General features: G+C 41.4%; 84 protein-coding genes and 1 tRNA gene. 46 read left to right on the plus strand and 39 right to left on the minus strand.

What is annotated here, in order from left to right:
* On the minus strand, nt 1–345 hold a 345-nt coding region (locus ACKLNX_RS03705), incomplete at its 3' end, for a transposase (RefSeq protein ID WP_412971264.1).
* Nucleotides 346–841: 496 nt separating this feature from the next.
* Entirely contained in the window at nt 842–2,575 is a 1,734-nt protein-coding gene (locus tag ACKLNX_RS03710) for a serine hydrolase domain-containing protein (RefSeq protein WP_412971265.1), read from the minus strand.
* 187 nt (nt 2,576–2,762) lie between these two features.
* Between ACKLNX_RS03710 and ACKLNX_RS03715 the strand changes: the two genes are divergently transcribed.
* From ACKLNX_RS03715 to cydB, 6 genes are all read left to right on the plus strand, one after another.
* Nucleotides 2,763–3,137, plus strand: a complete 375-nt coding sequence (locus ACKLNX_RS03715) for an MbcA/ParS/Xre antitoxin family protein (protein WP_412971266.1) — start codon at nt 2,763–2,765, stop codon at nt 3,135–3,137.
* A 77-nt stretch (nt 3,138–3,214) separates the two neighbouring features.
* Entirely contained in the window at nt 3,215–3,871 is a 657-nt protein-coding gene (locus ACKLNX_RS03720) for an RES family NAD+ phosphorylase (RefSeq protein ID WP_412971267.1), read from the plus strand.
* A 467-nt stretch (nt 3,872–4,338) separates the two neighbouring features.
* Nucleotides 4,339–4,848 (plus strand): CHRD domain-containing protein, encoded by a 510-nt coding sequence (locus ACKLNX_RS03725; protein ID WP_412971268.1) that lies wholly within the window; start codon nt 4,339–4,341, stop codon nt 4,846–4,848.
* Between the two features lie 261 nt (nt 4,849–5,109).
* Nucleotides 5,110–5,655, plus strand: a complete 546-nt coding sequence (locus tag ACKLNX_RS03730) for a GbsR/MarR family transcriptional regulator (RefSeq protein WP_411694393.1) — start codon at nt 5,110–5,112, stop codon at nt 5,653–5,655.
* A 111-nt stretch (nt 5,656–5,766) separates the two neighbouring features.
* Nucleotides 5,767–7,131 (plus strand): cytochrome ubiquinol oxidase subunit I, encoded by a 1,365-nt coding sequence (locus tag ACKLNX_RS03735; RefSeq protein ID WP_412971269.1) that lies wholly within the window; start codon nt 5,767–5,769, stop codon nt 7,129–7,131.
* Nucleotides 7,128–8,126, plus strand: coding sequence for a cytochrome d ubiquinol oxidase subunit II (gene cydB, locus ACKLNX_RS03740; RefSeq protein WP_412971270.1), 999 nt, complete (start codon nt 7,128–7,130; stop codon nt 8,124–8,126). The genes ACKLNX_RS03735 and cydB overlap by 4 nt, the downstream gene beginning before the upstream one ends.
* A gap of 55 nt (nt 8,127–8,181) precedes the next feature.
* Here the strand turns inward: cydB and ACKLNX_RS03745 are convergent, their stop codons facing one another.
* From ACKLNX_RS03745 to ACKLNX_RS03760, 4 genes are all read right to left on the minus strand, one after another.
* A complete protein-coding gene (locus ACKLNX_RS03745; protein ID WP_412971271.1) occupies nt 8,182–9,462 on the minus strand; it encodes a TRAP transporter large permease in 1,281 nt (426 codons plus the stop codon).
* Nucleotides 9,459–9,947 (minus strand): TRAP transporter small permease, encoded by a 489-nt coding sequence (locus ACKLNX_RS03750; protein WP_412971272.1) that lies wholly within the window; start codon nt 9,945–9,947, stop codon nt 9,459–9,461. The genes ACKLNX_RS03745 and ACKLNX_RS03750 overlap by 4 nt, the downstream gene beginning before the upstream one ends.
* A complete protein-coding gene (locus tag ACKLNX_RS03755; RefSeq protein ID WP_412971273.1) occupies nt 9,947–10,972 on the minus strand; it encodes a C4-dicarboxylate TRAP transporter substrate-binding protein in 1,026 nt (341 codons plus the stop codon). The genes ACKLNX_RS03750 and ACKLNX_RS03755 overlap by 1 nt, the downstream gene beginning before the upstream one ends.
* Nucleotides 10,973–11,212: 240 nt before the next feature.
* On the minus strand, nt 11,213–11,659 hold the full coding sequence (locus tag ACKLNX_RS03760; protein ID WP_412971274.1) for a PA2169 family four-helix-bundle protein: 447 nt from the start codon (nt 11,657–11,659) through the stop codon (nt 11,213–11,215).
* A gap of 384 nt (nt 11,660–12,043) precedes the next feature.
* Between ACKLNX_RS03760 and ACKLNX_RS03765 the strand changes: the two genes are divergently transcribed.
* From ACKLNX_RS03765 to ACKLNX_RS03775, 3 genes are all read left to right on the plus strand, one after another.
* Nucleotides 12,044–13,279: a cytochrome C gene (locus ACKLNX_RS03765; RefSeq protein ID WP_412971275.1), complete on the plus strand. Its 1,236-nt coding sequence runs from the start codon at nt 12,044–12,046 to the stop codon at nt 13,277–13,279.
* 263 nt (nt 13,280–13,542) lie between these two features.
* Entirely contained in the window at nt 13,543–15,006 is a 1,464-nt protein-coding gene (locus tag ACKLNX_RS03770; protein WP_412971276.1) for a vanadium-dependent haloperoxidase, read from the plus strand.
* A gap of 581 nt (nt 15,007–15,587) precedes the next feature.
* Nucleotides 15,588–16,892 carry a hypothetical protein gene (locus ACKLNX_RS03775; RefSeq protein ID WP_412971277.1) on the plus strand — a complete coding sequence of 435 codons (1,305 nt, stop codon included), beginning with the start codon at nt 15,588–15,590 and terminating at the stop codon, nt 16,890–16,892.
* Nucleotides 16,893–16,971: 79 nt separating this feature from the next.
* Here ACKLNX_RS03775 and ACKLNX_RS03780 read toward each other — a convergent pair whose 3' ends face one another.
* Nucleotides 16,972–18,024, minus strand: coding sequence for a diguanylate cyclase (locus tag ACKLNX_RS03780; RefSeq protein WP_412971278.1), 1,053 nt, complete (start codon nt 18,022–18,024; stop codon nt 16,972–16,974).
* Nucleotides 18,025–18,384: 360 nt separating this feature from the next.
* Between ACKLNX_RS03780 and ACKLNX_RS03785 the strand changes: the two genes are divergently transcribed.
* The 3 genes from ACKLNX_RS03785 to ACKLNX_RS03795 are packed head-to-tail and all read left to right on the plus strand — an operon-like array spanning nt 18,385 to nt 20,964.
* Entirely contained in the window at nt 18,385–20,025 is a 1,641-nt protein-coding gene (locus ACKLNX_RS03785) for an ATP-binding protein (RefSeq protein ID WP_412971279.1), read from the plus strand.
* Nucleotides 20,018–20,422, plus strand: a complete 405-nt coding sequence (locus ACKLNX_RS03790; protein ID WP_412971280.1) for a response regulator — start codon at nt 20,018–20,020, stop codon at nt 20,420–20,422. The genes ACKLNX_RS03785 and ACKLNX_RS03790 overlap by 8 nt, the downstream gene beginning before the upstream one ends.
* A complete protein-coding gene (locus ACKLNX_RS03795) occupies nt 20,419–20,964 on the plus strand; it encodes a heme NO-binding domain-containing protein (protein ID WP_412971281.1) in 546 nt (181 codons plus the stop codon). Before ACKLNX_RS03790 ends, ACKLNX_RS03795 begins: the two co-directional genes overlap by 4 nt.
* Nucleotides 20,965–20,970: 6 nt before the next feature.
* Here the strand turns inward: ACKLNX_RS03795 and ACKLNX_RS03800 are convergent, their stop codons facing one another.
* The gene (locus ACKLNX_RS03800) at nt 20,971–21,876 is read right to left on the minus strand and encodes a universal stress protein (RefSeq protein ID WP_412971282.1); all 906 of its coding nucleotides are present in this window, start codon (nt 21,874–21,876) and stop codon (nt 20,971–20,973) included.
* A 160-nt stretch (nt 21,877–22,036) separates the two neighbouring features.
* The gene (locus ACKLNX_RS03805) at nt 22,037–25,018 is read right to left on the minus strand and encodes an EAL domain-containing protein (RefSeq protein ID WP_412971283.1); all 2,982 of its coding nucleotides are present in this window, start codon (nt 25,016–25,018) and stop codon (nt 22,037–22,039) included.
* A 243-nt stretch (nt 25,019–25,261) separates the two neighbouring features.
* On the opposite strand from ACKLNX_RS03805, the gene ACKLNX_RS03810 reads away from it, so the two are divergent.
* Both ACKLNX_RS03810 and ACKLNX_RS03815 read left to right on the plus strand, forming a co-directional pair.
* On the plus strand, nt 25,262–25,801 hold the full coding sequence (locus ACKLNX_RS03810; protein WP_412971284.1) for a hypothetical protein: 540 nt from the start codon (nt 25,262–25,264) through the stop codon (nt 25,799–25,801).
* An 87-nt stretch (nt 25,802–25,888) separates the two neighbouring features.
* On the plus strand, nt 25,889–26,866 hold the full coding sequence (locus tag ACKLNX_RS03815; protein WP_412971285.1) for a hypothetical protein: 978 nt from the start codon (nt 25,889–25,891) through the stop codon (nt 26,864–26,866).
* A gap of 9 nt (nt 26,867–26,875) precedes the next feature.
* Here the strand turns inward: ACKLNX_RS03815 and ACKLNX_RS03820 are convergent, their stop codons facing one another.
* Entirely contained in the window at nt 26,876–27,394 is a 519-nt protein-coding gene (locus ACKLNX_RS03820; RefSeq protein WP_412971286.1) for a cytochrome b, read from the minus strand.
* 225 nt (nt 27,395–27,619) lie between these two features.
* Complete coding sequence (locus ACKLNX_RS03825; protein WP_412971287.1) at nt 27,620–28,450, minus strand: LysR family transcriptional regulator; 831 nt, start codon at nt 28,448–28,450, stop codon at nt 27,620–27,622.
* Between the two features lie 235 nt (nt 28,451–28,685).
* On the opposite strand from ACKLNX_RS03825, the gene ACKLNX_RS03830 reads away from it, so the two are divergent.
* The 8 genes from ACKLNX_RS03830 (at nt 28,686) to phoU (ending at nt 38,940) form a co-directional block, all read left to right on the plus strand.
* Complete coding sequence (locus ACKLNX_RS03830; protein WP_412971288.1) at nt 28,686–29,876, plus strand: acyl-CoA dehydrogenase; 1,191 nt, start codon at nt 28,686–28,688, stop codon at nt 29,874–29,876.
* Between the two features lie 85 nt (nt 29,877–29,961).
* Nucleotides 29,962–32,262 (plus strand): dehydrogenase E1 component subunit alpha/beta, encoded by a 2,301-nt coding sequence (locus tag ACKLNX_RS03835; RefSeq protein ID WP_412971289.1) that lies wholly within the window; start codon nt 29,962–29,964, stop codon nt 32,260–32,262.
* Complete coding sequence (locus tag ACKLNX_RS03840) at nt 32,262–33,311, plus strand: ACP S-malonyltransferase (protein WP_412971290.1); 1,050 nt, start codon at nt 32,262–32,264, stop codon at nt 33,309–33,311. Before ACKLNX_RS03835 ends, ACKLNX_RS03840 begins: the two co-directional genes overlap by 1 nt.
* 197 nt (nt 33,312–33,508) lie before the next feature.
* Nucleotides 33,509–34,597, plus strand: coding sequence for a PstS family phosphate ABC transporter substrate-binding protein (locus ACKLNX_RS03845; RefSeq protein WP_412971291.1), 1,089 nt, complete (start codon nt 33,509–33,511; stop codon nt 34,595–34,597).
* A 21-nt stretch (nt 34,598–34,618) separates the two neighbouring features.
* Nucleotides 34,619–36,007, plus strand: a complete 1,389-nt coding sequence (gene pstC / locus ACKLNX_RS03850) for a phosphate ABC transporter permease subunit PstC (RefSeq protein ID WP_412971292.1) — start codon at nt 34,619–34,621, stop codon at nt 36,005–36,007.
* Nucleotides 36,008–36,010: 3 nt separating this feature from the next.
* Nucleotides 36,011–37,318, plus strand: a complete 1,308-nt coding sequence (gene pstA / locus ACKLNX_RS03855; RefSeq protein ID WP_412971293.1) for a phosphate ABC transporter permease PstA — start codon at nt 36,011–36,013, stop codon at nt 37,316–37,318.
* 102 nt (nt 37,319–37,420) lie between these two features.
* Entirely contained in the window at nt 37,421–38,206 is a 786-nt protein-coding gene (pstB, locus tag ACKLNX_RS03860) for a phosphate ABC transporter ATP-binding protein PstB (RefSeq protein WP_412971327.1), read from the plus strand.
* 17 nt (nt 38,207–38,223) lie between these two features.
* Nucleotides 38,224–38,940, plus strand: coding sequence for a phosphate signaling complex protein PhoU (phoU, locus tag ACKLNX_RS03865; protein ID WP_412971294.1), 717 nt, complete (start codon nt 38,224–38,226; stop codon nt 38,938–38,940).
* A gap of 209 nt (nt 38,941–39,149) precedes the next feature.
* Here the strand turns inward: phoU and ACKLNX_RS03870 are convergent, their stop codons facing one another.
* Nucleotides 39,150–39,965: a DUF4198 domain-containing protein gene (locus tag ACKLNX_RS03870; RefSeq protein ID WP_412971295.1), complete on the minus strand. Its 816-nt coding sequence runs from the start codon at nt 39,963–39,965 to the stop codon at nt 39,150–39,152.
* A 467-nt stretch (nt 39,966–40,432) separates the two neighbouring features.
* Between ACKLNX_RS03870 and ACKLNX_RS03875 the strand changes: the two genes are divergently transcribed.
* Nucleotides 40,433–41,335: a porin gene (locus ACKLNX_RS03875; RefSeq protein WP_412971296.1), complete on the plus strand. Its 903-nt coding sequence runs from the start codon at nt 40,433–40,435 to the stop codon at nt 41,333–41,335.
* Between the two features lie 139 nt (nt 41,336–41,474).
* Here the strand turns inward: ACKLNX_RS03875 and ACKLNX_RS03880 are convergent, their stop codons facing one another.
* A complete protein-coding gene (locus tag ACKLNX_RS03880) occupies nt 41,475–41,768 on the minus strand; it encodes an ArsR/SmtB family transcription factor (protein ID WP_412971297.1) in 294 nt (97 codons plus the stop codon).
* A 199-nt stretch (nt 41,769–41,967) separates the two neighbouring features.
* Here ACKLNX_RS03880 and ACKLNX_RS03885 point away from each other — a divergent pair, with 199 nt between their 5' ends.
* The 8 genes from ACKLNX_RS03885 to ACKLNX_RS03920 all read left to right on the plus strand — a co-directional run bounded on the left by ACKLNX_RS03885 (nt 41,968) and on the right by ACKLNX_RS03920 (nt 48,816).
* The gene (locus ACKLNX_RS03885; RefSeq protein ID WP_412971298.1) at nt 41,968–42,315 is read left to right on the plus strand and encodes a rhodanese-like domain-containing protein; all 348 of its coding nucleotides are present in this window, start codon (nt 41,968–41,970) and stop codon (nt 42,313–42,315) included.
* Nucleotides 42,316–42,361: 46 nt separating this feature from the next.
* Nucleotides 42,362–42,793, plus strand: a complete 432-nt coding sequence (locus ACKLNX_RS03890) for an OsmC family protein (RefSeq protein ID WP_412971299.1) — start codon at nt 42,362–42,364, stop codon at nt 42,791–42,793.
* An 84-nt stretch (nt 42,794–42,877) separates the two neighbouring features.
* Nucleotides 42,878–43,660, plus strand: coding sequence for a hypothetical protein (locus tag ACKLNX_RS03895; protein WP_412971300.1), 783 nt, complete (start codon nt 42,878–42,880; stop codon nt 43,658–43,660).
* 138 nt (nt 43,661–43,798) lie between these two features.
* Complete coding sequence (locus ACKLNX_RS03900) at nt 43,799–45,049, plus strand: efflux RND transporter periplasmic adaptor subunit (RefSeq protein WP_412971301.1); 1,251 nt, start codon at nt 43,799–43,801, stop codon at nt 45,047–45,049.
* Complete coding sequence (locus ACKLNX_RS03905; protein WP_412971302.1) at nt 45,042–46,226, plus strand: FtsX-like permease family protein; 1,185 nt, start codon at nt 45,042–45,044, stop codon at nt 46,224–46,226. Before ACKLNX_RS03900 ends, ACKLNX_RS03905 begins: the two co-directional genes overlap by 8 nt.
* Nucleotide 46,227: 1 nt before the next feature.
* Nucleotides 46,228–46,923 carry an ATP-binding cassette domain-containing protein gene (locus ACKLNX_RS03910; protein WP_412971303.1) on the plus strand — a complete coding sequence of 232 codons (696 nt, stop codon included), beginning with the start codon at nt 46,228–46,230 and terminating at the stop codon, nt 46,921–46,923.
* 252 nt (nt 46,924–47,175) lie between these two features.
* The gene (locus tag ACKLNX_RS03915; protein WP_412971304.1) at nt 47,176–48,162 is read left to right on the plus strand and encodes an MDR family oxidoreductase; all 987 of its coding nucleotides are present in this window, start codon (nt 47,176–47,178) and stop codon (nt 48,160–48,162) included.
* A 12-nt stretch (nt 48,163–48,174) separates the two neighbouring features.
* Nucleotides 48,175–48,816, plus strand: coding sequence for a DNA-J related domain-containing protein (locus ACKLNX_RS03920; RefSeq protein WP_412971305.1), 642 nt, complete (start codon nt 48,175–48,177; stop codon nt 48,814–48,816).
* A 16-nt stretch (nt 48,817–48,832) separates the two neighbouring features.
* Here the strand turns inward: ACKLNX_RS03920 and ACKLNX_RS03925 are convergent, their stop codons facing one another.
* The 3 genes from ACKLNX_RS03925 to ACKLNX_RS03935 all read right to left on the minus strand — a co-directional run bounded on the left by ACKLNX_RS03925 (nt 48,833) and on the right by ACKLNX_RS03935 (nt 51,877).
* Nucleotides 48,833–50,272: a lipase family protein gene (locus ACKLNX_RS03925; protein WP_412971306.1), complete on the minus strand. Its 1,440-nt coding sequence runs from the start codon at nt 50,270–50,272 to the stop codon at nt 48,833–48,835.
* 84 nt (nt 50,273–50,356) lie between these two features.
* Nucleotides 50,357–50,932, minus strand: coding sequence for a pesticin C-terminus-like muramidase (locus tag ACKLNX_RS03930; RefSeq protein WP_411694429.1), 576 nt, complete (start codon nt 50,930–50,932; stop codon nt 50,357–50,359).
* Nucleotides 50,933–51,145: 213 nt separating this feature from the next.
* On the minus strand, nt 51,146–51,877 hold the full coding sequence (locus tag ACKLNX_RS03935; RefSeq protein ID WP_412971307.1) for a MauE/DoxX family redox-associated membrane protein: 732 nt from the start codon (nt 51,875–51,877) through the stop codon (nt 51,146–51,148).
* Nucleotides 51,878–52,115: 238 nt separating this feature from the next.
* On the opposite strand from ACKLNX_RS03935, the gene ACKLNX_RS03940 reads away from it, so the two are divergent.
* Together ACKLNX_RS03940 and ACKLNX_RS03945 are read left to right on the plus strand one after the other, a co-directional pair.
* Nucleotides 52,116–54,110: a methyl-accepting chemotaxis protein gene (locus ACKLNX_RS03940; RefSeq protein WP_412971308.1), complete on the plus strand. Its 1,995-nt coding sequence runs from the start codon at nt 52,116–52,118 to the stop codon at nt 54,108–54,110.
* Between the two features lie 35 nt (nt 54,111–54,145).
* Entirely contained in the window at nt 54,146–54,610 is a 465-nt protein-coding gene (locus ACKLNX_RS03945; RefSeq protein WP_412971309.1) for a YciI family protein, read from the plus strand.
* A 108-nt stretch (nt 54,611–54,718) separates the two neighbouring features.
* On the opposite strand, the gene ACKLNX_RS03950 is transcribed toward ACKLNX_RS03945, so the two are convergent.
* Nucleotides 54,719–57,178, minus strand: coding sequence for an EAL domain-containing protein (locus tag ACKLNX_RS03950; protein WP_412971310.1), 2,460 nt, complete (start codon nt 57,176–57,178; stop codon nt 54,719–54,721).
* Nucleotides 57,179–57,341: 163 nt separating this feature from the next.
* Complete coding sequence (locus ACKLNX_RS03955; RefSeq protein ID WP_412971311.1) at nt 57,342–58,037, minus strand: GDSL-type esterase/lipase family protein; 696 nt, start codon at nt 58,035–58,037, stop codon at nt 57,342–57,344.
* Nucleotides 58,038–58,284: 247 nt separating this feature from the next.
* Between ACKLNX_RS03955 and ACKLNX_RS03960 the strand changes: the two genes are divergently transcribed.
* Nucleotides 58,285–59,238: an exopolyphosphatase gene (locus tag ACKLNX_RS03960; RefSeq protein WP_411694435.1), complete on the plus strand. Its 954-nt coding sequence runs from the start codon at nt 58,285–58,287 to the stop codon at nt 59,236–59,238.
* Nucleotides 59,239–59,288: 50 nt separating this feature from the next.
* On the opposite strand, the gene ACKLNX_RS03965 is transcribed toward ACKLNX_RS03960, so the two are convergent.
* Nucleotides 59,289–60,149: a PA4780 family RIO1-like protein kinase gene (locus ACKLNX_RS03965; protein ID WP_411694436.1), complete on the minus strand. Its 861-nt coding sequence runs from the start codon at nt 60,147–60,149 to the stop codon at nt 59,289–59,291.
* Between the two features lie 123 nt (nt 60,150–60,272).
* Nucleotides 60,273–62,483, minus strand: coding sequence for a catalase/peroxidase HPI (katG, locus tag ACKLNX_RS03970; protein ID WP_411694437.1), 2,211 nt, complete (start codon nt 62,481–62,483; stop codon nt 60,273–60,275).
* Between the two features lie 214 nt (nt 62,484–62,697).
* Between katG and ACKLNX_RS03975 the strand changes: the two genes are divergently transcribed.
* A complete protein-coding gene (locus tag ACKLNX_RS03975) occupies nt 62,698–63,735 on the plus strand; it encodes a choline kinase (protein WP_411694438.1) in 1,038 nt (345 codons plus the stop codon).
* 106 nt (nt 63,736–63,841) lie between these two features.
* Here ACKLNX_RS03975 and ACKLNX_RS03980 read toward each other — a convergent pair whose 3' ends face one another.
* A complete protein-coding gene (locus tag ACKLNX_RS03980) occupies nt 63,842–64,969 on the minus strand; it encodes an aminotransferase class V-fold PLP-dependent enzyme (protein WP_411694439.1) in 1,128 nt (375 codons plus the stop codon).
* A gap of 102 nt (nt 64,970–65,071) precedes the next feature.
* Between ACKLNX_RS03980 and ACKLNX_RS03985 the strand changes: the two genes are divergently transcribed.
* Nucleotides 65,072–65,572 (plus strand): prepilin-type N-terminal cleavage/methylation domain-containing protein, encoded by a 501-nt coding sequence (locus ACKLNX_RS03985; protein ID WP_411694440.1) that lies wholly within the window; start codon nt 65,072–65,074, stop codon nt 65,570–65,572.
* Nucleotides 65,573–65,600: 28 nt separating this feature from the next.
* Here the strand turns inward: ACKLNX_RS03985 and ACKLNX_RS03990 are convergent, their stop codons facing one another.
* The 8 genes from ACKLNX_RS03990 to ACKLNX_RS04025 all read right to left on the minus strand — a co-directional run bounded on the left by ACKLNX_RS03990 (nt 65,601) and on the right by ACKLNX_RS04025 (nt 73,060).
* Nucleotides 65,601–66,056 carry a hypothetical protein gene (locus ACKLNX_RS03990; protein WP_411694441.1) on the minus strand — a complete coding sequence of 152 codons (456 nt, stop codon included), beginning with the start codon at nt 66,054–66,056 and terminating at the stop codon, nt 65,601–65,603.
* Between the two features lie 99 nt (nt 66,057–66,155).
* Nucleotides 66,156–68,438: a molybdopterin cofactor-binding domain-containing protein gene (locus tag ACKLNX_RS03995; RefSeq protein ID WP_411694442.1), complete on the minus strand. Its 2,283-nt coding sequence runs from the start codon at nt 68,436–68,438 to the stop codon at nt 66,156–66,158.
* Nucleotides 68,435–68,935 (minus strand): (2Fe-2S)-binding protein, encoded by a 501-nt coding sequence (locus tag ACKLNX_RS04000; RefSeq protein WP_411694443.1) that lies wholly within the window; start codon nt 68,933–68,935, stop codon nt 68,435–68,437. The genes ACKLNX_RS03995 and ACKLNX_RS04000 overlap by 4 nt, the downstream gene beginning before the upstream one ends.
* Nucleotides 68,936–68,985: 50 nt before the next feature.
* Nucleotides 68,986–69,651: an NTP transferase domain-containing protein gene (locus tag ACKLNX_RS04005; RefSeq protein WP_411694444.1), complete on the minus strand. Its 666-nt coding sequence runs from the start codon at nt 69,649–69,651 to the stop codon at nt 68,986–68,988.
* Between the two features lie 79 nt (nt 69,652–69,730).
* Nucleotides 69,731–70,798 (minus strand): XdhC family protein, encoded by a 1,068-nt coding sequence (locus ACKLNX_RS04010; protein ID WP_411694445.1) that lies wholly within the window; start codon nt 70,796–70,798, stop codon nt 69,731–69,733.
* Nucleotides 70,799–70,817: 19 nt separating this feature from the next.
* Nucleotides 70,818–71,060, minus strand: a complete 243-nt coding sequence (locus ACKLNX_RS04015; RefSeq protein ID WP_412971312.1) for a hypothetical protein — start codon at nt 71,058–71,060, stop codon at nt 70,818–70,820.
* 191 nt (nt 71,061–71,251) lie between these two features.
* Complete coding sequence (locus ACKLNX_RS04020) at nt 71,252–72,022, minus strand: SapC family protein (RefSeq protein ID WP_412971313.1); 771 nt, start codon at nt 72,020–72,022, stop codon at nt 71,252–71,254.
* A gap of 291 nt (nt 72,023–72,313) precedes the next feature.
* Nucleotides 72,314–73,060 carry a hypothetical protein gene (locus ACKLNX_RS04025; RefSeq protein WP_412971314.1) on the minus strand — a complete coding sequence of 249 codons (747 nt, stop codon included), beginning with the start codon at nt 73,058–73,060 and terminating at the stop codon, nt 72,314–72,316.
* 267 nt (nt 73,061–73,327) lie between these two features.
* Here ACKLNX_RS04025 and ACKLNX_RS04030 point away from each other — a divergent pair, with 267 nt between their 5' ends.
* On the plus strand, nt 73,328–73,705 hold the full coding sequence (locus tag ACKLNX_RS04030) for a VOC family protein (protein ID WP_411694448.1): 378 nt from the start codon (nt 73,328–73,330) through the stop codon (nt 73,703–73,705).
* Nucleotides 73,706–73,790: 85 nt separating this feature from the next.
* Here ACKLNX_RS04030 and ACKLNX_RS04035 read toward each other — a convergent pair whose 3' ends face one another.
* The 5 genes from ACKLNX_RS04035 to yjgA form a co-directional block, all read right to left on the minus strand.
* Nucleotides 73,791–75,146, minus strand: coding sequence for a DASH family cryptochrome (locus ACKLNX_RS04035; protein ID WP_412971315.1), 1,356 nt, complete (start codon nt 75,144–75,146; stop codon nt 73,791–73,793).
* Between the two features lie 481 nt (nt 75,147–75,627).
* Nucleotides 75,628–77,445, minus strand: coding sequence for a DUF885 domain-containing protein (locus tag ACKLNX_RS04040; protein WP_412971316.1), 1,818 nt, complete (start codon nt 77,443–77,445; stop codon nt 75,628–75,630).
* Nucleotides 77,446–77,520: 75 nt separating this feature from the next.
* Complete coding sequence (locus ACKLNX_RS04045) at nt 77,521–78,669, minus strand: carbohydrate porin (protein ID WP_412971317.1); 1,149 nt, start codon at nt 78,667–78,669, stop codon at nt 77,521–77,523.
* A gap of 304 nt (nt 78,670–78,973) precedes the next feature.
* Complete coding sequence (locus ACKLNX_RS04050) at nt 78,974–81,397, minus strand: Ig-like domain-containing protein (RefSeq protein WP_412971318.1); 2,424 nt, start codon at nt 81,395–81,397, stop codon at nt 78,974–78,976.
* Between the two features lie 5 nt (nt 81,398–81,402).
* Nucleotides 81,403–81,930, minus strand: a complete 528-nt coding sequence (yjgA, locus tag ACKLNX_RS04055) for a ribosome biogenesis factor YjgA (protein WP_411694453.1) — start codon at nt 81,928–81,930, stop codon at nt 81,403–81,405.
* Nucleotides 81,931–82,012: 82 nt separating this feature from the next.
* Here yjgA and pmbA point away from each other — a divergent pair, with 82 nt between their 5' ends.
* A complete protein-coding gene (pmbA, locus tag ACKLNX_RS04060; protein WP_412971319.1) occupies nt 82,013–83,344 on the plus strand; it encodes a metalloprotease PmbA in 1,332 nt (443 codons plus the stop codon).
* A gap of 140 nt (nt 83,345–83,484) precedes the next feature.
* Here the strand turns inward: pmbA and arcA are convergent, their stop codons facing one another.
* The 4 genes from arcA to trmB all read right to left on the minus strand — a co-directional run bounded on the left by arcA (nt 83,485) and on the right by trmB (nt 87,753).
* Entirely contained in the window at nt 83,485–84,189 is a 705-nt protein-coding gene (gene arcA, locus ACKLNX_RS04065; protein WP_411694455.1) for a two-component system response regulator ArcA, read from the minus strand.
* 330 nt (nt 84,190–84,519) lie between these two features.
* A complete protein-coding gene (locus tag ACKLNX_RS04070) occupies nt 84,520–85,932 on the minus strand; it encodes a glycogen synthase (RefSeq protein ID WP_412971320.1) in 1,413 nt (470 codons plus the stop codon).
* 30 nt (nt 85,933–85,962) lie between these two features.
* On the minus strand, nt 85,963–87,027 hold the full coding sequence (locus tag ACKLNX_RS04075; RefSeq protein WP_412971321.1) for a methyltransferase: 1,065 nt from the start codon (nt 87,025–87,027) through the stop codon (nt 85,963–85,965).
* A complete protein-coding gene (gene trmB, locus ACKLNX_RS04080; RefSeq protein WP_412971322.1) occupies nt 87,028–87,753 on the minus strand; it encodes a tRNA (guanosine(46)-N7)-methyltransferase TrmB in 726 nt (241 codons plus the stop codon).
* Nucleotides 87,754–87,892: 139 nt separating this feature from the next.
* On the opposite strand from trmB, the gene mutY reads away from it, so the two are divergent.
* The 4 genes from mutY (at nt 87,893) to ACKLNX_RS04100 (ending at nt 91,148) form a co-directional block, all read left to right on the plus strand.
* Nucleotides 87,893–89,104, plus strand: coding sequence for an A/G-specific adenine glycosylase (gene mutY / locus ACKLNX_RS04085; RefSeq protein ID WP_411694459.1), 1,212 nt, complete (start codon nt 87,893–87,895; stop codon nt 89,102–89,104).
* Between the two features lie 224 nt (nt 89,105–89,328).
* On the plus strand, nt 89,329–89,601 hold the full coding sequence (locus ACKLNX_RS04090) for an oxidative damage protection protein (RefSeq protein WP_411694460.1): 273 nt from the start codon (nt 89,329–89,331) through the stop codon (nt 89,599–89,601).
* Between the two features lie 122 nt (nt 89,602–89,723).
* Nucleotides 89,724–89,799, plus strand: a tRNA-Phe gene (locus ACKLNX_RS04095).
* A 266-nt stretch (nt 89,800–90,065) separates the two neighbouring features.
* Complete coding sequence (locus ACKLNX_RS04100) at nt 90,066–91,148, plus strand: LicD family protein (RefSeq protein ID WP_411694461.1); 1,083 nt, start codon at nt 90,066–90,068, stop codon at nt 91,146–91,148.
* Here ACKLNX_RS04100 and ACKLNX_RS04105 read toward each other — a convergent pair.
* Entirely contained in the window at nt 91,138–92,124 is a 987-nt protein-coding gene (locus ACKLNX_RS04105) for a TylF/MycF/NovP-related O-methyltransferase (RefSeq protein WP_412971323.1), read from the minus strand. The two genes, ACKLNX_RS04100 and ACKLNX_RS04105, sit on opposite strands and share 11 nt — an antisense overlap.
* A gap of 239 nt (nt 92,125–92,363) precedes the next feature.
* On the opposite strand from ACKLNX_RS04105, the gene ACKLNX_RS04110 reads away from it, so the two are divergent.
* The 4 genes from ACKLNX_RS04110 (at nt 92,364) to ACKLNX_RS04125 (ending at nt 96,349) form a co-directional block, all read left to right on the plus strand.
* Nucleotides 92,364–92,780, plus strand: coding sequence for a tetratricopeptide repeat protein (locus tag ACKLNX_RS04110; RefSeq protein ID WP_412971324.1), 417 nt, complete (start codon nt 92,364–92,366; stop codon nt 92,778–92,780).
* 127 nt (nt 92,781–92,907) lie between these two features.
* A complete protein-coding gene (locus tag ACKLNX_RS04115; RefSeq protein ID WP_412971325.1) occupies nt 92,908–94,353 on the plus strand; it encodes a flavin-containing monooxygenase in 1,446 nt (481 codons plus the stop codon).
* Nucleotides 94,354–94,431: 78 nt separating this feature from the next.
* Nucleotides 94,432–95,106 (plus strand): nitroreductase family protein, encoded by a 675-nt coding sequence (locus tag ACKLNX_RS04120; protein WP_412971326.1) that lies wholly within the window; start codon nt 94,432–94,434, stop codon nt 95,104–95,106.
* A 16-nt stretch (nt 95,107–95,122) separates the two neighbouring features.
* On the plus strand, nt 95,123–96,349 hold the full coding sequence (locus ACKLNX_RS04125) for a threonine/serine exporter ThrE family protein (RefSeq protein WP_411694466.1): 1,227 nt from the start codon (nt 95,123–95,125) through the stop codon (nt 96,347–96,349).
* Nucleotides 96,350–96,721: the final 372 nt, after the last annotated feature.

Consider the following 96,721-nt stretch of genomic DNA (forward strand, 5'->3'; position numbering starts at 1 on the left):
ACCGTTGTCTTTTCTAAAGTCTGCGATGGTTTTGAAGTCAGGTTGTAAACGCTCAAGTAACCACATTAGCTCTACATTGCGATGGGTTTCTTTTTCTAATCGGCGAGATGACTGAATACGATTCAAATAGCCATAAATATAAAGTTTGAGCATTGTGCCTGGATGATAGCAAGGTCGGCCAGTCGCTTTGGTTTCGACTTTTTCGAACCCTAGTGACGCTAAATCTAAACTATCAACGAAGACATCGATAACGCGTATTGGATTCTCATCCGTGACGAAGTCGTCTAATGCTTCTGGAAACAAGGTGGCTTGGGTTCTAGATTGGCCTTTTATATGATGGGACATTAGCGGTAATCTCCTGCTTTGGCTTACCGCTTTATTATACTAAATACCATGGTGAACTTGGATCGGCTGCTAAGACTGTTTGATCATAAGAACAGCCTACTTAGTTCAAAAGGTGATCAAAACGGAGTTTTCACACAGGCTGCGCTCTTAGCAGACTAAACCACAATAAATCGCTACGTCCGGTTTCTGGGGCACAGCAGCCGTTCGGCCAATGTAGTTTGAGCTTCCGTTTTTCACTCTAAGGAGACCACGGCCGACGCGGTGGTGACAGGCAAGGAACTAGGGCACAACGGTCAGTCGAGCCAACGTAAAAGTATGATACTTTTTTGTTAATCTACAATTCTAGAAAGCTGACAAAAACGTATCTCAATTCTGAAAAGGTTTTTGATTGCACCCATTAAGCACGTTAGAGCAACACATAGCTCTCCGCCACCGAGCAGGTGGGAGTCTTATTTGAGCCGCTCATATAAGCATTTAAGCCGCGCTTTCCCTTTTTTTAATTCATTTTCTCGAAAACTATGCCTTTAGCGCGGTTAGTATCTAGCGATAGTCCGGTTATATCATCGCTTTTGTCTCTAAGGACCTTAAGTAAGCCTAAGCCTTGGTCTGCAAGCAGTGTTTCTAGGTCGATATGAAATAAGACAGTTTGATTGTCTCTTTTGTCAAATGCGATAAGTTGCTTATCGATCAGTTTAATATCTAATTTCTTATCCAGTTCAACACTAAAATATTCACCAGTGAGCGCGTTTAGATCAGGTAATGGTACCGATAGAGCGTTAAGTTTTTTTACCAAAAATGTTAAGCCCCAAGCTACATTGTCGTAGCTGATGGTTCCATCAGGGTTAAACCACAAAACACGTCGGTTATTTTTGTCCACTAAAGCATTTTCTTGTGTCGGCCAAACCTGAACTCTTTTTGCATCAACTATATTAAGATAGAGCTTATTGTGCCCACTCTCTTCCTCAACCAACACTTCTAGCGAATATGAAGGATAATCAGTAAATTGATATCGTCCTGAGTAATGTTCAATTAAATCAGATGTTAACTCTATAAGCTCTAGGGTTAATTCCGATTCCTCTTCCTGAGAGGGTGTAGCATCGCTGCTGGGGGAATCTTCTTCAGGAGTTAAAAAGTCTGCTAGAAAAATATCAAACAATTTGTAAGTCAGGTTTGTTGGATTGCTGTGAGCATAATTGCATAAAGCAACAGCAGAAAAGTGGTGTTCATGATTTCGAACAAATTGAGAACGATATCCTCCCCAAGAGCCGCCGTGCAGAATTACCTCTAAACCTTTATAATTTTCATGCGCTAGACCCAGAGCGTAAGGAATTTCTTCACCATTATTCAGCGTTCCTTTTTTATAGAGTTGCTCTTTTAGCCATCTATAGTCTTCGCTGTAGAAAATTGAATCCCACTTTATAAGGTCTTCAGTAGTAGAGAACACTGCGCCATCACCATACTGTTCCCAATACGACACATCTTTAACAAACATGCCGTCTTCTAAAGCGTATGCTTCCACACGGTTTTTAATCACTTTTTTGTGGGAATTCACATAAGTTGTCACCTGCATTTCGAGCTCATCAAAAATATGTTGTTTGGCGAATTCTTTTAGGGGCACACCAGATACTCGTTCTACTATTTCAGCCGCCAATAAATAGCCAGAATTGCTGTAGGAATATTTTTCCCCGGGCTCAAAGTCCAATGCCTTTTGAATTTTCATAAAAAACATTGCATCTTTTTGAGTAGTAACATCGTCTATGTGGTGATTTGATAGCGTCATAAGATTAATATAATCGCGGATCCCACTAGTATGATTTAAAAGATGGCGAATTGTTATGACCTTACCGTAATTGGGTATTTCGGGCAGATATTTTCTTATATCGTCCTCTATTTTAAGTTTGCCTTGATGTTGCAGAATTAGAATACTGGCAGCAGTAAATTGTTTTGAGTTTGAAGCAAGGTCAAAAACAGAGTCTTTGGTGATGGGTGTCATCAAGCCCAAATGGCCATGGCCATACTGGCCTTGAAAAATGATATTGCCTTTGTGATAAGCGGCAATCGAACAACCCGGGCCCTCGTCTCCAATCGTTTCGGAAAAACTACGATTCGCGTTTGCAGACTTTTTAGCAAGGTTTGAGTTTATCTCATTTGAAACAACGGGTGCAGAAAACACAATTACCCAGAAAGTCACAATGAGAGTAATTAAATTAATTTGCTTAAAAGCGTCCATATCAGTATCCCTTACATAAAGTTTTAATGAAACCCGCTGAGCGTATCGTGTTGGAATATCCGATCCGAGTAGCTCAGATTTATATTATAGACTAATTTTAAGTATTGAAGGTTGGTGTGTATATGCACGTATTATTGTTATTTATTGCATTTGCACTTATACTGACAGGGTAATGCAGGAGAATAATATGGAAGCAATTTTAGAAAAATCTAATCTAAGTAAAACTCAGGTTGTTACCAAAGCTCTCTTTAATTCAAAACGGGAACTTGGTTTATCTAATGAAATTGTAGGTCAAATTATTGGTGCTGACCCCGCAACCGTTTCTCGCATGCAGAAAAAAATGGATATGAAACCAAACAAAGTCTATGAATCTGCAGTGCTAACAATCCGCGTTTATCGTTCTTTATATGCCATTTTAGGTGGCTCAACAGATGCAATGCGGCATTGGTTAAACACAAAGAATCTCGACTTTGACCAAAGAACACCTTTAGACAAGATGAAAACAATCGTTGGCTTAGTAAATGTTGTTGAATACCTTGATGCAATGCGAGGGCATGCTTGATATCGCTGTCCCCAATTACAAGTGACTGCAACGAGCGCTTTTATAGGGTGGTTGAATCACAAGAAAGCGCAGCAACAATGCAAATTGTTGATACGCTTGAAGAGCAGTCTTTATTAGAAGATATTATCGAATCGTCTAAACCACCTATACCTCATCTGGCGGATAAGCCAAAGCGCCACTATTTACTGAGTACACCCTTTCGATACCCACCCTTGAAATATGGATCTCGATATGGTCGCCAATATGAATCTTCTATTTTTTACGCCAGTCACAATGTCAAAAGTGCATTATATGAATCTGCCTTTTATAGCTTTTATTTTATGAGCAGAAGCGAAAAACCATTCGAAGGTGTTATTACCAATAAAAAAAGCTCATTTGCGGCTAATATATCCACCAAAAATTATGTTAATTTGTGCTTGATTGAAGATCCTGAACTACAGCGAGCCTTGAAGCATAAGTCTAACTATACCTATCCACAAAAGGTAGGAGCATATATGAGGGATGAGGGTGTAGATGCTTTTTCGTATTATTCGGCCAGAGAGGGTGGTGGCAAGCATATTGGGGTTTTTTACCTAGATACAATTATAGGATTGCCAGAAGAGGAACGCCAATGGCAAATAAAACAAAGCCCTGAGCACTTGGTTTACTATTGTCCTGCTGATACTTCATTAAACATGGAATTCTCGATAGACACATTTTATGTCGATGGCAAACTTCCCCATCCATCTCAGTAATTTAAAATGACTGCTTATCCTAATTGTTCAAGCCAACGGGGTGCTTTTCTCTTGCTTTGGGTATTAAGCAATGTGTAAAAATCTAAAATTGATTTATTAGCTCTTACGTCGACCAAGCTTAAAGGTTACTTTAGTTCAATCCCTTCAATCGACTTGCAGCGTGACAACGCGACATGATTTCGTCCTGACATATACGCTTCACTACCGAGTTTCATTTATACCGATCCAAGTGTTACCCCCTGAATTTTATGAATAGTGCAGGCTCAAGTTCCTTTGCACAATGGAGCAAAGTATTAGAGCCCTTGCTCCCTGAAAAATGACAACGTTGGTGAAGCTTTGTTTTGGCCTTTATTTAATTATATGCAAATTAACTGCATCCAATTCTTCGAGTTAATCGTTACTTCTTTATCGGGGGGCTGTTGTCCAATAATGGTGCCAATCGGTTTAACCAAAGAAAATGGAGATATATGATGTTTTTTAAAAAAGCAAAATACGGTTTATTGGTAGCTTCAAGCTTAGTGAGTTCACTGGCCTTCGCTGGTCATACAAACAACTTGCTTGAAGCTGAACTGGATGGCAGGCAAGAAGTAGGCAGTGAACAAAGCAATAAGCGTATTTCTGGTGATCCTAATGGTCGTGGTGAAGCCTATGTATTTGGCATTGACAATGACCCCTTTACCTTATGCTACGTGCTAACTGTTGATAAAATTCAGCTTGTTCCTGTCGGTAGTGGTATAGCTGCTCACATTCACAAGGGTAATCGAGGTGAAAATGGGCCCGTAGTCGCGGTATTGGCTGGGCCAGAAGACGGCAATGCCGCCGATTGTTTGACCGAAGGTGAAGCAGGTAAGTTTCCTACTGGGATAAGGGTAAGCGAGATTCTGGAAAATCCACAAGAATATTATATCAATGTGCATAATCCAGATTATCCTGCCGGTGCGATTAGAGGGCAGTTGTTTTACCAATCTGACGACTAATCCAAGTTTATACTCATGAGTAAAGGGCCTCTAGGCCCTTTTTTATTTATATCGAAACTTCCTGTGTTGTTAAGCTGTGACTATAACACTGAGTATATTTCACCATATTGCTAATTTATTGACGCTTTACATACACCTTAGTTAAATATCCTGCACTACGAACACGATAAAGATGAATTATTAAATTCGAAATATATTGATCTATCTCAATAAATGTTTATAATTTCAGAAATTACTGAAACTTCAGAAATAGAGGAAGCTATGAATATGACACCAATGATCGAAACCTTTGTTATGCATTTTGGCGAAATGGGTAGCCGTTGGGGGTTTAATCGTACTGTAGGGCAAATGTACGCGTTGTTGGTGATTTGTGAAAAGCCGCTTAGCGCAAACGATATTGCTGAAGCTTTGAATATTTCCAGAGGTAACGTCAGTATGGGGCTGAAAGAATTGCAATCATGGCGATTAGTGCAAATGCATCACGTTCCGGGCGATCGCAAAGATTACTTTAAAGCCTTAGGTAGCATATGGGACATGGCTAACAAGGTGTTTGAAGAGCGCCGCAAGCGCGAGATGGATCCAACCCTTTCCTTACTCAGAGACATACTCTTGGACAAACCTGCAAATGAGCAGGAAAAATACGCCCAAAGTAGATTGCAAGAAATCCATGATTTACTTGAAAATATCACTCAGTGGAGCGAAGAGTTGCAGCGTTTGAGCCCTGAAAAGATGGCAACGTTGATGAAGCTTGGTTCAGGCGTAGGTAAAGTGCTCGATATGAAAGACAAGTTATTAAAAAGTAGTTAATACAAAGCGCAAGTACTGGGTTTAAGCCCGCTTACGTTTCCTATTTTTACTCGTTTATACGCTAGGTTAAAAATGTGAAAGGTAAACAGACTTAACTATTAGAGGTGCATCATGGCAGACGTAATGCTGCTTTCCCGCATTCAATTTGCGGCTAACATTAGCTTCCACATCTTATTCCCAACTATCACAATCGCCCTTTGTTGGCTGCTGTTCTATTTCAAAGTGCGATTCCATATCTCCGACCATCCTGTGTGGATGCGTATATACCGCTTTTGGGTAAAGGTATTTGCCTTAACCTTTGCGTTGGGTGTTGTCAGCGGCATCACTATGTCGTTTCAGTTTGGCACTAATTGGCCTGGATTCATGGAAAAAGTGGGGAATATTGCCGGCCCCTTGTTGGCCTACGAAGTTCTGACGGCGTTTTTCTTGGAAGCTACCTTTTTAGGGATCATGCTATTCGGTATTAATCGTGTGCCGCCTTGGGTCCATACCTTAGCAACTCTGATTGTAGCGATTGGTACCTCCTTATCTGCCTTTTGGATTTTATCTTTGAATTCATGGATGCATACACCAACAGGGTTCGAAATGCGCGATGGCGTTGCTCACGCGCTTGACTGGTGGGCGATTGTATTTAACCCCTCATTTCCGTTTCGCTTTGGTCATATGATGTTAGCTTCAGGGCTAACGGCTTGTTTTTTAATCGTGGGTATTTCGGCCTATCGGATCTTACGCGGCGACAACAAAAAAGCGCCCAACATAGCGCTTAAAACAGGCTTATTCGTTGCTGCGATACTCGCGCCATTACAAATATTGATGGGCGATTTACATGGCTTAAACACTTTTGAACACCAACCGCAGAAAGTCGCGGCAATGGAAGGAATATGGGAAACCACTCAAGGGGCGCCGCTATTGTTGTTTGCGATCCCCGATGAGAACAATCGAACTAATGATTACGAACTGGCTATTCCTAAACTCGCTAGCGTCATCTTAACCCACGAACCCGAAGGTAAAATAAAGGGATTAAACGAGTTTGAAGGCGAGCATCCACCTGTTCGGCCTGTATTCTTTGCGTTTCGGATCATGGTCGGGCTGGGCATGTTAATGCTGCTTAGCGCTTGGTTAGCCAGCTTTGTCTTATGGCGTAAAAAAACTTTACCGAAGTTCGCGCTCAAATTCTTTGTTGCCATGACTTTTTCAGGATGGATAGCAACGCTTGCAGGCTGGTATGTCACGGAAATCGGTCGTCAGCCTTATTTGGTCAGTGGCGTATTAACTGTTGCTGATGCTGTAACTGATATTCCATCGGGCAACGTGGTTATGAGTTTAGTCATGTATCTAAGCGTTTATGTATTTTTATTAATAGCCTATATCAAAACTTTGTTTTATATGGCCCGCAAGTCGGTGCAAATTGAAGAGTACGAACTTGCCAAGTCATCCCTTGCACATCCGTTTAACAAGCAGGAGGCCTCAGCATGATCCTCGATAACCAACTTCCCATTATCTTTGCAGGGCTTATGGCCTTTTCTGTTTTGGTTTATGCCATTTTAGATGGATATGATCTAGGCGTCGGCTTGTTAATGCCAATGGATAACGAGTCGCAACGGGACAAAATGATCGCTTCAATTGGCCCCTTTTGGGACGCCAATGAAACTTGGTTGGTACTGGCGATTGGTTTGTTGTTAGTCGCCTTTCCAGCTGCACATAATGTGATCTTTAAAGCCCTATATTTGCCTGCGGCAATCCTGTTAATTAGCTTGATCCTGCGGGGCGTATCGTTTGATTTTCGGGCAAAAGTGATTGCTGAACATAAGAATCGATGGGATCGCGTATTTAAAATAGGTTCACTCGGTAGTGCTGCATCGCAAGGTTATATGCTGGGTATGTTTGTGATGGGATTTGAAACTACGTTTGTTGCCGTGGCATTTAGTCTTCTCAGTGCAGTGGGAGTTACCATGGCATATGCATTGATTGGAGCTTGCTGGTTAATCATGAAAACCGAAGAGCAACTGCAAGTTCGAGCCATAGCTTGGGCACGCAAGGCTGGGTTTATCAGTTTTATAGGCATTTTTGCGGTTTGTTTGATCAACCCACTGATCAATGATGCAGTCTTCGCCCGTTGGACTCAATTACCTTGGGCTTACTTCTTTGGTCTGATCCCCTTATTGTGTTTTGGCTTCTTTGTTATTGGCTATTACACCTTAAAGCGCTTACCGTTAAAGGACGATTCAGGTTGCTGGTTACCCTTTGTGTTGTGTACTTGCATTTTCACCTTTAGCTTTATTGGGCTCGCACTTAGTTTTTATCCTTATGTAGTACCAGGTGAAATTACCATTTGGCAAGCGGCGAGCGCCCCTGAGTCTTTGCGTTTCATTTTGTACGGGGCATTAGTGGTTATTCCTTGTATCTTCGCTTACACCTTGTTCTCGTATCGCGTGTTTTGGGGAAAAGTGAGAAATTTGGAATACTATTGATAGGGGTAATTCGGCAAAGTAGCAGGTGGACTACCTTTAATTTACTTTGCCGCACTCAAATAAGGCTAGGCAAAAACAAAACAATCGCCGGTGCATAGGTTATTGCAATCAAGGCGAATAGCAGGGCGATGATGAAAGGCCAAATTTCTTTCATGAAATCACCCAAGGGGACTTTTGTTACGGAGCATGTGGTAAACATCATCGAACCAAATGGTGGTGTTACGCCGCCTATCATAATATTGACTATCATGATCATGCCAAAATGCACAGGATCAACGCCTAGAGCAACCACCACAGGTACAAGCAATGGAGCAATAATAATTAATGCGGCTCCGCCCTCTATAAACATACCAATACAAAGTAAAAATATATTTATTAATCCTAACATTGTGTATTTGTTTGAGGTGAAATCTAACAAAAAAGCGGTGAGCGCTTGTGGTATCCGTTCCCAATTCAGGTAGTAACCAAACACTGAAGCGGAGACAATGATAAGCACGACAGTGCCAGTGCCGTATATCGTGTCCAATAGAATTGGCTTTATATGCTTGAACTTCAGTTCGCGGTACACAAATATGCCAATCAGCACAGACGCGAGCACAGCCATAGCGCCGGCTTCCGTTGGTGTAAATAAGCCAAATCGCAATCCAAGAATGATCCCAAAAGGCAAAGCAAGTGACCAAATAGAATCTTTAAATTGATGGCCTATTTCTTTGAGTGTAGCGCGCTTATCTCGGGACGGTTTGTATTTACGTTTTCGTGAAATAAGCCATACGGTAATCATGAGTGCGCCAGCCATCATCAAGCCCGGTGCGTAACCCGCTAAGAATAACTCTGCAATTGATACTTGCGCAATTAACGCGTAAATAATCATTACGATACCTGGCGGGATAACGGGAGAAATTGCTGAGGAAGCTGCCGTTATTGCCGCCGAGAATTCTTTGCTATAGCCGCGTTTTTCCATTTGCGGCACCATAATTTTACTTTGCATGGCGGCATCGGCATTCGCTGAACCCGAAACGCCGCCCATGAAAGTACTTAAAACCACATTAACTTGTGCCAAACCGCCAATAAGGTGGCCGGTTAACACTTCGGCCATTTGCATCAGTTTTTTACTGATACCGGAATAATTCATGACAGATCCAGCCATCACAAAGAAGGGTATTGCCAAAAGAGGAAAAGAAGCGGCAGAGGTAATAAACTTTTGTAAAACTAAGTCTGGCGGCATGCCAGCATCAAAGAAAGTAAAATAAAAGATTGAAGCACCGAGCAGCGCATAGGCAATCGGCACACCTAAAAAATACAGAAGGAATAGAAGGAGAACAGGCAAATAAATCATATAGCCTCACCCTTCGCCATATAATTCAGAATATCTCGATAAATAGATCGTATTGTGTAAAAAGTAATAAGCCCAAACCCTACAACCAGAGCCAAATTCATCACTGCCGAACTAATGCCCAAAACGGCTGTGGGTTTTTCCCAAGCGATATTGGTAAAAACGATGGCCATATAGAATATATAACCGTTGATTGCTAGCAAAACCCAGCCCATAAAAAATCGAAGCATATCCCCGATAGGTTTGGGCATTTTTGTAATGAGTACGTCAATTCCCAAGTCCATTTTGTGTTTATATGTGGCGCTTGCACCTATAAATACGGTCCAAACAAAACAAATGGTAGCCACTTCTTCGGCCCAAAAAATGGCATAGCCAAACAAATAACGCAAAAATACATTAATGATCACTAAGGAAATCATGGTCACAATAAATACGCTGCACAGAATTTCTTCTAAATTTTTGAATACGTAGTTAATGAGTGATCTCATTATTTAGCCTTTGCGCGAATTTTTGTTAATTCGGCTTGAATTTGTTCATACATTTCCATTGTTACACCGGGCAATTTTCCATCGTAAAGCTGAAGGGTTCGAGTTTCAAAGGCAGCGCGGTCAATATCATTGAACATAACGCCTTCAGCTTGTAAGTCTTTAATCACCTGCGCATGATTGTCTTTCAGTTTTTTAATCATGGCTTCTGCTTCATAAGCAAATTCATGCTCAATAATGCGTTGATATTCAATTGGAATTTTTGCCCACACTTCAGTTGAAATATATACGCCACAGGTGCCCAAGAAGTGATTGGTAAATGCCACGTTCTTTTTGCCCGTTTCATACACCTTCGCACCTAGATTAGTAAACTCCGATCCTTCGAGCCCGTCTACAACACCTTGTTGTAATGCGCTAAACGTTTCGCCCCAAGGTAACGGTGTTGCATTTGCTCCCATCGCGTTAAGCGTTTGGATAAACAGGTTGCTGCCCGGGGATCTCAGTTTTACGCCTTCTAAATCTACGGGGGTAGTAATGACTTTGTCGGTGATTAAGTTTCGAAACCCAAATATGTACTGAAGTGAAAGCACCTTGATGCCTTTGCCTTCGAGTTTCTGTAGCCAGCCTTTTACCATGGGTGTTTTAATAATTTCCATATATTCATCGTAGTTGTTGTAAAGCATTGGCCCCACTAATGCTGTGAATTCGGGAACATAATCTCCAATATACGATGGGTCTTCTACAGAAATAAAATGTGCACCTCGAACAACCATTTCAACACCGTCTTTATATGCGGCTATTTGCGCACCTGGGTAAGTTAATATTCTGACGGCACCATCTGTTTTGTTCTCAATCCGCTCGGCCACAAGTTCAATAGATTTTGCTAACTCCTCGTTAACGTTAAACACATGACTTAATCGCAGAGTAATTTTAAAGGGAGCGTCAGTTTTGTTCTGGCTACACGCACTCACAAATAGAAATGTGGAAAGGGCGACTGATAGCATTATGAGCTTTAATTTTGTGCGCATGGGTTTTTAAAACTCATAAATTGTGAAAAGTAAATTTAAGAATAAAGCACACAGGTGAGGGATGCAAAGCATGAAAATAAATTCGTAAAAAATACATTCTCTTGCGCTGATGGCACTTAGCCGCCATCGAGCCTAACTAAATGATGAACGTGCTATCTGTGAATAACAAATTTTCGTGGGTTTGGCACTACGAAAAAGCCGGCATTTAAGCCGGCTCAATATTACTTTCACACAAATTAATTATGCGGTTGCTTCTTGCAAGGCCTTCATCTCATCGTGCAATTGCTGTGCTCTTGCTCGCATTTCACGAAGCACTAAAGTACAACTTGCTGGCTGGTCTTCTGCCATCGCCTCATCTAACACTTCCAAGACCTTATCTTCGACTTCTTCGAGTTGCTTCACATACGTGTGCTCCTCGTCTGAAGTAAATGCACTTAACACCTTAGTGTAAGCTTGGCGTGTGCTCACCATCCAGTGCGATTCTTCTTCTCTGCTACCCGTTTTGTTGATGATGAATGGTTGCAGTTTTTCAATCGCCTCAGTCTTTTCTTTGATCATTTTCGAAAATGTAGAGCGGATATTCGGAGAGTCGACTTTTTGTACCGCCTCTTCGTAAAATTCCACCCCACCTTGTAATACTTTTACAATATCTGAGATATTTGATGCGTGTTTAATTACGTTGCTCATTTCATCTCCTTTTTTAAATTGACTAACCATTTACGGTTAGTTAGTGAGAAGATTGCAACGCTCATACCAATTTTTAAGTGATTGTTTTTATTAGTATGTTTTAGTGTGAGACTTAGTTCGTTTCTGCTAGTGGGAAAATCTTACATACTTACTTGAAAATAATTTACTGTTCTAGCTGACGCTTATAATGACATCTGCATTTTGGGATGCAAAAAAGCTCAGCCTTAGATTATGGAGTAGTCCAAAAAGTATGAAGCAACTCCGCCAATCTGCATCTTTTGTTCGAGTGTTCTAATATTTAAAACTCACACATAACTAAACTAAAACTTAGCCACAAAGTACTCTATACTTGTCACTTGTTTTCTACAATTTGAGTGGGTAACTATGGTCAATTCATCAAAAATCATTTCCTTGATTATAAGCTTAAACTTCATCGCAATAGCAAGTTCAGCAGCCGCTAGCGAACTTCCAGATGGAAAAGGAAAAGCATCGGTGCAAGCTATTTGTTCTGCTTGTCATAACGTCAACCGCATTTCGACAAGTCTCGGTTATAGTCGCGATCACTGGTTGGCATTAGTGGACTCGATGGTTGATCTCTCTAGTAACAAAACCCAGCAGAATATAATGGCCGATTACTTGGCTGAAAACTTTCCTCCCACTACGAATAGAGCTCCTACGCTTATACAAGGCAGCAATAAAGTTGAATTTAAAGAATGGGTGGTGCCAACACTTGGTCAACGTTCACGTGATCCAGTAGAAGCGCCTGATGGCTCAATATGGTGGGTTGGTCAGTGGGGTAACGTTGTGGGGCGCATTGATCCTGAAACTGGAAAGATGCAAGAATATCCCTTGCCGCCTGGTGCCAAACCACACTCTGTAACGCCCGATAAAGATGGTTTTATGTGGTATACGGGAAATAAGAACGCCACCATTGGTCGCCTTGATCCGGTTAATGGAAAAGTGAAAGTTTACGAAATGCCAGATCCTCAGGCACGCGATCCCCATACCGCTGTTTTTGATGAAAACGGAATTCTTTGGTTCACGCTGCAGCATTCAAATCGTATCGGGCGTTTAGATCCCAAAAGTGGTGAAATTAAATTAATAGTTGCACCAACGTCGGGTTCAAGACCGTACGGTATTAAGGTTGATGAGTCTGGTGATATTTGGGTGGCGTGCAATGGTAGCAACTGCTTAATAAAAGTTGATCACGATACCTTAGAAATGACAGAGATAAAATTACCACATGAAGATACGACAGTGCGTCGTTTGGACATTGCTGCTGACGGAATGATTTGGTACGTAAATTCAGGTCGTGGGCGTTTAGGGCAATACAACCCAAGCAGCGGTGAAATCCGTGAGTGGCCTTCACCCAGTGGCGCTAAATCTCATCCTTACGCCATTGAAGTGATTGATGGGGTGGTTTGGTATAACGAATCGGGCATGCGTCCAGATAGTCTAGTGCGTTTCGATCCAAAAAATGAAACGTTTCAAAGCTGGGCAATCCCCTCTGGTGAATTTTACGCAGGCATAATACGCCACATGCGCCCTACTAATGATGGTAACTTGCTAATCCATCAAAGCTCTACTAATCGTATTATTCACGTTAAAATTGGTAAATAGCTGTGTACTAAAAGCAGTGAGCTAAGAGCAGAGTCTGCTAGTCAAGCTTAAAGAAGTTCGCTAGCAGACTAAGAGCTCGCCCGAATACCACTATCTAAACGGTAGTGTCTAACTGTTTCTTAAGACTTCCCTTACAATTACGCAAAATAAAAATTTTGGTATAAACTTTTGCTTTAGAAGCGCTATATATTCGCAGCAAAAAATGCTGGTAGTCTTTTATTTACGTTTCCTAAATCGATAATTTGAAACGATAAGGAAGCAATATGAATACCTTCAAAAAAGCCAGTTTGCTGGCAACTCTAATATTATTAATAAGTACCAGTTTTACCCAAAATGCCCAATCCTTTGATTTTGATAACGGGAATGCACCCGCACAAATAGTTATTCCTACAATCATTCCCGTCATTATTCAAGATGTGTCCCCAGGTGCGGGAGATGCAACATTGGTTTTGCGCAATACTACATTAGTGACTAATGCCTGGTTCGATGCTATAGCACCCTATCATCCGACAGCTATGGGTATTTATAGTCAATTCGATCATCGCTTGACTGAACCTACCAACAGAGAAAAAAACATTGCGATTTTGTATGCAAGTTACCACGTAATGATAAGCTTACAACCGCAGAGATTGGAGACGTGGCGAGCTATGTTAGAAGAGCTAGGTCTGGATCCAGACTTAGACACTAACGATACCACGACACCAGAAGGTCTAGGCATAGTTGCAGGCAAAAACGTGGTACTTAACCGTCAAAATGACGGTATGAATCAGTTGGGCAACATCGCTGCAGATGGTGAAGAAGCTAAGTATAACCGTGTCCCTTACCTTGATTACACTGGTTATACGCCGAAAAACTCTCCTATATTATTACTGTTCCCAAGCAAATGGCAGCCCGCGTTGGTAAGTTCTGGTACAGGTCTTTTTAAAGCTCAGCATTTTGTCACTCCTCAACTAAAAAATGTTACCCCTTACTCGTATAAGAACCCGCGCAAATTTCGAGCACGCAAACCGGTAAACAGTAATGTCAGAAATTGGTCAGGTTACGTTGGACAAGCGCAGGAAGTACTTGAATACTCCGCTAATTTAACCGAAGAACAAAAGATGAAAGCTGAGTTTTTCGATAATAAATTTAGAAGCTTAGGTTTTTCTGCAGTTCAGGCGGCGCAACTGTATAACCTAAACCTGATGGATTTTGTTCATTTTGACTTCTTAGTTAACGTTGCAGCTTTTGATACTTCTATCGCTATCTGGCAGGAAAAGTATCGGCATGACGCCGTTAGACCATTTAGCGCTATTGCTTATATTTGGGGAGACAAGCGCGTAACCAGCTGGGGCGGACCTAGACAAGGAACGGTTAGTGACATGCCGGCAAATCAGTGGAAAAGCTATATGCCAGTTGCGGATCATCCTGAGTATCCATCAGCATCAGCAAGTTTCTGTGCAGCACATGCGTTAGCAGCCCGCAAATATCTTGGCAGTGATAATCTAAATTGGACAATTCCAATCCCTCAAGGAAGCTCAGTGGTCGAACCTGGCTTTTCACCTATATCAGATACTGAGTTGTATTTTGATACATGGACAGACTTTGCAAACGATTGTGGTGATTCCAGAGTGTGGGCAGGAGTTCATTTCCCTGATGCAGTCCCATCTGGTCAAAAGATTGGTCGTAAAATTGGCAGAATTGCCTATGATTTTGTGATGAGTCATATTGACGGCGACGTAAAATAACAATACAAAAGATTGGTCGGATTTATTTTATGCATAATATCTGACCTTCTTTTATTACTTAACTCCAAACAGCCTTTATTTCCAAGCCAGTTTCATTCGACATTGGCTTGTTTGATTGTGCGCGCTCCAAAAGTACATCGTTTTCTCTCGTTACGTCCGCTGGAAGAAATCCGTCACAGTGTCTCAATGAAATATATTCTTCCCAGTAACAATTAACACTCGTTGGAAAATAAAAAACTGCGCTTAGTTTAGCATTCAAAATACCGTAAATGTCATTGGTTGTGACATCTTGACTTATAGTGAGACATGATCTATGTTTAGAACAGCACTAAATTAGAATTAGTAAAGTTAATACCATGGCAAGTAGAGCTATTTTGCTAGTATGCAAAAAAAAGTTGAATGCTTGTAAGTGTTGAGTCCGCCAAGGAAATATCTCAGCATTAACTTCGGGGTACAATGCAAACAACCGAACTTGCTGATGTTCTTACATATCCTATTTAGTTGAATTGTTTAGATAGACTAACTCATTGAATTGCATTGCAATATTGATGAGGAGCTTTCAATGTACAAAGAAGGAATGGATGATGAACAACATAATGCAGCTGCAAATAAAGTCCTATTTGGGTGGCTTTAAAAAACAAAGTTTTGCCATTTTGGTAGCCATGATAGTGACAAACTCAGCGATGGCTGGACCCATTATCATTTCTGAGCATAACTCTCTGGTAACGGTTACTTTAGAAAATCTTGACTTAAATATTGATGATTTAAATCTAAAGATAGGTGATGTATCTAATAGAGGTGCGGTGCTGGGTTACTTAAGTGAAACAGCGAATGGCCGTCAAGTAGTGGCAGACCCTTTTATTCGATATGAAGATCAATTCGGCACAAATGCCGGTTCGTATTCAGCAACAATAGACCAAAGCGCTAATACTGATGGTTTTAGCTATGCTTCTAATATTCAATCCGTCAATGCTGCCGGCTTGCGGAGCCCAATGGTGGCATTGAATGCTAGAGTAGATTCCACATTTTTTGTTACCGAGGACACCAAGGCGAGGGTTAATGTTGCATTACAGGGTAATACATTTGCTGGTCGTGACTTTGTAGGCATACAGATTGATGGTAATGGCGAAAACGGAGAGTTTGAACGCTTGTATTATGCCCCATCGCGCTTTGGTTTGGCGGCAGGTGTATCGGGAACCGATAGTCTAGAAGTAACACTTAAACAAGGATTTGAATATAAGCTGTCTGGGGAATCCAGAGGGAGTACTTTGTATAGTGCTCCTCACGACGGTCAGGCTCCTCCGTCGAGTTTGGCATATAGCTTATTGGCAACACAATCATTGCTTGGTAACTCAGAGAATAATAGTTTGAAACCGGCAACGAGTAACTACAATGGTGTCATGGGGACGAGCTTTGGCCATCAGTTTTTGTTAGATAGTGACGAAGTTGTAGATTGGGGCAATGCGGCTGTTTGGATTGATCCCGAAGTGGCCATCGGTTACGATTATTTCTTTGATGGTGCCGGTGTGATTGGCATCGACCTACCAGCCTTTGATGTGTTCAATAACCTTACCTATCAGCTATTCGACTTGTCTGGCAACTTACTAGCAGATTTGTTTGCAGGCGATTCATTTGATTTCTCTAGTGTCATGAGTGGTTTTAGTCTACGCGGTATTGATCCAAGTCTTGGTCTCGATCCTTTTTCACCTGGATTTACCTTGGGTCTTCGTTTTGATACGCCCAACAAAAACACAATCCTGATCACTCAACAACCCATTACTTCAAATTTCAATGTTAACGCTGTTTCTACGCCAGGTGGGTTGTACTTATTTCTATCAGCCGCCGTGACATTGATTGTATTGAAACGCAGGTCATGGGGAAAATAATCAAAATAAGTTACCTTAGCAAAGACGGTTCCCTAGAGCTTATACGTAGTGTAATTCAGAGTAAGCGTATATTCGGTTTTCACTGAACAGATGTTGCGCTCACAACTTTATTCTTACCCTGCTCTTTAGCCTGATATAGTAGCGCGTCTGCCTGAGCTATGACTCCATCAATGGCTTTGTTGAGATCGGCGTTCTTAAATGAGTCTAATTCACAATGATAGGCGCCAATAGATACAGTAATTGGACTAGGTACTACCGTAATGTCACTGAGGTTTGTCATAATCCTTGCGCAGATACTTTCAACATTCCTTAGATTAGAATTCGGCATCCATAACAAAAACTCCTCGCCACCATAGCGAGCGATTACGTCATATTCCCTCAAGGCTATCGATATTTTTTTAGCTACTTCCGCTAAAATATCATCGCCTTTCTGGTGTCCGTATTCATCATTTATTGCTTTGAAATCATCAATATCAACCATAGCAACGATACCTTCGCCTTTTGTTCTGCGAAGCGCGTTAAAACTCTTACGTAATTCTGCATACATGCCGCGTCGATTTATGACGTTGGTTAAACTGTCATAATTCGCTAAACGAGTCAGTTCCTTGTTTAACTCAGCCAGTTGCGATTCTTGCTCGCGACGAATTAATTCTATTTCTATCCAACTAACCATCAGGTTTAAGGCATCGATATCGAACTCTTTAAATTTTCGGGGATAAGGGGTCGGGCTGGAGAAGTTTAGAGTTCCAAACACTTCACCTTCAAAGTAGATAGGAACGCCAATATAAGATTCTAAACCGAAGGCACTGTATGCAGGGTGTGACGCTAATTCGTCATCTTCGCCCATATGCTCGATACAAACAGGGCCTTTGGCCGCGCATGTTATTTGACAGTATGTTGAGTCAAACTCAAAGTGATCGCCTACATTTAACTCAACGTCGTCAGGCACGACACAATATAAGACCTCATAGTCTGTACCTGTAATATTCGACAAAATGCCAATGTCTAAATTGAAACGTTCTAGGCCCATTTTGATTAATTCGATAACTTGATACTCAAAGCCTTTTTCATAAGCATTGGTAATCTCATACAGTCGTCGAATGACTAATTCGCTGCTTTGTCTTTTGGGCAAATTTGACTCCTAATCATGACGACCTAAGTTGGCTTGGTGTCGATTTCAATAAAAATATCGGACATATAATCAGAATATGACAAGTCCTTGAACTGTGCAACACTGCAGGTTGGTATGCTGGCAGAAATGGTGATGTAACAGCGTTAAAGTATAGTTGCTGAGTCTATGTGTTGTGGACTAGTATCTCTAAAGCAACTTTTAGATTACAGTATTACTTCCAAGTTATGAAGAATACAAAGAGTTAATTGCCTTGCAAAAGACTCATGCCCAGACTTTGAAATAACTTGGTTTTAGCTTAGGAAGTTGAAATCCTCGTTATGCTGTTTTTTTACTATATGAGAATAATATTTTGGCGCGTTTATGACTGACAATATATTTGAAAAAAAATATTTGCGAGAAAAGCAAGCGCGGCGCAGTGCCGAAAGATATCTTGAAGAAAAGTCATTGGAGCTCTATCAGCGCAATCTAGAATTAGAATTTTTAAAAGAGAATTTAGAAGAACAAGTTGAAGCAAGAACCAAGGAGGCAAGAGCAGCAACTGAAACTGCTAATCTAGCCAATCAAGCTAAATCACAATTTCTAGCAAATATGAGCCACGAAATAAGAACGCCATTAACGGCAATTATTGGATTTGCTGAATTAGTGCTGCGTGAAAATTTAACTGAAGAAACAAAAAAACACCTCACAACGATCATTAATAATGGTAGGCACTTAACAGAGTTGCTAGGTGAAATATTAGATATAGGTAAGATTGAAGCCCAAAATTTAGTCCTAGAAGAGCGTCGTTTCGATTTATCGCTATTATTGGCTGAACAACGAAACTTGCATCTGGAAAGTGCCAATTCTAAATCATTAGAGTTAAATATTGATGTTAGCTCAGGCATGCCTCAATGGATTGTTGGCGATCCAACCCGCATAAGACAAATTTTGCAAAATTTATTATCTAACGCAATTAAATTTACCTCTGAGGGCAAAGTCGATTTTAGCATCAAGACTCATTGGCAAACTTCAGAAATAGAATTCAAAGTAACAGACACGGGAATGGGGATTTCTGATGAACAGCAAAAGAGGATATTTGATAACTTTAAGCAAGCCGATGACAGTATAAATCGTAAGTTTGGTGGTACTGGCTTAGGTTTAGGTATAGCCAAGAATCTATGCAAATTAATGGGTGGGCAGTTAAGTGTCGTTTCGCAACTCGATCAAGGGAGCACTTTTACTGTACGTATAACATGTTCTGAGATGAAGGGGATACTTCATCAATTACCTAACAAAACTGCCTTACAACAAGCTTATATTAAACCGATTCCAAAGCTACATGGCCGCATATTGCTTGCAGAAGATACGCAAGTAAACCAAGAGCTCATTACTTATCATGTAGAAATGACAGGCGCAGAGCTTGTGCTAGCCGAAAATGGTCAACAAGCAATACAAAAGGCAATAAGTGAGGAATTTGATTTAGTTTTATTAGATATCCAAATGCCGGTTTTAGATGGTAAGGAAGTTATCAAAGCACTAAAGCAAATAGGATACCGGAAACCAATTTATGCACTAACTGCTAATGTAATGCAGAGTGACGTTACAGAATATCGAGCTTTAGGGTTTGAAGAGACTTTAGCTAAACCACTCGACCTAGCAAAGTTTTTTGAGGTTTTACAAAAGCATTTACCAGAAGCGGGCAATCAAAATCTTGAATCTGAGGCTGAAAGAGCCTACGAAGAGCGCTTGAAAGAATTGAAGCCGATGTTTATCGCCTCTTTAGTTCAACATTTGAACGAAATTAATAATGCGATTTCAAATAACGATATGCTAAAAGTAGGTAACATACTGCATGTTGTAAAAGGTATTGGAGGCAGTTTTGGCAACGATCGACTTTCTGATTTAGCAAATGAAGTCATGGTGAAAATTAGGCTCAATCAATACGAGACAGCAAAACCGATGCTAGAAGAATTGTTAATTAATATTGAGAACATCATTAAACAAGAGGCAGGGGATGAGTAAAGTAACTAATATTTTGTTAGTTGACGATGTGGAATACAGTCGAGAGCTGTTACGAAGTGCTGTAATTGCTTCAATCAACGACGAAAAACTACCTTTAAGGCCTCAGTTTTTTCATGAGGCAACGACTAAAAAAGCACTTGAACTTTTAAACTTAAAAGATATTCACTTAGTTTATTTAGATATCAATTTAGTGAATGAAAATGGATTAGAGTTATTAAAAAGCATCAAGGAATTTTCTGCCGACATCTCGGTCGTTATGGTGTCAGGAGAAGGCTCTAGTGCTAATGTTATGTCAGCAATTGAGAATGGAGCAGATGGTTTTATTGTCAAACCATTCAACACTGGGCGCATCGTTGAAACTTTACATAAATATCTTAAAAAAGGACATTCAAAATGAAAGGTGTCGTTTTTACAGAGTTTATGGACATGGTTGAGGACGTATTTTCATCTGAGATGCTAGAGACCATAATTGAACAAAGCGAACTACCGAATGGGGGCGCCTATACTGCCGTAGGTACTTATGATCACGAAGAAATCGTGCGAATGACAGTCAGTCTTAGTCAGCAAGTCAATATCCCTGTAGCGCAATTGCTCGAGAGCTTTGGTCAACATTTATTTGGAAGATTCGTTATTAGTTACCCAGCTTTTTTTGAGAATGTGAGCCATCCATTTGATTTTCTGAAAAATATCGATTCATATATTCATGTTGAAGTGAGAAAGCTTTATCCCGAGGCTGAATTACCGCGCTTTTACCATGAGCAAGAAGATGCAAATACTCTCATTATGTATTATTTATCCTCACGGCATTTCGAAGATCTCGCCGTTGGACTCATTAAAGGATGCCTTCAGTTTTTCAAGGTTGATGGTTTGGTCAATAAAGAAAACGCGATATATAAAAGCCAAGATGCTGTGAAAATAACTATTCAACTGTTGAGTTAGCTTATGTCAATCAGGCTTAACAACCAGCAAATCACAAGGCATTGCTTTGGCTAACTCAACAGCGGTATCACCAAATATTTTGTCAAAATAATTCGTGTCTTCATTGTTTCCAATAACGGCAACTTCAGCATTTATTTCGGCTGCGGTGTTCGCTAATGCTTCGTCTGGTATCCCTTCAACGAAATGTAAAACATCATCTGATAATGCAAATTCGTTGATGTAGAGTTTGAGTTTTTCAGCGTGTTCATCTTTCACTGAGGCTTGGCGTTTAAACCCCTTACTACCGTTGAAATCGATACGCATGCTGCCAACTTCACCGTAAAAACAATCGACCACGTGTAATTCAGCTTCCAGCGCTCCAGCTAACTTATCGCTGACGGCTAGGATTTTTTGATTCAATAGGTGATTATTGAGATCGTCATCGCTCATATCGACGCAACAAAGGACTTCTAGCGCGTCGTCCCAAATCCGAGGTTTGACAAGCCACAGTGGTAATGGGCATTCACTGACAAAATATTGATCTAAGCCACTTCTAAAAAGTTGTTTAAATTCACTTTGCAGGTATGGCGCTTTTAAAACGAGATCGTAATCGCAATTTTCTAAGATTTTAGCGATAGCCTCAGATGGTTTGGATTGCCAAGACATGATGGTGTTGTTTAGATAATCACTTGCTTCCCATTTCGTTAAGGTCTCATGGACTGCATTATTTTTTTGCTCGACTATTGCATATAAATCGTCTTGCATTTTATCGCGATGCTTTCCGGTCATGACTCTATGATAAGAAATGAATAAGGTCATTCTTGCAGACAGGACGCGACAAAGTCGGCTGGCTCTGGCTAGGGGAATAGTATGATCTTCGTTTGATTCAACAACTACGAGAATATGTTTATACGCTTTTATATCCGTTTGCATCATGAATCCTTTTTGACTTACTTAACTAGGAAGGAAGTAAAAAGAATAAGACACATATGTCATCTACGCAAACTACAAAGGAATTAAGTGACTTTAAGACAAGAGCTTGAATGTATAGAAGACTTCTGCAAGCCTTCTATACTATTAGCTTTTAACGAATTTATACATTGCTGTTATTCGCTGAGGATAGCAATTCATTGCAATCACTCACTGGTGCAGGTTTGCCATGAAAATAGCCTTGTGTGCAATCCACGCCTATCTGCTTCAATACAAGATATTGCTCTTTAGTTTCCACACCCTCAGCGATTACTTTTATCCCAAGTCGACTTGCGAGCAATTGAATACTCTCAATTATTGCTCTATCTTTCGAACCTGCATCAATCCGATTCACGAAGCTACGATCTATTTTCAAGGTATCTATAGGGAAGCGAGTTAAATAATTCAACGAAGAATAACCTGTACCAAAATCATCAAGATGAATATTGACGCCTATTTTTATTAGTTCGGACAAAATCTCCAAGGTCTTCTCAGTATCATGTATTAAAACTCCTTCGGTCACTTCTATATTGAGACAACTAGGAGCTAGTGGGTATTTATCAAAAAGCGCCTCAACACGTTCAACTGTATTAAAATCAGAAATGAAATCACTTGAGGCATTACAATTAATCGTTAAATCTTTACGTTTATAGGTTTCTTGCCAAGTGACAAGCTGGGAAATAGCGCTTTCCAAAACCCAAAAATCGATATTAGCAATCAAGCCCATATTTTCCGCAGAATACAAAAAGTTATCAGGTGTGAGTATACCCCGTTCAGGATGTGCCCATCGCACTAATGATTCAAAGCCAGAAACAAGGCCCGTTTCGAGCTTAATGATAGGTTGGTAATAAACGGTAAACTCCTGATTTTCATATGCATGAGTTAATTCATTGCGCAGTCGTAATTCATCTTTTGCGTTTTGATGCATGGCGGCATTAAATATTGCGTAATTGCCGCTGCCCTGTTGTTTCGCTGAGTACATTGCACTGTCGGCATCTCGAAGATAATCTTCTGCGGTGTTCGCATCTTTGTTAGCTAAGACAATACCCACACTGGCGCTAATATTTATTTGTTCGTCACAAATAGAAAACGACTCTGATAGCGTTTTATTAATCCGCTGAGCGATGTCGATAACTTCCACCTCATGCTCAAATTCTTTAACAAGTACACAGAATTCATCTCCGCCAAAACGAGCTAACACATCGGTGTCTCGCACGTACTGTTTAAGTCGATTGGCGATCAGTTTCAATAAGTCGTCACCAGCGAGGTGACCCAAGCTATCGTTAACAAGCTTGAAGCCATCAAGATCAAGGAAAAGTACGGCAAACTCGTGTTCCGGATGTCGGTGTAGCAAATGAATTTCTTGTTCCAAGAATTCAATCAGTAACATTCTATTGGCTAAACCGGTTAGTGGGTCATGATAGGCTAATCGATTAAGCTCCACCTCTGCTTTTTTGCGCTCTTCAATATTTAGACTTTGAATAAAGGCATATTCTGGACTGCCATTAGAGTCGTTTTGAACAGATACATTAATTATGCACCAGCAATCACTGCCGTCCTTGCGTTTAAATAAGCGCTCACCTTCATAGGATGTCAATTTACCCTTGATAATATCAGCTTGTTTTTGTTCGCTAATAATTTGAGCTTCAGTATTTAATAACTCCGAATACTTCATATTTTGTAATTGAGATTCTGAATAACCTAACAGTTTTGCTAGGTTTTCGTTGGCTTCAATAATATTGCCGTCTAATGCGACAATGGCCATTCCGATAGGTGAGTGTTCAAATGCGTTCTTAAACTTATTTCGATTCCGAACAATTTCACGATCACGTTTGTCGATGCGCTTTCTCATTTTATTGAAGCTTCGTGCTAAACGGCCCAACTCATCGCGTCGCTGTTCATTTAATTCACTTACAACCTCGCCTTTTGAAATGGCCATTGTGGCCTGCGTGAGTTCTATCAATGGGATGGCGATTTTCTTCTTCATTATGCTGTATAAAACAAGTAGCTCAACAATAAGGCCTAGTAAGCCAATCAGAAAGACAATAACAGCAGTGCTAGTCGCGAGCTTTGTTAATATTGAGGAAGGCACGACATAAACGTAATACCAGTCTGGACCATCTAGTTTTGTCGCAAATACGTAGAGTCCTAATTCGTCGAGTTCAATGGCGCTACTTCTATCTCCACTGATAACTGCCTTATAAATAGTTTGTAGTTGTTCATCTCCCTCTTGATCTATTTTAAAGCTGCCGGAGTTTTCTTTTAGTTTCGTTAAATAGCGCGAAGAAGCGATAAGATCACCATTAGAACGGAATATAAGCTTATAACCGTTCTCATCACTTTCTAGTGTTCGAGATATTAGTTCATCTAAGGCGATATCGTTGCCGATTGTCGCAATGTGAGAGTCATTGTTATAAACCGGTGTTTCAACTGAGACCATCCAAAATTGAGCTTGCTGGTCCCAATATAATCCCGTCCAGGCACTTTCGCGGCTGGGGTTATTCTCAGGTGTAGAGATTGAGAAGTATTCTTCTTGGCGTATGTCGAAACTACCCTCTAATCGATTTACAAAATCTGGAATTTCAGGCCAATAGCTACTGGCAAAATTCTCAGGGCCAAGAATGTAGGTATTGATAAATCGATTGCGCCAGCTCTTACCGTACTCAGTATTTAATTGCGTAAACAAAATGGTTCGGTGCTTCACATCTTCAGTGAGTTCAACGCCTTGCCCGATCCAAGCGCCAGCTTCTCTCGTGCCATCAAATAATTCAGGGTTACTGCGATAAGCACCATCTTGTTGTTTCACCATTAATTGGGCAAAAAGTGCTGCACTTTCCTTCGCATCTTTGCTTTTGTATTGCTCTATTAGCTCTGATTTTAAAAGCTGGTGGTTATCTTCTGCTAGCTTGAATATTTGGCTTTCTCGCGCGCCGCGTTGCAGAGTATCTGTGCGCAATTCGGTTAACTTACTTTCTTCAAGAATACTAAAAAGGTGCCAATAACTGACTAAAGTGAGTAGAGTGATAATTATAGCAATTCGAATACCAACACTAATTAAAGTCTTGGAAACGATAGACTTACTATACGATTGCCATGATTTCTTCATTTCTGCCTTGAAGTTTTAAAATTGTGCGAGTTTATTGAAATCGCTTTGAGTCTCTAATTATCCTAACTTAAGGTTGAGCATTTTGCCAGTTGATGACGCATACAAACATCCACAATATACTTAAATTGCGCTAGTTCGATTTTAATGATAAGTTTTTGCCGCAAAACATATTTATTGCAAACATCGCCCGAACTTTATGTATGAATACGGAAGTTCAAAGCAGTTACTAAAAAAGGAAAATTCATGAAAAATCATTTGATGGCATTATGCGTATTGTCTGTAGCGTTTATTTCAGGTTGCTCTACATATGCTACTAATCGTTACTCTATCTCTGCAGATAATGTAGTGGCACTTAAAAATGTGGCAGGCAATAAAGTTGCAGTAGGAGCATTTGGTGCAACGACACCAGGGGTGTCGTCTATTATGTGCCGCGGTGTTGGTCCAATTAAGACTCCTGATGGCGAGTCTTTCGAAAACTTTGTTCGCAATGCACTTATTTCAGAAATGAAAATTGCTGACGTATACAGCGATGATGCAGGTGTAAAATTGACTGGCAATTTAGATAAAATTGATTTTAGTTCAGCTTCTGGCAAATGGACGCTAGGCGTAACGTTGAATTCATCGAACGGTAATTCATTGTCAGTGACTGAAGACTACGAATTTACGACCAGTTTTTATGGCGAAACAGCTTGTAATCAAACTGGGCAAGCTTTGATGCCTGCTGTGCAAAATGTTATCACGAAACTAGTAAGTAATCCTGAGTTCACTACTCTTGTGAACTAAGTTTTCATCTTTTTAGAAGGGATTAGTGCCTCGGTATTAGTCCCTTTTTTATGCCCGCTCGATCTTAATGTAGGATTACCAATTAGTATGAAATGGGGAAGTAAGAGCTTGCGAATCATCATGCCTTTAATCTTAGTAACTCTGCTAATTTTGTTCTTCACATTTAACACGTTTACTCCAAGTTCTTCTAAACAAGTAATGCAGGAACGCGATCCCAAGCTCCTCGATTCACAAGCTAAATCTTTAACAAGCCAAACAGAAAGGACGCCTCAATTAATCCCGACAGTCGACCTCGCTTCAAGTGAATTCATGCCAGAAAAAACCAGCGCTACAAATGGACAATTGATGGAAATGAAACGGCCAAATTGGAAGTTAGAGGAACCATTCATTACTCACGTCGAAGGTTTAGAAATAGAGGCTGCAAAGGGAGACAATATAGCAAGGTACGTTCTTGCGCTAAACTTAAGATATTGCTACTACAGTCCTTTAGATACTGAGTCATTGGAAGTGAAATTGGAAGAAGTTCAGGGTTACAGCGATGGCGATACTTCGGCTGATCGTATTAAAGAACAATACGAATATTGTGCAGGAGTAGAGCAGGAGCAACGTAGCCAATTTTATACTTACTTGGAGAGTGCCGCGCTTGATGGGTTCGTAGCTGCGCAAGAGGAAGTAGGGAGTATCACGTCAAAGTTCTTTATGCAGTCGCAAGGTTATGAAAAACTTGAAAGAGACGCGTACATTCATAAACGAGATAGTTTTATTCAACAACAAAATGAGCTACTTGAGCAAGCAGCAAAGAACGGCAGTGTTAAGGCATTAATATCGCTCTCAAATATACATCATTCTCAAGCAATGGGCGGCAACAGTCAGATAAAGTCCTTCGCGATCAATCAATTGATTCTGGAGTTAACTAAAAGTAATCAACTTTACAATCGTTACTCATGGTTTAAAGAAAAGCAATACAAACAACTTTCGCCTGAGCAAGTAGAAACGGCTATTAACATGTCGGAAGAATGGCTAGAGATAATTAACAACAATGGCACTTTGTATCTGAGTGAGTGATGTGAAGATTTATAGCATCCGCTTCAAGGTATCATCCTTCACAATAAAGTGGTGAAATAAGCCTGCTAAGGCATGAAACCCAATTAAGAAATAACCCACTTTGCCAAAGGTTTCATGGATCTCTTCAACTTGATGTGCGAGGTCTTCGTTTTGAATATCGAGTAATGGAAGGTTCATTCCAAGCACAGCTATATCTTTGCCTTCAGCACTGATTAATACATATCCTAATATCGGCATCGCGATCATGAGTACATATAGGGCAATAAACATTAACTTCGATACTACTTCCTGAAACTTACCGTACTTTTCTCGCTCAAAACTGGCTGTGCGTATTCTGGCAATCAAGCGCCACCAAACTAAAGCAAAAATAGAAAATCCAAACATATAATGGACAACCTTTATCAGTGCCCTCGCATCACTACCTCGTTCAAGTACAACTCTAAGTTCAATGCTGGCATACGCTCCAATCAGCAATGCGAGCATAATCCAGTGTAGGTATATGGAAATAGGAGAGTAGCCTTTTTGCATTGTGATAATCCTTTTTAATGTTTTCTAACTGGTCATTAACAGACACCGTTATCCGACATTTCTTAATTTATGTCGATTTCACTATTTTATTACTGTAACTCAAAATTCATAACGAAATTTTGATCTTGATCACTTGTTAATTTTCTAATGCGATTACAGTAATTGTCTTCAATCTTTTGTATCGCAAAATCAATGCAGTATGAATTGACAGCATACACAGTCGTATTAACGGCTATGCTTCACAACAATTTGCTGCAGTTGTTCAATAAGGGCTGACCTTTGCTTGAAGGCAAATACAATTTCACGCATTAAACGCAGTCCTTCAATTGGTCTATACACAAGCTCTGTCTTATTGAGTATCTCAGGATGTGCGGGCACGAGTGCGCAACCTAAACCCGCCTGCACCAATCCTAGTGCGTAGTCGATAGTTTGTATTTTTGCTCGAATATCCACTGTGTAACCTGCCAATGCCAGGGTGTCATTTAATGTATTCCATGCAACGCAAGGAGTTCGTTGTATAAAGGGGAGCTTATCAAGGTCGCTCAATGTGATGCTTTCATTCAGTGATAGAACGTGGTTGTAAGGCAGAGCTAGTAAATAGTCTTCTTTCCAGATCGATAGGTATTGTTCGCTTTCATCGATATCTTCTTTCATGATAATGCGCGCGTCACATGCTTGCGAATGAGAAACTAAAGTCAGTTCCATGAGTTCTTGGGAGGACGTAAAGTCTTTTAATAGTGCACTCATGCGCTCTACACCCAGCCCTTTCGTCACGCCCAGTAAAAACGATTGTTTGCGACTATCTTCCGTAAACAGTTTTTCAATTGCGTCGGCCTGACCCAATAACTGCTGCGCCAAAGGGAAAAGGCGTTCGCCAGTATTAGTGGGTGTGACACCACGAGCATGTCTGTTGAACAGAGTTGTTTTTAAGTTTTCTTCGAGTTGAGCAATCGCGAATGAAATGGAGGGCTGCGCAACAAAACATGCCTTAGCTGCAGCACTGAAACTACGTTCTTGATAAACAGATACAAAATACTTAAGGCTTCGTAAATCCATAGATACTCATGTGATGTTGGAGTATAGTCAAAAGCTATAGTAAATAACTATGACTGATAAAGAAAATATATATTTTAACTTTGGCATAGTTTTATTTAGTATCGATTAATAAGCAATAGCTCATAAAATACAGTTCGCGATAATACAGTCAGCGATAATACAGTCAGCGATAGAACAGTTCGCGATAGTACAGTTCGATAATTACGAGCTTGATTAAATATAAAGGTGCATTGGAATGTCTACAGAAACAAATAATAAGCCCGTTTTTAATTGGGAAGATCCGTTAAATCTTGACTCTTTATTATCGGAAGAAGAGCGCATGATTAGAGATAGTGCTCGTCAGTATTGCCAAGAAAAGCTAATGCCAAGAGTGCTGATGGCAAACAGAACTGAAACATTTCACCCTGAAATTATGACAGAGTTAGGTGAACTTGGGCTATTGGGTGCAACCATTCCTGAAAAGTACGGTTGTGCTGGTGTTAACTACGTCGTTTATGGCTTAGTTGCAAGAGAAGTCGAGCGAGTAGATAGTGGCTACCGAAGTGCCATGAGCGTGCAGTCCTCCTTAGTAATGCACCCAATTCATGCCTACGGCAGTGAAGAGCAGCGCATGAAATATTTACCAAAACTTGCAACGGGTGAATACATTGGTTGTTTCGGTTTAACTGAACCTGACTCAGGCTCTGATCCCGCAAGCATGATAACTCGTGCTGTTGCAGTTGATGGCGGCTATAAGCTTACGGGTGCCAAAATGTGGATCACTAACTCACCCATCGCTGATATTTTCATTGTTTGGGCTAAGCTTGATGGTGTGATTCGTGGTTTCATACTTGAGAAAGGTATGGAAGGCCTTAGTGCACCTAAAATTGAAGGTAAGTTTTCCTTACGCGCTTCAATTACAGGTGAAATTGTTATGGACAATGTGTTCGTGCCAAGCGAGAACATGCTACCAAACGCAAAAGGCTTATCAGGACCATTCGGCTGCTTGAATAAAGCACGCTACGGTATCGGTTGGGGCTCATTAGGAGCAGCTGAATTTTGCTGGCATGCCGCTCGCCAATACACGCTTGAGAGAAACCAATTTGGTAAGCCATTAGCATCCACTCAGCTAATTCAGAAAAAATTAGCGGACATGCAAACAGAAATTACCACTGGTTTGTTTGCATGCTTGCAGGCGGGTCGCCTTATGGATGCCGGCCAATTACCTCCTGAAGCGATTTCCCTAATCAAACGTAACTCTTGTGGTAAAGCACTCGATATCGCTCGCGTTGCCCGTGATATGCACGGCGGTAATGGTATCAGTGATGAGTATCATGTTATTCGTCATGTAATGAACTTAGAGGCTGTGAATACCTATGAAGGAACGCACGATGTGCATGCGCTGATCTTGGGTAGAGCTCAAACCGGTATTCAAGCATTTTTCTAAAAAAGTGACTTGAGCACAGTTCAATTTTTATCTGGGTGAGTTGATTAACCGCGAGCCCAGGTATGCCATCTACCCTGGAGTTAGCATGTCTAATCGTAATCAATTGGTAAGAGATAATTTTATCAATTTTGTTCGAAGTGGAAACCTGCCTGAATCGTCAATTACTTTAACACCGAGTGAGGTTGGCCTGAGCAATAGCGACTTGGTCGATCTGTTTGAGACTCAGGTGATGAGCCGGCATTTGGATCTGCAATCCCGCATTATGCAAAAAAACGGGCAGAGTTTTTATACCATTGGTAGCTCCGGACACGAAGGCAACGCAGCTTACGCTAAAGTATTTCGTCCTAGCGATATGGCATTTTTACACTATCGAAGTGGTGCTTTCTATATTCAGCGCAGTAAGCAAGTGAATGGGCAAACGCCTCTTTACGATATGCTTTTGTCTTTTGCCGCTTCAAAAGATGATCCGACATCAGGCGGTCGTCACAAAGTCTTGGGTAGCAAAGCGCTTTCAATTCCGCCACAAACAAGCACCATCGCTTCGCATTTGCCTAAAGCAATTGGCGCAGCATACAGCATTCCCTTGGCAAAACGCCTCGAGTTTGAAGGGAAGATTCCAGAAGATGGGCTAATTGTGTGCAACTTTGGTGATGCCTCATCCAATCATTCAACCACTCAAGGCGCGCTCAATAGCACCGCATGGGTGGCATACCAATCCATTCGCGTTCCCATCGTGTTTGTTTGTGAAGATAACGGTATTGGTATTTCTACCGCGACTCCCGACGGCTGGATTGCGGCAAACTATAAAAATAGAGCAGGTCTGCATTACATCTACTGCGATGGCTTAAATTTGCTAGATACCTATCACAAAGCAAAACAGGCAGAGCACCTCGCTCGCAAGCATGGCAAACCCGTATTCTTGCATATGCGCACGGTAAGAATATTGGGTCATGCAGGCTCCGATGCTGAATTTGTATATCGCAAAGTCGCTGATATCGAAGCGACTGAGTTCCAAGATCCGCTTCTGCATAGTGCTAGAATTTTACTCGAAAATAATATTCTCAGTGCAGAGGAAATCATTCATATTTATGAAAGTACAGAACGTCGTATTGCACACATAGCTGAGCGCGCTGCAAGTAAAGCAAAGCTAGAAAGTGCAGAAGAAGTGAAACAAAGCATCATCCCGCCAGCTTCTTCAGTTAACGCAGTGACAAAGTTTCACAAGCCAAGAAGCGAGTCTGACAGGATGGCTTTGTTTGCGCATGAGAAGCACAACCTCAATAAAAAGCAGCACTTGGCGAAATTGCTCAATTGGGCTTTACTCGACCTGATGGCTGAAAACGAAAACATGGTGATGTGCGGTGAAGATATTGCTGCCAAAGGCGGGGTTTATAATGTCACCAGTAAATTGTCTGAGCGCTTCGGTAAAAAACGGGTTATTAATACTGTACTAGATGAGCAGTCGATTCTAGGTTTGGCTATAGGTATGGCACACAACGGCTTTTTACCCGTGCCTGAAATACAATTTCTTGCTTACGTACATAATGCCGAAGATCAAATTAGAGGTGAGGCGGCAACATTACCGTTTTTCTCTAACGGTCAGTTTAGTAATCCAATGGTCATTCGGATTGCAGGTTTAGCTTATCAAAAAGGCTTCGGCGGGCATTTCCATAATGATAATTCGTTCGCCGTTTTTCGTGATATTCCAGGTTTGATATTGGCTTGTCCATCGAATGGTGCTGACGCTGTAGAAATGATGAGAACAAGTATCGCGCTGGCGAGAGAGCAACAGCGTTTGGTTGTATATTTAGAACCAATCGCTTTATATATGACTAAAGACTTGCATGAAGAGGGTGATGGCTTATGGCTGTCTGAATATGTCGCACCTTCAGCGGATGGATCAGAGAATGCATTAGAGAGTAATCTGTCGGTCAGTGTCTACGGAAAGGGTAAAAGTGTTTGTATTCTCTCATATGGAAATGGTTATTACTTATCGAGACAAGCGGAAAAGATACTAAGCGAACAAGGTGTAGATTGTCGCGTCGTCGATTTATGTTGGCTGGCCCCTTTAGATGAAAAAGGCATTATTGAACAAGCTAAGCAATGCGAGAACGTATTGATTGTTGATGAATGCCGCCAAACCGGTTCAATCAGCGAAGCATTGTTTACTTTGCTTGCCGAATCTGACGCTCAACATGAGAAAGGTCGGGTCAGTCGCATCACTGCTCACGATAGCTTCATTCCTTTAGGCACCGCCGCTTATCATGTTCTCCCTTCTACCAATCAAATTGTTGAAGAAGCCTTGAGAATGTTTGGTGACAGTAAGAAGAGCAATAGTGCTAAATCTAAAAAAAAGGCCGCATCAGCTAAAGTAGGGAGCGCATAATGTCGCAAACAAAACTCAAAAAGAGAGCTGTCGTCATTTGCCCAGGGCGTGGAACATACAACAAAGAAGAACTAGGTTACCTACAACGCTTACATGCTGACAAAGTGGATATCGTCAACGACATTGATGCTTACCGAAAAGGGCAAAAGCAAACGAGTATTCAAGAACTAGATTCCGCAAAGCAATACAATATGCGTGCGCATACTGCGGGTGAGAACGCTTCAGCGCTTATCTATGCGTGTGCCATATCAGACTTTCAGTCAATCAACCAAGATGAGTATGAGGTGGTTGCAGTCACTGGCAACTCCATGGGGTGGTACATCGCACTCGCGGCTGCCGGCGCTTTGAACCCGCTTGCGGCTATTGAACTGATCAATACAATGGGTTCAATGATGACTTCTGGGCTTATTGGCGGTCAAATGATATATCCAATTATTGATGATAACTGGGTGCTCGATCAACAGGCTATTGATATATGTAGTCAAGCTCTAGAGGATGTGAATAACAGCGAAGACTGTGAAGTTTATGTGTCGATTAAATTAGGCGGATACATTGTTTTTGGCGGCAATAAAAGTGGTTTAAAAGCATTAGAAGCAAGCTTGCCCAAAGTGCAAGACCGTTACCCTATGAATTTGTTTAATCATGCGGCTTTTCACACACCGCTACTTGAAGAAATATCCCAAAAAGCAAAATCGACTCTACCTCAAACTCTTTTCAATGCACCCAATGTGCCTTTAGTTGATGGCCTAGGAAAAATATGGCAACCCTATAGTTGTGATCCAAAGGCACTATATGAATATACGCTAGGCGCGCAAGTGGTCGATACCTATGACTTTACCAAAGCAATCGAGGTTGCGATTAAAGAGTTTGCCCCAGATAAACTTATCATACTTGGACCTGGGGCTACCTTAGGGGGCGCTGTCGCACAAAGTTTAATTCAACAAAATTGGCTTGGGATGGAGAGTAAAAAAGATTTTGTTTCTCTACAAAAAACAGATCCCTTTATTCTGGCAATGGGACTAGAGGAACAACGTAAAGAGGTGATTTAGGGATTTGGCTTTCTTATTAATTTTTAATGCATAAAGTATAGCCCAGCGGCGTTATTTGACTGGGCTTTTTAATACCCATCAATAGCGCTACTTTCCTCATCACGCACATCATTTTAATAATTTTTAGCGCTGTAACATAACTGTCATATACCTTTCATATACTAGCCCCGATTTAAAACTAATCCACGGAACTTATTATGAAAAAGCAATTACTGATTACAGCCCTAGCTCTTACTTCAAGTTTAACCATTAACGTTGCACATGCAGCGCGTGACTATATTAATGTTGTTGGTTCATCTACAGTTTATCCATTTTCTACCGTTGTGGCGGAACGTTTTGGAAAGTCTACACAGTTTAAAACGCCAAAAGTTGAATCAACTGGTTCTGGCGGTGGATTGAAACTATTCTGTCAGGGTGTTGGTATTCAATTCCCCGATATCACGAACGCATCACGTAGAATTAAAGCCAGTGAAGTTCAGCTATGTGCTGACAATGGCGTAACCGAGGTAGTGGAAGTTCTCATTGGTTATGACGGTGTGGTTTTAGGTAATTCTAGCAACGCGGATCAAATGGTACTTTCTACCAAGGACTTATTCCTTGCACTAGCGAAAGAAGTGCCAAATCCAGATGGTTCGAAAACTCTGGTTGAAAACCCTTATCAAAACTGGAGCGATGTAAATTCAGCGTTGCCTAACAGAAAAATTGAAGTTTTAGGTCCACCACCAACTTCTGGTACTCGCGATGCTTTCGCTGAATTAGCCCTAGAAAGTGGTTGTAAAAAAATCGATTGGATAGCAGCAATGAGTAGTGACTCGAAAGCCGCAGCGAAAGCAGGTGATCAGAAGTTATCAAAAGACCTCAAAAATCAATATAAAGCAACTTGCCACACAATTCGTGAAGACGGTGCTTATGTTGAAGCTGGTGAAAATGACAATCTAATTGTTCAAAAACTAAATGCTAATGAAAACGCCCTAGGCATCTTTGGCTTTAGCTTTCTTGACCAAAATTCAGATAAAATTCAAGGCACGAAAATAAACGGCTTTGAACCTACGTTTGAAACGATTGCAGATGGTTCTTACCCAATCTCTAGACCTTTGTATTTTTACGTGAAAAAAGCACATGTTGGCGTTATTCCTGGTATTCCAGAGTTCTTGGCTGAATTTACAAGTAATAAAGCATTCGGTGAAGAAGGTTACTTAACTGAAAAAGGCATGATCCCACTGGGTGAAGAAATGCGTGCAAAAGTTAAGACTGATGTGAAAACACTTAAGAATTTGTCCCTTTAAAATAAGCTGTTCTGAGGCACTATGAATACGACCACTCTATTAATTGCCATCCTGTTGTTCATGGCATTTGCCTTCTTCCTAGGAAGAGGGCGCTCCATTGCCGTGAGTGCAACGAATGGAGGTATGCGCAATCTCAACTCTTTACCATCGTACTATGGCACATTGACCGCGCTATGGTGTGGTATTCCCAGTATTTTGATTGTGCTTATTTGGTTGCTGTTTGATGATTATTTTATTCGTCAAAGTGTTATTCAGATGCTGCCTCAAAATGTACAAAACCTATCTGATCTAGATCTTGGTCTAGTAATGAATACGATAGGTAACGTAGCCGAAAGTGGAAACTTAGGTCTATCCAGCGAGCCGCATATACTTGCGGCTGCTGAAAAAATGAATGAGCTGAAAGGCATTAGCCAAATGGCGATAAGCGTTATTTTTGGCTGTGTCGCGGCTATATTAATTGTGTTTTCATGGTTTCGCATCAACCCAAATTTACGCGCTCGTAGCAAAGTTGAAACAGCGTTCAAAATTGGCTTATTGCTGTGCGCAAGTATCGCTATTTTTACTACTGCCGGTATTGTGTTATCAGTACTATTTGAATCAATTAAGTTCTTCCAGTCTGTACCTATTAGTGAATTTCTATTTGGTTTAGAGTGGAGCCCACAGATGGCTATAAGGGCTGACCAAGTAGGTGGTTCAGGTGCCTTTGGTTCACTGCCTCTATTTGCGGGTACTATGCTCATTTCAGCGATTGCCATGATCTTGGCCGTTCCAGCGGGCTTGATGGCTGCCATCTATTTATCGGAATATGCAGCACCTAAAGTACGAATGACGGTAAAGCCCTTGCTTGAAATATTAGCTGGAGTACCTACCGTTGTTTATGGTTTCTTTGCTGCTCTTACTGTAGCGCCTTTCATTCGTGAATCTGGCGGTATGTTTGGACTTGATGTCTCGTCTGAAAGCGCATTGGCTGCTGGCTTGGTAATGGGAGTAATGATCATTCCATTCGTATCTTCTTTGTCAGATGACGTGATAAACGCTGTACCTCAGTCTTTGCGTGACGGTTCATTTGGCCTAGGCGCAACTAAGTCTGAAACAATTAAACAAGTCATTATACCTGCAGCCTTGCCTGGTATCGTCGGCGGTATTCTATTAGCCGTATCGCGCGCCATTGGTGAAACTATGATTGTAGTAATGGCTGCTGGTCTTGCCGCTAATTTAACTGCTAATCCTCTTGAGTCAGTAACAACGGTAACTGTGCAAATCGTTACTCTGCTGGTGGGTGATCAAGAGTTTAACAGCCCTAAAACACTCTCTGCATTTGCATTGGGATTACTATTGTTCTTGATAACACTCGCACTTAATTACGTTGCCTTGCATGTAGTTAAAAAATACCGCGAACAGTACGAGTAACTAATGATGAGTAATAATATTGTGGAAAAAACGACAAACAAACCAAGCACGCTGGACCTCGTTAACAAAAATTTGAAAAAGCGCTATCGGGCTGAAAAACGTTTTCGCGCCTATGGCATTGCGGCGATTATATTCGGCTTAAGTTGCTTACTCTTATTGTTCACCGACATTATTAGTAAAGGCCACACCGCTTTTTTACAAACCTATGTTTATTTAGAAGTTGACTATGATGCGGAACGATTGGAAATATCCGACGTACAGGATGGCAATCAATTAGCTGCGGCTAATTACACCGGTATCATTAGAGCGTCACTATTAAAGCAATTCAGCGATGTTAAAAGTCGTAGCGATAAACGCAGCTTGTATTCATTAATTAGTAACGGTGCAGGCTTTACATTGCGTCAAAAGTTAGAAGATGATCCCAGCTTGTTGAATCAGACTGTCGGTGTATGGTTGTTGGCGGATGATGACTTTGATACTTACTATAAAAGTCGCAGTGACGAAGACGCATTTACAGGGCGTATGAAAGACAAGCAAATTGCTTGGGTTGATACGTTAATCGCCAATGAGCAAATAGAAAAGCGTTTCAACACTACTTTTTTTACCTCAGGGGATTCACGAGAACCTGAACAAGCAGGGATATTTGGGGCAATGATGGGCTCGCTATTTACATTGCTCGTGTGTATTGCGCTCTCTTTTCCTGTTGGTATTGCGGCAGCGGTATATCTTGAAGAGTATGCGCCTAAAAACCGATTCACCGATTTTATCGAAGTGAATATCAATAACCTAGCTGCTGTTCCTTCCATCATATTTGGTTTGCTGGGCTTGGCAATATTCATTGGTTATTTTGAAATGCATCGCTCCTTACCTTTGGTTGGTGGCTTAGTGCTCACACTCATGACCTTGCCGACAATTATAATATCGAGTCGTGCTGCAATTAAGTCTGTGCCACCATCCATTCGTGATGCGGCTTTAGGTTTGGGAGCGTCGAAAATGCAGGTGGTATTGCATCATGTATTGCCTTTGGCAATGCCTGGCATGCTTACGGGTGCCATCATTGGCTTTGCTCAGGCACTTGGCGAGACAGCTCCTTTGTTAATGATTGGTATGGTTGCCTTTATTGTTGATATTCCAGGCGGCGTGACTGATCCCGCTACAGCATTACCCGTGCAGATCTTCCTTTGGTCTGACAGTCCAGAACGTGCTTTTGTCGAGCGCACTTCTGCAGCAATCATGGTGCTGCTAGCATTTCTTATTTCTATGAATACATTGGCCATTTGGCTTCGTAAACGCCTTGAGCGTCGTTGGTAAAGTTGGAGAACTATTGTGCAAACAGCTATTAAAGATAAAGTAAAAACCGATAAGCCTGCTGACGTTAATCAAGCAGCGGATATCAATCAAAACGTTAAAAACATGAAAACGGTTGGTACGGCGTTTTCAGATAATGCCAAAATGACCATGCGCAATGTTGATGTTTTCTATGGCGATAAGCAAGCGATCCATGACGTCAGCTTAGACATTGGTAAAAACGAAGTTGTGGCGATGATTGGTCCTTCAGGTTGTGGAAAATCAACATTCTTGCGTTGCATCAACCGCATGAACGACACAATTGAATCTTGCAGAATCTCGGGTGAATTTAGGTTGGAAGGGCAAGATATCTATGATCCTAACCAAGATGTTGTTCCCTTGCGTGCAAGAGTGGGTATCGTGTTTCAAAAGCCGAATCCATTTCCTAAATCCATTTATGACAATGTTGCTTATGGGCCAAGAGTTCACGGATTAGCTTCACGTCGTTCTGACCTTGATGAAATTGTTGAAGGTAGCTTGCGTAAAGCCGGATTGTGGGAAGAAGTTAAAGATCGCTTAATGTCATCGGGTACTGGCTTATCTGGTGGTCAACAACAACGTCTTTGTATCGCACGAACAATTGCGGTAAGCCCAGAAGTTATTTTAATGGATGAGCCTTGCTCCGCTTTGGATCCTATCGCGACGGCTAAAATTGAAGAGCTTATCGCAGAGCTTAGCCAAAATTACACTATCGCCATTGTGACTCACTCAATGCAGCAAGCTGCTAGGGTCTCAAATAGAACAGCGTATTTTCATATGGGTAAGTTAATCGAAGTTAATGACACCAAGCGTGTGTTTACCAACCCTGAGCATGAGCTTACTGAAGCTTACATCACTGGTCGCTTCGGTTAAGAATTGAGGAATTAGCAATGGAAAAAGTAAAGTTAGATAAACATATATCACAGCAGTTCGATTCAGATCTCGAAGCGCTTAAAAGTCAGGTCCTGAAAATGGGTGGCGTGGTAGAGCAGCAAGTCATTGATTCGGTAAAAGCAATTGAAACCGCAGATAGCGAATTGGCTGAAAAAGTGATTCGTATCGAAGATGACGTGAATTCACGAGAGCTAGCCTTGGACGAAAGCTGCATGCAAGTGCTTGCATGTCGTCAACCTGCCGCTTCAGATTTGCGTTTGGTGTTAACTGTGACCAAGATGACTCGAGATTTAGAAAGAATGGGTGATGAGTCACAAAAGATTGCAAAAATGGCGATTTCACTCAATGAGTCGGGCTCTGCTCCACGAGGCTATGAGGAAGTTCGCCACATGGGTAAGCAAGTTCAAGAAATGGTTAATTCAGTCTTAGATGCTTTCGCTCGTTTAGATGCCAATAAAGCCTTAGAAGTTGCTCAAGCTGACAAGCAGGTGGATCGTGAATATAAATCGGCTATGCGCGAAATAGTGACTTATATGATGGAAGATCCGCGTTCAATTACTCGTTCGATGAATATCATTTGGGCATTGCGCTCCTTGGAGCGAATTGGTGATCATGTCGGTAATATCGCAGAGCACATTATATTCCTTGTGCGTGGCTTAGATGTTCGTCATAGCAGTTTAAGTGAAATGGAACGTAAGTTGGAACGCAAGTAAGAGCAAGCTTCTTTTTAAACATTCGTCTTGCCCTTAAAACTAGGGCAAGTCGCTTTTCGTTTGCTGCTAAACGCCACTATCTTGTCCTGTTTACCGTCACTACACTCTGTGCGCTTATAGTCAAACTCTAATAGACTGCAACGAAAAGCGCATGACAGTTTGCTTTCATTTTTAATGAAACGCTCTGCACGAAAACTGCTAAAAATGCTTTAATAGCCGAAGGTTAAGCTCGTAAAGTAAGTTTCAAATTTAGCTTGTTGGTTACCAGGATTAGGAACCGCCCAAATAACATTTAGCTTCCACGTGCCTTGGCGAACCAAGTCGAATGTTGCCTGACCATTGCCGTCAGTTCTGCTCGCTTGTTCTAATCCTTTAGTACCATTTATTGGCATCATGTCGATCAGCGCATTTTCTAGCGGCTTTCCTCTGAATAGCACTTGAACAGGTATCGTATCTTTCGTCGTATTCGCATAAGGGTGCTGTAAAGGGACTATTTCAAGGGTGTGTCCGATCGGTTTTAGCACGTTGTTACTATGCACATCACCTACTTGGATAATCGCTTTGGCCTTTCTCGAATATAATTCTCGCCCATCGTCTTGTTCTTGATTCAAACGTTTACGTTGTTCTAATACTAAGGCTAAGCCCTCTTTTTCAGCATAGCTATTAAACTTTTCCCCAGCTAAGCTACTAAAGCTATGGTAGCTTTCAAAACCCAAAACATGAGTTCCTTTTGTATTTAGTTTAACGTTAGCAAAACCTGCGTTTAGTACGTTACTTGCCACAATACCCGGCATTTGGTCGTTGTATTCATTGTTACCGTATGTGCGCAAAGCAACGATACGATCCCAGTTCAAATTCCAAGAGTCGACTTCTTCAGCATGGCCAACTAAAAACTTGGTGGGAATAGTGACGGGGGCTTCTGGGCTTTGAAATTGGGTTGGACTTAACCAAAAGTCGTGTGCAAATACATTTGCAGCCGATAAACAAGCTAGTAAGCCAATCGATAGTTTGATAGTTGGGCGCATGCGCTCTCCTTGTCTTTATGATTATTAGTGCCGGTGCCTATAAATTTAGGCTATAGAATTAGGAAATAATTCTAAGGTTTATAGCCAAACGTGCGCGCTTAGAGATTGGATGCACTTTTTGAGAAATAAAGTGTAGGTAATGAAAAATAAGGCCTTTGTCACATTGCTATAATAATTCTCGAATATCGTGCCCAAGAACGAATATACTATGTTTGAAAACACTCACGTATTGTGAACACTAGGCAGTCCGTAAATACAAGTACGTCGCCGAAAAATAAGAATAAATTACTGGAGAGATTTTTATGAAGTCGAAATTATTGTTGAGTCAGCAACTAAAAGATTTTGCTTTTAATGATTTTGTCTCTTTAATTTTAAAATGAAATAAAACTGTAACATTATTAATGTTTAATATGCTAAATAAAGCAATAGCTTAAACTTAACAATCAACTTCCTAAATGGGTATCGATATGAAAATGTATAAATCACTGGTTGCTGCGTCCATTATTTCTGCAGTAGCAGCACCGGTTGCCGCTGATCCTACGCTTTACGGTAAAGTGAACGTTACTGTTCAAAACTCAGATGACGGCACAGAGTCTAAAACAGAACTTAAAAGCAATGCTTCTCGTTTAGGTGTAAAAGGGGAATACGAGCTAGATGGCGGCTTGAGCGTTATATACAAATACGAATTTCAAGTTGATGTGACTGACGAGTCAGGTGAACAAAACATTAAGTCTCGCAACCAATATATTGGTTTACGTGGCGCTTTTGGTGAAGTCATACTTGGCCGCAACGATACGGTCTTAAAGCAATCTCAAGGTAAATTTGATATCTATTCAGACCAAGAAGCCGATATTAAGAAATTATGGAGTGGTGAAAACCGCATGAGTGACAGTATCACTTATAAAACGCCAGAGATTAACAATTTCCAATTTGGTGTGAGCTACATAATTGATGAAGATAATGACGACTCAGCTACTTCAATGTCATTAACTTACGGCGACTCAGGCTTGAAGAAGACAGAATATTACGCTGCTATTGCAATGGACAATGAAGTTAAAGGCTACGACGTAACTCGTTTGACCGTCGGCACAAAAATAAGTGGCGTGGTTATTGGTGCGATGTACCAATCACAAGAAGAAGTTGAAACTGGTGAAGATAAGTCTGGTTTCATGTTAAGCGCTAAATATAAAGTGGGCGACTATAGCTTGAATGGCCAATTCCAAACAATTGAAGACGACAGCGGCTTTACCTTAGGTGCAGATCGTAAGTTAGGTAAAAACACTACAGCCTTTGCTTACTACACAACGTTTAACTTTGATATGGATGAAGACGAGTCTTATTTAGCAATAGGCTTAGAACAAAAATTCTAATTATTTCAAAAGACATACCTATATAGGCCATGCGTTGCATGGCCTTTTTTTTAAGTGTTAACGACAATAATTGTTGTTTAACTCATTCAGTAGTTTGAGTATCGTCCACAATAGGGCTTAGCTGTCATATCTTATTTATCTATGCACAAAAACACTTATATAAAGTCTTAACCACTGCCTTGACCCTGTCATCCTCGACCGAATAATAAATGCATTGAGCTTCACGCCGAGTGGAAACAAGTTGATGCTTGCGCAAACTTGCTAAATGTTGCGACAAAGCTGATTGGCCCAACGGAACAAGCAAGTTCAACTCCGATACGCTGCTCTCTTTATCTATTAAGCTGCAAAGGATCATCAAACGGTTTTTATTCGCTAGCGCCTTCAAAAATGTCTCTGCTTCGGTCGCATTCGCAACTAATTGATGTAGATCCACGTTTGTTTCTCCAAAGCTGTATAATAGTGACTATTGTTGACACATTGTAACTTATATATTAGATTTGTCTAATATTAGTAATTTCTAATGTATGTTTGAAATGGCTAGAGTCATAGACTATGTTTCTAGCATAGAACTTATCTTCAAGTGCTGTTTTTACACCACTTAACTTACATCTACAGTTTTAGAGGTATATCAAATGTTAAAAACGATCCCAGAGTTACTGCAAGAAGCTGGCAAGAATGTACGCCGCATTAGTGCTGAATCAGCACAACGTGAACTAGATGAAAACAAAGGTTTAATGATTGATGTGCGAGAGCCTGCCGAACACCAAGCTAAAGGCGCACCAGGAGCAATTAATATTCCCCGTGGCCTGTTAGAAATGAAGCTAATGGAAATTGAGAAAGATCCGGCACGACCTATTTATTTACACTGCGCAACCTCAGCCCGCGCAACTCTATCGGCAGAACAACTTGTAAGATTGGGCTACACCAATGTGAGTGTAATCACTTGCGATGTAGATACAATTAAGAAAGTAACAAGTTAGTTTTACGAAGCCATAATCTTTTATTTCCCCTTAGGAGAAAAACCGAATGCAATCACTACCTCATCAATACAATGTTAGTGCAGTTGGTAAGTCAGACAACAGCCTTGTAGTGAGTATCAATAATCTCGATGACCTAACTGTAGCTCCTCCAGCACAATTTGGCGGGCCTGGTGACCAGTGGTCGCCAGAAGATTTGTTCATGTCTTCAATTTCAAGTTGTTTTATTTTGTCTTTTAGAGCAATTGCTAGAGCCTCGAAATTAGAATGGACTTCAATTGAATGTCATTCAGAAGGGACACTAGATCGGGTTGAAGGTAAAACCAAATTTACTAAAGTTGTCACAACAGCAAAACTAGTGATAGCAGAGCATGAAGATGCTGAAAACGCTGAAAGCCTTTTACACAAAGCCGACAAAAGCTGTTTAGTAGCGAATTCATTGTCAACTGAGATGATTTTAGAATGCGTAGTCTCTAAGTAATAAAGCTTACTTTTTTATGGAATTATGTTCTACTTATAGGATTGCGTTAAAACGCTAAAATTCTATAAAAATAAAGGACTTAGAATGCCAGTAAAATTATTACTTATAGTGACAATGGCACTCATACTAGTAAGTTGTGGATCTGACAGCAGTAAAAAAGCGGTTCCAATTGAGATAGAAAAAGGAACACCGCTTCAGATCCCTGACAATAGTGACGCTGATAATTATCAAATTATTATTTACGGTAATAGCCATAGTTCACAACTGGGTAGTTTGCTTGAAATTCTCATTACAAGTCAATTGCCGAATGTCAGCGTGGAAACAAAAACAGTAAGCGGTACGTTTTTGGATGTCATCGTTGAGCGCGCGGGTAATGTAGAAAAGCTGCAAGAGAAAAGCTGGAGTCACGCCATTTTTCAAGGGCAAAAGTATTCGCAATCAGGCAAAGTGGATTATCCAACCGATGCGGCGCAGAGGATAATAAAGGCGGCGAAGACCTTAGATATCACGCCTATTTTATTTCCAGAGCACCCTCAACGTGGAGATGCTTATGAAGGTAGACGTGTGTATGAGCTTCATTTAGCGATTAGTGCAAAGGAGCCAAGCTGTGTTGCTCCTATTGGATTAATTTGGGACAGGTTGTTGGCTATTATGCCGGATGCGCCCTTGTATCAAATTGATGGCAACCATGCGTCTTATGCGGGTAATGTGCTTACGGCTATGGCCTTTTATGAAATTATTACAGAAGAATTGGCAGATATGATGCCTTACAACGCACAATTAAATTTGAGTGAGAGTGATCAAGCACTCTATGCACAAATTGTAACGGAAGTGATGCAGCAGTATAAAGCGTGCCCTGAGAGTTAGAACGCAGAGTTTCAGAAAGCCCTTTTTTCGCAACGCGAAACTGCAAAGGGGCTCGATAATTAGCTAAATAGACGTCTCAAAATAGGGTTGAAGTATAGTTGCGTTAAGTCTTCTTTCGAAGCATTCAGAGAGCATCACATGATACAAGATAAAGATAATAAACACCAAGCAGCAAATGATCTAAACGTAGAGGACGAGAAGCTACCTTTGCTTGATAATGGCGTGAATAATACGCGCCTTAAACAAAGCAAATTTAAACTAAATCGCAAGTTTCTGCTAATACCCGTAGTGATTGGTATTTTCGCTACTGGTGGCTTTGTCGGGCTTTATTTTCAACCACCCGGTTTACAATTCTTTATGAAAGTTACAGGCTTAACACCTGGCGGCGGCACCAGCCATCCCATCGCAGTCTCTCAGCAACAGGAAGCGATACCGGAATCAGATTCTAGCATTAACACTGTTAAGGCTTTGGGTACCTTGTTACCACTTAAGGATGTTTCCATTCTTGCGCCACCTTACGGCGCAAATGATGCTCGAATAGCACAATTGAACGTGCAAGAAGGTGATCATGTTAAACGTAGCGAAGTTATTGCGGTAATGGATAATGATAGTAAATTGCAAGCGGAGCTAGAAAACTCACAAGCGGATGTTCAAGTCGCACAAGCTCAATTAGAGCAAATCAAAGCATCGATCACCAATGCTCGACTCAAAGCAATGGCAGAGGTTGAAAGTGTTGAAGCAAATTATCATCAAGCTAAAAATGACCTTGTTCGAGGAAAAGAGCTAAAGAAAAGTGGTGTTATCACGCAATCTGAACTGGACAGGTTAATTGCTATTGAAGAATCTACTTCACGCAGTTTAGACAGCGCAAAGGCAAATTTAGCAAATTATCAATACAGCGATATTAACTCTCAAGCAGACGTTAAACTCGCCAGTAGTAACTTATTAGCAGCAAAGGCAAAACTAAATGCCAAGCAGCAAGATTTAGCGAGCGCGACGCTGAGAGCGCCAAGTGATGGCGTTATTATTGCGGTTCACGCAAGAGTGGGTGAGCGCCCAAGTGGCAATGGTATTGTGACCTTTGGTGATACCAGCCAAATGCAAGCCAAACTAGAGGTATATCAATCGGATGTGCAATATTTGCAATTGGGTGCGCCGGTTTCTATGCGATCAAATGCTTTGGGTGATGTTGTGCTTAGCGGAAAAATAATCCGCATTGGTTTAGAGGTAAGAAAACAACAGTTAATTGCTACTTCTCCTGCAGCAAATACAGATGCTCGCATAGTGATTGTTAATGTGGCACTCGATCAAGAATCTACAAAACAAGCTGCAAGTCTTAATGGTCTTGAAGTAACCGCTACAATTCAAGGTTTGCGAACTAGTGGCTAAGTTACTAAGCAAAATCTTAGGGCGAATTCCAATTGGCTGGTTGCAGTTGAGTCACAATAGAACCCGAATGTTAGCTGCCATTTTTGGTGTGGCATTCGCAAATGTTCTCGTCTTCGTACAGTTAGGCATTATTGGCGCATTCGATACGAGTATCAGAATGACCTATCAACCATTCAAGGCAGATATCATAATTTCTGCGAGTGACGCAAATACGCTTTCCGACGGCTCGTCCATTTCTCGTCGTTATATGTATCAAAGTTTATCGAATGAGAATATCGAATCGGCGACTGCGGTGTATGTCGGGTTGCTTAGTTGGAATTTACCCAATGGCAATGCGGCCAGTATGCAAGTTTATGGCATCCCACCGGAATCCATGCCTTTTATAGAGCCAAGTTTACGCGATACTATGGGGCAGATTACATTGCAAAATACGATGTTGCTCGATAGTAAAACGAGAGGATTGGACAAGAAAACCCTGAATGAGATAGTAAGCAGTACGCAGCGCATCGAACTTAATAATATTGGATTGAGCTTAGCTAGCACGGTAGTTATCGGGAGCGGTTTTGGTGCTGACGGTAATATCTTTGTATCAGACCAAACATTTCTAAGATTATTTCCAAAGCAGCAAGGTGGAACGCCTTCACATATTTTACTGAATGTGAAAACGAAGCTTAAGACGGCAGACGCAATTGATAGTGTTGTTAGCCAGTTACGAGCAAACTTAGAAGCCGATGATATTCAGATTCACTCCTTAGAAGATCGCATTAAGGATGATGTAAACTACCAAATGACCAAGCGCCCTGTAGGCGTCATTTTCGGCTTTGGTGTGTTTATCGGTGTGTTAGTTGGTGTAGTTATTGTGTATCAAGTTTTATCTACTGACGTTGCTGACCATTTGAAAGAATACGCGACATTCAAATCAATGGGCTACAAGAACAGATTCTTCTACAGCGTAATTACAGAACAAGCTGTTTTATTAGGAAGTATCGGTTTTATTCCAGGCTTTTTGTTTGCGATGCTTATTTATAAACTGATGACCATCGCGACTGGCTTACCTGTGGGCATGGATTGGTCACGCATGGGAATCGTGTTATTTGGCACAATTATCGCCTGCATGATTTCCGGTTTTATTGCAACTCGTCGGCTGAAGGCAGCAGACCCCGCGGAGTTGTTCTAATATGAATTCGATTTCTCCTTCTATCTCAGTTAAAAAACTAGACTATTGGTTTGGTGAAGGCGAAGCCAAAAAACAGGCTTTGTTCGATATCAACCTCGATATTCAGCCGGGTGACCTGACTATTTTGATGGGCCCTTCAGGCTCTGGAAAAACAACCTTGCTAACCCTCATGGCTTGTTTACGTACCTTACAAACAGGGAGTGTAAATCTATTAGGCCAAGAATTGTTTGGGATAGATGAAGAGCATCAGATCAGTATTCGTAGAAAGTTAGGCTTTATCTTTCAAGCTCACAATCTGCACGAAAGCTTAACAGCCCTCGAGAACGTGCTAATGGGTTTACAAGTTCATGGAGCCGGCAATAGAGAGAAACAACGCAAAGCTGCAATTCATGCCCTTAGCTCACTAGGTCTAGAGGAGCGTGTGGATTACCTAATTAATAATCTTTCAGGTGGTCAAAAGCAGCGAGTCGCAATTGCTAGGGCAATGGTTGCTAATCCACAGGTGATCTTCGCAGATGAACCAACTGCAGCCCTTGATAAAGAATCTGGAAGACAAGTGGTTGAAATTCTCAAAACCTTAGGCGAACACCGAAATACCACAACGCTGATGGTGACCCATGATAATCGCATTTTAGATTTTGCGGATAGAATTATTACGATGGAAGACGGTAGGATAGTTAGTGATGAATATGCATAACTGCAGGGTTGCTAAGGAAATTGATTGGGCAGCCTAAAGCAACTTTAGACCACCCATTTTGCTCAATTATTCAAGTATATACGCAGTCAAGCGTGCAGAATCTACTAAAGTCTTAGCTTTTTCGTGGCTTTTGAGCACAGCAACTGTCGTTTTTCCGATAATTACAATGTAACCTAAGTTCGGTCCCACGCGCATTTTAAAATTGTGGCAACCCTAATTCACAGGCTATCAAATTAGCTATGAGGAGAACTTATGTTCAAAGGTATTCTGATCAACAAAACTGACGATAAGTATTCAGTCGCTTTGCAAGACATTAATGAAGACGTATTGCCTGAAGGTGATGTGGATATTGATGTCATGTTTAGTACTCTAAATTATAAAGATGGGCTTGCCATTACAGGGAAAAGTCCTGTTGTGCGTCGTTTCCCAATGGTTCCCGGTATCGATTTGGTCGGTACGGTTAGTCAGTCGAGTGCAGCGAAATTTTCAGTCGGTGATGTCGTTTTGCTCAATGGTTTTGGTGTTGGGGAAACACACTGTGGTGGCTTAGCTCAAAAAGCTCGCTTGAAAAGTGAATGGCTGATCAATCTTCCTAAAGGTATGAGCCCACAAAATGCGATGGCAATTGGCACTGCTGGATATACTGCGATGCTTTGCGTTATTGCTCTTGAGAAAGCGGGTGTTAAACCTGAATCGGGTGAAGTACTTGTCACGGGTGCCAATGGTGGTGTAGGAAGTTTTGCCATTAGCATCTTATCGAAACTGGGTTATACAGTTGTCGCTTCGACGGGTCGTTTAAATGAGAGTGATTATTTAAGTAAACTGGGTGCGAGTGAGGTAATTGATCGCAAGACCTTGTCAGAACCAGGTAAACCGATGGTGCGAGAGCGCTGGGCTGGAGCCGTTGATTCTGTTGGCAGTCATACCTTGGCAAATATCTGCGCAAGTACGAAGTACGGCGGTACCGTTGCGGCTTGTGGTCTTGCACAGGGCATGGACTTTCCGGGTAGTGTTGCGCCTTTTATACTGCGCGGAGTGACTCTGAAGGGCATAGACAGCGTTATGCGCCCACTTGAGGACAGAGTTGAGGCATGGGAGCGCTTAGCCGCTATTCTTACACCAGAAGACTTTGCCGACATTTCCACGTATATTGGCCTTGAAGATGTAATTGAGACTGCAGGCAAGTTGCTTAACGGCAGTGTAAGAGGCCGAGTCGTTGTTGATGTAAATAAAAGTTAAGTTAGGGTTTAGATGAGCAATCGTCAAAGCAACTACGATGGTATTCAGGCTTTGTTGCAGGAAGTTCTGAGTTCATTTCAATCTCGATTCGTTGAAGGGATCAGCGAATTCGAGATTATTACACTACTCAAGCAGCCTCCTTACTCACTGTTTGATGAAGATGCACTGCGTGACTCTCTCATGCTCTTCCAAACTCATTTCGTTTTGTTCCACAGTTTATATCGTTTACGCAATGAGTGGCGGGAGCAGAAAGTAGGTGAGTTAGATATTGCTGCGACTCAAATCAAGTTACTCCCGAGTGTCAGTTTTGATGCAGCATTACAAACCTCCGATACATTGGCAGACTACTACCTTGATTGGAACAATATGACGAGCACCGACCAAGCTGGTGTTGATCAATTGTTAGGTAGCTTTTGGCAAAAAATGGCGGGAATAGATGTTAATCATCAGCTCTCAGGCGAAGCTTTGAATGAAGCGTTGTCGAATATGCAACTTGAGACGCTTGAGGGCTTAACTTTGCCACAGCTCAAACAACATTATCGGAAGCTTCAGCATGCCAACCACCCTGACAAAGGAGGTAGCGTAGAAAGCTCACAACTTGTTCTGCAAGCCTACACAGCATTATATAAACACTTGTCGAGTCAAATAATTTAGTTAGAAAAGCCTTTGCTTACTCTGGCGCTTTTTTATCTTCAGGTTTCACTTCATCTTTTTTAGCCGCTTGCGAATCGCCTTTTGCTTTGGCTGCTGTTGTGGCTTTTTTAGTCGTGCTTGCCTTTTTTGTAGCAGGGGTTTTGGCTGTACTCGCTTTTTTCGTCACTGCAGGCTTTTTCGTTGTTGATTTAGCTTTAGTGCTTTTCGATGCAGCCGGTTTCTTTTCGGTCGCAGACGCTTTGGCAACCGTGTTCGACTTACTCCCTGTTTTTACGTTACCAGCCGTCGCAGGTTTATTCAGTGCCTTTTCAGGTTTCGGTGATGGATTCAATTGAGCTGTAGCATCATTTTCATCCATTTTCTTACGATTACGCTTAAACGCAATGATCATCAATTTTTTACTGTAAACAGAAATTGAATGGTCTGAAAGTAAAGATGTCCATGGGAGTGACTTATAAAGTAGGGCTTTCATTCGATACAAAAAACTAACGGTATACAGCACTTTTACGTCATCAAAATCACCCGGTTGGCAATTAGTAAGGTAGCGCATGTTTCCTGCATGAATATAGCCACCAAACTTATTTTTTAGCCAAGTGGCAATGCGATAACCTGGCCCGGGAATGAATTTAAACAAAAAGGTGGATAAAGATACCATGACATCACCTGGAGGCAGCATTGTGACGCAGTCGGCAGCGTTTACTAAACGGTGGATAGGCGTTTTAATATTATTAATCCAGTCATCGTTGCCGACGCGTGGAGAGCCGAAAGTATAACAAGCGGCTAAACCACCTTTGTGATAAGTAAACTTAGTAGCAACGGTGGCTAGTGCTCCACCTAAACTGTGGCCAGTAATATACAAAGGCTTCTCGTTTAACTCTGGTTTATCGATAGCCATTTCTATGTCTTTGCGAATTAAATTGTACGCTTTATAAAAGCCTTGGTGGATCATGCCTTGGGTTTCGCATTTTATAATATTTGCGCGTGCATCGGCTTTTATGTCAGTTAGGCTGTCAGTCTCTGTGCCCCTGAAAGCTAATACTAAGTAGTCTTTATGCTCGACCAACATCGCTTGAGAGCCTTCACAATCGAAAGTATCGATAACTTTAAACTCCAATTCGCTAAGCTGAGCATCCAATATCTCTCTTGCTTTTTCGGGATTGTGTGAAAGTTTGTCTCTGAGCATATCAAGCAAACCGAAACCGTCATTTTTTTCCATTTTTGAAAATGCTTCGATTAGATATTTCTTGATATACTCTGACTTGAATTTTTTTTCTGCGTCGTTATTTGGAACTACCTCGAACAGTGGGTTGAATTTCACATATACAACTTCAGACATCACCGCCATCACCCAAGCGGTCCTATCGCTATATGCTTGTCGATATGTTGGTAGGCTTAGCCCTAATATCTTGAGAGCGTCCTCCTGCTCACCGACTGATTTGAAGTAACTTGTAGACATAAGCCTTTCCTTTTTCTCGCGCTAAACATAATGCATATAATCGCTAAAGTACTATCTAACCTAGACTGCACACCTATTGCTTTCTTACCGCATTGAAGATTCAACAAAATCAGCTTCTTGATTTCTTCTAGTTGCGTAGCGATCGCCAAAATTTCTAAGTTCATGTAAAGCTTCAGACCAAGATTGACCAGTAACTAGCCGCCAAAAAGTGGGACATTTTGTTTTTACGCTTCCGTACTGAAATTCGACGGAAGCGATGACGGTTTGCCAGCAACCCGGAATACTGCAGAATTCAACTGGGCTCATTTGATCGTATTTGCGAATGAGGCCGTCGATCACCCGCTGTTTTACTTTTACATCGATAAAAGCAGCTTGTTCTTGGGAAATTTCTAAAGGATGTTGACGTAAATAATTTGCGGCGTCGTGACGTTGGAGACCAAGGTATGGATATAATTTTGCAATCAGATTGCTATCCAAGCCTAGTTTTTCGAGGTCGCTAGCATTGCGAGCACCCAGATCAAATCCTGCGCCGATGGTGACTCCGCTTTTACTATTTCTAACGTCAGGCACATAGCCTCGCGTTAAACTGCCACCTTCTAAGCGATGGATGAAAGAAAAATCTATATCGGCTTTACTGTTTGTAAACTCGTTCCTTGACATTTTGTGTCGATTCCATAAAGAAATAGATTCTTATAAGAATTGCACAAAAAATAGACAATGCCAACAAAATAAGTTTCTTGTTTTGTTGATTTACATGTCAAGAGTAAATTGTTGTAGTTTTTTCAGCGTTTTACGCAAAGTACTAGCGATAAAAAATTCATTTCATTGATCGAAGGATCTAAGCTAGCTTTCTAGCTGTTTCACTTTTTCGTTTTATTTAATAAACATCCAGATACCAGCGGCGATCATAAATAGATTTTCTGTCAGCGATATAAAACCTAAAGGAACGTTGCTGTCGCCACCAACACATGCGCATTTTAACTCTCGATTGTCGATGTAAACCGCTTTGATCACAGATATCGCACCAACTGAACCGATAAACAATGAAATAGGGGCAACGCTGTAAGCAGGTAAGTTAGCGATCATTGCAATACCGACATAGGCTTCTAAAAACGGGTAGACGTAGGCGTACCTGACATTTTTCATTGCAACGAGATCGTAGGTAATAAATGAGTTCGAAAAAGTGAACAAGTCTTGTAGCTTTTGAATCGCAAGCACTGCCATAGTTAAGGCGACAAATAATTCTACAGTATGCATTGAAAGCAGTTGCTGGGAACTCGTTAAGGCGAACGCGATGCTGAGTAAAAAAGTGACACTAAAAATTGCAATTATTGGTGTGTAAGTAGTGCCTTCTTGAGCGGCTTGAGGCTTATTAAAATAATCACGTAAATCGTCATAACCACCAATTCGCTTATCATCAATAAACGTTTGTGGGGTGGTTTCAATGCTATGTTTTTCCTTGAATTTATCTGTTTCTGCACGTGAGGTGAGGAGTTGATCATCTACAGTAAAGCCCTCTCGTTCCAATAGATCTTTCGACTTCAACCCAAATGGACAAATATGATCATCAGTTGCCATTCTGTATAATTGAGCTGATTTCTTCATCCTTCTCTCCCATATAGCTTTTAGCTAGTAAACTTGAACTTATTACATTCCAGAAAAAACTTTTCTTTGTTCGAAGGTTAAGATTTGCTTAGAAATACTACTCATTAAATGATAGTTACATTAACTTTATTTTCAACATTCTTGATGAGTGACTCTGTTCCTAGATTCTAAGCCTTTACACTTACTAATAAAGATAGTTATTCTAAGTGCCTTAAAATTAGAAGGTGGAATGTTCTCTATGTGGTATAAGCACTCCTTACGCGCCCGACTGTTATTGGGTGTAATCAGCAGTTTGGCTATCTTATTTAGCTTGTATGGTTTGTGGCAGATTAATGAAGTTAAACAAGAAACCCAGGCTCGAGTAGATAGAGATATAACGGCGCTAGTTCAGCTAGAAGCGGCTCAAGTCAGAGGTTTTTTTGAAGCCAAAGGGCAAGTAATTCATAGCGTATTTGCTAATCCACTCGTACTTGATTGGTTTACAGACTACAAAGAACGTGGCAGTAAAATCAGTCAAAACCCGCAGTATCAAGACCTTACTTCGTACTTTAAATATTTTTCTGAGCAAGACGCGGCTATTAAAAGTGTGTTTTTTGGCTCGTCTAATACCTTTGAATATTTTGATTTAGATGGTCGCTATGACGGCGATCCAAACTATTACACCAATAAGCGTCCTTGGTGGGAAGAAGCCAAAGGTAAAAATCGTTTGTATGTTACGAACCCAGCCGTAGACGCAAATGATGGCTCTATTTCAACGACAGTAAAAACAACTGTGTACCATAACGAGCGCTTTATTGGTATTGGTGGGATGGATATCCTTATCACTACTCTTGGTGAATTACTCGGCAAAATTAACTATCAAAACGTTGGGCATGCTTTTTTAGTCACAGATGAAGGTGTGTTGGTATATTTTCCTGGTTTTAATGAGGCATTTCCGCCAGGTAGTGAAATTCAAGAGATAGAGCGTCATTTTAAAAATAGTGAGGGCTTCGTTCAGTTGAAGAACGAATTAAGCAATAAAGCACAGGGTAATGCTTTAGTGACTTGGAAAGGCGAACCCTATCAGTTGATTTACCAAGAAGTGGCCAGTGAATACCCTAGCATGAATTGGAAACTTGGTTTTATGGTCCCTCAAACCATTGTAAATACTCCTGTTACAGAAGCTATGTGGACGACAGGCCTGACACTGTTATTAATGCTTTTCGCCATTGCCGTTGTGGTGGTATTGATTGTTGCTCCGGTAATGAAACCGATACACTTTATGCTTAATGCTATGAAAGATATTTCCCACGGCGAAGGTGACCTTACCAAACGCATTGAGGTGGATCGTCAAGATGAAATTGGCCAATTAGCAGAAGAATTTAACGGCATAATGCAAAAAATCCAAACCTTAGTGCGTAACACGGTAGAGATAAATCAAGAAGTATCGCAGGCAGCCAAGGATGTGTTTATCGCAACCGAAGACACTCGTAGTGTAGTAAACAAAGAAAGGCAGCAGATAGAATCTGTGGCTATCGCGAGTCAAGAGATGGCACACACCAGCCAAGAAGTGGCCAAAAGCACTTCCGAAGCTATGAATATGGCTGATACAGCTAAAGCCAATATGGATTTAGGCAGCCAAGTTCTGCATTCTGCAGTCACAAGCATTGGCGAGTTATCAAAACAAATAGATGATGCCGCTTCAGTCGTTGTGCAGTTAGAGGGAGAAACAGACAAAATTGGCCAAGTGCTAGACGTTATTAGCAATATTGCTGAGCAAACAAACTTGTTGGCGTTAAACGCCGCCATTGAAGCCGCGAGGGCAGGTGAACAGGGGCGTGGTTTTGCGGTGGTCGCAGACGAAGTTCGCACTCTGGCTAATCGTACGTCTAAATCAACTCAGGATATTCTGGACATTATTACTACCTTGCAAAGCGCTGCTCGTCAGGCAAGCGGTTCTATGCAGGCCAGTAACCAGAAAGCAGAAGATGGTGAGGCACAAGTTCAAAAACTAGAAGTAGTTTTAACCGATGCTACTGAGCATATTGACGATATACAAAAACGAATGCAGGGCATTGCTACCGCCAATAGCCAGCAAGCTGCGATAGCTACAGAGGTAGCAAAAAATGTTATGACGGTCAATGAACTAGCTGATGAGTCAGTAGCAGATATTAAACAAGTTGAGATGAGTATTGGTAAATTACAATCCCTGTCCGAATCTTTAGCCGAAGTGTTAAGACACTTTAAAATATAGCGAACAAGCTGAAAAATAGAATAGGGTCCAGATTTATGAAAGTCACAATAATTGTAATGGTACTAACGTTTTTGCTTTTTTCTGAGCATTCCTTCGCTCAATCGGCAAACCCCAATTACGATCCCAAACTAGCCGAGAAGTATGGTGCAGATGATTACGGCATGAAAAGCTATATATTCGTAATCCTCAAATCTGGAAGCAATAAATCGGAAGACAAAGAGGCGATGAATAAGGCTTTTTCCGGACATATGAAGAATATCCATCGTTTGGTTGAACAGGGAAAGTTGATTGTTGCGGGTCCTTTTGGGAAAAACGATAAGGACTTTCGAGGACTCTTTATATTGGATGTAAAAACCTTGGAAGAAGCGAGTAATCTTTTAGCAAGTGATCCTGCAATTAGTGAAGACTATTTAGAGGCAGAACTTGTTGAATGGTATGGTTCAGCGGCTATTTCAAGCTATCTTGAAGCTTCTGATAAAGTGTGGAAAATCAAACCATAAACTGTTGTTTAACTTTAGGATTTGAGCTTTTGACAAATTAGGCATTGTTGCAGAGTAGCAGCAATGCTGATGTCGCTCAATCTTGCATGATAGGTTTATGCAATAAAGTCAGATAAAGCAGGATATGGCTAATTTCTTTGATGTCTCTGCCGCTGAAATCGGGCGACCAAAATGATAGCCTTGAAGAGTCTTGCAACCCAGTTTGTTTAGCTGGTCAGCATGTTCTTGACTTTCAACCCCCTCGGCAACCAAGTCAATTTGTAAACTCTGGGCAAGTGTTATGATGGTGCGAATTATCGTAATGTCTACTTTGTCATTGAGCATGTTTCGAACAAACGATTGATCAATCTTTAATACATCAAGCATATATTTTTTAATGTAAGACAGGCTAGAGTAACCCGTGCCGAAATCGTCAATCGATATTTTGACGCCCAGTTTCTTCAGTTCGTTGAACGTTTCCAATGAATTAACGTCATTCAATAAGACTGACTCAGTAATTTCTAGTTCAAGTGAGGAAGGTTCAATACCCGTTTCGGACAAAACTTGCTTTACTGTGCTGACAAAATCAATTGTAAACTGCACAGCTGATACATTGACTGCAACTTTGAGTTTTGGATGTAGTTTTTGCCACTCAAGCAATTGCATGCTCGCTTGCTTGAGCAGATATTCGCCTAATGGCACTATTAAACCTGTTTCTTCTGCAAGAGGAATAAAATGATCAGGGAAGATAATACTGCCATCCTCTTGTGGCCAGCGGGCAAGCGCCTCAAAACCCAATATCTCTAGAGTGTCACTCTGTACTTTAGGTTGATAAAACAAGGTTATTTCTTCATTCTCAATGGCGTTTTTAAGTTTTATAATCTCATGTTGTTGCCATTTTATTTTGGCCTCAATTTCCTTAGAGAAGAAGCGAACGGCATCTCTTCCAGACCTTTTAGCTTCATGCATTGCTGCATGAGCCCTGCGAAACAGCTGATGTACATCGTCACAATCATTAGGGAATGAGGATACACCAATGCTCATGGTTAAATTGAAGTCATAGCCAGTGTCTTGCCATTTGCGCGCAAATTCCGATTTCATTCGAGAGCAAAATTCACCGATGTCTTTTACCTCGGAAATCATCGGTAAAATAATCACAAACTCATCACCACCTTGACGGCTTATCGTATCGTAGTCTCTTAGAAGTGTTTGCAAAATACCTGCAATTTTAGCTAGCACTTGGTCGCCAACAGCATAGCCATACTTGTTGTTCACCAGTTGAAAGTGGTCAATGTTGAGCATCAACATGGCAACCTTGTGATCGTCCCTTTTGGCTTCTTTAATTGCTTGTTCCGTGCGATCTAACAACAATGCTCTGTTGGGCAAATTAGTTAAGGTATCATGATGTGAAAGATGAAGGATTTTGCGCTGATCTTGATTCTTCTTTGTCACGTCTCGAAAGACAAGAACACAGCCTATTAGTTGGTTTGTATCATCAAATATGGGTGACGCTAATTCTTCAATTTCATATTTCTGACCATCGGTACTCAGTAGAAGAGAATCGGGAGATAAGGCAACTTTACTGCGCTCGGATAAGGCATAATTAACTGGGTTCACAATTTCTTCATTCGTATTGCGATCAATTAAGCTCATCACACTGTTTATTGGTTGTGACAGCAAAGCTTCAGGATTTTGCCCAATTAGCTGACCTGCCGCGACATTAGCGTAGGTTATATTTCCTAATGTGTCTGTAGTGATTACTCCATCGGCAACAGCCGTTAATGATGTAGTGAGTTTGTGCTTTTCTAGTTCCCAAGAATCTACCTCAGCGATTGGAGCATGAACTTCTGACATGATGATTAAGAAGCCAGATTGGTCTTCAAATGCTTGCTCATCAACGAGAGTCACTTGGATGTTCTTTGTCTGTTTTTGATAAGAGGTAAAGGAAAACTCAAAATTCGACTTTTTTTCCTTTCGACATTGCTCAATTGATTCTTGGAATGCTTTGCCTTCACTTTCTGAAAAGAGCGACAGTAGCGATTGCCCAAAAATTTGCTCTGAAGATTTATTAAACCACTTTCCGTCAACATCATTATTGTGGATATTGATTAAGTCGTGACTCCAGTAAGAGATGAATATATTTAGTTTTGCTACAAAGTTCGCGAGCTCATCATGGGCTTTGCGTAGCTGTCTGGTTTTGTTTATTAGTGATAAATGGGTTCTGACTCGCGCTTGGATTAACTGTCTGTTAATGGGTTTAGAGACAAAATCGACACCGCCTTCCAAAAAAGCCTTTAGCTCATTATCAAATTCACTGTGAGCGGTAATAAAAATAATACTAGAAGCACTTGTGGCAGGATTTGATTTGAGTCGTTTCGCCACTTCCAATCCATTAATATCTGGAAGCTCAATATCTAACAGGATTATGTCTGGTCGGAATTCTCTAGCTTTGACTAACGCAGATTCACCATCTTCAGCTCGAATAAATTTACCTAGGTGAGAAACGGCATCCTCAATAATATCAAGAAATATGCTTGCATCATCAACTGCCAATATGGTGAATTCTTGATATTCAAGATTGGATATCATACTGCTAGACTACTCCATTAAGAGCAACAACATTGATTGCCGCCTGTTTGTCTATGCTAGTGAAATAAACTCTAGCAACCCATAGACTAAAGTCTACAATTTAAGGCATGTTAGATTAAGAAATTGGCTAAATCAAGGCATAAAATCGTTTACTTTTGTTGTCTCAGTTAATGTTAACAAAACTGACTAGTTCCCTTGCCCAAATCTCATACTGTTCCGCATTGGGATGCAGCAAGTCGGGCATCACAGATTCGTAAAGCACACCATCCTCATCTAGAAAGCGCTCATTAATGTCAAACCAAAGGACGGAATTGTTATTCGCAAAGCTTTGAATAATGCCGTTACTGGCTTCCACGGCTTTGCGCATTCGCTTATTTCTGTTTCTGCTCCGCGGGAAAATAGCAGTTAAGATGATGGTGCTATTTGGGAGTTTCTTTTGAATGCTCTTGATTATGCTCTGAACGCCAGCGGCTATCTCTGCAGGCTTATCATGACGGTGTCCGGCATTGTTTGTGCCAATGAGAAGAATGACATACTTAGCCTGAATATTATCAATTTCACCCTGTTCAATGCGCCAAAGAACATGCTCAGTACGATCACCAGCAAAGCCCAAATTGAGCGTGTTAAGATCGCTTAAGTAACTGTTATGCGCGGCTTCTCCTTCAAGCTCCCAAGCGTGAACAATGGAATCGCCAATAAAAACTAAATCGAAGGTTCTTTTTGTGATTTTTTTTTCTGTATTGTTTAGTTCTGTATTGGCTTTTTCAGCCAACTTGTCTGTATGGCGTTGCAGCCACCACTCTTCCAAGCGTTGAGTTGGTATGCACGACAAAGGTTTTTGCGTTGAGTTATCAGTCACGTGTTCGAATAGTCGTAATTAAGTTGAATCGACACTCAGGATAAAGCAAGTCGAAACGCAAGCAAAGGGCAATTGCTAAGCCTTTTGCATGGCATGAGTATCTAATCCACACTAAAGTTTGTGTCACATTTGAGATATCGAATACGACACTGTCGTATACTCGCCAATACCCAACATTCACCAATAAAACTGCATTCTACGCCATAATTTTGAACATAGTAATTAACGTCATTTTAGGAGAATAGCTTTGCCTACAAAGCCCTCATCAGCAGAAAACAAATATAGATTAGTCACACGCAGTGACTTCGACGGTTTAGTGTGTGCTGTTTTGTTAAAAGAACTTAAATTAATCGATGACATTAAATTTGTGCATCCAAAAGATATGCAAGATGGCATTATCGATATTACGCAGAATGACATTACGACTAACTTGCCTTACGTTCCGGGTTGTTTCTTAGCATTTGACCATCACTTAAGTGAGATGAGTCGAAGTGGAAATAATACGCAGGAAAATCATATCATTGACCCTAAAGCACCATCGGCAGCTCGGGTTGTTTACGACTACTATGGCGGTCGTGACGTATTTCCAGCAGAATGGGACGATATGATGGAAGCGGTTGATAAGGCCGATGCTGCTCAGTTCAATAAAGATGAGATCTTGAATCCTGAAGGTTGGGTCCTGCTCAATTACCTCATGGATAGCCGCACAGGTTTGGGGCGCTTCAGAGAATTCCGTATTTCAAACTATCAGTTGATGATGGAACTTATCGATTATTGCCGTAATCATACAATTGAAGAAATCATTGCTTTGCCAGATGTGCAAGAACGTGTCGACTTGTACTTTGAGCAAGCGGAAAAATTCAAACAACAAGTTACTGAATGCGCAACTGTTTATGACAATCTAGTCTTGTTAGATTTGCGTGAGCAGGAGATTATTTATGCGGGAAATCGTTTCATGATTTATGCCTTATTCCCTCAATGTAATATTTCTATTCATCAAATGTGGGGCTTCCAAAAGCAAAATACTGTATTTGCCATTGGTAAGTCTATCCTAGACAGAAGCTCTAAAACTAATGTTGGAGAATTGTGCTTGCAGTTTGGTGGTGGTGGTCATATGGCGGCAGGTACTTGTCAGGTGGATAATGATACTTGTCATGAAACACGTGAAGCTCTTATCAGTAAAATTACTGCTGATGGTTAAGTAACTTTAGAGGTTGGTGCTTCTGTTAATTAAATTTCAGCGCCAACCTTCTATTCAGATTCGCTATTTGCGTCACTTATTCGTTCAAGCCTTTCTTGTTCTTCTTCAAAAGCAGCTTTAATTTCTTCAAGAACAGTATCAACGTCTGCTTCACTTTCATCAAATTCAAAGTAACCGCTCAACTCTGTTTCTGGCGTCAACTTACCCGCTTCAAATAGTGCCCACATTTCTTCTGCGTAATGGCTATCTTGCAACTCTGGTGCGAATTCCGAGTAGTAGTCAGTCATGTTGCGTACATCACGTTGAAGCATGCTGAAAGCGTTATTGTTGGCAGCGGCGTTGACTGCTTGTGGCAGATCGATAATGACAGGGCCGTAATCGTCAACTAAAACGTTAAATTCAGATAAGTCACCGTGCACAATGCCGGCACAAAGCATAAGCTTTACGTAGTGCATAACTTGTGTGTGATCTTCTATGGCTTGTTCTGATGACATCGACACGTCATTGAGGCGCGGCGCAACGTTTCCTTCGTCATCAGTGACGAGTTCCATTAATAGAACACCATCGTAACAACCAAAGGGTTGCGGTACCCTTACACCGGCTTTAGATAATGTAAATAGGGCATCTACTTCTGCGTTTTGCCAAGCATCTTCAAGTTGCTTTCTGCCAAAGCTAGAACCTTTCTCCATGGCTCTTGCTCTACGGCTGTTTTTTACCTTTCTACCTTCTTGATATTGCGCCGCTTTTTTAAAGCTACGCTTCATGGCTTCTTTATAGACTTTGGCGCAACAAATTTCACCTTGGCTAGTGACGGCGAACACTGTTGCCTCTTTGCCACTCATCAGTTGATAAAGGACATCATCAATAAGGCCATCTTCAACAAGAGGCTGTAAACGTTTTGGAATCTTCATGGGGCGTTTATACAGCACTCGCGGCTGTTTTTAAATATATTATCAATATATTCTTTTGTAGAGGGCTTATTAAAGACGGTCTTTCTTAGAGAAATTCTTCGAAAGACCGTTTTATTCTTTAGATTACTTCAGATCAAAGCGATCTGCGTTCATTACCTTCACCCAAGCATCAACGAAGTCGTTTACAAACTTCTCATTAGCATCGCTGCTTGCATATACCTCAGCTATAGCCCGAAGTTGAGAGTTTGAACCAAATACTAAGTCGGCACGCGATGCTTTCCATTTACTTGAGTTTGCTTTGCCGCTGGTGCCAACAAATTGAGTAGCACTCTTATTTGTCGGTGTCCATTGTGTGTTCATATCAAGTAAGTTAATAAAAAACGCATTGTTTAGCACGCCTGGGGATTCAGTGAGCACGCCCACATTTGAGTTATTGTAGTTTGAGCCTATTACCCTTAAACCACCGACGAGTACTGTCATCTCTGGCGCAGTTAGAGTGAGTAATTGAGCTTTGTCTAACAATAGCTCTTCTTCGGATACCGTAAATTGTTGCTTGCTGTAATTTCTGAAACCATCAACGACAGGTTCTAGTACTGCAAATGCATCAACGTCTGTATTTTCTTGAGAAGCGTCAACGCGTCCAGAGCTAAATGGGACAGTAATTTCGAAGCCTGCTTCACTCGCTGCTTTTTCAATACCCACTGAACCACCAAGCACAATTAGGTCAGCGATAGATACTGCAGTCTTGCCGTCGCTAGCCCTATTAAAAGTGTTTTGAATTTCTTCGTACACAGATAACACTTTCCCTAATTGTTTAGGTTGGTTTACTTCCCACTCATTCTGCGGCGCAAGACGAATGCGTGCACCATTTGCACCACCTCTCGCATCAGAACCTCTAAAAGTAGAGGCACTCGACCATGCTGTGTAAACCAGCTCAGAAACTGTAAGTTGAGAATCCGAAATTGCCTGCTTTAACTTTTTAACATTACTGTCGCTCAATAGTTCGCCCGTGCGAGCAGGAAGTGGGTCTTGCCAAATTAGATCTTCTTTTGGCACTTCTTTACCCAAGTAACGTGATTTTGGCCCCATATCTCTGTGAGTTAATTTAAACCATGCACGTGAAAAAGCGTCAGCAAATTCTTCAGGGTTCTCTTTGAAGTGCATTGAAATTTTACGATATTCGGGGTCTATCTTCATTGCCATGTCCGCAGTTGTCATCATTATGCCAACTGGAATAGATGCATCTTCCGCGTCAGGTGCATGATCTTTGTCTGCTAAACCGACAGCTTGCCATTGTTGAGCGCCTGCAGGGCTTTTCGTTAGTTCCCACTCATATCCAAAGAGTACATCGAAGTAACTCATGTCCCATTTAGTTGGTGTAGGAGTCCATGCGCCCTCAATACCGCTCGTAATTGTGTCGCGACCCTTACCTGACTTATAATCGCTCATCCAACCCAGTCCCATTTGTTCGATTGGAGCAGCTTCTGGTTCAGGACCTTTATGTGATTCAGGTGCAGCACCATGCGACTTCCCGAATGTGTGACCGCCAGCGGTTAATGCAACCGTTTCATAATCATTCATTGCCATGCGCGCGAAAGTTTCACGTATGTCACGCGCCGAAGCTAGAGGATCAGGGTTGCCATCTGGACCTTCTGGGTTTACGTATATTAAACCCATTTGTACAGCTGCTAAGGGGGCTTCAAGTTCGCGGTCACCGCTATATCGATTATTCGCTAACCATGTGTCTTCGGTTCCCCAGTATATATCTTCCTCTGGCTCCCAGATGTCAACACGTCCACCGCCGAAACCAAAAGTAGGCAAACCCATTGATTCAATTGCAACGTTTCCAGTGAGCACGAATAAATCTGCCCACGATAACTTGTTACCGTATTTTTGTTTTACTGGCCACAAAAGACGACGAGCCTTGTCCAAGTTACCGTTGTCAGGCCAGCTGTTCAAGGGAGCGAAGCGTTGGTTACCGGTTGCTGCGCCACCTCTGCCGTCACCCTCTCTATATGTGCCAGCAGCGTGCCACGCCATTCTGATCATGAACGGACCGTAGTGGCCGTAATCTGCTGGCCACCAATCTTGGGAATCAGTTAACATATGCTCGATGTCTGCTTTGACCGCATCTAAATCCAAAGAATTAAACGCTTCTTTGTAATTAAAATCAGCACCCATTGGGTCTGATTTCTTATCGTTTTGGTGCAGAATTTTTACGTTAAGTTGGTTTGGCCACCAATCAATATTCTTAGTGCTGTTGCCACCGACGCGAGTATTCGCACCGTGCATGAAAGGACATTTACCGCCTGAATCTGGATTATTGCTTTGCATAGTTACCTCTATTGGGTCAAAAGCTGAATTTGTATTTACTCACACTAGTCTAAAAATCAGTCAAGCGACAATTAATTTTTTAGGTCTACCTAATCGAATAATCCGTTCGCAAAAGAATTCCGGCCAGATTTTTAATCTGCGTTTGTATAAGAATATCGTGCGTGGCACACTTGAGCTTACTTTAGTCCTGAGCTTGAAATGAGCGGTACTTATTATGCCAATACATAGCGATGGCTCTGCTTTGCAATTTGTTCAAACGAGTTTTGGCGATAAGCAGGCAAGCAAACTGGATAGCATCCAAACACTATGGAGTGGCTATGGCGAGATTGCACGCTACTTTGTTCCCAGTCTAGAGCAATCGCTTATCGTCAAATTAGTACAACCACCAAGCCAAATGAATCACCCAAGAGCTTGGAATGGTGAGCGTTCGCATCAACGCAAACTTGATTCCTATTTGAATGAATCTATTTTCTATCAACATTATTCTCAGCAAACAGATCACTACTGTCGAACACCGTCATGTTATTTCTCATCTACAAATGCAAGTACAAAACTAATTGCCAACGAATGCACAACGAGTGCTTTAATCATGGAAGACCTGGATCAAGCTGGTTTTGGAAAAAGGTGCGAATACGCAGATTTGAAAACGGTGAAACTAGGTCTTCGTTGGTTAGCTTATTTTCACGCTAAGTTCTTGAACCAAGCTTTAGATGATGTCTGGCCTATTGGCACATACTGGCATTTGGCAACTCGCCCAGATGAGTTTGCTTCAATGCCAGATAGTCCACTAAAACAGAATGCGCATGCAATTGATGAAGCGCTTAATTCAGCGCAATTTCGAACCTTATTACACGGTGATGCAAAGCTTGCTAACTTTTGTTTCTCAGAAGATATGGATGATTTAGCCGCGGTAGATTTTCAGTATGTCGGGCGCGGAGTAGGGATCAAGGATGTTATGTACTTTATAGGGAGCTGCCTGGGTGATGAAGCACTTACTTTGCATGCTGATGCTTTGCTTGATGACTATTTTTGCTTGTTGAAGAAAGCCATTGAGCATTATTACATCGAAGACAATACGCAAATGCAAGGCCGACCGACAGTCGACTTCAGCGCGCTAGAACGAGAATGGAGGGGACTAATACCCTTCGCTTGGGCTGACTTCGAGAGATTCTTAGTCGGGTGGGCGACTGAGCACTATAAGCTAAATTCTTATATGAAGACGCAAACGTTACTCGCCATCAGCAAGTGTTAATTAGCAAGTCGTTCGGCTTATGGGAGGTCTCTTCTCAATCCAAGCGCGATAGCTAATATATAATCTAAACTTAGTCTAAAAAAACCTGAAATTTTAGCGCTAATTTTTATGCAAAGCACTCTGCGATAACTTCAACATCCTCTCTGGTATTCATAATGTGCAAGGAGATGCGGAATATCTTATCACGGCGATCAAATCGCACTCCCGCTGCGGTTAATTTTGCTGCCGCAGAATCCATATCGTCGCAGCCAAGACAAAGACTGCCGCCTTGCTGATGAAGCTCATCAATAGTGGGTTTTATAGTCAGTGTGTTTGGTAAGATTTGCAATAGGTGACGCTTCAGCTCGAAGTTATGTTGAGCGACATTTTCAACTCCAATCTCCAAGATCATATTAATTGAAGCACATGCCGTTACATAGGATGCAACACTCGGTGTTCCGCCCCAGAATCTTCTTGCGGTGTCTGCTGGAGCAAAATTACTGATATCAAATTCAAAAGGGTTTTGATGAGAAAACCAACCGACTGGGTCTGGATTTAATTCCTTTATCTGTTTTGCTTGTACAAACATATAGCCCGCACCTGGGCCACCACAAAGCCATTTTACGCACGAGCCAAATATCGCATCCGCATTCCAAGCTTTGGCATCAACTGGGACAACACCAACAGATTGGGCAATATCAACTAATGCATATGCATCATGCGCTTTTGCTAATTCAACCAATGGTTTCACTTCAGATTTCGCTGAGGTATTTGAATGCACATGAGTGAATAAACAGGCTAATACGTTTTCTTTCGCTAATTCTGTTTCCCACGCAGCGAGGTTATTAGGATTGCCATTCACTAGTACCAAATCTAAACCGTATGAATCAGCTAATGCGCTCACGACAAAGCCCATCGAAGCGAAGGCATCTTGATGCATGAGTACTTTTCGTTTGTGTTTGTTGCGAGGCAATTTAGCGATAGCCCCTAAGTAGGCCGAAAAACCGGAGGCAAGGTTTGCTTGTGGACATATTTCATCACTTGACGCGTTGATGAGTTTGGCTATTGCAGCGCAGAAATTATCAATCGCCTCTATCCACTTAGGCCAAGCGTCACCGCCAAGTTCTTCCCAAGGCGAAAGGTAATGCTCTTGTAGAGCAATTTTTGACACTTTAGGCAATGGACCTACTGAGTGGGCTAGGGCATATATACCATCAGGTAGATGAAAATATGATTTATATTGCTTAGTGTTCAAAACTGATACCTTTATATTCATTGCTAGATTTGAATTTGAACTGCCTTTGTTATCATTACCTTAGGACAATTACGGATTGAAATATATCACAACAAGGCGGCTATGAAACGACAATCAGGGTTTACCTTAATAGAATTGATAATAGTGATCGTTATACTAGGTCTACTAGCGGCAATTGCTTTACCACGATTTTCTAACTTTGCGGAAGATGCTCAGAAAGCTAGTTTTAAAGCTATTGCGAGTGCGTATAGAGCGGGTGTCGACCAAGTTCATATTGCATGGTTGGTTAGAGGTAATGGTGAGGCAATACAAAACTTTATTCCTATTGCAGACCCCGCAGCTATGGGAGATTTAAGTGTGAATCGTTTTGGTTACCCCGCGGATACTAGAGGCACTAGTCGTACAATGAACAGTCGTTTTGATTGTGAAGATGTTTGGCGAGCTGTTTTAGCGACTCAAGACGCCGGAGTAGCGGGTGATAGTTCGGCTATGTTTACAGCGGTCTATCTTGGTGGCAACGCGTGTCGTTATACTTACAACCCTCAACCGGCTTTAACGGTAGAGTATTTCTCAAACACAGGAGAAGTTGTTGTAAACGACTAAGCCATTAGGTACTCGCATTCATTAATTGCTAAAACTCTTCGTAACAATAACGGTCAGCTTGGCGAGTGAGATAAACTTCGCCAGCGATGGTTACAATCACACAGTCACCCACCGAAGCGTCTTTGTCATCTAAAATGACGCTTAAGTATTCACCGTTCAAATCTTGTAAATGAAATTCATAACCGTTGGTATCTCCTTCGGCAATGGAAGTGACTAAGGCACCAAAAAATGCGCCGACTATAGCCCCGAAGAGTCGGTCGTCGGCGTCACCATAAATGTTATGTACAAAGCCGTCTACAGCACCAATGGCTGCACCCTCACCTACATGAGACTTAAACTTGATTGGATCCACACTCTCAACGACCGCGTAAAATCCGGTGGATACTTGGTTTTTCGCACTATGGTGATAGTCACCAGAGCTGACACAAGCAGAAAGTAAAAGCGCAGAAATCATGGCTGACAAGGTCATTGTAAAACGACGCATGCTTATTCCTTGAATTATTTTGGCAATGATTGCCTTAGTGAATAATTAAAGTATAAGCCTGCGTAAATGAATGTTAGCTGAATTAGATCCTCGTTTTCTCTACACTTTTAGGTGCTTATTGATAGGCAAGTCTCTGATTCTTTTACCGGTCGCGTGAAATATTGCATTAGTTAAACTCGGTGCAACTGGTGGAGTGCCTGGCTCACCAACACCTCCTGGAATAGCGTCAGACTCGACAATGTAGGTTTTGATCATGGGGCTTTGAGACATACGAAGCACTTGATAATCATTGTAATTGGATTGTTGAACCGCACCATCTTTAATCGTCACTTCACCCATCATAGCAATGGATAAGCCGAAGATCATTGAGCCTTCTTGTTGAGAAAGCACGCGATCAGGATTTACCACGGTACCCGCGTCAATACATGAATGCATTTCGAGCACAGTGACTTTATCGTCCTTCACTCGTACTTTTGTTGCAACTGCAACATAACTCACAAAACTACGATGTGCGCTGATGCCCCAAGCTTCACCATTCGCTGTGGATTTATCTGCACCAGACTTAGCAACAACAGTATCGAGAACATGTTTTAAACGCTTTGTATCGATTGGAAAACGTTCTAAAGACTCACCGTAGTTACCATATTCGAAGCCTTGCTCTTTCGGGTTCACAAGACGGTCTTCACCTAACAATTGATGCCACATTTGGTGTGTAGGTATTTTGCTTGCGTGAGCGAGTTCGTCAACGAAACTACCCTGTGCGAACGCATGTTGAATGTTACTTACAGAGCGGATCCAACCGATTCGGATATGAGCGGGTGCTTTGTGAGTTTCGCAGGACAAATTAGCAACATTAAATGGTACATCACCAAAGCCCAGGCTTAATTCACCATCAGATGGTTCGTCAGTTACACCACTGAATGTCCAACTAATGCTTGGGAACGCAGTACGCTGTATCCATGCATTTACCTTATTGTCTTCATCTAAACCGGCGACAAAATGTTGTGAGCTTATAGCGTGATAGTAACCTTGTTGAATGTCATCTTCTCGGCTCCATACAACTTTTACGGGTTTGCCTGTGTGTTTCGCAATTAGAGCAGCTTCAACAGAGAAATCGGGCTTCGATTTGCGTCCAAACGCGCCACCTAACAAGGTGACGTTGACTTTAACCTTCTCTTTCGCAATCCCTAACGCACCTGCAACATTTTGCTGGGTACTTTGTGGTGTCTGTGTACATGCCCATACTTCACAAGCACCATCTTTAAATACTGCTGTAGCTGCAGGTGGCTCCATTGGGGCATGCACCAAATAAGGGATGGTATAAGTGGCTGAAATTTTGCGTGCAGCATTCTCCATTGCTGCATATGCGTCACCACCTTCTCGAATGGTCTTACCTTTACCTGTAATGCGCTTATTTAGCTCAGCTAAATATTCATCAGAGTTGTGACTTTGATGTGGGCTCTCTCCCCAAGTAATATTTAGCGCGTTGCGGCCCTGGGTAGCGGCCCATGTGTTGGTCGCAATTACGGCTACGCCATTCGAAGGATGAAAGACAACTGGTGTTGGTTGGTCTGGCATTTTGAATACATCAACAACACCATTGGTCTTCATTACAGCGTCTTTATCGAATGATACTACTTTAGAACCAACTACTGGGTTACGTTGAATACTTGCATATAACATACCTTCAAGTTTCACATCTTGGCCAAAGACTGTATTTCCTGTCACCATGTCTTTCAAGTCGACAATGGGCATTGGCTTACCAATATACTTAAAATCCTTCTTAGACTTATAAGTTAGGGTATCAGGCGCTGGTGCTTTAATTTTAGATGCTGCCTCCGCAAGCGCGCCGAAAGAGACTTTCTGCTTGCTATTCTTATTGATAACAAAGCTGTCTTTTGCATAAACATCGGCAATTGGAACGCCCCATTTTTCTGCCGCTGCCTGCTCTAACATCGTTCTGGCGGTGGCGCCCATTTCTCGCATTTTAGCGTAGAAGTTACGAATCGATCGCGAACCATCAGTATTCTGACTTCCATAAGCTTCGTTTGCTAAACCTTGTACAACATGCACATCTTCCCATGCTACACAAAGTTCATCTGCCACAACCTGCGGAATACCAGTACGTATACCTTGTCCCATTTCACTACGGTGACACACGATATTCACGCGGCCACTATTCTCGATTGCGACAAATAAATTAAGGGTGTTGTCATGCGGAGTGTTGCCATGGGCCCAGGCAGGTAAACTGATTGGGAGCATAGAGCCTAGTACAAAGCCACCTGTTGTCATGCCAGTTAATTTTAGGAAATCACGACGGCTAACAGGTTTAACTTGCTTGTCAGTACCGGCCTTTGCGGACTTTTCAAATGATTCAATCATGCTTCTTCTCCCACATTTTTAGCTAGGCTAAAGTCAAGGTTAGCAGCTTGTTTCTTAGCAGCGTCTTTTATTGCAGCCTTGATACGAGGGTAAGTACCACAACGACAAATATTGCCCTGCATTGCAGTATCAATAGCGGCATCATCAGGGTTTGGATTATCAGACAAAAGGGCGACGGCGCTCATAATTTGGCCGGACTGACAGTAACCACATTGTGGAACATTATGATCTATCCAAGCTTGCTGAATAGGATGACTTGCGTCGCTAGGTAAACCTTCAATTGTTGTCACGTTTTTACCAGCAATAGCTGAAAGTGGCATGACACAAGACCGAATGGGCGAGCCGTCCAAGTGAACCGTGCACGCGCCACATTGGGCGATACCACAACCAAACTTAGTTCCCGTCATATCGAGTAAATCGCGCAAAGCCCAAAGTAGCGGCATGCTTGGATCGGCATCAACTTTGATGGTCTTGTCATTAAGGGTAAAACTTATCATATCTTCGTCCTTTGTCTTTATTATCGCGTCTATAAACGGCTTACTTAGACTTACAGTTCAGATTGTTGCTTGTTTGATATATAACTCATTAACTCAGCTTTTGTATCAATATCTTTTGCAGCATTAGGCACGGCAACACTTATTACTTGGTCAGCGTTATTACGCAGAATGTCTCGTGCGCCTTTATCATTCGTTAACTTTTCCAGCTCAGCAAAATATGTTCTTGGAAAAATAGCCGGAGCACCCAACTTACCACTATACAATGCAGCAATAATTTTTTTTGGGTTTTCCTGCGACTTCATTATCATAAGATTACACTGCTTTTGGCGAATTGCCACTTGATCCGCCAAACCAATAAAAACATGCGTTATATTTTTATCTAGTTTCTTTATACCTGCAGCAATTGATGCGCCCATACCTTGTTGCCAATTACCGGCAACGATGGTCGACATTTTTGACCTTGTTTCTTGTGTTAGTTCTGCGTTACTTAGCATCGATTGAATAGCGACTGCATTCGAACCTAAAACAATGGTCATAGAATCAATGTCTGTACTGGCCAACATTTCAGCGCTGCATGCAAGCATAGGCTTGTTGTTAATCATTGCTAGTTGTTTACTGCCATTGAAGCGTTTACCTTCGCCAGCCGCAAGCAAAAGCCCTTCAATGCGATAATGTCCTAATCCAATACTTTGTGCCGTTTTAATCGTATTTATCACTCTTGTTGAAGTATATGCTTAATTAGTTTAGGTCCTATTTTGGTTTTAGTCAGCATCGTTAAATACCGAAAATCCAAATTTAGTTTAGGATGTTGCTAATCGATTTTCCATCGCATTGTTCCATGAACGCATGTATCTCCGCCAACATCGAAAGGGCGATAGATTCAGGAAGTTCGCCACCAAGTCTTAATCCGATAGGGTTTGCGAGCGGCTTAGTTAGTACTTTTGTGACTGATGAGCTATGTGCTTGTGTCTGCAGATTTAATTCAGTCCGAGTCAAACCGGCTTCTTTTAGCACTCTGTCAGTACGATGAGTTGGGCCCAGCATTCCAACATAGGTAGCCGTACTATTTTGTGCTAGATTTAAGGCTTGCGCGTCTAGTTTAAGATTGTGAGTCATGATCACGATAGCGTCTATATTAAGTAGCCAAGTGTGCTCATTTGTATCTGATAAAGGCGTTTTCACGATCTGCTTGGCTTCCACAAATTGTGATTGTCTAGCATATCCTGTGCGAGGATCGGCAATGGTGACATGCCAACCTAGCTTAGCCGCAATGGTTGCAACAGGTATGGCGTCAATACCACCTCCAAAAATAGCGAGTTTAAGGGAAGGTTTGATGATGTGCTCGAAATACTCTTTGTTATCGTTTTGTTCTTGAGGTGATAAATGGTGATTGGCGGGTAGTGTGCCCTCTTCTCCTTTAAGCATTAGCTCAAGCTTGTTATTGGGAAAGCCTTCGTTTAAATATTGAATGTATTTACAAGCCTGGTTTTGATTGATGTATTCACGTAGTTGAACCAGCTGGAGGTAGTCATTGTTTGCATTAACAGCTTGCAATAAAATTCGAACTAAACCACCACATCCAATACCAAGCTGCCAAGCAATGTCTTCCTCTTCACGCATATCATATTGAATGATTCGGTTCTTATTGTCAGCCCAACATTGACGCGACTGTCGCATGATGTCTGATTCTAAACAACCACCGCTTAGCAGTCCGTGATACTGTCCTAAACTGTTGATCATCATCATCGCACCCGGCTTACGATATGACGATCCTTCTGTGCCAATAATGGTCGCCAATACCCATTCCACGTCATTGCGCTGCTCATACCATGTATTTAACAACTGTTGAGTATGGTTGGCCATGTTTAGTTAAGACACATATTCATATAGGTTCTTTCTCTTTCTGTTCCATTTCTTTTTTGACTAAAACAAAAGTTAAAAACATCTTGGTCGGCAAAGATAACGCCATTCCAATGGCAACACATCCTGCACTAATAATGATACCGTTAACTCCCATTCGTTCGATAGTTTCGCTGAACAAATGGAAGTAAACGCCAAGCGAGATTAGGCTAATGCCAAAAACTATCACAATTTTTAGTATAAAAATCAATTTTTTATCACTCATAGCAGACTCCTTTATAGTCGTAGAGCTTATGTCGATTCTGCACCAAGGCTGCTATTCAGTTCGGTGGTACTTCATCTCTTGATTTTACTAGTTTATGCTTCGATAGAATTAACGCCTTGATCTGTATCAGTGCTAAATTGGATAGTTTGTTTTTCATGATGAGGCCCTTTATCAGGGCCTAATTTGTTGAATTAAGAACTTGCTTCGTCTTTTAACACTTCCATTTTCACTTCTATAATTTGAGCTCGGTCAAGGTCTTCATTGTTAAGCATAATCAGCTTGTTTACTTGTAACAATGAAATCAGCATGGCGTGAATCGGCATTAAATAGCCTTGTTTGCGCAAACCATCGAGTTCTTCAATACTCAAGTTTTGAAAGCGATCTTCATCTATGGTGTGCAAGCCTCTAATCTTTCTTGAATCGCCATCGAGTAATTGCACATTCATTACTAAGGGCTTAAACAAACCAAGATCTTCTAATGTTTTGCTAAATTGAACGGTTTGTAAGTCTTTTTGTACGTCGGCATCAAGCAATTGAGCGCGTCGCTTTGTACCTTCAGTTGGCTTTCCTTCCTCGTCAAACAGAGCTTCACCGGTAGTTTTAGAAAAATCGCCTTGGTCTTCTAAAATCCCGATGGTGTAAGCATTGTCTTCAACAGGTGCTTTCATCAGGTAAAATGGATATGCCTGAATGCTTGTTGGACGATAGATAACGTCAAACTTATCATCTTTAACATACAAGTTTTCGTTTGGTACAAAGCTGGTCATTGCTGAAAATGTCCAAAAGTCATTGTGTGAATTTTTGGTCGCAAAAATTGGAAAGCAGTTAGCTGCCTGACCAAGTTCAGTCGCACGTAAATTCATTAAATGTTGCTTCGCAATATGGTTCATAACCGCACTATTTTTGATTTTTAAATCTTTGTGCGCTTTGTTACTTAATTCTACTAATGTGAGTTTTTTCATAAATCCGTTGTTTCGTTTTTGACGGCAATCGGTTTTTCATGGAAATTGGTTTTTCATGGAAATTCACAATGAGAAACAAATAAGCAGTCTTCGTGTTAGTGGACTAATTCTGTTATGCAGCAATTTCGCGAGTTTCTTATATTTTTTTGTTTAGTGAAACTAGCTCAATAGCCAAAACTTAAATTAGTTGTAGAGCGTTTTCGGCTTACATTGATTCTAACTTACTTTTAATCAAAGAGTCATGTTTGCCGACCCAAAATATTATCAGGAACACGAAAAACTACTCAATGCTTAGATCGTTTTCCTAAATATTAAGCCTATTGCGACTAGCGCCATCATAAGTATGTGATTCGGTGCATCTACTCGCGCTACTTCTGTCGTGCCCGTTCCGACTTGATCGTCCTGTCGTTGTGTTCTAGCGGAGGCTATTTGAATATTGTCAATCGCGAAGCTTTCTTTTGAAGCATTCGTATATGCTTCAAAGCTTAACTGAAAGAAGTTGAAGTTGAAATCGGGTAAAATGTAGTCAAAAGTTTGGAAGGCAGTAGATAAATCATATTCAGTCATGATACTCGTGCCGGCTTCGAAAGTATCGATTAAAGTCTTATGGTGTCTTGCGATATCTATGGAGTATATCGAAATAAAATCGGATGATTCCAAGCCTGTTGATGATGCTAAATCGACGGATAATTTCAATGAACTTATTCCTTTTGTGGAAATTGGATCGAACAAAAGAACGCTAGGTGCTGATGACGTTGACCCATTCTCATCTAAATTAATACCACTCCAGAAGTCACGCCCTTCATAGTTTGTATAAAAATTAGTATTGCCATTTTGGTTCATTGATTGTAGCTGCCAGTGCCAATCTCTGGCTGTGCGAGGACCATCAAATGTGCCTTGCTGAGCCGAAGTATAACGTTGGTTCAATCCATCGCTTTCAAAGTTTTCGCTAAAAATAAGCTCTGCGTGACTAGGCAATGAAAGGAATAGAGCGCATGCGAGCCCAAGTGTTTTGCTGATTCTGATTATGTTCAACATAGTATCTACCATCCATGGTTGTGAATTTAATTTTAAAGTTAAAGTAAGGTATTTCTTAGAGCATCTAGTGTGTCAGAAACGAGAACGAATTCGACTGTACTAAAGGATGGTTTTTCAGAATGCTCGACAGCTTGGCTTGCTTTCCTCATTCGCTAGTAGCAAACTAAATTAACTAAGCAGATCTGAAAAGAAGTTTTAGGTGCCTAACTATTAGTTTGAAAAAGTGAAGGCTCAATTTGAATTGCAAGTACGGAAAAGGAATACATCATGAAATTAGGCGCTTTTTCTATTAGTTTGGCGGTCAAAGATATCCATGTTTCGAATGCATTCTATGAAAAGCTAGGCTTTTCTAAAATGGGTGGGGATATTGAGCAAAAATGGCTTATCTTAAAAAATACTGATGGCACAATTATTGGTTTGTTTGAGGGTATGTTCGAGAAAAACTTGATGACCTTTAACCCCGGTTGGGATAAAGACGCAACTGAACTTGAGGATTTTGACGATATCCGCAAAATACAACAGAAATTAATGAGTAGCGGAATTGAAGTGAAGGAGCCCATTGACGAATCTTCAACTGGTGTTGCGCATTTTATGATTGAAGATCCAGATGGTAATCCGATATTGCTAGATCAACATCGAGAATAGTTTTGCTATTAATAGCGGAGGATTAACGCCTTTGCTGTGATGACGATAGAGCGAGCACACAACTTGTTCCGCGCTGTTCTCGCTCCTAATTCAGCTCATCCTCACGTAAGCGAGGATCTTGCAACAACCAACGCTTAATAAACCATCTGCTAGGATCATAGATTTCGGTTTGCTTCTCTAAATTGAATTGACGGTGGCCTCGAGGGTCAGAACCTACACCAGCTAAGTACTGCCAGTTTCCATAGTTACTCGCCACGTCGAAGTCGATTAATTGATACTCAAAATATGCCGCGCCATAACGCCAATCTTGTGCGAGTTCGTGAACAAAGCAGCTAGCGACTAGTTGACGCCCACGGTTGGACATAAAGCCCGTACGTTTAAGTTGCTTCATACACGCATCCACAATGTGGAAGCCTGTATTACCATTTACCCAAGAGAGGTAAGTGGAAGGATCATGAGTTGTATCTAGCGCCTTGTCTTGAATGCCATTGAAATAGAAAAATCGCGCTTGATGTTTGAATAGTTGCCAGTGAAAAAATTCGCGCCACAACAACTCAAAGAACAGCCAATAGGTAGAATCGTTTTTAGTGCGCTGGCTTTCGTAATTTCTTAATTCTGCCGCAATCTGCCGAGGACTTATGCATCCGTGTGCTAACCATAATGAGAGTTTGCTTGAGAAGTCGCGACCATCTAATCCATTTCTAGTTTCTTTGTAACTGGCAATATTATCTGATTCCCAGAAGTAATATATGAGGGCCGATAAAGCAGATGTTTCACCACCTTGCAACCAACTATACTCCGACTCCAAACTCGATTCGATGAGGGATATTTCTTGTAAACCTGTTAGCTTTTGTTGTTCAGTTTCAGCTACTATTGGTGGTGGTAATTTGTTAAGACGTATACTCTCAGCAACACGGGAGTGCTTCTCTACTTTGCGTCGAAACGGTGAAAATGTGTCTGGCATGTCAGAGACAGAAAAAGGTAAATCATCTTCTTCATAAAGGGTAGCGCTATTAGCTTGAATGTATGTTAGCTCAGGTCTTAGCTGTTGAAGCAAAGCCCATTGATGGCGCTCATTGACGCCAGCATGCCACTCGCATGACACGTGAGTTATGTCATGTTTGTCAATGTATTCAATAAGAATATTGATAATGCCATCGTTGCTTGTCTCTTCCTTTGAGGCGATTGCAAGTACACACAAACCCTGACCGAAGTGCTTTAAGGAACTATCCAAATCCACTAGTGATTGCTTCACAAAGCGCTGTTTGTGTTCACCAATAAGTTCCGTTTGCTGAAGTGGAACCTTTGATTTTTCTATCTGCGTTAGGCTCGATATCACGTAGACGCAGGATAAACTGTCCACTGTATTTGATATGCTTTTTAAAGACCTATTATCCTGCACTCTCAGGTCTTTCCTAAACCAGTGAAGACCTTTTTTCATAATCGTTAGCCAGTTACTTTGGAGTTGTATTTTTTACTGTTAGGGGGACTTTTTCGATCTTTTTGTTTGTAAAATTATGTAGGCAACTGGATTTGACCAATCGCTTGGAAGTTCCTGCAGGCACAGGAACGAGATGGGGATGCTTTGTCTAATTAGCTGCTTGTCGCGATGACTCTTCGCTTAGTGTTTTCAATTCTTGTAAGCCTTCTTCATAGCTAGGGCCAACAAACATATCCATGTTTGAGAGGCACCGACACCTTCATGCACAGCCCCAATGATCGTTTGCGTGCTTGGGTCCATTTCTTGCCACGGTGCCCATAAAGGCCATTTTCTAAGGTCTGATACGAACGGGTGAATTTCTTGCGGAGCGGCATTCTAGTATTGAGAAGTGAGCTTTTTAAGCTTTGTTAAGCCCCCGAAAGTTCTGTTTAAACTTTGGGGGCTGCGTGACCTTAATTAATCGATCTTTGTGCTTTGTACGCTACGATTTTAATTTTTCCGCAATATATTGATCGACCAGTCGCTCCATAATGTCTAACGGAACAGCACCATTCTTCAAAATTACATCGTGGAATTCACCCAGTGAAAACTTATCACCTAAGGCGTTTTTAGCTTTAGAACGAACTTCCAATATTTTCATCATACCGACTTTATAAGCTGTTGCTTGCCCCGGTAAAACTATATAGCGTTCAATTTCAGATATTACATCTGACTCTGCCATACCCGTGTTGTTTAGCATGTAATCAATTGCTTCTTCACGCGTCCAACGTTTCGAATGGATGCCTGTATCGACGACTAATCTAACAGCTCTGAATAACTCAGCTTGCAGTCGACCAATATTATCGAATGGGTCATCTTGAAAGCCCAATTCCCACGCTAGATACTCAGAATATAATGCCCAACCTTCTACATAAGCAGTGAATGGAGAGATGGTTCTGAATAAAGGAATACCTTCTAACTCCATACCAATAGCGATTTGGAAGTGGTGACCGGGAATGCCTTCGTGGTATGCCAGAGTGCGCATGCCGTATTTCGGCGTTGCTTTTATGTCGTATAAGTTAGCAAAGAAAACACCAGGGCGAGCGCCATCAATAGACGGTTGCTGATAGTAGGCTCCAGGTGCCGTTTTTTCTTTGAACAATGGAATGCGCTTCACTTCCATACCGGCTTCAGGTCTTAATGAAAATGAGTCTCCTAAGCCTGCGTTTATTTCGTCTAGTATAGTCTGATAGTCCGTTAATATTTGTTCACGGCCTTCATCAGTATCTGGGTAGTAAAATCTTTCATCGGCGGCTAATGCATTGATGGCTGGGGTAAAGCCCTCAATGATATCGTAACCTTCAGCACCTAAAATATTCAGCATTTCACTTTGTATGCGATCAACTTCTGCCAATCCAATGTTATGAATTTGGTCGGCGCTATAATCGGTAGTCGTAAAGAATCGAAGCGCCAACTTGTATACTTCATCACCTTGGGGAACATGCCAAATACCGTCATCAGTGCCTGCTTTATTCTCTAGTTCTGAGAAGTAGCCTATTAGCATCTGATAGCTTGGATACACCGTTTGTTCAATTTGTGTTTTGGTTTGACTTAGCAAGTCGTCGTATTGCGCTTCTGGAATTTCATCCGCTTTCTTCATTTTTTCGTGTAAAGAAGTATAGAGAATGTTTTCAGTGGAAGGCTTATCGACAAAACCCTGCATTTCATCAATTACGCGACGAATGACAAATTTGGGTGGAAGGATGCCTTTGTCTTCACGAATTTTAAGGCCTTCCATCATTTGTTCATAATAACGCTTCGATTCACTCAAGCGTGAGATATAGTGTTCAACGCTTTCAATGTCAGTGATGGCATGTTGCGAATCCATGAAACTAGGGAAGCTACTTTGTGCGCCCGACATCTGATTAAAGGGATAGTTGTGATACTTATATTCCTCAAAACCTTCAAGTGTATCGAATAAGTACAGCGCAATTTCTTTAGAAAGCTCCTGATCTGCATCTAAGTCGTCATATTTCAACAGTACCTGTTTGGCCTGTCTCAAGTCCTTAAACATTTTTGCAGTAGCAGCTTCACTCGCGTCATCTAAATGTGCATTGTGACCTGTGATGCCCATACTCTCGAACACGCCGATAGAGGTCATCGTTTCGGGGCTTTGGAGGGCAACTTTAATTAATGTGCGGTCCAAAAAGACTCTGAAAGAGAAAGGCTTTTCTGCCTTCCATTCATGAGTTGCGATTGCGCCAGTAATCACAACTATTACCAATACAGCCATTCCTAACCACTTAAAGAATGTTTTCATTTGTGCTTATCCCTGTTCTTATATTTTCTACCATGTATGTTAGTTTGACTGCCTAACTTTAAATAAACTGCGAGTTTATAATTCGATAGTGAGTCTTAAGCCAATGATGCTTGCAGAATCGATGTTGGTTGCACTCGGGTTTTTTATCCACTGTAGGCTAGGTTGCAAAGTAAGCCAATCATTTACTTTCGCTGAGTAGCTTAACTCGATATTTAATTCACCTGATGCTTTATCTAAATTATGATGAGGATCGTCTACTCTGCGCTTGGACGATAATTCTGCAAAAGCAAAAGCAATCCCTATTTGATCTTCACTTCTACTTTCGAAGAAGCCTGTTTTCACTAAGCCTGCACTATAAAATTGATTAAACACATTGGTCTTAGATGAGGCAGTGTCCAGCCTAGCAAAACCGGTTAAACCGCTAACGCTTTCAAAAGTACGTTCACCGTGCATATAAAAGCCTACATTATCTGATGGAGATGTGCCATTAGCTCCGCTCTGATCGTAGTGCCATAATCCTACTAACCATTTTGTTTGCGCTTGGCGATACTCAAATTCAGCTATATTTAAGTAACCATCGTTCGAAGATAAATCTAAAGTTAGTTTGTTCGCATTATTTAGATCGCCGGGCACACCGTCTGAGATCACAGTTCTAAATGTGTATTGTTCGGCCACGTATTGGTAACGCAAAGATAAGCCAAGGAAAGGGTAAGTAGAAGGTCCGTTTCTACCACTCGAACCCAAAGTATTACCCATACCATAAGCCGAGTTGACGAAAAGACCAGCGCTTTCAATAACATCAAATTCTGTATTGGTATCGAAAAAACCGATTAACACACTGTGATTGCCTTTTGTGATATCCACGTAAGCTTCAAAAATGCGCTTTATGTGAACGCCTGTCTCAGAGCCTGATGCGCCTTGAACATCGCCTACAATTGTTTCACTAAACTTTTCGCCATTTGCGTATAGTACGCTACCTAAAACGCGCAGGTTTACTCCATTCTCAAATTCAAACTGATTAGATAACGACAGCGTTGCATAGTCGATATACGCTGAGCCGGTTTTTAGCCCGCCTGATTGGTTTCGTAAAAAGTCACTGCTGTAAGTAAAATTAATGCTGGGGGCAAAGTTATTTTCATCTGCCATTGTGACAAATGGAACAAGTAAAAAAGCGCCTATAACCGAGGCAAAATAAAAGGGGCAAATCGATAATGGGAACTTCATCGTATTCCGAATTTATGCATTACATTAGTTACTAACTCAGTTTTTGTAACCGTCTAATATAGTAACTGCAGCATGGCAAAGTGATTGTTGATAGTAAAAATTGTAATTGGCGATGTTAAAGCAATAGATGATGTTAATGCAATGAATAAATATAGGCAGCAGCGAATGGTAGGGTTTTATTCGTAGGTTTGGATTAGTGAGTCAGGGGATAGAAAAAACAGAGTATTAGAGGAAGGAAGCGCCCCGAGAGTTAGATAAAACTTTCGGGGCAGTTAGGTACAATTTATTTTGTTTTCCTAGTTTATTATTCTAGGTCGACGGTAAAGCTTAGAGAAGAAACAACTCCACTAGGAGAGCTTATTAACACCGTAACGGTTGTGTCTGTAGGCTCAGTTTCTTCATTCTTTAGTGTGAATACAAAAGTGCTAGCGGCATCCCTATTTGTGATAGGCATTATTGCGTTTGTAACTCCTGCAAGCGTACCTGCAATCGAGCTCACCTGTATACTAGAACCACTCGCGATTGGTTGTATTTCTGTATCAGAGAATGTGTATTCGAATACGGCAGTTTCATTACGAGGAATAGATAAGACCGATCCTCCTGGTGCAGGTGAAGTATTGTTAGCTAACTCAACTCCATTATTACTAACCGATATTAATGCTTGGCTGCTCGACATGACTAACACGGTCGCTCTACGCACATGAATGCTGGGTTCTCCACAATTTGTCGCTGCACATTGTGGGCCATCAAATAGTCCGTTTTGAATGTTGGGTTCAGGATCACCCGATGCATCAAAATCTAAGTAAATTTCGTTAGAATCTCTCATTCCATTTTCGTTATCGTCGCGCCAAGCTTCACTTAGATCGATAAAGCCAGATCTAGTTGGCAAAGTCACCTCAAAACCACTGCCATCGTTGTCAGTAATTGCAGGACCATCGGCATCGTCGTATTGATTGTTTCCATTACTATCTACCAATGTTTCATGACCAATGGCTGTCGCTAAAATAGTTACGCGATGGTCATCTGGTTTAGGGTTTGAGCTTCTCCAAATGACACTGCAACTACCATTTGTTGTGTTGCATGTTGGATCAATTCGACCACCTTCTGCGGTGAATGAAACAGTTGTGCCATCAGGAACGGGATTGTTAAACGTATCAGCTAAGCTAGCAAATATAGTAACTTCGGCATCATTTATGTTGAATGCTTCGGGATTTAGGTTTGAAGGTGACAAAGTAATGCTATTCTGATCCGGCAAGCCTGTATTTACAGAGAGTAAGTCAGACTGTGTTTGCAGCGTCTGTGTATCACTCACTTCAACTTCAGCCGATACTCTTACTGAAGTCGGCACATTACCAGCATTCACTTTCACACTCACTTGACCTTCTGAGTTAGTAATTGCCGTTGCAGGCGCCAAAGTCAGGCCACCGGTATCGGTGTTCAAACTAAAGTTAACGGTTTGTTGAGCTAGTGGATTGCCTTGCGCACCTTTTACTCTAAAGGTCACGGTAGAAACTGTTTCACGGCCTTGGCCGCCAGTACCTTGCAGTACGATGTTTTCGGGAGAAGCAGACACAAACTCAATCGTTCCGACCGACTCCGGAGACAAAATAATATCTCTTGTAATAGTCACATTCGTTGAGTTGATGTTTATCGTTGCAGTAATGGTGTCGATATTACCTGTTCCGCCCGCGCAGCTAAGGTCTCTATATGTTGCATTTGCAGTACCATTGATAGTGTTCACTTGTGTGTCAATGGTTCCGCTACCTTCCTGTACACATCGAGATGTGAAAGTCACTGGCGTGCTGTTGGTAATAACTTGGTCGTTTTCATCAACTAATGCTACGACAACGCCTAAAGTTGCGCCTGAGCTAATTGTGACTTCATCAGAAGAGACTGCATTGCCTAAACCAATAGTATTTTCTACAAAGACACCGTCTTCAAAATGACCAAAACGGACAATGCTATCGTTCACGGTATCTACCGACTGAACTTCGTAGTTAATCGAATTGCTAGCTGTTTCTGAATCAACACTGTAAGTTGCGGAAATAGTCGCTGCACCTAATTCTTGCTGACTTGGGGTAAGTGTGGCTTGTGCAATACCTTCATCGTTAGTTAATGCTTGAGTGACTGATAAATTGCCTGATGTGCTTTGAAAATTAATGATTTGGTCGACAATAGGAGCGTCATCACTACTTAGTAAAGTAGCTTGAACTAATACTTCTTCATCTGCTTTAAAGCGGGTTACAGGGTTGCCATCTGCATTTAAAATATTCACTGTAATGGAAGATAACTCAGGGCTGGTAGCGTTTGCAGACAAGAATTCGTAGTTTGCGGAGCCAACTGTTTCACCGTAAGTCGCGGTGAGCACTGCTGCACCAACGTTAGCGTTGCTTGACTCCATGGAAACCTGAGCTACTCCATTGCTATCAGTTAACTTTGTGGCAACTGATAGTGTGCCTATGCCAGCGTTAAAAGTAATAATTTCACCATTAAGTGGCGCACCGTCTTGAGTCAGCGTAGCGCGCACGCAAACTGTGTCACCTAATGTAAATGCATTTCCTGACACCGCAGCACAATTTGCATCTAGAACATCAACAGTAATAGCAGTAATAACTTGATCAGGTTTGCCCTCATCTACTTCTTCATTGTCGCCAGAGGCACCATTACATGCGGCTAGGATGAGTGCGAAAAATAACACTCCAAATACTTTTAATAATCGTTCTGTCATGAAAACTACTCTTCAATGTGTTGTTTTAAATACTGAAAAATCTCTCTTGCGGCCTTCGGCGGCTTTTCGGCCTCTTTCTGCTTAACGGCCTGACGTTGCATTTGCCTTAATTTTTGTCGATCTAAATCTGGATATTCATCCAAAAGACTTTGGATAGCAGAATCACCTTGGCTGACAATATCGTCTCGAAGCTGCTCTAGCTGATGGAAGTGATCGTTTGAGCGCAGGTGATGAGCTCTTAATCGTTGGATGCCGTCTTCAATGGGGGCTAGTTCAACTTGGCGTAAAATCTTGCCAATTAGCTGAAGTTGGCGTCGAAAACCATCCTTCTTCCTATTAATACGATTCGCTAACTGCACAGCTTCTCGCAATTCATCGCTAAGTGGAATTTCATCGAGTTGAGCATTTGAAAACTCAACTAAAGCGACACCCAACTGTTTTATGTCTTCAGCTTCTTGCTTAAGTTGAGTTTTACTTTTTATTATTTCGCCATTCTCATCGAGAAGTGGTTCGTTGCTGTGATCGGCATTCATATAAAGTTTTTTGATTTTTTTAGTGCTAGAATTACAACAGATTGTAACCGTCACACTATTGTTTGGACAGTAAAAAGAAACTATGGAATCTGAAAAGCAGTTAGCAGAAATTCAAAATGTCGTTGATGACGCATTGCGTTTAGCCATTCAAAAAGGAGCGACTTCAGCTGAAGCCAGCATGTCAAAAGTTCAAGGCATCGCAGTTTCTTCAAGACTTAAAGAAGTTGAAACAGTAGAGTTCACAAATGACGGTGGGCTAGGCATAGCGGTGTTTGTAGGGCAAAAGAAGGGGAGTGCGTCCACTGCTGATTTAAGCCCAGCAGCTCTCAGATTGACTGTAGAAAAAGCAGTTGAAATTGCAAAATATACGAGCGAAGACGACTGTGCCGGCGTCGCTGATAAGGAATTTATTGCCACTGAAATCCCCGATTTAGACTTATACCATCCTATAGAATTAGATACCCAAGCAGGAATTAAAATGGCCATTGAGGCCGAAACTGCGGGAATGGACTTCGATTCTAAGATAGTGAATTCAGATGGCGCTTCATATAACGCCAATCTAGGTGTGCGAGTCTATGGAAATACTCATGGTATCAATGCTGGATATGCGAGCAGTCGTTACAACCTAAGTTGTGTGTTAATAGGGCAAGATGGTGACGATATGCAGCGAAATTACGCGTATACCATCGATCGTGAAGCACATTTACTCGACTCTCCACACAAAGTGGGTGTCGATGCCGCAAAAGAGACGCTTAGTCGTTTAGGCGCAAGAAAAATCAATACGGCCAAAGTTCCGGTCCTATTCCACCGCGACATCGCCTCGGGAATATTCGGTCACTTTGTTAGTGCAATTAGTGGAGGTAGTTTGTTTAGGCAGTCTTCATTCCTTTTAGATAGCTTAGGCACTAAAGTCTTCCCTGATTGGTTAACTATTACTGAAAAACCTCACATATTGAAAGGCTTAGCAAGCTCTCCGTTCGATAATGAAGGTGTGCGTACGCAGGATATGACAATTGTCGACTCGGGTATATTACAACATTATTTATTAACCAGTTACTCAGCTCGTAAACTGAAAATGCAAACAAACGGACATGCCGGTGGTATTCACAATTGGTTGCTTAGTTCTACCGGGGAATCTGATAAAGAACTTTTAGAGAAAATGGGTACTGGCTTGATCGTCACTGAGCTAATGGGTCAAGGCGTGAATATCGTGAACGGTGATTATTCTCGCGGTGCCGCCGGCTTTTGGGTAGAAAACGGAATTATTCAGTATCCGGTACATGAGATTACTATTGCTGGCAACCTACAGGACATGTTCCACAATATAGTGGCTATTGGTGCTGAAACTGAGCACAGAGGCAGCATTCAAACCGGCTCTATATTAATAGAGTCGATGCAAGTTGCGGGTGCTTAACTAAGTTTGAGTGTTAGCTGTGATCGATCTGAAATAAAAAAGGCCTGTTCAAGTGAACAGGCTTTGTTATTTTGGGTGCTTAGCTAATCTAATAATCTAAGCAATATTCAGTATGCGATAAGCAGAATGAAGAAATCTGATTAATCTACTTCGCCACAAAAACGATAACCTTCGCCATGAATAGTAACAATCAGCTCTTCACCGCTTGCCTCTGATTCAAAATGTTTACGAATTCGACGTATAGTGACATCTACCGTTCTATCGTTCGGGCGTAACTCACGACCAGTCATTTCCATAATGAGTTGTTCACGAGTTAATATTTTACCTGGATTGCTTAAGAACAAATGCAAAGCTCTGAACTCACTACGAGGTAGTCTGAATTCTTTTGCAACTGGAGAGATCAAGCTGCGGCTGTCACCATCCAGCGTCCAACCATTAAAGCTTACCTTGCTTGGTAAATCGTCATCTTCAGATGCGCTGCTTGTGCGTGACAATAAGTTACGAGCACGAATGGTTAATTCACGTGGGTTGAATGGCTTAGTTAGATAATCATCAGCGCCAATTTCAAGGCCAAGAATGCGATCAACGTCATTGTCGCGACCCGTTAAGAAAATAAGGCCAACATTTTTTCTATCACGCACTTCGCGCGCAAGAATCAAACCGTTTTTACCCGGTAAATTGATATCCATGATCACTAGATTGATCTGATTGTTTTGGAAGAAATCATGCATTTCTTCGCCATTCTCAGCTTCGAAGACATTGTAGCCTTCAGCTTCGAATAAGCTCTTCAGGGTAGTACGGGTAACTACTTCATCTTCAACGATCAGGATATTTGGCGTTTGCATTTTTTACACTCTGTTAACTTTGCTAAATTGAGTCTATCAGAAAATTGATAAAATTCAGTTGTTTTATATGAAAAATTTCAAAAAACTAGCCCTCTAAATATGACGTGTAGTCCGTCTATGTATAATGCACTAATCATCTGAATTACTGAAAATTAACACGTCAAGAGCTGTAATAAACTTCTATATCTGTAATAAAATTACAGTATCTGCCTCTAGTATATTCAAAATACGACTAAATTGAAAACTAGAATTGGCTTAACTTTCATATTTATCGGAATACTTCAGTGTCTCTGAAGCACTGAAACAAAAAATCTCTAACTTCCGACTAATCTATTTCCCTTCGTATACCTTCACATATTTTTCAGCGGCTTGTTTCCACGTGAACTTTTTTTCCATTCCTCGCTTAATGACAGCCTTGAATGTTTTACTATCTTCGAGTCGAAGAAGAAGAGCTTTTCTGACCACACTGAGCAAAGCTTCCGGAGAAGGTTCGTTGAATACGAAGCCTGTACTATTTGGTTCATCAACATCTGTTATAGTGTCTTTCAAGCCGCCAATGCCGCGAACAATTGGTACCGTGCCATACGCGAGGCTGTACATTTGATTGAGCCCGCAGGGTTCAAACTCTGAAGGCATCAGAAAAAAATCTGCGCCAGCTTCAACTTTGTGAGCATAGTCAGGTTTAAAATCTTCGATAAACACAAACTGCTTAGGGTGAGCATCAGCAATGCGGTGCAACTCTTGAGTGATGTCTTTCTGGCCTGTTCCAACCAAGGCAATTTGAACTTTATGCTTGAGGATATCCTCTATAATTGGCATTAAGTAGCCGAAGCCTTTTTGTAAAGTCGTTCTACAAACCATGCCAAGTACAGGCACTCTTGCACTTACTTGTAGACCAAACTCTTTTTGAAGATCCTTTTTACATGCGGCTTTACCAGACATGTCATCCACAGAATAATGCGCGGCGATGAACTCGTCAGTGCTTGGATCCCATTGTTCATAATCGCAACCATTAAGTACGCCTTCAACGGAATTTATGCGTTGTCGAATAACATCGTCGATTCCATGGCTACCTAAAGGGGTAGAGATTTCTTGCGCATAACTCACGCTTACTGGGCAAATGCTATCAGCATATAACAAGCCGGTTTTCAGCATATTCAAATAATTATGCTCAACATACATGCCAGGGGCAGATGCTTCAACGCTTGGGATATTGTTTAAATTATCAGTGCCTTGAAACGCGGCGTTATGAATAGTGAGAACGCTTTTAGTCTTTGCAAAATATTCATAAGAAAGTGGCGAATGCTTAGCAAAATAGCATGCCATCGACGTATGCCAATCATTCGTATGTAAAATATCAGGTTTAAAGCCCACTGCTTCCGCTGTTTTTAATGCGGCTAGCGAGAAGAAGGTAAATTTCTCGGCGTTGCTAATTTCAGCATCTTCACTGTAAAGCTGGTCGTTATTAAAATACTCTGGGAAGTCGACGAAGTAGATAGTGATGCCATTGAAATTAAGTGATTTAATATCAAAGGCATAGCTACGGCCATTGGTGTAGATTATTTGTTGAGGCGTCGCATTGGATAAATTTAAGGATTCTGCGGCGGCTTTGTAATAGGGAAGGATAATGGCAACTTCGTGGCCGAGCTCAGACAGCGCAATAGGCAGGGCCTTGCCAACATCGGCTAGTCCGCCAGTTTTTACAATATCTTCAACTTCAGAAATTAAAAAGAGTATTTTCATAGTGTCCCTTTCACAACAAATAATGTTTTCTTACTTTGCTGCTTCGTAGATGTTGTATTTATTCGTGCTAACGAGAGTTTTAGAACGGAAATACAAACCGTTCATTACTTCACTGTAAGGCAAAAATTTGTTTGCCACAATATCAAGAGTGCCACGAGCCCGAGTCTGTTTATGAGCCAAGGCGATAAATTGCTGAGTAATACTGTAATCATTGTGAATGCCAGTGTGGAATGGCGGGTTGCTAATTATGTGATCGAAATAACCTTCCACATGCTTCATGCCGTCGCTCGCAATTACATTTCCTTCAACGCCATTTAGAGCAAGTGTTTGTTTTGTGCAATACACAGCAAGCGCCGAGACGTCGCTCATCGTTAATTTTACTTTCGCATTTAATTTAGCCAAGTAAGTGCCAATGATGCCCGTTCCACATGCAAAGTCTAAAACTTGACCTTTCATATTTAGTAGCTTCGTCGAACGTGGTTCGAACTGCGCCAATAATAGCTGTGTACCGGGGTCAAACTGCTTGTGACCAAAAACCCCTGGTAATGAGAATACTTTTATTTCTTCGCCGTTTACCGAGTAAGTTCTTACAACGCCGAAGCCCTTAATGTCGAAAGGTTTCGCGTTTGGAGTTTCAATTTCAACGCAAATTAAACCGCAATGTTTTGCGCCGTCTATTTTGTTAACCGTTGAACCCAATCGCTCTAATAATTTACCGACGCTTTTAATTCCGGCCTTGTTTTCACCAACGATCATTAACTTGCCACCAACTTTAACCAATTCGGCAAGATTCGCAATTAGCATTTCGAGATGCTGCTTTGCTTTAGGTAAATATATGACAGCACCGTCTAACTGTTGTTTATCCTTCAGATCATCGAGGCTAAAACTCGCTGCAAATACTTGTGGAAACTTACTTGTGTTCTCACTTTGGAAATAAACATCATGAAATTGGTGTAAGCCAGTGATATCGGCATCGACACTTGGGTCACGCAATTCATCAAAAATGGCTGCATCAGAGGGATTCACTATCGCCCATTTGCCATTTTCAAATATTTCGGTGTTGCGTAACAGTAACTGACTAGGTAATGACAGCATTTAGCTTACTCGCTTAAAAATAATATCCCAAACGCCGTGACCAAGCTTTTGGCCTCGCACTTCGAATTTGGTAATAGGACGATATTCTGGGCGAGGAACAAAACCATTCGCACCCTCGCTTGATGTGTTTTCAAAGCCTTCAGCTTGGGTCATCACATCCATCATGTGTTCTGCATATGGTTCCCAGTCGGTCGCCATGTGGAACGTACCGCCAATAGCTAGTTTGCTGCGAATCTTTTGTACAAAATCAGGTTGTACTATGCGGCGTTTATGATGGCGCGTTTTATGCCAAGGATCAGGAAAATATAATTGTAGGCGATGTAATGAATTATCAGCAACGGATTGAGCTAAGACTTCAACAGCATCGTGTTCGAATACGCGCAGGTTTTCCACGCCAGCCTCTTCAGCATCAGCTAAACAAGCGCCAACACCTGGGCGATGAACTTCTATGCCAATGAAATTATTTTCTGGTGCTGCGGCTGCCATTTCAACTAAAGACTTACCCATACCGAAACCTATCTCTAGTACGGTAGGTGCTGAGCGCCCAAATACTTCATCGAAGTTGAGCATACCTTGTTCAATTGATAGGCCTTTGCTTGGCCAGTTCACTTCAATAGCTCTTGCTTGAGCATTGGTTAGGCGTCCCTCGCGTTTAACAAAGCTTTTTACTTTGCTGATATATACGCCTGCTGCGCGGGCTTCTTCTTCGCTCTTGAATGACTTCATGTATATCGTGATCTTTATTAAGTGTTTGGTAAATTAAAAGACTGGCCGAAAGTTATCTACAAAAACGTTATCGACAAATTAGTCTATTAGTACAAAAGTTCGGTATTATAATTCATTCTTTGGCAGATGTGCGGTTAATGTGACTTCCAGTAGCTTTTCTTTTTCAAATACGCTTTTAACTTGGTTTGACCAACACGGGCGTAAAAATTTACCTTGGCAAAAAAACAAATCCCCTTACTCTGTATGGATTTCGGAGATAATGTTGCAACAAACTCAGGTTGCGACAGTTATCCCTTATTACGAAACCTTCATGCAACGGTTTCCAACGGTTAATGACTTAGCTAATTCACCTGTTGATGAAGTACTTCATTTATGGACAGGTCTCGGTTACTACGCCAGAGCACGAAACCTCCATAAAGCGGCGCAAAAAGTGCGTGATACTCATGATGGTGTGTTCCCAGAAACCTTTGATGAGCTCATTGATTTGCCAGGAATTGGCCGATCTACTGCCGCAGCGATATTATCCTTATCTTTGAATAAAGCTTACGCCGTTATGGATGGGAACGTGAAGCGAGTACTTACTCGCTTTTTGGGCATCGAAGGCTGGCCAGGCGCGAAGAAAATAGAAGACCTATTATGGGAAGAAGCCGAGAAACTAAAACCAGATGCTTCTAAGGTCGCTAATTGTGATACTAAAAGCGCTGAAATGAGCTTAAATTCAGAACCTAGGTACGATGACTACACTCAAGCGATAATGGATTTTGGCGCCACGTTGTGCACACGTTCCAAGCCAAGTTGTGATTCTTGCCCTATGCAAATGCATTGCTTAGCTTTTGCCCAAGGAAGACAGTCAGAACTGCCATTCAAAAAACCTAAAAAACAAATTCCTACTAAATACACAACTATGTTGATCCCGTCTTATAACGGGCAAGTTTTATTGCAACAACGACCTTCAACTGGAATTTGGGGAGGCCTTTGGGGATTTTTGGAAACAGGGTTTGATACAGACAATGAAAAAACAGCAGACGAAGCTTTATCGCAACTTGAAGCAAGCTTGCGAAACGTGAACTTAGAAGATGCGAGAATGCGTGAACTAGAGACATTTAAGCATACCTTCAGCCATTTTCATTTGATGATACTGCCTGTATTGATTGAGTTAAAACTACCACCAAATCAGTCAGTGGAAGAGAACATAAATCAGTTTGGAACAGATTTAGCCACTAAAGGCCCAAATGAGGAGAGGCAGGAAGCTGCAAAGCGCCAGATTTGGTTCGATTCGTATAGACCAAGTAAAATTGGTCTATCAGCACCCACTATGAAAATTCTCGATATATTGAAAAATGATTATTAGATATTCCTGAGCTTCGACAAAGAATTACTCACTTTTTAAAGAATGAATGCTGAAGTATAGGGCGAATATACGCTATACTCTCAGCAACTAAAATCCACCTCGTTTTACTTTGTTTCGTGGTGTCGTAACAGCATTCAGCATTACGCTGAGTAGTGCGTCACAATGAGAATTTAGCTTGCAGGGCAGGCTAAGTAGTATAGAAACGATATTTAAAGGTAATTGAAATGGCAAGAACGGTAAATTGTGTACATTTGAACAAAGAAGCTGATGGATTAGATTTTCAACTGTATCCCGGTGAAGTTGGAAAACGCATCTATGATTCAATTTCGAAGGAAGCTTTTAGTTTGTGGCAAAAAAAGCAAACCATGCTTATCAACGAAAATAAGTTGAACATGATGGAAGCTAACGATCGTAAGTTTCTTGAAGAGAAAATGGTCGCGTTCTTGTTTGAAGGTATTGAACCCACGATTGAGGGTTACGTTCCGCCTACAAAATAACCGTTTGAGCCCTTTTATTCAGATAAAGTTACAAAAACATCAAAAATCAGTTGACTTGGAAGGGCAAAATCCGTTTAATACGCACCCACAGCGATTTACAGCGTTAAAACGCACTCGCGAATGCCTCGATAGCTCAGTTGGTAGAGCAGCGGATTGAAAATCCGCGTGTCCCTGGTTCGATCCCGGGTCGAGGCACCATTTATTCCAAGAGCCCTGAACAGAAATGTTCGGGGTTTTTTCGTTTTAGTCTGTCGAACGTCAGATGAAGGCAGAACTTTTATAAAATGTTAATGCTCGTACTTTTAATTCATAACTAGGCATTCAGACTTACGCGGCACTTATATGTTGCAAGATCGCATGCGAATAATGCAAACTAGGCATTATTAGAAGCATTTTTTCTATGCACGATAACTACATCCTTGTTCTTCCACTGTCTTACAGCGACAAAGAGTATTAGAGGCCTTATGCAATACCGACTAAACAAGCGTTATTCAGATTACGCTAGCGTTCATGAAATCAGTAAACTGGCTTTGAGTATTAGCGATAAATACGAAATAGAGGCCTTGATGATTGGTGGCTCTTTACTTGGTTTAGTGCGTGATGGGGATCTGTTGCCGTGGGATAAAGACGTTGATTTCGCTGTATTTGAAAAAGACATCGACAAAACTTTTGCTTTAGAAGGTGAGTTCCGCGCCGCTGGCTTTGAGTGTCGCTTGCATTACCTTGGTGTAAGAAGCCCTGAGTCATTGCAAAAAGGTAAAGCGCTACTGTTAGAGTTGCAGCAACGATTAAATGAACTGGGAATCGAAAATTGTCAGCTAAACGGAGGTTTGCTTAATCTTTACCGCGACGGCGAATTATTCTCTGAATCGCAAGCTTTATCAATGCTGTTGAATACAAACAATATCGACACAATGCGCGATGTTAAAGCGCGAATCTCAGATTTAGGCGACACATATTTAAATGTAGATGGCGACTTTACGAAAGGCGTCATACTGATTGCCGGTGAATGGCGTATCAATTTATTTTGTTATCACCAAAATCCAGATGATCAAAGTGAGTTTGGTTGGAGCGATCTGAATTGTGATCATTGGTTTTCATCGCCATTATTTCCAGCGCAAACAAAAGAAGTTCACGGTATGACTCTGAATTTACCGAATGACTTTGAAGGTCATTTGTTAGCCCGATTCGGTAAAAACTGGCACAAGCCCTCACCATCCCAATTCTCTAATGGTCGTGTAGAAGGCTGGATGCAGCTATATAAAGACGGAGTGATGGTCGATTACATTGTGCATTATGTTAGAGGTGAGAAAACCTATTGGTTCGAGCCTGCAGCGAATGTGATCAGCACTAAAGGATTTTTACCCGCAACCCTAGAAGACACACCTGCTGGCAAATTGTTGATGCCTGACCACCCTGAAATCTTCCTAACCGAGCATTACGGCGATTGGAAAACACCTGTCAAAAGCTGGAATGGAGCGGTTGATAACCCGACTATTGTGCCTAGTGATGAAGCAATGCAGGCGATCATTAATCCTAAATCTTAGTTATCAGTAATGTGCCATTTTTATCTGCGATAGGTATTTTGGCTACCTTGCCATGCGCTTTTTCAAAGTCTGCAACGGCTTGTTTTACGCCTAAGAATTTGGGGTGATTATAATCATGTAACATTAAGAACCCGCCAGGAGAAAGTCGAGGGTAGAAGTATTCTAGCCCTGCTAACATGGGTTTGTATAGGTCGGCATCCATTGAAACAAACGCAAATTGGTCTTCAATTCCGCTAGCTGTTTCAGGGAAGAAACCTTTGCAAACCACACAGTTTTTTGGGCTGGTCATTTTTGCTAAGACCATTTCTAATGTTGTATTGGTAAATCTATCTACGTGATCGAAGATAGCGGATTCTGAATGTCCGTGCTCAATGTCAAATTTCTCATCTTTCTCATCGAAGCCTTCAAAGGTGTCAAACAGATAGAATGTTCTAGAGGGAAATAGCGCATTGATGTACTTTGCAAAGTTTCCTTGATAAACACCTAACTCAGCAACCGAACCGGGCACGTCTGAGGCCTTTATTTGCTCGGCCAACAATTCTAATTGCTTGAACCTTACATAGTCTCTTGAATCAGTATATTGCTCTTCTAGAGTGGACTCAGTCTGATAGGATAAGGCTCGAGTAAGGACTGGGCGACATGGTTGCAAAGTATCATCAAAGGCAGGGCTATCGTCTAATAAGACTTTATCCAGAATATCAAAATAGCACTTAAAAAAGAGTACCTTAATTTTGCTCTTCTCTATGCCATGCTTTAGGCATTCGTAGTATGTGTCGGAAAATTGATTCGCAAGAAAGATTTGGTCAAATGCGATAGATGAGGCATCAGAGATCGAAGAGACAGGCTTGCCCAAAAAGTGAGTGTCGGGTTCAACTGCAGAGCTCAGAACAAAACCCAAAATATTATATTGCTCACTTACCTTCTTATAAAATCGAAGTGCGCCATTTCCTGTGCCATAAATCAAAATATTTTGCATGTGTCTCATCATCTATTGCTAAGCTTTTCATCATCATATTTAATAACGAATTGATTAGCAACGGATTATGAGTAAGCATACGCAAACACTATTGAAGGCAATAATCACTTACCTTTACTTACTCGTGCATGAATTAATCATTTGATTAGCACTTAGAATGAGTAAAGTCGCGGTGGTCTCTGTTATCATGACGGGACAAGCCATTTAAATTAATTTGCTTCAACAAAAGGTAACAAGCCATGATCAACACTAAAATATACAAAGCCGTTTATAGTCTATCTGAAAAGTTAATGGCGGCTGCTGAGCAAGAAAATAGAGAGTTGTTCGATTCTTTGTATGCCGAGTTGGAAGCTATTTGCATCGAAAACGAAAACACTGCCAAAGACCATCCTGAGCAATGGGAAACACTGGCTGATTTTACCGAAGAGTTGGAAGATGCGGTTGTAATCTACGAAAAAGCGCTGGTAAAAGCGAAGGAAGCAAATTCTAAAGATCATATGTCCTCTATTGCTTTTTCCATGGCGAAAGTGAAAATCGATTTAGGCCAAACTGTTGACGCCATTAAGAATCTGAAAGAAGCGAAAATTAGTGCGAATAAGATTGAAGATAATGAGCTGAAAGCTGAGATAGATGACTTGCTAGAGGAATTATCGTAAGACCAAGCAATTGGTTTTACCCCCGTCGAAAAAATAGAAGCTCAGGTTGGCTATAGGATTGGCATTTTCAGAACCCGCTAGCCTAGCTTCGTATGCAATCTAACAAAAAGAAATGGCGAATTAATTAATGCATTCAGTAGTTATCGTTGGAACAGGTTTTGGAGCAATTTCAGCGGCAATAGCTTTGTTGAAAAGGGACATTCGAGATTTTGTAATGCTAGAGCGACGTGGATTCGCCGGTGGCACTTGGTTACAAAATCGTTACCCTGGAGCAGCAGTTGATGTGCAATCGCCATTATACAGCATATCCGGTGAGCCTTATGCATGGTCTCACTTATTCGCAAAACAAAACCAGTTAGCTGATTACACTCAGGGCCTGATTGAAAAATACTTGCTTGCTGAACATATAAAATTGAATGCAGAGGTCATGTCTTCTGTTTGGTGTGATGATCATTGGCAAGTGACTCTCGCAAATCAAGACATACTCTCTTGTAAAACGATTATCAATGCTACGGGGCCATTGAGCACGCCTATCATCCCCGACTTTGAAGGGTTTGAACGATTCAAAGGACAAAGTTTCCATACCAATGATTGGCAACATGATGTCGACATTAAAGATAAAAATGTTGCGATTATTGGTAGCGGAGCCAGTGCAGTGCAAGTTATTCCAGCCATTATCGACAAAGTTAAAAAGCTCCATGTAATTCAACGAACGCCACACTGGGTATTGCCACGTTTAGATTGGGCGTTTCCACCTTGGCTGAGTAAATTCTTAGCATTTCGACCGATATATACGTTTATTCGTTGGTGTATTTATTGGTCGTTGGAAGTACGTGTCTTGGCATTCAAATATAATCACACCTTACTTAAAATTGTAGGTGAATGGCCTGCGAGGAAGCATCTAAAGAAGCAAGTTCATGATGACAATCTGCGCAAAAAGTTAACACCGGATTTTACGATTGGTTGTAAGCGGATCATTATCTCAAATAATTACTATCCAGCCCTTCAAAGGCCGAATTGCGAACTGCATGATCAGCAAGATACGCTTTTAGGCTTTACAGAAAAAGGCCTGTCCTTCGAGGGTTCTGGCGAGGTAGAAGCTGATGTTGTCATTTTCGCGACAGGTTACAACGCCGCGGACTCTATGGTTTCCTATGATGTTACCGGAAAGAATGGCGCTTCATTAGCGCAGCAATGGGAAGATTATCCACGAGCCTACTTAGGCACTTCAATCCCTAAGTTTCCAAACTTCTTCGTGATTACTGGGCCAAACACAGGTATTGGTCATACTAGTGCTATTTTCGTTATCGAATCACAAATGAAGTACGTGATGCGTTGTATCGATATCTTACAAGATGACAAGATTAAGTCTCTTGAACCAAGTCAAGCGGCTGAGTGCGAATACACACAAATGGTACATGCTGAAATGGAAAAAACAGTCTGGAAAACCGGCGGTTGCACAAGCTGGTATCAGAATAAGCAAGGGAAAGTGATAGCGATGTTCCCGGGTTTTAGTTTCACTTTTAGAAAGCTCTGCAAAAGATTCGTTTATGCGCATCATCTAATTGAATGACAGCTTTGTTTAAAACTTCTCGCACGCTATACTTGCGCGAATAAACATCACTGACTAATTAAACTGAACTGGTTGCCAATGAAAGATCACAATGCATCACCTTTATCCGATTATATTGAGTACCCGCAAGAAGAAATGATGGAGCGTTCTTTAGCTTTTTATGAAGATATTAAGCGCCGCCATAGTATTCGTAAGTTCAGTGACAGACCCGTTCCTCAAAGTATTATTGAAAACTGTATAAAAGCAGCAGGCACTGCGCCAAACGGTGCAAATCATCAGCCTTGGCACTTTGTTGCGATTCATTCTGCCGATGTAAAAAAGCAAGTACGAGAGCAAGCGGAATTGCATGAACAGGGTTTTTATTCCGGTCGTGCGGGTGAAGAATGGCTCGAAGCATTGCAGCCGCTCGGTACGGATGCTAATAAACCATATCTTGAACACGCGCCTTGGTTAATTGCGATTTTTAGTCAGAAAAAAGGCGGCGTGACGCCGGGTGAGAAACACACTAACTATTACGTACATGAGTCGGTTGGTATTGCCACTGGCTTTTTGATTACGGCTTTGCACAATGCAGGCTTAGTGACCTTAACTCATACACCTAAACCCATGTCTTTTCTTTCAAAAATATGTGAAAGACCAGATGATGAACGTCCTTACATGTTGTTGATCGCCGGTTATCCTGCTGAAGATGCAACGGTCCCAGAACACGCAAAGAACAAAAAATCACTCGATGAAATTTGTACATTTTTGTAATTAGAGAAAACGTAAATTGAACACTCAAGAATTTATCCAAATACGCCGCTTCATTGTGAAGCTAGGCAAAATGTTGCACAAGTACGGTACACCTGCATTTCGCCTTGAAGCCTACCTGCTAGAAGTATCATCATATTTGGGAGTTCATGCATCATTTATCGCAACCCCCACATCCATTATCTTCGTTATCTGGAGTGATAAGCACGAAGACGAATACAACCACGCCGCTCGCTTACAGCCCGGTGATTTGGATATGAGTGCTTTATCTCTTACGGATGAGCTAGCCAATGAACTCTTGTCGGGTAAAGTGAGTTTAACGGAAGCAGATAAACGTTTAGATACGATTAACGCAATGCCCAGCCCCTATGGGAAATTAGTGACAGGATGCGGATTTGCATTAGCGACTGGTTCATTTTCAATGCTAATGGGTGCTAGCTTAGCCGAAATTTTATGGACCAGCTTACTCGGTATCGTCGCTTATCTTTGGGTGCTTTGGTCGCAGCGCTCTAAACGCGTCAACTTGATGCTAGAACCTGTCACTTCTTTCGTCGCAGGTATCTTGGCCTGCGCAATCAGCCGTTATTTCGACCCCGGTATTAACATTCCCTTGATGGTACTGTCTTCAGTCATTGTACTGGTTCCTGGTTTAGCCTTGACGATGGGCTTAGCGGAACTCTCATCTCGAAATTTGGTTTCTGGTACCGCGCGAATAATGGATGCGATTATGCAACTGTTTAAACTCTATTTCGGTGCGTTTCTTGGGGTTGCAGTGGGTTTCAGTTTATTTGGTCAGAACGAATATTTCCCTGCGCCATCATTACCCTACTGGGCGACATGGTTGGCCGTTGGATTGTTATGTTTCGCCTTGGTTCCCATTTTTCGAACACGTATTAAGCATATCCCGTGGGCTTTCGTTTCGGCCTTCATCGCATATGGCGTGACCGTTTACAGTTCAATTTATATGGACCAAACCTTTGGTACCTTTTTAGGTGCATTTGCATTAGGTGCGTTTGCGAATGTTTTTACTCGTATAGCAAACCAACCTTCTACGATTGTGGCGATGCATGGTTTAATAGTGTTGGTTCCGGGCTCTAAGACGTATATTGGCTTGAATTCGTTTATCTCTGGGCAGGATTTCGTGCAGGCAGATCATGTAGGGCAAGAGGTGTTCTTAATTTTCATGTCTTTATTAGCTGGGCTAATATTCGCCAATGTAGTAATGCCGACGAAGAAGGCGCTGTAGGCCCTCGAAGTTGTTAACTAGATAATAAAGGTGCTAGCAAAACTATAAAGTTGTTAAGTTTGAAATCGGTCACCTTTGCCCCAGTTTCTTGCCTGTCACCACCGCCTACGCGGTGGTCTCCTTGAGCGAAAAGCGAAAGCTCAAACTACCTTGGCCGAACAGCCGCTTTGCCCAAGTTAACGGTTCGATTAACACACAAATTTTGAATCAACCAACACGTCATTCCTGCGAAGGCACTGAGGGATCCCCATTTTTTACGAGGCCATGCTATATATTCGTTTTTTATAGTCTTTGTTAAGATTTCGCACCCCTTGACTGAATAATGCAATCACTCTCCTAAAGGTGAAGTGAATGAGTATGTTTTTGGCGAGA

This window comes from Glaciecola sp. MF2-115 (assembly GCF_047250385.1).
Taxonomy (GTDB): domain Bacteria; phylum Pseudomonadota; class Gammaproteobacteria; order Enterobacterales; family Alteromonadaceae; genus Glaciecola.

Bases quoted from the DNA above. Each gene is read 5' to 3' on its own strand.
- ACKLNX_RS03710 (WP_412971265.1), bottom strand. From the start codon at position 2,575: ATGGACGCTTTTAAGCAAATTAATTTAATTACTCTCATTGTGACTTTC.
- ACKLNX_RS03715 (WP_412971266.1), top strand. From the start codon at position 2,763: ATGGAAGCAATTTTAGAAAAATCTAATCTAAGTAAAACTCAGGTTGTT.
- ACKLNX_RS03720 (WP_412971267.1), top strand. From the start codon at position 3,215: ATGCAAATTGTTGATACGCTTGAAGAGCAGTCTTTATTAGAAGATATT.
- ACKLNX_RS03725 (WP_412971268.1), top strand. From the start codon at position 4,339: ATGATGTTTTTTAAAAAAGCAAAATACGGTTTATTGGTAGCTTCAAGC.
- ACKLNX_RS03730 (WP_411694393.1), top strand. From the start codon at position 5,110: ATGAATATGACACCAATGATCGAAACCTTTGTTATGCATTTTGGCGAA.
- ACKLNX_RS03735 (WP_412971269.1), top strand. From the start codon at position 5,767: ATGGCAGACGTAATGCTGCTTTCCCGCATTCAATTTGCGGCTAACATT.
- cydB (WP_412971270.1), top strand. From the start codon at position 7,128: ATGATCCTCGATAACCAACTTCCCATTATCTTTGCAGGGCTTATGGCC.
- ACKLNX_RS03745 (WP_412971271.1), bottom strand. From the start codon at position 9,462: ATGATTTATTTGCCTGTTCTCCTTCTATTCCTTCTGTATTTTTTAGGT.
- ACKLNX_RS03750 (WP_412971272.1), bottom strand. From the start codon at position 9,947: ATGAGATCACTCATTAACTACGTATTCAAAAATTTAGAAGAAATTCTG.
- ACKLNX_RS03755 (WP_412971273.1), bottom strand. From the start codon at position 10,972: ATGCGCACAAAATTAAAGCTCATAATGCTATCAGTCGCCCTTTCCACA.
- ACKLNX_RS03760 (WP_412971274.1), bottom strand. From the start codon at position 11,659: ATGAGCAACGTAATTAAACACGCATCAAATATCTCAGATATTGTAAAA.
- ACKLNX_RS03765 (WP_412971275.1), top strand. From the start codon at position 12,044: ATGGTCAATTCATCAAAAATCATTTCCTTGATTATAAGCTTAAACTTC.
- ACKLNX_RS03770 (WP_412971276.1), top strand. From the start codon at position 13,543: ATGAATACCTTCAAAAAAGCCAGTTTGCTGGCAACTCTAATATTATTA.
- ACKLNX_RS03775 (WP_412971277.1), top strand. From the start codon at position 15,588: ATGATGAACAACATAATGCAGCTGCAAATAAAGTCCTATTTGGGTGGC.
- ACKLNX_RS03785 (WP_412971279.1), top strand. From the start codon at position 18,385: ATGACTGACAATATATTTGAAAAAAAATATTTGCGAGAAAAGCAAGCG.
- ACKLNX_RS03790 (WP_412971280.1), top strand. From the start codon at position 20,018: ATGAGTAAAGTAACTAATATTTTGTTAGTTGACGATGTGGAATACAGT.
- ACKLNX_RS03795 (WP_412971281.1), top strand. From the start codon at position 20,419: ATGAAAGGTGTCGTTTTTACAGAGTTTATGGACATGGTTGAGGACGTA.
- ACKLNX_RS03800 (WP_412971282.1), bottom strand. From the start codon at position 21,876: ATGCAAACGGATATAAAAGCGTATAAACATATTCTCGTAGTTGTTGAA.
- ACKLNX_RS03805 (WP_412971283.1), bottom strand. From the start codon at position 25,018: ATGAAGAAATCATGGCAATCGTATAGTAAGTCTATCGTTTCCAAGACT.
- ACKLNX_RS03810 (WP_412971284.1), top strand. From the start codon at position 25,262: ATGAAAAATCATTTGATGGCATTATGCGTATTGTCTGTAGCGTTTATT.
- ACKLNX_RS03815 (WP_412971285.1), top strand. From the start codon at position 25,889: ATGAAATGGGGAAGTAAGAGCTTGCGAATCATCATGCCTTTAATCTTA.
- ACKLNX_RS03820 (WP_412971286.1), bottom strand. From the start codon at position 27,394: ATGCAAAAAGGCTACTCTCCTATTTCCATATACCTACACTGGATTATG.
- ACKLNX_RS03825 (WP_412971287.1), bottom strand. From the start codon at position 28,450: ATGGATTTACGAAGCCTTAAGTATTTTGTATCTGTTTATCAAGAACGT.
- ACKLNX_RS03830 (WP_412971288.1), top strand. From the start codon at position 28,686: ATGTCTACAGAAACAAATAATAAGCCCGTTTTTAATTGGGAAGATCCG.
- ACKLNX_RS03835 (WP_412971289.1), top strand. From the start codon at position 29,962: ATGTCTAATCGTAATCAATTGGTAAGAGATAATTTTATCAATTTTGTT.
- ACKLNX_RS03840 (WP_412971290.1), top strand. From the start codon at position 32,262: ATGTCGCAAACAAAACTCAAAAAGAGAGCTGTCGTCATTTGCCCAGGG.
- ACKLNX_RS03845 (WP_412971291.1), top strand. From the start codon at position 33,509: ATGAAAAAGCAATTACTGATTACAGCCCTAGCTCTTACTTCAAGTTTA.
- pstC (WP_412971292.1), top strand. From the start codon at position 34,619: ATGAATACGACCACTCTATTAATTGCCATCCTGTTGTTCATGGCATTT.
- pstA (WP_412971293.1), top strand. From the start codon at position 36,011: ATGATGAGTAATAATATTGTGGAAAAAACGACAAACAAACCAAGCACG.
- pstB (WP_412971327.1), top strand. From the start codon at position 37,421: ATGAAAACGGTTGGTACGGCGTTTTCAGATAATGCCAAAATGACCATG.
- phoU (WP_412971294.1), top strand. From the start codon at position 38,224: ATGGAAAAAGTAAAGTTAGATAAACATATATCACAGCAGTTCGATTCA.
- ACKLNX_RS03870 (WP_412971295.1), bottom strand. From the start codon at position 39,965: ATGCGCCCAACTATCAAACTATCGATTGGCTTACTAGCTTGTTTATCG.
- ACKLNX_RS03875 (WP_412971296.1), top strand. From the start codon at position 40,433: ATGAAAATGTATAAATCACTGGTTGCTGCGTCCATTATTTCTGCAGTA.
- ACKLNX_RS03885 (WP_412971298.1), top strand. From the start codon at position 41,968: ATGTTAAAAACGATCCCAGAGTTACTGCAAGAAGCTGGCAAGAATGTA.
- ACKLNX_RS03890 (WP_412971299.1), top strand. From the start codon at position 42,362: ATGCAATCACTACCTCATCAATACAATGTTAGTGCAGTTGGTAAGTCA.
- ACKLNX_RS03895 (WP_412971300.1), top strand. From the start codon at position 42,878: ATGCCAGTAAAATTATTACTTATAGTGACAATGGCACTCATACTAGTA.
- ACKLNX_RS03900 (WP_412971301.1), top strand. From the start codon at position 43,799: ATGATACAAGATAAAGATAATAAACACCAAGCAGCAAATGATCTAAAC.
- ACKLNX_RS03910 (WP_412971303.1), top strand. From the start codon at position 46,228: ATGAATTCGATTTCTCCTTCTATCTCAGTTAAAAAACTAGACTATTGG.
- ACKLNX_RS03915 (WP_412971304.1), top strand. From the start codon at position 47,176: ATGTTCAAAGGTATTCTGATCAACAAAACTGACGATAAGTATTCAGTC.
- ACKLNX_RS03920 (WP_412971305.1), top strand. From the start codon at position 48,175: ATGAGCAATCGTCAAAGCAACTACGATGGTATTCAGGCTTTGTTGCAG.
- ACKLNX_RS03925 (WP_412971306.1), bottom strand. From the start codon at position 50,272: ATGTCTACAAGTTACTTCAAATCAGTCGGTGAGCAGGAGGACGCTCTC.
- ACKLNX_RS03930 (WP_411694429.1), bottom strand. From the start codon at position 50,932: ATGTCAAGGAACGAGTTTACAAACAGTAAAGCCGATATAGATTTTTCT.
- ACKLNX_RS03935 (WP_412971307.1), bottom strand. From the start codon at position 51,877: ATGAAGAAATCAGCTCAATTATACAGAATGGCAACTGATGATCATATT.
- ACKLNX_RS03940 (WP_412971308.1), top strand. From the start codon at position 52,116: ATGTGGTATAAGCACTCCTTACGCGCCCGACTGTTATTGGGTGTAATC.
- ACKLNX_RS03945 (WP_412971309.1), top strand. From the start codon at position 54,146: ATGAAAGTCACAATAATTGTAATGGTACTAACGTTTTTGCTTTTTTCT.
- ACKLNX_RS03950 (WP_412971310.1), bottom strand. From the start codon at position 57,178: ATGATATCCAATCTTGAATATCAAGAATTCACCATATTGGCAGTTGAT.
- ACKLNX_RS03965 (WP_411694436.1), bottom strand. From the start codon at position 60,149: ATGAAGATTCCAAAACGTTTACAGCCTCTTGTTGAAGATGGCCTTATT.
- katG (WP_411694437.1), bottom strand. From the start codon at position 62,483: ATGCAAAGCAATAATCCAGATTCAGGCGGTAAATGTCCTTTCATGCAC.
- ACKLNX_RS03975 (WP_411694438.1), top strand. From the start codon at position 62,698: ATGCCAATACATAGCGATGGCTCTGCTTTGCAATTTGTTCAAACGAGT.
- ACKLNX_RS03985 (WP_411694440.1), top strand. From the start codon at position 65,072: ATGAAACGACAATCAGGGTTTACCTTAATAGAATTGATAATAGTGATC.
- ACKLNX_RS03990 (WP_411694441.1), bottom strand. From the start codon at position 66,056: ATGCGTCGTTTTACAATGACCTTGTCAGCCATGATTTCTGCGCTTTTA.
- ACKLNX_RS03995 (WP_411694442.1), bottom strand. From the start codon at position 68,438: ATGATTGAATCATTTGAAAAGTCCGCAAAGGCCGGTACTGACAAGCAA.
- ACKLNX_RS04000 (WP_411694443.1), bottom strand. From the start codon at position 68,935: ATGATAAGTTTTACCCTTAATGACAAGACCATCAAAGTTGATGCCGAT.
- ACKLNX_RS04010 (WP_411694445.1), bottom strand. From the start codon at position 70,798: ATGGCCAACCATACTCAACAGTTGTTAAATACATGGTATGAGCAGCGC.
- ACKLNX_RS04015 (WP_412971312.1), bottom strand. From the start codon at position 71,060: ATGAGTGATAAAAAATTGATTTTTATACTAAAAATTGTGATAGTTTTT.
- ACKLNX_RS04020 (WP_412971313.1), bottom strand. From the start codon at position 72,022: ATGAAAAAACTCACATTAGTAGAATTAAGTAACAAAGCGCACAAAGAT.
- ACKLNX_RS04025 (WP_412971314.1), bottom strand. From the start codon at position 73,060: ATGTTGAACATAATCAGAATCAGCAAAACACTTGGGCTCGCATGCGCT.
- ACKLNX_RS04030 (WP_411694448.1), top strand. From the start codon at position 73,328: ATGAAATTAGGCGCTTTTTCTATTAGTTTGGCGGTCAAAGATATCCAT.
- ACKLNX_RS04035 (WP_412971315.1), bottom strand. From the start codon at position 75,146: ATGAAAAAAGGTCTTCACTGGTTTAGGAAAGACCTGAGAGTGCAGGAT.
- ACKLNX_RS04040 (WP_412971316.1), bottom strand. From the start codon at position 77,445: ATGAAAACATTCTTTAAGTGGTTAGGAATGGCTGTATTGGTAATAGTT.
- ACKLNX_RS04045 (WP_412971317.1), bottom strand. From the start codon at position 78,669: ATGAAGTTCCCATTATCGATTTGCCCCTTTTATTTTGCCTCGGTTATA.
- ACKLNX_RS04050 (WP_412971318.1), bottom strand. From the start codon at position 81,397: ATGACAGAACGATTATTAAAAGTATTTGGAGTGTTATTTTTCGCACTC.
- yjgA (WP_411694453.1), bottom strand. From the start codon at position 81,930: ATGAATGCCGATCACAGCAACGAACCACTTCTCGATGAGAATGGCGAA.
- pmbA (WP_412971319.1), top strand. From the start codon at position 82,013: ATGGAATCTGAAAAGCAGTTAGCAGAAATTCAAAATGTCGTTGATGAC.
- arcA (WP_411694455.1), bottom strand. From the start codon at position 84,189: ATGCAAACGCCAAATATCCTGATCGTTGAAGATGAAGTAGTTACCCGT.
- ACKLNX_RS04070 (WP_412971320.1), bottom strand. From the start codon at position 85,932: ATGAAAATACTCTTTTTAATTTCTGAAGTTGAAGATATTGTAAAAACT.
- ACKLNX_RS04075 (WP_412971321.1), bottom strand. From the start codon at position 87,027: ATGCTGTCATTACCTAGTCAGTTACTGTTACGCAACACCGAAATATTT.
- trmB (WP_412971322.1), bottom strand. From the start codon at position 87,753: ATGAAGTCATTCAAGAGCGAAGAAGAAGCCCGCGCAGCAGGCGTATAT.
- ACKLNX_RS04090 (WP_411694460.1), top strand. From the start codon at position 89,329: ATGGCAAGAACGGTAAATTGTGTACATTTGAACAAAGAAGCTGATGGA.
- ACKLNX_RS04100 (WP_411694461.1), top strand. From the start codon at position 90,066: ATGCAATACCGACTAAACAAGCGTTATTCAGATTACGCTAGCGTTCAT.
- ACKLNX_RS04105 (WP_412971323.1), bottom strand. From the start codon at position 92,124: ATGCAAAATATTTTGATTTATGGCACAGGAAATGGCGCACTTCGATTT.
- ACKLNX_RS04110 (WP_412971324.1), top strand. From the start codon at position 92,364: ATGATCAACACTAAAATATACAAAGCCGTTTATAGTCTATCTGAAAAG.
- ACKLNX_RS04115 (WP_412971325.1), top strand. From the start codon at position 92,908: ATGCATTCAGTAGTTATCGTTGGAACAGGTTTTGGAGCAATTTCAGCG.
- ACKLNX_RS04120 (WP_412971326.1), top strand. From the start codon at position 94,432: ATGAAAGATCACAATGCATCACCTTTATCCGATTATATTGAGTACCCG.